This window comes from Aquiflexum sp. TKW24L, assembly GCF_023502205.1.
GTDB lineage: Bacteria > Bacteroidota > Bacteroidia > Cytophagales > Cyclobacteriaceae > Cognataquiflexum.
The window spans coordinates 1-115,343 of the sequence record NZ_JAMFLG010000009.1; the positions used below are offsets into that span (position 1 = coordinate 1).

The window sequence follows — 115,343 nt, forward strand, 5'->3', positions numbered from 1 at the left end:
ATATTCAAACTTTCCAACCCTTTGAATCTTCCAATTTTTCAATCTTCCAATTCTAAAATCCAAATAAAACAATCCTCCAAACTTATTCTCAGTTTCTTTTTTCGAAATATTCATTTGGCGTCATCTGATAGGTTTCTTTGAAGCATTTGATAAAGTAAGAAGGGGAGCTGAAACCCACAGCATAGGCTATTTCAGAGATAGACTCTCCGGATTTTTCAAGTCTTTGTACCGCCATCCGGAGTCTTTGGTCCCTGATAAATGCTGAGGTGGAAAGGCCAGTAAGGGCTGTCAGTTTTCTATGCAGCTGCATCCTGCTCATGCCTAGTTTTTTACAAAATTCATCAACAGTGAAGTTAGAATCCCCCAGGTCTTTATCTACAATGCTCTGTAATTTTGCCAGGAATTTTTCATCTGTGGAGGTGATAGCGATGTCATTTGGCGAAATACTGGTTTTCCCCGAATAACGTATTCTTAGATTTCGCCGCAATTCAATCAATTTTTCTATCCTGACCAAAAGCTGTTTGATCCCGAAGGGCTTCAACATGTAGTCATCTGCACCGACTTCAAGCCCCTTAAGGATGTTTTCTTCTTCAGATTTGGCAGTTAGGAGAATGATTGGGATATGTGATGTCTTTTCGTCGTTTTTTAGTTTTTGGCAAAGTTCAATTCCATCCATCTCCGGCATCATCACATCGGAAATGACCAAGTCCGGGATTTTCTTTAAGGCTAAGAAAAGACCTTCGCGTCCGTTTTCTGCTTCCAGTATTTTGTAATAGGGTCTGAGTTCACCGACGATAAATGACCTCACTTTGTGGTTATCTTCCACTACAAGGATCATTGGGGCATCTTCTCCTGCTACTGCTTCTTGTGGTTTATGTACATTGGTTTGATCATAATCTTCCTCTTCCACTACCTGTTCGGGACGGAAAGCATACTTATCAATAGGAATGATGATAGACACTTTGAAGGCCTCTTTATCCTCCAGATCTAGGATGATTTGACCTTTGTGGAGTTCGACCAGGTCTTTGACTAGGGGAAGGCCGATTCCAAAGCCCTCGGTTTTGGTGTCAGGTTTGTAAAATTTGTCAAAAAGCTGGGAAATTTCCTCCTTGGTATAACCTACCTGACTGTGATTGCTAACCTCAAGGCGCAATTGGCCATCGTGGATTTTTGAGCTGAGGAGCACGACTGTGCCGGGTTTACCGTATTTGATGGCATTCTGTAGAAGATTACTTACAATCTTTTCAATTTTGTCCGGATCAAACCAAACCTCAGTCATCAATGGGATATCGGGACTGATCCTGATGTCTTTTTCTGCTGCAAAATAGAAGAAATTGGAAACTATTGACTGAAGCAAAAGGCCCATGTTTCCTTTTTGGATTTTCAGTTGGAGCTTTCCTGATTTTATTTTGGAAACTTCCAACAGCTGATCGACAAGATTCAATAACCGATTGGAATTCTGTTTGATCAGGTTGAGCTGGGATCTGAAGACGGGGTTTTCGGACTGACTCATCAGCCTTTCAACAGGTCCCGCGATCAGCGTAAGTGGCGTCCTGAACTCATGTGAGATATTGGTAAAAAGATTGGTCTTGAACCTGTCTATTTCCAACAGCCTATTGGCTTCATCAACTTTCATTTTGATGAGAAATTTTATTTTCCATCGCCATTTTAGATAGAGGTATAGCCAGATTAAAGAAAGGGTGAAAAACAACAAATAGACCAATTTGGCCCAAATGGTCAAATACCATGGCGGTAGAATGGTGAATTGGAGAGAAACAGGATCTGTGGACCAAATGCCGTCATAGTTGCTGGATTTTACCAAAAAAGTATACTCACCGGGGGAAAGGTCAGTATACCTTGCCTGATTGTTATTGCCTGCCTGCACCCAGTTCTCATCATGGTTTTCCAGCTTATACTGGAATTCATTTTTTCTTGGAGAGGAAAAAACCAAACTAGCCATATTGATTGTCAAAGTGTTTTCATCATGGCCAAGTTTAAGCCCATTGGTGATCGGAATTTTTTTGTTGAAAACGAAAATATCTGTGATGGCGGTTTTTGGCTCAATTTCATTCAGTAAAATATCTTTGGCATTGAACCAGTAAAAGCCTTCCAAACTTCCAAAATATAGGGTCCCATCTGTTTTTCTGAAATATGCCCCCGTATTGAATTCTGTGGCCAATCCATCGTAGTTGCTGTAATTGGTGATTTCAAACTCAGGTAACCCAGAACTTTTTTTGGCCACTTTTGTGATTCCTTTGTTTGAACTCATCCAAAGGTTCCCATTCTGATCTGGCAATATCCCATAAATCACGTCATTTGGAAGGCCGTTTTTTGTGCTAAAAACCGACACCTCCATGGAATTAAGGTCAAGTCGGTTGAGCCCGGCGCCATTGGTTCCGATCCATAAGACATTCCCTTTGGCAAAATATAGCGACTTGATGCTGTTGCTGCTGATAGATTGCTGACTTCCTTCTTGTTTTTGGATTGGGTAGAATTTTTCGGTTTTAAGGTCAAATTTTGCAATGCCTTGGTTTTCTGTACCGATCCACAATTCACCATCATCTCCATCAGTGATGGTCCTGATATTGTTATCGGGAATGCTGTTTGGATCCGAGGGGTCGTGGGTAAACTTTTTGATAACTCCCTTTTGGGGATCAAACCAGATCAATCCTTCATTTCGGGTGCAGACCCAAAACCTGTTTTCTTTGTCTTTATGGATTTTCCATACGCTCGTATTTGGTAATTTGACTGAAGTCCTCTCATTGAAGTGGCGAAATGTATTTGTTTTCAGATCCAAAATGCTCAATCCCTCATCCTGATAGCCGATCCATAATTTGTCTTCTCCATCGCCTAGGAGGCTCATCACCCTGTCGCTTGAGACGGTTTGGAGATTGGATGGCTGATGCTGAAAAGTCTTCCATGATTTTAACTCAGGATTGAATCTTGTCAGTCCTTTTCCGGAGGTTCCAAGCCAAACTTGGTTATTGTCTTCCACAAAAATAGCCCTGACGACATCAATATTGATATCTTCAGGAACTTGTTCGTTGTGGTAAAAATTGAATTTTTCTAAATAGGCATCATAAAAACTCAAGCCGGCTCCATCTGAACCAAACCATAATGTCCCGGTATAGTCCTCAAAAACGCAAAGAATATCATTGTAGTAAATTGACCGGGGATTTTGCTTGGAATATCTGAATTTCTGAACTGTCTTTTTCTCCTCATCGACCATGGCAGCCCCTTCACCATAGGTAGCGAGCCAAATCTTGTTTTTGGAGTCGATGAAGATGTCTAAAATCATTTCGTTTTGGACGGTGGGATTAGAAAAGTAATCAGAAAGGGGAATCGCCTTTTCTCCGGGATCTTTTATAATCCATGCTCCATTTTTCAATGTTCCGATCCAGATTTTACCTTTCTGATCTGTTTTTGCCGAGGATAGTTTGATTTTTTTATTGGTTTCCCATATCTGCGTCAGCTTATAAGATTCAGGATTCCAAAGTGCCAAGTTGTGGTTGAAAGTGATGAGCATTTGCTGCCCGTCATAATCTGATATGGCAGCAAACTCCAATGCGGGGTCTGACCAGATCATTTCTGCTTTTTGGATCGAATCATTCCATCTGTACAATTGACCTGAAAGTGTTCCGAACCATATTATTCCGTTTTTGTCCTCATAAATACAGTTGGCTGCTTGGATTCCTTCGATTGCCACAAAGTCGTTGACCTTTCTGTCTAGCAGCTCAGGAACAGAGGATTCGGGAATGATCCAAATCCTGTTTTTGCTATCTGCAAAGACCTTTCCCAACAAAAGCCTATCGTTTTCGGTGACATCTAAAAATTTCCTGTTGTAGATGACAAATTCTTTGCCGTCAAACCTGTTGAGGCCTTCTTGGGTGGCAATCCACAAAAAGCCATCAATGTCCTGTGCCACCGAGACAACCGAATTTTGGGAAAGACCATCATTAACGGAAAGTTGTCTAAAAGAAAGCGCTGTCTGACCATATCCCACCGCAAAGAGGGAGTGTAAAACTGCCAAAAGACTTAAAAACTTTAGGAACTTATAAAAGTGTCGCATGCTTTTAATAATGGTTTTAAAGTGCAAAAAATAATTAAGCCTATGGCCATATGTGTCGAATTGTTTATGACAGGCAATTTTTGCCTTATTATCAGTCTGAAATCAACTTTTTTTGGTAATATAGGGATGTAATTTCTACTGTCAATAGGATGGATCGAAACAATTAAATGTTTGATTTGTCTTTATTTTTATAGGTTAGAGATGAAAAAGATACCCTTGCACCAAAATCCAAGGTCTTTCTTCTTCCTGCATGATAAGAGAAATAATAATCGATGATGAGCCCAAATCGATCCAATCAACCTTACCTCGGAGAGACTAAGGTACTTCAATGAAAGTGAGAATGTAGGATACAATTTTGAAATTTTTGACCATCATGCCCAATCAGGTGGAGAAGGGACAGAGGTGGTTCTTTATCTAGGAAAAGTGGTATTGTCCAATTAAGATTGACAAAAGAATATTTTTTCCAAGACTGACCGGTGATAGTTCTCTCTTTTTTGAATTGTTACAATTTTCTTATTCTCTGATACAATGGAGACATCCCTTCGGATTTGGCTGATTTATATTTGTAATCATTTTTATTAATCCCAGCCAAAATGATGAATGAAAAAATGAATGTGGTGAAAAGTCATGTCAAGGTACTTTTGCTGCTTTTTGCGATGGTATTTCTGGGCCTCTCTTGTCAAAAAAGCAATTCCTCCCTGCAGAAAGGCAATGAGAAGTCAGGGAAGGTCGAATTGCCGATGCAGGAATTGTCTCTTCAGATTCCCTTAAGCCGTGAAGCTTTTAAAAATTGGCTTCCGGACCATGTCGGCGAATTCCATATCCTGAAGACAGTAATAGGATATAAAGATGCTGCAGATATGAGCGCCATTACGGTTACTTATGGGCATCGTTCTGATTCTACAAAACAGATTTTGCTGGAAATTTTAGATGGTGCCGGACCGGTTGCTTCCATTATTTTGGCAGGCAGTCTCCAAAAATTGGAACAGGATTTTGAAGAAAAGGAGGATAACAATTTTTCCAAAATTCACGAAAGAAATGGAAAGCGAGTATGGGAAGTCCAAAATCCCGGTCAGGACTTTTCAAGTCTGGAATTTATACATGGTCACAGGTTTCTTGTTTCGATCAAGGGAGATCATCTTAAGCATGAAGATTTATGGTTTTTTGCTGATAACCTCGATTTCGATACCCTGGGGAAGTAGGTCCATTTGTTTCTGATTTATATCTCCTTTTTTGATAAAAATAGTTTTTTGAAAATTACCAAGAGGATGGTTTCGGTTTTAAGCAAAGATTTTTTGGCCTAGGATCATTTTTTTGTGAAGTAATCACTTCATGTTCTGGGTTGACTTTGTTTTCTGGTTTTTACAAAAGAAAGAGATTGGTTTCATCGGTTTAAAGGCCGAAATTTCTTTGATTTTTTTTAGGATGTTACATCTGTAGTATACTTTGATACATGGCTTTTATCCCCAAAGGTTGTAAAGAGCTAAATTTGTTTCCATCGATACTTATAAAAATTCATCCTAATTTATTTTGCAAAAATGAAAGCATCTTTCACATTGTTCTTTATCCTCACTTATTTCTTTGTCAACGGGCAGGAGATTACGGGTAATATCAAAAACCATGAAAAATCCGAAATGGATCTGGTATTGTTGCTATTTGGGATGGATTATCCAATTTCGATAGGGTCGGTTGATAAAAAAGGCCTGTTTACAGCAAACCTTGATAATGCCAACTTAGACAATATTCCAAACGAGAATATGTCCATGTCCATTGGTCCCCTTTATTTCAATTTTTTCTTCAATTGCTCCAACCCGACAGATTTTGGAGGAAATGCTGAAAAATCTGCAGCAAGGCAGGATTTTGTCAGGATGACTAAGGATGGAGAATGGAAAGGTACGGCATTTTTGGTTTCAGATGAAGGATTGAGACCTTGGATAGAAGACTCAGGTTATAACAATGCCATTAAAGGGTCTTTTTATGAGGTGATGTATGTGGAAGAAGATTTAAGTATAAAGACCTCCTGCACAAGTAGTGTCTATGTTGATGACAATACCGAAATAGGCACTGAATACAGTTTTGATATTGAATTGAAAAAGGGCTTCAATTGGGTAGAATACACCATCCTTGAGGTGTATAAAACCGACCCTAGCATCCGGGCTTCCTTTCCTTCCAAAGTAACCATCAGCAACATGAAAGATCCTTCCAAAATGCTTTGGGTGGGCACTTATTACTAACCATTTAAAACTTTTCCTTATGAAAAAATTATTAATGATTAATTGGGCGCTTCTTGCTGTGATGGGATTCCTTGCAATTTCAGGTTGTGGAAGCAAAGATGGTGATGATGATATGAATCCTGATGATACCAATAAATCAGGGTATTTTCTAAAAGCAAAAGTAGATGGTAAACTCGTAGAGTTTAAAACTGAAACCCTGTTGAGTGCTGAGATTGGATCTCTTGAGATTGGATTAGACATACCAACTGTCTATAATCTGTCTTTGTCGGGTTCAAGGCAAGTGAGCAACCAATCTGCTTTAGAGGAAGTTATTACAATTATATTGACGGAAACGACCCCCATTACCGAAAAAACTTATACCGGACTTGTACCATTTGAAACTGGTTTTAAAGGGGTACTTCTTGGATACGCCCTGGAGGTTGAAGAAAAGTCTTTTATTACCGATGTTACTGATCCTAATGTAAATCTTCAAATTACCGAGATCAAACCAACTTTTGTCAAAGGAAAATTCAGTGGAGTGGTTATAGAATTTCTCAGCGGTGGGACAAAAACTATTACGGAAGGAGAGTTTTTTTTGCCGAGACGGAATTGATTTTTGAGGGTGGCTATTTTATTGAAACTTAAACTGTGAGGATATGCGCCAACACTTTTTTAGAACTTAAACACAATTTTTTTCCTGCCCCAAAAGGGCAGGTTTTTTTTAGTTACCTCAGTAATACTCTTTGATACAATTTTGATATCCTTCAGACTAGGTGTTGTTTAAGTTTAGATTTCAATACTGAGATATGAATTCAGTCCTGAGGAGATGATTTGACATATTAACCAAAAGATGATGAAAACTATATATTTGCTAATATCCCTTTCGATTTTAAACTTACATCATGTGGCTGTTGCCCAAGGGACTTTATCCGGCATTATCTCTGATTATACGGAAGGAAACGGTCTAATTGTTTCGTATGATATCGTAACAGGGGATAAACACACTTGGGGCACAATTAATGACAAGGGTATGATTACGGTTCCTTTATCAGCCATTTATTTGGACGAGATCAAGAAAATGGCTGCTAAAGCACAGAAAAAAGCACCTAGGGGATTTACCTTAAAATTACCCACCGTCGAAGATTCTTTTACTTGTAGGTATCCTGATGTGAAATTTGAAAATCCCGGTTGCTTGGTTTCCGGTTTACCGGACTTAATGCTTACCGACAATAAGAAAAAAGCGGAGAACGGAAGAATTTACGCAGTCAACAACCCCCTCATTGCAAATTGGTTGCATTATGATCAAAAAGGGAATATTGGCTTAGGGTATTATTTGATATTTTATTTTGCCGAGGACAAAGCTTCGGCAATGGGGACTTGCATGGCCACAAATTATACGGGATTAGGGGAGGAGAATTATGATAAGTTCACGCTATATGAACTTGAGCTCGAGCCAGGCTGGAACATTGTCCAATACGAAATCGAAGAGGTTTTTGAATCAAAAAACGGAGGTGTTTTTCCAGAGGTCATCAAAGTAACAAAACTGGAAAATTTACCGGATAATCTTATATGGGTGAGGGTGAAGTGATTTTTGGGTTTTATTCATTTAACCTCTTAAAAAACTTTAATTTAAGGATATCTACGGCCGATTGATACAGGAGTATTATCCTTTGTTACATATCTAATATTGTTTTTTTTAAGTGTTCAGGATTTTTGATTCGGATGTACTCTTTTCTTTTTGAAGGGGATTTGTCTATGTAGGGTCTACTGATTAAATAAAAAAGAGATGATTTAAGGGTGCTTGAGTACAAGTGTAAGGAACTATGTAAAAGACCTTCAAAAGACGTGCACCACGCAACAAATATTCAAGTCCGAGCCAGTTGTCTTTTTCGGGATTTGAGACACCATTCTATAATCAGCCCGACCTCAACAAACCGCTGGGTTTTGCTAAGTGCCCATATTCCATGGAGGTTTGCCGTTCCTAAACAATGAGATAAAACTGATGGTGTCCAGTACAGATAGGGTTGGGCAGACTATCCAAGGTGAAATCGTTTTAATCAGGGAAATCATTCCAAACCAAGTGATGGTTTATCCAAACCCTTCTTCTTCCGAAACAAACATCCGAGTTGACATCTTCAAACCTTCAAAATTTGCAATAAGGTTATTTGATTCAAAAGGAAGTTTAATTTTAGAAATAGAGGATGAGCAAAGTAAAACCTTTATCAAAAATCTTAAATTGGAGGGCATTACAAATGGAATGCACCAGGTGCAGTTCAGATTGATAATCAGGTGATTAATAAAGTGCTGATTAAAAATAATTAAGTTTAAAACTATCAGGTTGGAGAACTGTCAATAGATCTCCAACCTGATTTTTGTCAATACTATTTTTAGGGTTGTTACTTTAAAACAAATAATCTGCATCCAAAGTAATTTTTGCTTTCAGGTAGGTGCCTTTTTTCTATTTTTAGCAGCAGATTAAAATTTATCTTTATTATGAAATTAAAATTCTCTTGGATGAGCATATTGTTGCTCGCCCTTTCTTTTCAACTATTCGCCCAAGAATCCCCCAAATGGCTGCGCTATCCTTCCATTTCTCCGGACGGTTCGCAGATTGTATTTACCTACAAAGGTGATTTATATAGCATTCCTTCCTCCGGAGGAAAAGCCACCCAATTGACTTTCCATGAAGCACATGATTTTAAGCCTGTTTGGAGTAATGACGGCAGTAAAATCGCTTTTGCCTCGGACCGTTATGGCAATTTTGATGTTTTTGTCATGAGTGCCATGGGCGGGGACGCAAAGCGATTGACTTACCACTCCAATGATGAGATGCCCTATACATTTTCTGCAGATGACAAAAATGTAATCTTTGGCGGTGTCCGTCAGGACCTCGCCGAACACAGACAATACCCTACAGGTTCGCAGGCAGAACTCTATCAGGTAGCTATCGGAGGCGGAAGGGTTGATCAGGTGTGGACCATTCCTGCAGAATATGTACAGGTCAGCGCTGATGGCAACAAGATGATCTACCATGACAAAAAAGGAGGTGAAAACGAATGGCGCAAGAGGCACCAATCAGCCATCACCCGAGATATTTGGGTGTATGACGCTGCAAACAATACACATAAAATGATCACGGAATTTGGGGGTGAAGACAGAAATCCTGTTTTCGCTCCGGGAGAAAAAGCGGTCTATTATCTTACAGAGGAGAAGGGAAGCTTCAATGTCCAAAAAATGAGTTTGGACAATCCTACCCAAAAAACTGTATTGACAAGCCTGAAGGATTTTCCTGTCAGGTTTTTGAGTATTTCCAAAAATGGCCTGATGAGTTTTTCTTATGACGGAGAACTTTATACCCTGAAAGAAGGGGAGCAACCAAAAAAAGTAGCGGTTTCCATAACCACACAGCGTATTTCTAATGCTGACAGCTATATCGGGATCAATGGAGGCGTGAGGGAAATGTCTATTTCTCCTGACGGAAAAGAAATCGCCTTTATCGCAAGGGGAGAGGTTTTTGTGACATCTGTGGATGGTTCACTAACCAAAAGAATCACCAATACGCCACAACAGGAGCGTTTTGTACAGTTTGCCCCGGACGGCAAATCACTCGTGTATGCAAGCGAAAGGGATGGCAAATGGCAGATTTACCAAACCAAAAGACTGAGGGAAAAAGAGGAGATTTTCTTCTATGCCAGCACTTTACTCAAGGAAGAGGTATTGGTAAGTTCGGAAGTTGACAACTACCAGCCGATTTTTTCTCCTGACGGAAAAAAACTAGCCTACATAGAAGGCAGAAGAACATTGAAAGTTCTCGATTTGGCTACCAAAACGGCAGTGACTTTGATGACTCCGGAGCAATTGTTCCACATGGGAGACGGTGACCAATATTTTACCTGGAGTCCTGACAGCAAATGGCTGCTGGCAGAATTCAATCCTACCATGGCCAATGGCGAAGTGGTCCTTTTGGATGCCTCAGGCAAAAAAGCTATGGAAAACCTGACCCAGAGTGGATATGGTGACAGCAGACCGAAGTGGGTTAATGGCGGCAAGCAGTTGATATGGTTCAGCAACAGAGACGGTCTGAAGGGTTTTGCTACAAGCGGAGCTGCCCAAAATGATGTGTTTACCCTGTTTTTGACTAGGGATGCCTATGACAGGTTCAGGTTGACCAAGGATGAATTTGACTTGCTGAAAGAAACCGAGAAAGCCGGAAAGGAAAAGAAGGATGATGATAAAAAGGATGAGAAAAAAGAAACTCCCAAGGTAGAAGACATCAAAATCGACTGGGAAGACCTAAGAGAGAGAAAAGCCAAATTGACGATCCATTCTTCTGCTTTGGGGGATGCGGTCATTGACAAGGATGGAGAGAAACTTTTTTACCTCGCAAGGTTTGAAAAAGGGATGAACCTTTGGAGCACCGATCTCCGCACCAGGGATACCAAGATGGAACTGAAACTCGATGCCGGATTTGGCAGGTTGGAATGGGACAAGGAAATGAAAAACCTGTACCTTCTCGCTGATGGAAACATTTCCAAAATCACTGACAAAGGCACCAAAAGAGAGCAGATCAAGATTGCCGGGGAAATGACCTTGGATACTGATGCAGAGCGTGCAGAGATGTTTGAGCATATCAAAATCCGCACAAAAGGTGCTTTTTACACTCCTGATTTCCATGGCGTGGATTGGGATGCTTTGACCGCCCAATATGAAAAATACCTGCCTTCTATCGGGAACAGTTACGAGTTTGCCGAGATGGTATCTGAGATGATCGGCGAGCTGAATGTCTCGCATGCCGGCGCGCGGTACAGTCGAAGCGTTCCACAAGCTGATGCCACAGCGTCTTTGGGGATTTTCACGGATTATTCTTTCAAAAACCCCGGAATCAAAATCACTGAAGTACTCAAGGGCGGTCCATTGGACAAGGCGGGAATGAATATCCAAAGCGGAATGGTCATTGAGAAAATTGATGGAGAAACCATTGCCTTGGACAAAGACATTGCCCAATACCTCAACCGTAAATCCGGTAAATTCACTTTGATCGAAGTATTGGACCCCAAAACAAATACCCGTCAGCAGGTCACTGTGAAGCCGATCAGTTTGGGTGAGGAGAATCAACTGCTTTACAAGCGATGGGTGAAGAAAAATCAGGAAGAAGTGGACAGGATGAGCAACGGGACTTTGGGATATGTCCATATTCCGGGTATGTCTGACGGACCCTACCGGACCACTTACGAAGAGATGATGGGCAAATACCATGACCGCAAAGGCGTCATCGTGGATACAAGATTCAATGGTGGGGGAGATTTGGTGGCGGATTTGGCCATGTTCTTTACCGGAGAAAAATTCATCACCTATGCGACTGAAGACAGGGAAGTAGGCTATGAACCGACATTCCGTTGGACCAAGCCGACCTTGGCGATGTTCAATGAAAGCAACTATTCCGATGGACATTGCTTTGCCTGTGGCTACACCGACCTGAAAATCGGCAAAACCGTCGGCATGCCTACTCCGGGAACCTGTTCTTTTGCAGGTTGGGAAATGTTGCCTGATGGCGGCAGATGGGGAATAGTACCAATCTCGGCTAAAGACAAGGCCGGTAATTGGATGGAAAACAACGAGACTAAGCCGCAGTTCCAAGTCAAAAATATGCCGGGTCAAATCGACAAAGGCAAAGACCAACAGCTGGAAAAAGCTGTGGAGGAATTGATGAAGGAGGTGAAGTAAACTTTGAGAAGCGAGAGGCGAGCCCTTCGACTTCGCTCAGGGACCTAGAGAAACGAGAAACGAGAAAAAAAGAACCGAGAAAAGAGTGGCAAGAGGGGAGACCTGAGCCAATCGATATAGAAAGTAATCCATTTAGCAAAAGACTTTTCCTTGTCACTTCGACGGAGGAGAAGTCTTTTTCGGTATTTATGAAATAAGAGTTATAAAATAGAAACAAGAGACTAGAAGCGAGAGACGAAACCTAAGCCAATCGATGTAGAAAATAATCAATTGAGAAAAAGACTTTTCCTTGTCACTTTGACGGAGGAGAAGTCTTTTTTTTTCTAAGCTGTACCAATCGACTTAGGAAGTGATTTAGAAATCCCCTTTCCAAACCATTTTCAAGCTGTGGTTTTGAAAGGGGATTTTTTTTATTACTTCCAAGTTTGCGGGTCTTGACTTGTAGCAAATACTGCCAGTATAATCAGATTGTCGCCCCTTTTATCCTTGATTTTACCTCCTCCCAACTTGAACCGGCTTCCGGATCGGCTTTGTGTGAAGCAATTCTTTCATCAAGGATTTTGATATGGGCTTCGCTCAACTCATACTCTTTTTCTTCCATATCCGCTTGGGCCATTGCATACAAAAGCTTGAGCATTCTTTCATCTGCTTGATCTATGTACTCATGAAGATGCTCTTTAATTTCTATTGTACTCATGTGTTTGACAGTTAATAAGTAAAAAAAGAATTTCAAATTGTAACGTATTTAGATATTCTTTGAACAAGGTTTAATTTTTCCCTCATCAAATTAATTCAATTTTTTTGACTCCCGTTTTTTAAATCCTGCTACAATTCTTCCGAAAAACCCTCAATTCTAGATTATCCAATAATTTATTTTATATTCAAAGTACCTATTTACCTCTATTAGTTACATAAATCCTGTTTATAATCAGCATGGCAATCGAAAATCTGGCATTAAAAGGTGGGGGAGTTAAGGGAATTGCCTATGTCGGTGCTTTGAGGGAATTGGATCATGCAGGTCTTCTTTCCGGAATCCAAAGGGTGGCCGGTACTTCGGTAGGTTCGCTTTTGGCAGGAATGATCTGTGCCGGCTATTCAGTCGATCAAATAGAGAATCTCCTCAAACATCATTTTGACTTAAAAAAATTCAAGATAGGTTGGAATCCTCTTCGGATATCCAGGCAGTACGGCCTTTACTCAGGGAGTTATATTCTTGATTTCATCCATAGGTATCTGATCGAATCCCCAAAAAATCTTCCGCCCAACGTGACTTTCAGACAGATGAAAGAAGCAGGATGCAAAGACCTTTATGTTTTTGCCTGCGACCTGAATCTCCATACAATTCAGGAATTTTCTGCATTCAAAACCCCTGAAGTCGTCGTCGCGGAAGCCATCCGTGCTTCTATGTCCATTCCTCTTTTTTTCAAGGCATGGCAGTTCAGCAATTCCAATCCCAACGACCATATTTTCGTGGATGGGGGAATTGCCTTCAATTATCCATTGGGATTCTTTGACAATGAGCGCTTTGCTTCGGCACCGGATTTTATTTGCGAGGAGGCAATTGGGCTGTACCTGCATGACAAAGCCAGCGATAAGGAAGTTGACCTTAGCTTTTCCCAACCGTTGAGTTTTATAAAGCAATTATTTGAAACCCTTCTCAATGTTCAAAACATTGATATAGGATTTGAAACAGCAGAAGGGAACCGTTCCATCAGGATCGATGGATTGGGGATTCCTGCCACTGATTTCAATTTAACACTTTCGGATATGGAAAGCTTGATCCAATCGGGAAGTGATTGCGCCAAAATGTTTCTATTGAAAAATAAACTTATAAGTTAATGCAAAATTTATGAGACAAAACTCCATCACAATCATTGTTCCTGTAATAAAAGACAAAATCCAAAAATTATTGGATCAATTGGCAGTGATCAAAACCGATCTTGATAATGGGAATTCGCAAGATTTTGAAAACCTAGATGTCATCCATTTTGCAAGGTGGGCGGTCATAGACCATGGAAAATCCTGGATCAATGACCCGACTCCGAGAGTTCCCAAACTGGTTTTTGTTGTTGATTTTGATGGGGATGTGGATGCTTTTTTTAAAGGGTTTTGCAGGGATTCTTCTGACATCTTGGATAAAGTCTATACATTTTGTGAGGGTTTTACGGTAGCAGATCAAAGGGATACTGAAAGCAGGGTTTCCTTTTTGAAAAAATACATTGTAAAGGATGCTGCGGTGTATATAGGGGCTCCCGGACGGACAGTTCAGCAGATTAAGGACGAAAGTGAACTGAGAAACCACATCAGGAAATACCTAGACTCCAGGTCTTGGGAGGATGTGTCCGCGAATACGATCCACAAGAAAATTAAGGAGGACGTCCTAAGTAATAAAGAGAAGTTTTCATTTCTGGGCAATAAGGCCAAAATGCCGGGAATTAATTGGTGGGGAATAGGTTTTTTTGGACTCATTTTATTAGCGATACTTGCTGCGGGGATATATTGGATTGGACTGATTTTCCTAGCATGTTTTTTTGGTGTTCTGTTACTTCCGATTGTCTTTTGGATAGTAATGCTCCATTTTTTCTATGAAAAGAAGGATGTCAACTTTACCAAAAAGCGAAGTGGATTGGATAGTAGTTATCTATCAGAACTTGAAAAATATGAGGACTTCATAAACCAAAACCAGTTTACCCAATTGGTAGACATGAAGGAAGGAAAAGTCAGGCTGATTACCATCAAAGCCATGTTTGCACTATCAAGAACTCTCATCAGGTTCATTTTTGTCAAGGGCAAACTGATGGGAATCCCGACAATTCACTTCGCCAAATGGGTCATGTTTGAAGACAACTCTAGGGTTTTGTTTTTCAGCAATTTTGACGGCAGCTGGCAGCAATACCTCGGGGACTTTATCGACAACAGCGGTTGGGGACTGACCGGGATTTTTTCCAATACCAAGGTCTTTCCCAAAACCAATTTTTTACTCACTGGTGGTGCTTACGACGAGGAGCATTTTCTGGCTTGGAGTCGAAATTCGGAGTTGGTCACCAATGTTTGGTACACCGCCTATCCGAAACTTTCCATCAAAAACGTCAACAACAATACTAAAATCAGGGTGCTGCTGATGAAATCACTTTCCGAACGTCAGGCAGCCAAATTCCTCAAACTCATTTGATATCCATATGACAAAGTTAGAACTCGAAGATATTCAGGGCTATATCATCCGCGGCTATGCACACATGATGTATTCGCGGTTTGTGTACCTTCAGATTACAGATGCCGCCGCTGCCAAAAATTGGCTCTCTAAATCTTGGGGGGAAATGACCACAGCGGTCCATATCCATGATAAGTCAAAGATTTCCGACAAGCATTTGAATATTGCTTTTACCCACAAGGGTCTGAGTGTCCTTGGACTAAATGAGGAAAACCTCAATGCGTTTTCAAGGGAATTCCGGCAGGGAATGGTCTCTCGCCACAGGTCAAGATTGCTTGGAGATGCTGATAGCAGTGCACCCGAGAAATGGAATTGGGGCAATTATTCCGGTGATTCTGATGAAACCGATGATTTCATTGAACCAAAGGATCGTAATTTTCCCATCCACCTTTGTCTGATGGTATTCGGCAATCACAAAGAGAGTGTTGATGATATTAAAAAAGATAAAATCGTCTGTTTGAAATATTATGAAGAGTTGAAAGCCAAATTTGCAGAAAACGGACTTGAAGAACTGTTTTCCATTGACGGACAGACACAGCCGGACAACAAGGAGCATTTTGGATTTAGGGATGGTATTTCCCAGCCGATCATAGAAGGTTCGGGAAGGAGAGGTCCTCAAGACGATGTGGTGAAGGCTGGGGAATTTCTTTTTGGGTATGAAAATGAGTTTGGTGTTTATCCTGATACGCCGCTGATTGTCAAAGATCAAGGGAATCAGAACCTCCTCGCTCCTGACGCAGGAGGAAGTGGGTTGAAGGATTTAGGGCGAAACGGATCTTTTCTTGTGATGAGACAGTTGGAGCAGGATGTCCATAAGTTTTGGACATTTCTGAATGAAAAAACAAATAATCCCGATGGCTCCCCCAATGAGAAAGAAAGCCTAAAATTGGGTGCGAAAATCATGGGAAGGTGGCAAAGTGGAGCCCCGATCACGCTTTTTCCAGAAAAAGATCCGGGTGTGATCAGCGACATCAATGATTTTGGCTATTCCAAATTTGATCCTGACGGATTGAAATGCCCTTTTGGATCACACTTGCGACGAAGCAACCCACGTGATAGCGTGGATGACCATGGGATCAAAGAATCCTACAAACTCAGCAAGCAGCACCGAATCATCAGAAGGGCGAGGTTATATGGGCAGATTTTTGCGGGTTCCCCGACCAACACAACCCCTGAAGGGGAAGTGGGATTGCTTTTTGCCTGCTTCAATGCCGACATCAGCAGACAGTTTGAGTTTCTACAATATACTTGGGGAAAACTTCCCAAAGTCAAAGAACTCTACAATGACCCCGATCCGATCATAGGGGTAAAAGAAAAGCCGGATGCAGGGGAGGAACAGAATTTTACCATTCAGGACCTTCCGGTAAACAGGACAATCCACGACTTGCCAAGAGTCATCAAAGTCAAAGGCGGGGCATATTTCTTCTTTCCTTCGATCAGTACCTTGAGGTTTTTGGCAACGGTTTAAAAGGGAGACATGAGACGGGAGACACAAGACGTGAGACTTGGGAAAGATTGTAGAATTCGAATTATTCAGCAATAAGAAAAGGCTTAGATAGGGTAATAGCGGTTGTTCCTCCGTCATTCTGAACCGCAGCTTGCGAAGGTGAAGAATCTCCTGTAAATGAGATACTTCACTACGTTCAGTGTGACGACCCAGAAATCAATCCTCCAGATAAGCCTTTGCATTGTTGAGGCCATTTTGGAGGTATTTTTTGAGAAAAAGGGAAAGGAAAAGCTTTAGGAACAATTTGGCGAAAACATTTTTGTAAGTAAAGGTATACACCCAGCTAATTCTTGTTTGGTCATCGACAGTATCAAACCACATCTGTCCAAAAGCTTTATCTGTTAGTTTTCTAAAGAAGTCGCTGAATTTGGTGATTTGATAGGCATAATGGGAAAAGCGATGAACTGAAATCAATTCCTCCTCCAACTTGCCGCCGTCTCCTCTTTCGATCCACCTTTTGTCACCTACTTTTTTATAATCTGCCTGCAAACTTTTCACATTGATGACACCATAAACTGGCCCGGCTTTCAAAAGCCAATTCGGTAATTCTTTGTTACTTGAGATATATAAGTATGCCTTTTCTTTGCTGCAATTAACAATCACTTCCGCAGCCGTTTGGAGGATTTTTTTGGAAGGCACCTGTTGGTCAATGCTGTTTTTATGGAATGGATGAACAATGTCCTTCAAGAAATCAGGTGAATCTTTTGGTTCGATAACTGGCAATTTGTTTTTGTCATGGCGAAATTTTGACATCACTTCATACACTCTTTTCCTGACACGGTTGAAGCTTCCCAACGGTCGGTGCGCCGGCAAAGTATGCCATGGGTTGAAAGATAAATTGTCTCCAAACTCTATTTGGGCATTGGAGTCAAAAACCTGTGCATAGACGGTCAGTGTTGCCAATTTGATATACTGCGAAGTCCAAGGCACAGTCGGATCTTCGATCGGCATGGCTTCCGCATCAGTTTGAAACTGTACATAAAAGTCAAATTTCGCCTCATTGTCGTAGAGCGTTTGGGCCAGATTATACCTCAGGTAATTGTAATCTGTGGTGTTTTCGACCACGATTTTATTATCAGGAGAAGGTCTGAGATGGTATTTGACAGCTTGGTCTACTGTACCGAATTGGTAAGGCTGAGTACTCCAATAAGGAATATTGAGTGGATTGTCGCAGGCTATTTTTTTGACCCGCATCAATGTAGGGAGATGCAAGGGGTTTAGTAAGTAAAGAAGGAACTTGATCTTGCTTGCGGATGTAAATGCTGCCAATAACGTATTCAGTTCCTTGATAGTTTTTGCAAAAAATGTCTCACTGCTCATCAACAAAAAATCCTGGGTTTCCAGGAAATGTTCGTCGTTTAATATTTTTTCACCGGGTACCCCCAACAGTTTGATGGCAATCCCTCTGATGTCTTTTTTCTTATCTTTTTGTGTTTCGGTATTCCCATTTGAAAAACGTACCCAAGCATTGTATTTTCTTGGTGCTCCGGCAAAAACACCGACTTTAAAATCATCAGGTAAGTTTGGTTCTACTGCAAAAGAAGCTTTGACACAGCCATGCATCTTGGTATGTACCTGCCGGAGCATTTTCTTGTCTTTATACATCCGGGTGACTTGGGCTTCAAATTCGTTAACCATTTGAGTGGCAATGGTATCCTCATCTGCGGTGACATATTCTCGGCCTATTTTTTTTTCGGAAACCATTACTGACATAAAACTTAGGTTTTTGAGTTTTGGAGATACTATTCAATAGTTACCAAAAACAAGTTGAAAGTAATTAAAAATAGGGTAAATTTTCTTGATAACAAAATATTATTAGGTAGTTCAGATAATAAAAAATGTATTATATTTAAGACAAAACCTATTATACCCGCTTGTCATCTTTGCCCTAATTATTGAATTATCGACGCTTATTTAATACCCTCAAAATCAATCTAAAAAAATGGAGTTGCATGTTTTATATGCAGGTAAAATTCATTCAATTCTGAAATCAGAATCGTTTTTTGAACAGAATTTTGTAATCAAAAGAGCTTCACTTTCCACACTCTCTCAGATAGATCATCTCAAGGCAGAGAATGAGGCATCCTTTGCAGAAGAATCGGTCGAAGGTTTTAGAAAAGTATTGGCAAGTGAAAATACCAGTTCGGAACTAAACCTCAAACTCCAATTTATCAAAGGACAAAGCTTAAAGGAGTATAATTCCGGTCAGTTGCCTGTTGTAGATAAGTTAAAAATCTGCATTGCCATAGCGAAAAGACTCGCTGAGGTCCACAGCCAGGAAATTGTACATTTAAACCTTAACCCTCACCATATTCTTGTTGAATCAGGTACAAATAAAATTTATTTCATTAGCCTGGGTCTTGCCACGCGGATCCAAAGAAAAATAGGTGTTCAGAGTAGGCTGATTTTTGCCGAAGCGGACTATGATTTTATTGCTCCTGAGCAGACAGGAAGGATCAGTACGGATATCGGATACTATACAGATATCTATTCTTTGGGGGTTGTTTTTTATTGGCTGTTTACTGAAAAACTCCCTTTTGAATCCAAGGAAGGACTATCCAAGATTCATGCGCACATCGCTTTGACCCCAATAAGTCCTGCTGAAATCAATGCTATCCCGACCATTATTTCTGACCTTATTTTGAAAATGCTCGAAAAAGATGTCCAATTGAGGTATCATTCGGCAAAAGGGGTTTCTTATGATTTGGAATTGATTCTAAATTCTCTTCAGAGAAAAGGGAAAGCCACAACTTTCGAACTTGGAACCAATGATTCTTCAGGAATTCTAAGATTCTCAGATGAACTCTATGGCAGGGAAAATCAGGTCAGGCAACTGAATGAGACTTTCCAAAGGGTAATGGAGGATGAAAAAATCCTAATGCTTGTATATGGGAATTCCGGAGTAGGAAAGTCTGTTTTGGTGGAGCAATTATACAGGCCTGTAATCAAGGAAGGGGGGTTTTTCCTTTCAGGAAAGTTTGATCAATTGAGGACTGATGTTCCTTATTTTGCTTTCTCTCAAGCTTTGGGCAGGTTGGTAAATCAGATTTTGCTTTTGAATGAAAAGGACCTAGCGCATTGGAAGCATGAGCTTAGTAGGCTTCTCCACCCTATTGGCAGGGTGTTGTTTGACATTATTCCCGGATTGGAAAAACTCCTTGAAAGCGAGCCGGAATTACCTGTCTTGAATGGGGTAGAGGCACAGTTGAGGTTTAATTATGCCATGAGCAATTTGTTTCAGGCTTTCTCAGATTCGGGTAAGCCTCTGGTTATTTTTATAGATGACCTCCAATGGAGCGACCTTTCGTCCCTCAATCTAATGAGAAATATCCTCAGCAATAAGGACCTTACAAATATATTAATCATAGGAGCTTACAGAGATAATGAGATTACCACAGGCCATTTGTTTCTTCAGTTCAAAATGGAAATTGAAAAATTGGGGATTTTGCCTGAAGAAATCCACCTTGACAATTTGCAATACGAGGATATTCAAAGGTTGGTCACCAATACTTTGGGCAAATCAAAATCTGCATTGGATGAATTGGTAAAAATCGTAGATAAAAAATCCGGTGGAAATGCACTTTTCGTAAACCAGTTTTTGAAGGCAATTTATAAGAATGAAATGCTCCACTATGACAGTGTGGAATCAGCCTGGAAATGGGATACCGAAAAGTTGATGGGTTATAATGTGGAGGGAGATATTGTCAATCTTTTTTTGGAGACCATCAAAAAATTGCCTTCAGAATGTATCACTGTCCTCAAACTGGCTTCCTGCATGGGGAATAAATTCGGGTTGGGAGAATTGGCCATCATTACGAAAGGTGGTAAAAATAAAGTTTATCAGGATTTGAAGCCTGCTTTGGACCTTGATCTCATCATAGAGAGTCGCGATGGGTATCTTTACTTTGTGCATGATAGGGTGCAGCAGGCATTTTATTCTTTGAATGATGAACTAGGCAAAAGAGAATATCACCTCAAAATCGGTAGACTACTTTTGGAAAGTACCGATGAAGAAGACCTGAGGGAAAGTATTTTCGATATTGTAAACCAATTCAATTTTGCCAAAGAACTTATTTCGGATCCATTAGAGTCAAAGAGGCTTTGTGAACTTAATGTCATTGCCGGGCAGCGATCTCAAAGTGCAACCGCTTATTCCCTTGCTTTACAGTATTATGAAAATGCAATTGCGCTGACCGGTAGTAAGGAATGGAATTCAGATCCGGATTTTTCTTTTAGTGTATTCTTTAAGGGAGCGGAAGCGGCTTACCAATCCAACAATCAGGAGCGGTTTGGGCAATTGACCCAAATTTTGGACAAGAATGTGGTTGATAAAGTCAACAAACTCAAGTTGGCAATTTTAAAGATCAAAAATGCCAATATTAAAAATGACCAACAGTTGGTGATTGATATTGGCTTGAAGGCACTCAAAGAAATCGACTATAACCCAAAGAAAAATCCTTCTAAAATTGATTTTCTTGCAGGGTTTTTCTTTACGAGTTACATGCTGAGAAAATTTTCCTTGGATGATATAGCAAAGCTTCCAAAGAATACTGATCAATCGATCATCCTTTCCATGGAAATACTGTCCTATCTGGCCTTTGCTTCCTATTTTCTTGCACCCATGTCGGTTCCTTTATACATTTTTAAGATGTTCAGGATGACATTGAAACATGGACTTTCTCCCAATTCTCCGTTTGTAATTGTGGTATTTGGATACATCAATATTGTATTCATGAACAAGATTGATAAGGGTCTTGATTTGGCTCAATTGGGTTATAAATTATCTGAAATATTGACCGATGAAGAAAACGGGACCAAGGTCAGAGCAAACTTCCATATTTTCATCTCATTTTGGCTGATGCCGATGTCCAAAACGCTTCCAGATTTGGAGGATTCGTTTAAAAGAGGACTACAAACAGGTGAATTTGAATTCAATTCCCTCAACGCACTGATGATCATGTTCAACCAGTTTTTTTCAGGGGAACCAGTGGAAAATATGATTAAAAGGGGTGAATTATTGACCAAGCAAATGACTCCATTAAATCAATCCTTGCAGATTGAAAGGGTAAAAATGTTCAGGCAAGTAGCAATCTCCTTGGTGGATGGAGTTTCTGATTATAGCAAGATCAAAGGGGAGATTTTGGATGAGGATAAGCTGGACTTTCCTGATGGACCTGTCTCCTCGAGTTATTATGGAAATCTCTATGAATTAAAAAAAGTGGTAGCAATCATTTTCAACAAGAATGAGCTTGCCTACCAAAATTCAGTCAAGCAAAAGCCATATCTGGTTTCCGTAATTGGTACCATGGGAGAATATCTTTATTACTTCTATGAAAACATTTGTATATCCCTGATTTATCATTCAAGAAATGGCGAAGAGCAAAAAAAACTCTTAAAAACCGTCAAGAAGAATATCGAAAAGTTCAAAAAATACCTTGTACATAATGAGGATAACTTTATCCATAGATTAGAAATGATGAAAGCCGAATATCATTGGTTGCTAAATGATATGGACCTTGTTGTCAAACATTTTTCAAATGCTATCAGGTATGCAAGAAAAAATAAATTTATACATGACGAAGCAATGGCTTGGGAACGATTTGGGGTTTTCTACCAATCCCAGAATCAATCAGAAGTTGCCCAGTTTTATTTTTCCAATGCCTACAAAGCCTATTCAAAATGGGGGGCCAAAGCCAAGCTTGAGCAAATGAAGGAAATGTATGCTGGTTTTATCTCTCCTGATGAAATCGGCATAAAGTCAAATAACCTAGACTTGGATACTATTCTAAAAACCATCAACCTGATTTCAGGTGAAATGGTCCTAGGAAACATCCTTACCGGTCTGATGCAGCTGGTTACCGAAAACGCAGGTGCGGAAAGGGCTTTTTTGGTTACAAAAGAAAAAAGCAAAAAATTAATCAAAGCATCTTTGGATATTTCAAACAATGAGATCAAGGTAATGCAGGATGTGCCTTTTGACCAATTTGAGGAAATTAGCCACTCTGTTGTCAACTATGTGATGAGAACAGGGGAAACCTTGGTCTTAGATGATGCAGGTACCAAACTTCCTTATTCCAATGATGAATACATAATAAGAAATAAAATCAAATCCGTAGTCTGTCTTCCATTGAAACATGCAGGAGAAGGCTTTGCCTATCTGTATCTTGAAAACCGGTTGTTGTCCGGTGCATTCACACAAGAAAGGATAGAAATACTTCAGGTGATGGCTTCCCAAACAGCGATTTCACTTCAAAATGCCATGCTTTTGGAACAGACCACCCAGCTCAACATGGAACTGAAACAGGAAGTGGAAGTAAGGAGAGCAGTCGAGGAGAATCTAAGAATCAACGAAAAAAGGCTTGAAGAATACAATGCCAACCTAGAGAATAAAGTAAACGAGCGCACTATTGATTTGCAATCCGAAAAGGAAAAAACCGATGAATTGCTTTTGAATATTTTGCCCATGGATATTGCCCGGGAACTCAAGGAAAAGGGTACTGCACAGGCCAAGAAATATGAAAGTGTCAGTGTGCTGTTCACAGATTTTGTTGGATTTTCTATCATTGCGGAGAATATGAGTGCGGATGAGCTTGTTTCAGAGATAGATTATTGCTTCAAAGAATTTGACAGGATTATCCAGAAATACCCAATAGAAAAGATCAAGACCATCGGAGATTCATATATGGCTGTTGGAGGCCTACCAGTCACCAACCAAACCCACGCGACCGATGTTATTCATGCGGCAATAGAAATCAGGGATTTTATAGAAGAGCACAAGAAGAAAAAGAAAGCACAGAACAAACCGATTTTTGAAGTCCGCATCGGAGTCCATACCGGTAATGTCGTAGCCGGGATCGTTGGGCTAAAAAAATTCGCCTATGATATTTGGGGTGATACCGTAAATCTCGCCTCCCGCATGGAAAGTAGCAGTGAAGCCGGAAAGATCAATATTTCAGGGATAACCTATGAGCTGGTCAAAAACCAATTTGTATGTACTTACCGTGGCAAAATAATGGCAAAAAATAAGGGAGAGGTAGATATGTATTTTGTGGAAGGGGTCAAGTAATCAGTTTTATTGGCATGTCAATTGCGATTGCTGATTCTGGCCATTTTTATTTCAAAAAGACCATTAATAAGATAAGTATTCAAGCCTTTTTTTTTGTTTCCAAAAGGGCGAAATTATAGCCAATTAATATCACAACTAAAATCATCTACTATGAAATGGCAGGGAAGACGTAAAAGTAGCAATATAGAAGACCGAAGGGGTCAATCAGGTGGTGGATTTAACTTTGGGGGGAGTGGAGGAAGAGGAGGGATCAGTCCAATGTTGCTTGCTCCTTTGCTAAAGATGCTTTTTTCCAAAACAGGTTTGATTATAGTAGGAGGATTGATTCTTGTCATGTGGCTCACAGGCACCAATCCGCTCGCCTTATTATCCCAATTTACAGGTGGTCCGTCTACCCAAATGGCAGCAGGGGATTATAAGGCCTCTCCTGAAGAAGAACAGCTGGCGGAGTTTACCGCTGTCGTCCTCGCAGACACAGAGGACGTATGGAACCAATTGATGAATGGGTATAGAGAACCCTCATTGGTGTTATTTACCGGTCAGGTTAATTCTGCCTGCGGCAACGCTTCAGCTGCTACAGGTCCTTTTTATTGTCCCGGAGATGAAAAAGTATATATTGACCTTAGCTTTTTTCAGGATATGGGGAGGAAGTTGGGAGCACATGGTGACTTTGCCCAAGCTTATGTCATCGCACATGAGGTTGGACATCATGTACAAAGACTGGATGGTACGCTCGAAAGGGTACAATCTAAGCGTGGAAAATTACCGGAAGCAGAATTCAACAGGCTGATGGTGATGTTGGAATTACAGGCTGATTTTTATGCAGGTGTCTGGGCACATCATACTCAAAGAATTAACAATTCGCTAGAACCGGGGGACATAGATGAAGCCCTTAATGCTGCCAGTTCGGTGGGGGATGACCGTCTTCAGAAGCAGGCCACAGGTAGGGTTGTACCTGATTCGTTTACCCACGGTACATCCGAGCAAAGATCCCGTTGGTTTAAGCTCGGATTTGACACCGGAGATGTGACTCAGGGAGATACTTTTAATGCAAGAAGACTTTAAATCTTAAAAGGATATCCGCTTTTTTGTCAGTTAAAATCCATTTTATTTTGTTTCTGAAGGTCAGATAAAACGCAATAGTAAAATTAAGTTTTACATGTAGGTTTGTAAGCATTTTATTTTTTTATCAATATAAATTTCCCAACTCTCTATACCTTTGCCGGTCTTTAAAGCCATATTTTAACTAAACCACAAATGGAAATCTTCCTTCAAACCGAAACCTGGATTGCCTTACTCACATTGACTTTTTTGGAAATAGTCCTTGGAGTTGACAACATCATATTTATTTCAATTGTCTCCAACAAACTTCCAGAATCCCAACAGGCCAAAGCAAGAACTTTGGGATTGGCTTTTGCATTGATTTTCAGAATTTTATTGCTTCTGGGGATTTCCTATATCATTCAGTTTACCCAGCCTTTGATTACCGTTTTCGATTTTGAGATGAGCGGAAGGGATTTGATTTTGGCAGGAGGGGGTTTGTTTTTACTCTTTAAATCTACTGTAGAAATCCACCATAAGATGGAGGGAAAGGCTGAGGAAGTCAAGCCTAACTCAGCCAATAATTTTGCAAGGGTTGTCTTTCAGATCATCTTGTTGGACTTGGTATTCTCATTTGATAGTATTTTGACAGCAATTGGCTTGGTCAAAGAAGTGTTGATCATGATTATCGCAGTGACGATTTCTATTGGGATTATGATGGCCTTTGCAGGCAAAATCAGCAGTTTTATTAATAAGCATCCGACTTTACAGATATTGGCACTTTCATTCCTGATTTTGATTGGGTTTATGTTGCTTGTCGAAGGATTCCATGTAGAAGTACCAAAGGGATACATCTATTTTGCGGTATTCTTCTCTCTGGCGGTGGAAGTGGTCAATATGAGAATGAGGAAAAAGGAAACCTCAAAGCCTGTTAAATTGAACTCGCGACTCAAGGAGGGTAAGTGAGAGTTTTCAGTCTCAGTTTTCAGTTCAAAGAGGTAAAAAGGGAATTGTAGGAATTGAGAAAAATTTCCCAAATGCTTAAGACCTTCCGACTGAGAAAATGATAACTCTATAAGGTTTTGACTCAGGCAACCATTATAACAATTATAACCATTACAACAACATTAACCTTCAAATGAAAGTCCTTATCATCGATGAAATGCACCTGAGCATAATTCCTTTGCTGGAAAAAAATAGCTTTGAAGTGGATTATATGCCTGAGATCAAGCGGGAAGAAATCATGGAGATAGTTGGGAATTATGATGGATTGATCATCAGGTCAAAAACGCCGATGGATCGACCTTTGCTTCAACAGGCATCCAAACTCAAATTTATCGGCAGGGCAGGGGCAGGTCTGGACAAAATTGATTTGGAGTATTTGGAAGAAAGAAAAATCCATCTTTTCCATGCCGCTGAAGGTAATAAAGATGCTGTAGGGGAACAGTCCATAGGAATGCTTTTGTCACTTTTTAACCACATCGGCAAAGCTGATGGGGAGGTAAAAAAAGGAATTTGGAAAAGGGAGGAAAATCGTGGAGAGGAATTGCAGGGCAAAACCGTAGGAATCATCGGCTATGGAAATATGGGTTCTGCATTGGCTAAAAAACTGACAGGATTCGATGTGAGGATTCTGGCTTATGACAAATACAAAAGCGGATATGGAAATGAATTTGTGGAAGAAGCTGATTTTCAGGCCATTCTAGAGGAGTCAGATGTGGTCAGCCTGCATGTGCCATTAACCCCCGAAACAAGGAATTTTCTGACTTTAGAAGTTTTCAAAGGATTCCGGAAACCTTTCTATCTGATCAATACCGCAAGGGGAGAAATCGTTTCCTTTGAGACGTTGAATCAAGCCTTTGATCTTGGGATACTGAAAGGCGCGATCCTTGACGTATTGGAAAACGAGAAATTCAAAACATATACCCAAGAGCAAAGAACTGAATTTGAAAATTTGGCGGCTAGGGAAAATGTCATTTTCAGTCCTCATATCGCAGGATGGACGCATCAATCCTATATCAAAATCAATGAGGTGTTGGTGGATAAGATAAGGCAATCCTTCCTTTGAAAGCCCAGTTCTAAAAAATCCAAAAAGTTTTCTTTTTATCATTGGATTGCTTTCTCTGACTGATTTAATTATCTTTGTGACATAACATAAGAAATTAGAATATAAGAAACGGTTTCAGCAATGAGACCGTTCTTTTATTTTTCATAGGCATAGTAATAATTTAGAATACCATGGGACAAATACAATATTACACTGAAGAAGGCTTGAAAAGGCTTAAAGATGAACTTCAGGAATTGAAAACCAAAGGCAGGTTAGACATTGCCAAGCAGATAGCTGAAGCTAGAGACAAGGGGGACCTGAGCGAAAATGCAGAATACGATGCCGCCAAAGATGCTCAGGGATTGCTTGAACTCAAGATCTCCAAATTAGAAACTGTCGTAGGAAATGCCCGGGTGATGGACAATTCCAAAATGGATGCTTCCAAAGTGGGAATTCTCAGCACAGTGAAAATCAAAAATATCAAAAACGGCATGACCGTTTCCTACACTTTGGTTTCCGAAGAAGAAGCAGACCTCAAGGCAGGTAAGATTTCTCTTGCTTCACCATTTGGAAAAGGTCTGAATGGAAAAGCTATCGGCGAAATTGCCGAAATCATTGCTCCTGCGGGGACGTTGCAGTTTGAAATTCTGGATATATCTTATTAAAAAACTTTCTCCCGATGGATTCTCCTTCGGGATTTTTTATTTTTACTCCCATGTCAACAATATTCACCAAAATCATCAACAAAGAAATCCCTGCAGAAATCATCGCAGAGGATGACAGGTTTATCGCTTTCCTAGACATCATGCCCTTGGTCAAAGGCCATGTCTTGGTAGTTCCAAAGCAGGAAGTGGATTATATTTTTAACCTCGATGACGACACACTTTCAGGACTCCATATTTTTGCAAAAAAAGTGGCCAAAGCCATTGACAAAACCATCAAGTGTACGAGAGTTGGCGTGGCTGTGATCGGATTGGAAGTTCCCCATGTCCATATCCACCTTGTCCCGCTTCGCACGATGGATGACATCAATTTCACCAGACCAAAGCTAAAGATAAGCAAGGAAGAATTGTCGGAAATAGCGGATACGATTAGGAAAGGATTTTGATTCGATGTTCACTGATCTCCTACCACCCTCCAAACCTCACTCTCCTCATACTTCGGCGTTCCGCCTTTTTTGGTAGCCACAAAAGCGCCCATGGCACAGGCAAAGTCTAATATTTCACTTGGTGATTTGCCTTGTAAATAGGTTTTGACGAATCCTGCAAGGAAGGCATCTCCTGAACCAACAGTATCTTCTACTTTTACCCTATAACCGAGATGTCTAAAAACTTCCCCGTTTTGGTAAATCATAGCTCCTTTGGATCCCAAAGTGACGCAAACCATCTTAATAGGAAAATGGGTTGTCAAGAGTTTACAGCAACTTTCAACATCAGAAGGCACATCAAAATAATCTGACACAATCTCCAATTCATCCTCATTGATCTTCAGGATATCTGTAAACCCCAACATGAGTTCGATCTTTTCAAAATCAAAAAACGGAGCCCGTAGGTTGATATCAAAAATTCTTAATGTCGGCTGATGCAGGAGTTGGTACAATGTTTCCCAACTTACCGAGTTCCGGACTGCCAAGCTTCCAAAGATGAAAGCATCTGCATTCTTTACGGCATTCTTATTCCCATCCGTCAAGGCGATAAAATCCCATGCCACTGGGGAAACAATAGTGTATTTGATATTTTCTGGATCTTCATTGTGGACTGTCACAGTTCCAGTTTGGTGGTCGGGATCTTCTTGCACCAAGTCAATTGGGAAATGATAGGAATTGACAAAATCAAGATATCTTGTTCCATAATCATCTTTCCCCAATCGGGAGATCATCTGTACATCAAGTCCAAGTTGATTGAGATGCAGGGCGACATTCATGGGAGCACCACCGGGAATTTCATGGTTAGGAAAACAATCCCATAACATTTCCCCGTAACATATAACTTTCTTAGACATGGCTTTTTTGTAGTTCTTTTTGAATTTCTTCCAATGATTTTCCTTTGGTTTCTGGCATTCTGAAGATCACCCAAAGTAATTGCAGGACCATCATCAAGGCAAAGAAGGCAAAGATATTCCCCGCTCCATAGGTATTGGCGAAGTAAGGAAAAATGTTTGCCACCAAGGCTGCGAGTATCCAATGGGTGAACGAACCCAATGACTGTCCAAAAGCACGAAGTTCGTTGGGAAATATCTCCGCAATGAATACCCAAATTACCGATCCCTGTCCAATAGCATGAGAGGCGATGAATCCAAAAACGAAATAGGGGAGAAGCTGGGGAGAGATGACGCCGCCAAAATAACTGTATGCCATCAGGGAGAGTGATATAATATACCCCACCGAACCGATATACATTAGCATTTTCCTTCCAATCCTGTCAATGAGATAAAGACCTAACATCGTTGCCACAAGGTTGATAACCCCGATCCCAATGGTAGAAAACAGCGCGTCTTCGGTAGAAATCCCGGCAGATTCAAATACGCGCGGTGCAAAATAGATGATGGCATTGATTCCTGACATCTGATTGAAGAATGCCATCAGGAAAGCAAAAAAGGAGATTTTCCTAAACTTCGAATTGAAAAGGGTTGAGACTGAGATTTTGCCTTTGATTTCTTTGCTTTCTGCAATAGCCAGTTCCATGGCTTCATCTACGCCCTCTGGATCTGTTTTGGTGAGTATTTCTCTCGCAGTATCGTAATCTTGTTTTTTTGCGATCAACCATCTTGGGCTTTTTGGGACCTTCAGGATCAAAACACTATAGATCAGAGCAGGGATTGCTTCCACTCCGAGCATCCACCGCCATGCCTCATTGACATTTGCAGTACCGATCAGGTAATTGGAGAAATAAGCTATCAGGATACCGAAGACTATGTTGAATTGGTACAAAGCGACCAATTGTCCCCTGCGTTTTGCCGGCGCGATTTCAGAAATGTACATTGGAGCAACTACTGATGAAGCACCGACACCCAAACCACCTAGAAAACGAAAAAACATAAAGGTATTGACATCATTTGCCAAAGCTGAACCGACTGCTGATACCAAGTAGAATAAGCCAATCCAGATTAGGGAATTTTTTCTACCAAACTTGTCAGCCGGGATTCCACCAAATAATGCTCCGAACACAGTCCCATACAATGCTATAGCCACGGCCATACCATGACTCCAATCATCTAGGTTCCAGAGTTTTTGGATATCCCGCTCCGCTCCTGAAATCACCGCCGTATCAAATCCAAATAAAAACCCACCCAATGCCGCGGTGATGGACAAGAACAAAACGTAATTTTTACTTTGCATAAAATAATCTTTTGGGTTATCTGTTTAAAACTAAACAGAAGATCGAGAATAAAAAATTTTTGATTGGGAAGATAAAAAAAGGATCTTAATTACTGTTATAACTTTATTTAGCAATGATAAGTAATTGGATCAATTCTGATTTTTTTTAGGATCAATTTTTTGGTTTTTGGAGTCTGGCATGAACCTCGGGAACCATCATCACTGCGGCTGAACCATACCATTCTTTGAGTTCCATTCTCAAGACGCCTGCTTTTATAGCAGGATCAGTGTTGGTCAAATTTTCAGCTTCTTCAAGGGAGGCAGCATCGAAGATAAAAATTCCCCTCAGGGAATCATTTCCAAAAAATGGTCCTGCCAAAATCAGTTTTCCCATGTCAGCCAATCTGCTGATGTTGGACATATGTCCTTTTTGGATTTCGGACCTTTCCTCTTTGGAATATTCCGCTACCCTGTCTCCGGCGTAAAGAAAAGCCATGACATATTTCTTCATTCCGATTTCATCCGCTTTTAGTTTTTGAGCGAGTTCGGCATCATAAATTCCTGTTTGACTATATGTAGCCGTAGCCAAACCTGTCAGTGAAATAAGTAATATCAGAATTGTTTTTTTCATTATGATTTGAGTTGGGAGACCTTTATGTTATTAGGTTAATTGGTGGGTAGAAGATAGGCTGTTATCTATCCGGACGTGAGTTTTTGAATCAATCATGATGTAATGTAAATAATAAATGAGATTTAAATTTGAATTTTTTTAAGGATATAAGTCATAAAAAGGAATGTATCATTCCCCCTGTTAAGGTGATGAAGCGGGTTTAAATATCAAGAATCCATTAACTTTTGAGTACCGAATATTTGAAAAAATGGGTTTACCAATATCATATTAACCTATTGATTTAAAGGGTCATAAAAGATATTTAGCCAAGACATAATCTGAATACCCTAAAAAAATTAGGCAAGTCTAAATATTCAATTTATCAAAAATTTCCCCTTACCGCAGATTAAGTTGTTATATTTGTTGTGACCCTAATTCTTTCTCTTTCTTTTAAAATCTGGATTGACTTTTGTTTAAAGATTGAAGGACTTGAAAGTATGGTTGCTTGTTAAGATTAATCTTTTTACAAAATGATAAAACCGATCAACAAATTGATTTTTGTGGATGATGACAAGATCCAACATATGATCAACCGAAAAAATATTTTAAGAATCAATCCTGAAATAGACCTTTTGTTTTTTGAAAATCCCAATGAAGCTTTGGGATGGTTGAAGGACAATGACACTGATCTTTTGATCTTGGATGTAAATATGCCGGAGATGCAGGGCTGGGATTTCTTAGATGAGCTTAACAAAATGAATAAAAGTATACAGGTCAAAATGCTAACCTCTTCGATGGATCCCATGGATGTGGTCAAAAGTCATGATTATCCTCAGGTTTCTGGCTTCTTGGTAAAGCCTTTGAGCAATGAAGTTTTGACCGAAATATTGGGAACATAAATCCCGGATGCGATAGGTTTTGTTTAGATTAGTGAAATGAATTTTATGTATTTATGTCAAAAATCAAGAAGGTAGATAGGCCTGTTATTTCCAAAAAGTTGGATGAGTTTTTTTTAGGAATGGCCAAGGCTTTTGCATTCGTCAAAAGGTTTTTCAAAGAGGTATGGTTTCCACCATATGAATTCAAAGAAGTGCTGAGACAGTGCTATGAAATCGGTTACCGGTCTTTGCCCCTCATTTCTTTGACAGGGTTCATTATTGGAATTGTATTCACCAATCAGTCGAGACCATCTTTGGCCGAATTTGGTGCTGCTTCATGGTTGCCATCCCTAATTTCTATAGCTGTGGTCAGGGCCCTGGGGCCTTTGGTTACTGCATTGATCTCCGCTGGAAAAGTGGGGTCAAGTATTGGGGCTGAGATAGGATCTATGAATGTCACTGAGCAAATTGACGCCATGGAAGTGTCAGCCATCAACCCATTTAAATATCTCGTGGTTACACGAACTTTGGCCGCCACATTTATGATCCCAATATTAGTCATGTACACAGATTTTGTGGCGTTGATGGGATCTTTTGCAAGTGTCAACGCCAATGAACTCGTAAGTTTGTCGACGTTTTTTGTTCAGGTATTTGAAGCAGTATCCTTTTTGGATATTTTCTCTTCCGTCATTAAATCCTTGGTTTTTGGATTTACCATCGGAATAGTGGGATGTTACAAGGGTTTTAATTCATCCCGAGGAACAGAAGGTGTCGGACAGGCTGCCAATTCTGCTGTGGTCATGTCGATGTTTTTGATTTTCATTGAAGAGCTTTTGATCATGCAAATAGTAAATGCGATCCGATATGCATAACGAGCAAGAAAAAGTCGTAGAGATCAGAGGTCTTGTCAAATCCTTTGGAGAAAATCATGTCCTGAGGGACGTTGACTTGGATCTGTACAAAGGTGAAAACCTTGTGGTCTTGGGAAAATCGGGTAGCGGAAAGTCTGTCCTGATCAAAATTATGGTGGGTTTGCTCAAGCAAGATAAAGGCACAATCAAGATATTTGGTATCGATACAGCAAGTCTCAGCCAAAAGGAAATGAATAAATTCAGGTTGAGGATTGGTTTTTCATTTCAGGCATCTGCATTGTATGACAGTATGACTGTAAGGGAAAATCTCGAATTTCCCCTAGTTAGGAATGTTAAAAACCTGACAAGAAAAGAAATTGATTTCAAAGTTGAAGAGTTGCTTGATTCAGTTGCATTGCCAGATACAATCAATCAAATGCCTTCAGAACTCTCCGGAGGACAAAAGAAAAGGATTGGTATTGCAAGAACCCTGATACTCAATCCTGAAATAATGCTCTATGATGAGCCAACAGCAGGACTTGATCCTGTAACTTGTATTGAAATTAACAACCTGATCAATGAAGTGCGCGAAAGGTACAAAACCTCTTCCATCGTGATCACGCACGACCTGACCTGCGCCAAGCAGACAGGGGACAGGATGGCTGTTTTGATCAAAGGCCATTTTACATCTGTCGGTACTTTTGAGAAGGTTTTTGAGGAAGCCACAGACAAACAAGTGAAATCATTTTACGACTATAATTTTATTAGATAATGAGAAATGACAATAAAAAATCCGTGATCGTTGGCGTATTTGTCTTGGTCGGGATTATCATCTTCATAGCCGCTGTTCTCACAATGGGAGGACAACAGAAGAAATTTGTGAGGAGTATCAAGCTGAATGCGGTATTTGACGATATCGGTGGATTGCAGACCGGTAACAATGTCTGGTTTTCCGGTGTCAAAATCGGAACAGTGAGAAAAATCAATTTTTACGGAGAATCCCAAGTCGAAATCGTCATGGCCGTCGAAGACAAAGCCAAAGATTACATCCGTAAAGACTCCAAAGCAACCATAGGCTCAGATGGACTGATCGGAAACAAAATCATTGTTATCTATGGTGGAACTACCAGCGCACCACCTGTGGAGGATGGAGATAGATTGATTGCTGTAATGCCACTTGACACAGATAAAATGATGGAAACATTGCAGGAGAATAACAAAAACCTGGTTACTATCACAGAAAACCTTAAGGTACTCACAACCAAAATTGCGGATGGCAAAGGGATAGTTGGTGCTGTGATGACTGATAGTGTGATCGCCCAAAATTTTAAAAACACGCTCTATAATCTGGAAGCAGCCTCTGCCAAAAGCAATAAAATGATGGGGGATATCAGTAGTTTTACAGGTGGACTCAATCAAAAAGGGACACTCTTGTATGACATTACCAATGACAAAGAGACATTTGGCAAATTTAAATCAACAGTGGATGGTCTTGAGGCAACTGCGGAAAATGCTAAAGTTTTGACCAATAACCTGAACTCTGTCACTAATAAGTTGAATGACAAAAATAATCCGGCAGGAATGCTTTTGAATGATGAAGAGTTTGCAAATAACCTAAAAAGTACCATGGTCAATGTGGATAGTGCTACTCTGAACCTAAATAAAGGTTTGGAAGCTTTGCCTTATACATGGCCCTTCAGAAGGGGATTTAAGAAAAAAGCCAAAGCAGAAGCGAAAGCAGCAGAAAATGATTGATAGAAATTATAAAGTCCCTTCAGGTGTAAATCTAAAGGGACTTTTTTTCTGGTTTGAAAACTGAAAATTCGTTGAATTAATTTTTTCCTCATTGACCCTTACCCTTGTTAATTTTTTCTTCTGCTTTTTGCTCTGATTTAGCATCAGTTTCAAGTTCCTCGTTTTCATTTTGAGGTTGGAGGGTAAATTTGCTACTGATCGGAAAATGGTCCGAACCAATAGATTTTTCTACGTTTATTTTATTAAGCGTAAAATGTTTGCTTACGAAAATATGGTCCAACGGCCATCTCAAAAAGAAATATTTGGCATTAAAAGTATTATACATTCCCCTTCCAATCCTCGGGTCAAGAAAACCGCTTGTTTTGAGAAACAATTTGGAAGTATAGGACCATCCAACGTCATTTAGGTCACCCATCACCAAAGCAGGCTTGCCATATTCTTTGGCTTTCTTTCCTACCAAAAGGATTTCGGCATCTCTTTCGGTGCTTTTTGGATTTTCACCGGGAACAGGTGGGGTGGGATGGATGGCATAAATTTTTACTCCACTTCCATTGGACAGCTCCACATCAATCTCCATAGAAGGAATTTCAGCGTCAATCAGAAAATGGATTTCAGAAGAGGTTATTTTTAATTTTGAATAGAAAAGCATTCCATAAGTATTATCCAAAGGCTTCTTTATCGAGTCTTTATATTCCTTTTCTAATTCTTGAATTCCCTTTTCCCATTTAGTATCTGTTTCCACTAAAAGGACAACATCAGGATTTACTTCCTTAACAAGTGAGACTACTTTATGGTACTTGGTATTGAATTGAAACACATTCATAACCAAAACCGAGATATTTGGACAATTTCCTTGACCCTCTTTTGCAGGCATAACCATCTTTCGTCCAAAAACTGTAAATGGATAGATGGCATAGAAAAGGTAGAGGCTGATCCCTATCAATGAAAAAAACAAGAATGTATCAAAGTTGAATCCAAAAGCAAACTCAAAACTTATCCAAATGATTATCAAAACGATACAGATGAGTAACTTCTGAAATCTTGGGTAATCAAAAATCCGTATAGTCCAGTTATCCTTTTTTACAAAAGGAATCAATCCCGCCAAAATCATAAAAATACTGAAGATGTATAAGGCAATTTTCATAAATTTTAATTGAGGTCGATTATAAAAGTCATTTTAAAAATAAAAGGTATTTAAAATTAATATTCTACTTTAACCCAAACCATCGATGCCGCGACCGATTTTTATTGATATCTAAGGTAGCCAAAAGACTTTGGATTTGTTCACGGCAGGTGACAGCAAAAAAGGAAAAACTATAGCGGTCCAACTTGCAGAAGATGTAGGGTTTACCGATTGCTACGATATCGGAGGTAATAACAAGTTTGGGTTGATAGAGCAGTTTACGATTTTTTGGATCCACCTCGCAATGATGCAGGGGAAGGGATATCGGATTCAAACTTTTGAAAAGGTGAATTCCATTTCCATAGTTAGGGATTCAGATTTTATAATTGGAATACAAGTCCTTCACGGCATGGAGACAATTTCCACTGAATACCTCAATTTGAGAAGCATTAGCGTTGGAATGAACGAGTTTGTTTTCCTCTTTCAAAAAGCCTTCCTCTAATTTTTTTGCTTCCTTGATGAAGCCGGTTTTTCTCTTTTGATAATCCTCACTGATCCAGCGATGGAGTTTTTCAGCTTTCCACCAAAGCGAATTGTCTGGACTTGATCCGGGTTGGAGGAAATTATCCAATGTTTTTGTCCCCATAAAAAAAGGAATATAAACCGACAAACAGGGCATGGAGGTACCTGTCATCCAAACTGTGGACGGAAGGCCTGTACGGATTTCGACCACCATACTGCCTGTGGTAGTACTTGGATTAGTCAGTCCCGTGGCATGCATACACAGAGAAGAAGTATTGCATTTTTTTGGACTGAATTGAGGATCGGGAAGGTTATGGGTTCTGAGGATTTGCATCGCTTTCTCCGTTGTAAAGTCACCTTTGCTTGCAGAAAGGAGGTTGCTGCTGCAGGCTTGCCGGATTTTTGATCTTCCCACTTTGGTATAAAGGAAATCAGAGAAATAATATCTGAAGGAAAAAGGATTGGGTTTTGGTTTCAGTGAAAATGGGAAATTTCGTTTTTCCTCCTCCAAATGTATATTTTCATAATCCGTCTCGATGCTAAGTCCATTGGAAATGCTTGCGAAGCTTTCCACTTTCCTACTTGCCCAAGATTTACCCGCTGTCTCTAGGATATAGGCCTCTTTTGGATCAGCGATGATGTAGCTGTTGTGGTAATAAAAATCTTTGTTTTTGTAACCGCCACAGGCATTTTGACCATAGATTGACAAAAGCGTTGTAATACAATTTACCGCTTCTTTGGCAGTTTTGTTCCTTTCCAATGCCAAGCGCAACATGTCCATTCCGGTCAATCCGGTGTTTTGTTTTTGGATTTTGACATTGGTGAATATGGCTTCATTACCGATAACTACCCCGAATTCATTAACGCCCATTTCGGCTCCCCACATTTGAAATGGTTTCGAAAGTAGGACTTCATAGGTTTCCTCTACTTGGGGAATGCTGATGTAGGTACAATTTAATGTGAGATTCTGTTCGGTACCTTTGGCGGTTTCTCTTTGGGAAATCCTTGGAAAATGTTGCAAAGCCTGCGCCTCATCCGGTTCTCGATCGGAATTTTTTGCCAAAATCAGGTTTTTGTTTTTGGTGAAATGGGGAAGGCCTACCAGGGTATCGCACATAGTCAGGGATTGGTTTAAGATATGATAAGGTCAAAAGTCCATATTCCAGATTCCTCCTTTTTCAGCCTTTTTGGTTTCCAATAATTTCCCATCTCTCAGGAAAAACGGTTGGCCATCGGTTCCCAAATCCCACAATTGACCTCTCAGGAAAACATTTGCGCCTGTTTTGGCACCCGAGCTTCCGATTCTTCCTGGAAGGGCATATTTAATCCAGGCTTCCTTTTCTGTCAATTTCCCGATGTCATTGGGATCGACATCACGAGGCATATCGGCTCCATTGTAACCGGCCCATGGAACATCCATTGCCCCGTCCACCGCACAGTAAGAATTGACCAAGACTAGATCCACCCCTTCAATCGCCTGATAGGATTCTGGATACCAAGAGTCCGCACAGACCAAAATCCCGATTTTTCCAAAAGGCAAATCAAATTTTGGGATCTGTTGACTTGGGCTTTGGGTCACAAAAGGCTTTTCTGAATCTATGGTAAATGCTTTGCGGATGCATTGGGGATGGATTTTTCCATTTGGGTCAAACAGAAAAGAGGTGTTATAGATTCCCTGATCAGCGTCGACAGTCAAGATACCATCTTTGATTTCCGGTCCGGGGAGCAAAATAGATCCTGCAGCGATATAGACTTGGTATTGGGCAGAAAGTCGGCTAAAAACCTCTGCATAAGTTTTGGCCATTTTTTCTGATTTCATTCTAAAAAGCGTGGCTCCAATCTTGTCTGATTCTTTGTTTGATCTTGAAAAATATCTGATAAAATCCAGGGGATGGCTCAAAATCAGTTGGGCCATGGCCAAGGTGAGGTTTCCCGAATTGGCCACGGATTTCTTTTCATCTTGGATTACGAGCCATGTACCGAGATATTCGGGGAGCAAGACGATGGTATTTTCCCTGAAGAAACCCTGATCTTTGGCAGATTTGAAATAGGATTCCAATTTGGCTTGGAACTGTTGCTGCGTCAGATAATCTGTTTCCAACATGAAAGGTTGGATTCCAACCACATTTCCCCGGATACTATCAGAAGATATGGGGGAAATATTTTCAGTCAAACTGATTTCAGGTGCTATGGTGGGAAGCTCAGGATGGAAACCTGTGTTTGCCCAAATGGCCCAAATCAGGACTAATACCGATATTACGAGCAATATCTTTTTCATGATGGATTTCCAATTGTCATTTGCGCTGCTTTTTCTCCTGCTCTTACGGCGCCTTCTATATAGCCAAACCAAACGTCAGATGCCTCTGTTCCAGCCCAAAAAAACCTATCCTCAGGTTTGGAGTAGGCATCTTGGAAAGCGGTCCAACCGCCGACGGGATATAGTCCCGCATAGCAACCTCGGCTCCAGGTCTCATCAGTCATGGTAAAATCATGGTAAGCTGTCGGGTTTTTGGCATCCTCACCAAAATAGTCTACCAACTTCTGCAACATGGCATGTTTTCTCTGCTCAAGGGTTTTTTTGAAAAACTCCTCGGCTCTGTCTGCGATCGCAAATCCAAGGATTACTCCATATTCGCCGTTTTTTGGAGAGGAATCGAACAGCGTTTGGAAGGGAGAATGCTCATCTGCCAAAGCCTGTCCACTGAAATTTTTATCCCGCCAAAACGGCTTATCATAGACCATGAAACATTTACCTACTTTACCCATGCTTATCCGGTTGATTATCTGAGATTTTTGAGAAGTCAACTCAGGTGTAAATTTGATCTCGGCAGCAAGTGGTGGCGGAATGGCTATGATTAGATTTTTTGCTTCAAATTCAAAACCATCGCCTGAAACCTTCACACTATTTTGATCCTGCTGAATGGACTGAACAGGATGATTGAAATGGATTTGGGAAAGGAATTTAGCTGCCATCTTATCGACAAGTGTCTGCATTCCTCCCACGATTCGATGCTGCTGTGCACCATCTTTGATACTGATAAGGCTATTTAAATTATGGCCTGACTTGATATAAAACAATGCATGAAGCAAAGAAATCGTATTGAGCTCACAGGCAAAAACAGTCTCCAGACCATAGGTGATTACTTTATGGCTTGCTTGGGTGAGGCAGTTCTTTTTGATAAAATCTGAAAGTAGCATGTTGTCATAAGCTTCCGCTTGGGGATGCGACCAAGGATTGGATGCGGAAATGCTTTTGGCCATCCTTTCCATTTTCTTCAATAGCCAATCGAGGTTGAGCAAAGAAAGGATGTCGATTTTTGGGATCAGCCCTTTGTACTTTCTTACTTTTTGACCAAAGTCTAGGATATTGTAGCCTTCGTTGTAAGTCTCATAATAATCCACTCCGTATTCTTTGCAGAGTGCATACATCCTGTCTTGGGTAGGGCCTATCCATTGTCCGCCAAAATCCAGGTATTGTCCATTTTCAAATCTTTTGGTGTAAACCCTTCCTCCTAGACGTTCCCTTGCCTCAAGTACGATAAAGGATTTGTTCGTTTTGTGGAGGATGCGTGCGGCGGCAATCCCGGAGAACCCTCCGCCAATGATAATGGTGTCAAGCATAGGGATATTTTGGGCAAAGTGAATGAGTCATTTTTTCAGTCGAAAAGAAATGAATTCTCAGGCTTTCAGGATAGCAATTTATCAATATTTCAATTCAAACTTTTCTCCTTTTTTGGTCGGTATTTTTTCTATCTCAAGAAGCCAATTTTTTAAGGTCTTGTCTAAATCAATTATCGGAAAATCAATCGGAAACCAAAATTGAAAAAATCAGAAATGGCAAAGACTTCATGTGCCTTGGGGTTTGGATTCAAAATCCTGAATTTAACCCTGATCCACAAGAAGTCTTTGTTATAAAAAAATGTGATGTGATTCTGGAAAGTTATCAGAAGTGGAAGGAAAAGCGGACGGCTCTGAGTGGGGCCATTGACAAGCCAACACTATTGAAGTTTTCATTGATGGTAGGAACGTCAGGCCTTTCGATTCTGTTTGTTCCTGTATTGAAATTCAAAGAAGCTGAAGTCTCAGCTGAAACGGAGAAATGTTTTGAAAAATGGTACCTCAATCCAAGAAACCCTATTGAGTTTAAATTGAAGGAAGTGCTATTGATCGTATTGGTGCTTTGGTATGTATTCCTGATTTCATTCCGTCCAAATCCAGCCCCAAAATCCACTCCATAATAGCCTATTATTCTTGGATGAAATGTTTTTTGCCATTCTTTTCCAACGTAGACATTGATCCCCTGATTGTTTCTGTTCAAGTCATTTTGGTTTCCATCATCATTTTGGTTGGAACTGAAATTGGCATTGAGATTAGCACCAAGTCTCAAGGCCACATTTTTGCCATTTTTACTGACATAATGATTTCTATAGAGTAGGTTACTCGGATATTGCCCAAGAATGATCGGAGCAAGGTCTAAGGAAAACTCATGTTTGGTTTCTGAATAATCAAAAACAGATTTTTCTGTTGATTCCTGCGCGGAGACTTGAGCGATAACCGCGATTACGAAAAGGAACAAAATTGACAATTTCTTCATAGAGGATTATTTTAAGTGAACAATACCCTGTCTACGAATAAATTGCTTATTTAGTTTTTCACCTCGTCTTTTGATTTTTTAAGTGTTTGCACACCAAAGGATTAATTTTTTCCTGTTAAGAAATCCCTGAATTCTTCCGTATCGAAGTTGCTCATCCCTTCCTGGTAAAAAATGATTTCTCCTTTTGGATTGACTACCAAAGTGGTCGGGATAGATTCGCTTTGGAGGGAATTGTTGAGCCCATAGCTTGCATGGACGACCGGGAAAGTAAAACCTTTGTCATCAATGAATGACTTGCTTTTTTCCATTTCCTTGTCAAGAGCAATCATCAGGAATTCCAGGTTTTCGGTGTCCTTGACTTTAGCATACATATCCTCAATATGTGGCATTTCAGCCCTGCACGGAGGACACCAAGTAGCCCAAAGGTTGATAAATACAGTCTTGCCTCGGTAATCTTCCAAGTTGACGGGATTCCCTTCCATATCGATAAACCTTCCGGCGTAGTCAAAGGTCTGGGTTTCCTTATTGACCAAAGTGATTTTTGGTTTTTTGATACCGGTGGCCAAAAGCAGCGACTGCAGTCCCCCCATGATTGGTGTAATCAACCCTGTAAAATATAGAAATGCGAAAACTGATAGAATCAATCCCCAACTTTTCAACTCCTTTTTCCAATCAATCATTTTTGTATTATTTTTCTCCATCACCACGCAAAATTACAAAGATCAACCAGCTTACTCTGTGATAATACATACTGGTTTCTCTTTCAGGAATTTGTATGCTTGGATTTAAAAGTAAAAAAGAAGTGCCTTAAGCATTAAAAAATTCGACAAAAAGTTAAATTTATAATGTTGTAAGCATCGATAGCTATTCATTGGGGTATATAAATTCTAAGGATTATGAAAAATGGATTTTCAATTTGCCTGATAATTTTAGCTTTGCTTTCCGGAGGATTTGTCACTGCGCAGACTTTTGAAATTACACCCACCACCGGCTACACTTTCTCCTCTCAATTTGACATCACAGGAGGCACCGGAAAATTGGAAGGAGGTGCAAACTGGGGGCTTTCGATAGGATACACTCCCAATGAATTTTTAGAATTTGAAATCTCCTATAATTATTTTGGGACAGATGCCCGAGCGAGTTCTGTTTATTTGGTGGAAGACGAGGTCACCAAAGCCAACCTTCATTTTTTGATGGGAGGGGTAAACATGCTTTTTCCTGCATCAGAAAAAGTGACATTATTTGGCGGTCTGAAAATCGGAGCAGCATCCTTGCTTTTCGAGGACAGCCCCAATGTGGACCGGACAAGATTTTCCCTTGGGTTTCAGGGAGGAATGCGCTACTATGTTTCTGAACGGATTGGGTTTAGACTTCAGGGCACCCTTTTGCTTCCTATTGTAAGCGAAGGGGGAAGTATATGGTGGAATCCAAATACAGGAACTAATATAAGCGGATGGTCTCCGATCGTTCCGATCAGTTTAAATGCCGGACTGATAATCCGCTTACAGCATTAATCAGGTTTGAATTTGAAAAATTTGTAAAGACAAAGAGACTAAATTTTGCTTAATTGGATATTGAAATCAATTCAACTGTTTTAATTCATATAATTGAATATCAAACATTTAAGACAACGCAACTCTTCAAATGATTGATGCCACAAAGATTATTATTTACCGGGCTGTTTGGGATCCTGAGGTAAGAAGATCTCTGAACTGATCTGTGTCAAAATTATTTGTTCCATTGAGGTAATAGATAACTTTTCCTTCAGGACTTACCACTACAGTAGTTGGGATTGCTTTGGTGAAAAGTGAGGAATTTAATCCTTCATCGGCATGGTAAATCGGAAAGGTATAGCCTTTATCCTGAATGAAATTTTTGCTCTTGTTAAAATCCTCGTCAGTAGCAATCATCAAAAACGCAATGTCTGTTGTGTCCTTTAATTTGCCGTAGAGGCTATGGATATAGGGCATTTCTATTCGGCACGGACCACACCATGAAGCCCAAATATTGATAAAAAGGGTTTTTCCTTTAAATTGATTAAGACTGACTCTGTTGCCTTCCATATCCATGAAAGTACCTGCATAGTCAAATTCGGTTTCTGTATCTGTTTTGGGTTCATTTTTTGGACCTATCACATTCATTCCCACTAACTCTAACCTGACGCGCCTTTTGATATGTTTTCCTTTTTCGGTAAAATAAAAGAATGCAATTCCCAAAAACAGAACTGCAAGCAAGGAAAACAAAATTTTATTTTTCAACATGATTTTACTTTGATTTGACTGATAATTAAGGAAATCCATTGTAAATATATAAAAGCAAACCTAAATATCTTTGGCCATTTGGAAAGTGACAATGGATACATATTTTTCAGTGTGCACTGCCAATCGCTTTTTCACAAAATTCATTTCGGTAATAAAGTTTTTGTTGATAAAACTTTTGTTTTCCGTGAGACTCAGGATGGAAAAGTGAAGTTTATTTTCTCCACAAATCAACACTTCCTGTATTGTATTTGCCAAGGATTGACAATAGAACTAATATTTTGATTGCTAGGGATAGCGATTAAAAAAAATTGTTAATATTTGTCAATTGTCTTTATCAAAACTTTATTCCTCTATGAAAAAACTATTACTTCTTTCATTATTTACAGTAATTTCAATATTTGAGATTCACGCACAAGGTGTAGAAATTACGCCAATTACAGGTTACACTTTTCCTGCCTCTTATCGTATCACTTCAGGTAATGCGAGATTGGGAGATGGTCAAAATTGGGGAGGTAATCTTGGATTTTCCCTCAATAAAAATATGGAAATCGAGCTTTCGTACAATTACATGTCAACACGGGCTACTGCTTCCTCGCCACTAATAACCAATAGAGTTGATGTAAGGACAAACGTCCATTATGCGATGATTGGAGCAAACAGACTGTTTCCCACCTCTGATGCGATGACCTTTTTTGCGGGTTTTAAAATGGGAACAGGAACTTTGGCATTTCCTGATAGAGAATATAGAAATATCACTAAGTTTTCTTTGGGATTTCAAGGCGGTATGAAATATTTTGCAACGGAAAGAATCGGTATCAGGTTGCAGGCAAACTTAATGATGCCTGTTCTCGCCGCAGGTGGAAGTTTGTGGTGGAGTCCGGGAGGAGGAACTGCCGTAGGTCTTTCCACTTTCTCACCGATCGTCCAGTTTGGCTTTACGGGAGGTATTATTTTCCGTTTGCAGCAATAAACGGCTAAGAATCTAGTAAAAAAACCTGCTTTGGAACAAGCAGGTTTTTTTATTGCCCAATCAAAATCATTCCCCAAAGAATCAAAAAGTTAGAAAGAACAGGGATTTTATTTCTCCAACAAGCATAGGAGTATTTTTTAAAGCTTGCTACTTTGCAAGCTTATCTATCCCAAAGCGCAATGTCATCAAATCATTTTAACAAAATTGCCGAGGAACTCGGAATCAAAGTCAAACAGGTAAACGACACGGTTGATTTGTTGGATGACGGAGCTACCGTTCCTTTTATTTCCCGCTATAGAAAAGAAGTCACCGGCAGTCTTGATGAAGTTCAGGTGGCGAATATTCGAGACAGAATCCAACAATTGCGAGACCTTGAAAAAAGGAAAGAAGTAATCCTAAAATCCATCCAAGAGCAGGGGAAGCTGACGCCAGAACTGGAGAAAAAAATCCTTGCCGCAGAGACGATGTCTCTTTTGGAAGATTTGTATCTGCCATACAAACCAAAAAGGAGAACCAAAGCTACCTTAGCTAGGGAGAAAGGATTGGAGCCTTTGGCGTCCAAGATTTTTGAACAAATTTCATTTGACCTTGAGTCAGAAGCGGCTTTATATATTGACACAGAAAAAGAAGTGAATTCTATAGAGGAAGCACTTCAGGGAGCGAGAGATATCATTGCCGAATGGGTAAATGAAAATGTGGAGCTGAGAAAGAAGATGCGTGACCTATTCATCAAAGAGGGGCAATTTGTAGCCAAAGTGATTCCCGGCAAGGAAGAAGAAGCGATCAAATACAAGGATTATTTTGAGTGGACAGAGCCTGTCAAATCTGCGCCTTCCCACAGGGTTTTGGCAATGAGAAGGGGAGAAAAAGAGCTTTTCCTGATGTTGGATACCTGTCCTGATGAAATCTCAGCCGTAGCCTTGATGGAAAAAGAGATCATCCAAAATGCGGCTAATTCCTCTGTAGAACAGGTAAAATTGGCGGTCAAAGACTGCTACAAGAGATTGTTGAAACCTTCTATGGAAACAGAAGTGAGGCTTTTTTCCAAAAAGAAAGCTGACGAGGAGGCCATCAAGGTTTTTACTGACAACCTGAGGCAATTGCTCTTGTCGGCTCCTTTGGGCGAAAAATCCGTTTTGGCCCTTGATCCGGGATTCAGGACAGGTTGTAAAACCGTCTGCTTGGGTCCTCAGGGTCAGTTATTAAGTTATGATGCGATTTATCCCAATGAGCCCCAAAAGAGAATTTCTGAGGCAGGTGCAACCATCAGACATTTGGTAGAAAAGCACCATGTGGAAGCCATCGCAATCGGCAACGGTACAGCAAGCCGTGAGACAGAAGCCTTTGTCAAATCATTGGGTTTGCCAAAAAACGTCATCGTCACCATGGTCAATGAAAGCGGCGCTTCTATTTATTCGGCATCCGACGTGGCTAGGGAGGAATTTCCCGACCATGACCTTACTGTACGTGGAGCGGTTTCCATCGGTCGCAGGCTGATGGATCCATTGGCTGAATTGGTAAAGATTGACCCAAAGTCAATCGGTGTAGGCCAATACCAACATGATGTGGATCAGGGAGCTTTGAAAAATTCGTTGGACGATACGGTGATGAGTTGCGTGAATGGTGTCGGAGTGGAGGTCAATACTGCTTCCAAGCAATTACTGACATATGTATCCGGTCTAGGGCCAGTATTGGCACAGAATATTGTAAGCTATAGGGAGGAAAATGGTCCTTTCAAAAACCGAAAAGATATCCGAAAAGTACCGAGATTGGGAGACAAGGCGTTTGAGCAGGCGGCTGGGTTTCTGAGAATCCGTAATGCCAAAAATCCATTGGACGCTTCGGCTGTCCATCCTGAGCGCTATGAGTTGGTGGAGAAAATGGCGAAAGATATCGGAGCGAAAGTTGCTGACCTGATGACTTCAGACGAACTTAGGTCCAAAATCATTTTGAAAAATTACGTTTCTGAGACAGTTGGTTTACCTACTTTACAGGATATCATGTCCGAACTTTCTAAGCCGGGCAGGGATCCAAGAGAGGGTTTTGAGATTTTTAATTTTCAGGAAGGCGTCAATGAAATGAAAGATCTGAAAGTGGGCATGAAGCTTCCGGGGATCATCACCAATATCACCAAATTCGGCGCTTTTGTAGATATCGGGGTTCATCAGGATGGATTGGTGCATTTGAGTCATTTGGCAGATAAGTTTGTGACCGATTCTGCCACAGTCGTCTCCGTCAACCAAAAAGTACAGGTCACCGTCATGGAAGTGGATATTGCGAGGAAGCGGATAGCATTGAGTATGAAGTCCGATCCCTTTGCTGCCAAGGGGACATTTACCCCAAAAGAGAAACCTGAAGAAAAGAAAAAAGTGGAAGTAGAAGGTGACTTGGCTGCGAAGTTGGCAATGTTGAAGGGGAGGTTTCGTTAGGATTTAAAGATTGGAAAATTGAAAAATTTGAAAATTGGCTTTTGGTAACGGAAGCCTTTTTTATGCCATTTCTTTTATATCTAAGAAAGACGCTACTTTTTGGAATTGAATTTTTTTGATTCTTTTAGGTTGATCAAAATTTGAATTTATTTTTTACTTAAAAAATCTTTAAATAAATCCTCTGTCGTAATGAAATCTTTGAAGTTTTTTTTATTTAGACCCTTTATAAGCATTTTATCTCCTGTCCAGATCTTGCAATTTAAGAATAAAGAAAATGCTACAAATGGTGTATCAGCAGGATCTATATTCTTGCAAATTTCAAAAGATTGATGATATTTTTCTCTGGGAACGATTGAGTGATCTAAAATTGTAATGTTTTTTAGAACAATCTCATATCCTTCCCAAAATTCAGTATCACTCATTTTTCCGATCTTCTGAATTTTTTCCCTATGGTCCTAAATTTCATTTCTTAAATATTTTGGGGCATAAAATTCATAAAGTTCGTTTCCTGTTAATAAAATTTGTGCTATTCTACTATTTATATTAAGTATTGCACTAAAAACTATATTCGAATCAACAATAAGTTTAATCATCAAAACCGATCTCTTTTTTGATCTTTTCCCAACGGTCAGATTTTGATTCTTTTATCAGATTTTGTACATCTTTTTCTGAAGCTTCAGATTTTGAAGTAAGTTCTACAAACCTTAAATAATCTAGGATCGCCTGAATTTGAGAGGCATTTGTCCCGGCAGAAATTCGAACAAGTATTTCATTATTTTTTTGTTCTACTATCATATCTCTCTTTTTTCAAATTTAATTATAAATTCTTGTTTTAAATTTGGATAAAGGAAAATTTTGAATGGACTATTATTGTTAAAAAAAAATCTAAACCAAAAAATGATGGTTTCATTTCAATTTTTCCATCCAAAACTTTCCAATCTTCCAATTATTGTGACAGTATATGTCTAATAAAGGTTAATTTTATTAACATTTATATGTTATTTAAAATAACATTTTTATATTAGCTCCTGTTAAAACGCTAAGGACATGGAAGCTATCGACAAAATAAGTGTGACTCAAAAAGAACTTCCTTCGGGAAATTGTCAGGTAAAGTTTTTTATAGAAGATGAAAGGAAGCCTCAATACGGGTACCTTTTGGTCAATGAACCCAAGCCGGTAGGGGAGATTATAGCCGAAATTCAAGAGCGATTGGAAAGAAGAAGGATAGCAACTTCAGGACTCAATCCTTTCTCGGTAATGCATCCACAGAAAGAGGATAATAATTTTTACCTGTATTCAGCTTAAGCGAAATCATATGATACTTGCTAAGAACCTCAGATTTCTCAGGACAGAAAAGGGATTGACTCAGACTGACATCGCCGAAAAACTTGGTGTGCAGCGCACAATGATTTCAGCTTATGAAGACGGCAGATCCGAACCGAAGCTTTCGGCATTGGATATCATTTCGGAATTGTTTTCGGTGAGTATTGATGAATTGCTCCATCACGACATCCAACAGTTTGGAAGGAAAGGATCCCAAAACAAAGAGATAAAAATCCTGACTATTGCAGCAGACGAGAGCGACCGTGAGAACATTACCATGGTGGGTCACAAAGCCTCAGCAGGATACCTGAATGGATTTGCAGATCCGGAGTACATGGAATCCTTGCCGCAGTTTCATATTCCTACGCTTTCGAGAAGTGCTACTTACCGGGCATTCGAACTCAGTGGGGATAGCATGCTTCCTTTGGTGGCAGGAACGGTGATCATTGGCTCCTATGTCGAGCAGCTAAAAGAGATTAAAAGCGGAAAAACCTATGTACTTGTGACTTCTTCAGAAGGAGTGGTTTACAAAAGGGTGTTCAATTACCTGGAAGAAAACGGTAAATTATTTTTGGTATCTGACAATGAACATTACAAGCCTTATGAAGTCAAAGCAGAAGATGTGGTGGAAATCTGGGAAGCAAAGGCATTTATCAGCACGGATTTTCCCAATCCTAAAGATAAAACCAAGCCTGTAAGCTTGGATGATATCTCCCAAATGATCCTTGATCTGAAGTCTGAGATTATCCGATTAAGGTAGAATCAAAAAAATGCCCATGGTTTTTAAACTATGGGCATTTTTTTGTTCATTGAAAAAACTAAGAAGTATAAATGTTTAATTTTTGATTTCTCCTTTTTCAGCTTTTTCGATAAGGGCTTCATTTGCAGTGATCAGAATTTCTACCCTTCTGTTTTTTGCCCTTCCTTCGTCTGTGGAATTGTCCGCTACAGGTGTATCATAAGAGTAACCATTTGTAACCATTCTGTCGGAATTAACATTTTGCATTTTGATATAATTATGCACAGATTCTGCTCTTTGCTTAGATAGCCCAAGGTTGTATTCATGGGTTCCGCGGTTGTCTGTATGTCCATTGATCGTGATGTTGGTATCCGGATATTCATTCAGGACACCTGCAAACTTCATGATTGTTTCCTGAGAAGCTGGAGTCAAGGAGTAAGAATCAAAACCAAATAGAATTCCTGAATCGAAAGTGACTTTGATGGCTTCACCGACTCTTTCAATTTCGGCATCTTTGATTTCCTGTTCCAATTTTTCGGCCTGATTGTCCATATAGATTCCTACACCTGCCCCAACTGCTCCTCCAATGACTGCTCCTATCACGGCACCTTCAGCGGTATTGCCTTTCTTAGATCCAAAAAGCCCACCTGCTGCACCACCTGTTCCTGCGCCGATCACTGCTCCTTTTTGAGCGTTGTTCATACTCGAACAGCTCATTAAGAAAATGACCACTAGGAAGTGGGCAAAAAGACCCGATTTTATGTTTAGTTTTTTCATGCTTATTGATGTTTAGTTTTAATTAGTTGTCGATGATCTTTCACCCACAAACTAACCTAACTCTAACATCATGCCAAGGATTGATATTTAGGAAGATCATTTGATCCTACTTGATTAATCATGAAAAGTCTTAGAGGAGTCTGCCACCAATAAGTTTATATCTGTCATTTCCTTTTTTGTCAAGTCACGCCATTTACCCATCTGTTGATCAAGGATGATGTTCATGATGCGGATGCGCTTGAGTTTGGTGACTTTGTAGCCAAGGTAATCGCACATTCTCCGGATTTGCCTGTTGAGACCTTGGGTCAAGACAATGTTGAATTTGTAAGCACTCACCTGTCGTACCTCACATTTGTAGGTAATGGTGTCCAAAATTGGTATTCCATTTCCCATTTTATGGATAAAAGTTTTGGTGATCGGTTTGTCCACCGTCACGACATATTCCTTCTCATGGTTGTTTTTGGCGCGAAGGATTTTATTCACAATATCACCATCGCTCGTCAGGAGGATAAGTCCCTCACTTTCTTTGTCCAGCCTTCCTATCGGAAAAATCCTTTTTGGATGGTTGATATAATCGATGATGTTGTTTTTCTCGGCTTTGATATCTGTCGTGCAGACGATGCCGATAGGTTTGTTGAAAGCAATATAAACATGGTCTTCTTTGGGTTCCGAAATCAACTTTCCATCAACCCTAATTTCATCACCGGCGTTAATCTTGGTTCCCATTTCAGGAACTTTTCCGTTGATGGTCACCCTACCCGCATCGATGAGTTTGTCAGCTTCCCTTCTGGAGCAAAACCCCACTTCACTCAGGTATTTATTGATGCGTGTGCCGTTGGATTCGGTCATTTTAAGCTATGATTTGAGATTGCAAAGAACAGGCATTTAAAATAAAAATGAAAGTCAGAAGCCTAAGTGATTTCTGTCATATTTTTTTTTGGAGATACACAGTAAATTATCCTCATCAATAAACCCCTAAAACAACTTATCCATGAAGTACGCCATTCCATTTAAAGATATCCGAAACAAAGATATTGCGATTGTAGGAGGTAAAAACGCTTCTTTGGGAGAGATGATCCACGAATTGGGTCCACTTGGTGTGAAGATTCCAGATGGTTTTGCGACAACTGCGGAAGCATTTAGGCTATTCCTAAAGGATAACAACCTGATTGAATCTTTGAAAAAAGAACTCGAAAAGCTTGATACCAAATCCTTGAAAAATTTACCCGAAGTAGGAGATGCTTGTAGGGCACTTATGCTTTCAGGTAGAATTCCAGAAGTAGTAAAGCAAGATGTATTATTAGCATATAAGATATTGAATCACGGTCAAAATCTTTCTTTTGCGGTCCGTAGTTCCGCGACTGCGGAGGATTTGCCGACCGCAAGTTTTGCAGGGCAGCACAGCAGCTTTTTGAATGTGGCGGGTGAAGAAAATATTTTAAAGGCAATTCACAATTGCTATGTGTCGCTTTTTAATGACCGGGCAATAAAATATAGAATTGACAATGGATTTGACCATATGCAGGTGGCGCTTTCTGCCGGTGTGCAGCGGATGGTGAGATCGGATATCAGCAGCGCAGGAGTGGCTTTTACCATTGACCCAGAATCTGGTTTTGCAAATGTGATCTACATAACCTCTGCCTGGGGATTGGGAGAAAACGTCGTTCAGGGTGCAGTCAATCCAGATGAGTTTTATGCCTTCAAACCATCGATAGAAAAAGGTATAAAAAGCCTCTTCAGTAGGAAATTGGGGGAAAAGGAAAACAGAATGGTGTATGCAGATGGAATGGAAAGCCCTATTATAAACATAAAAACGAGCCCTTTCGAACAGCATATTTTTTCTCTTTCAGATATGGAAGTTGAAGCCTTGGCAAAATGGTGTCTCCAAATTGAAAAGCATTACCATCTTCCAATGGATATTGAGTGGGCAAAAGATGGCTTGACAGGTGAGTTATTTATAGTGCAGGCAAGACCTGAAACGATCCACGGTCAAGATCAAAAAATCACTACCAAAGAATACAAGTTGCTTTCAAAGGCTGACCCGATTACAAAGGGAAAAGCTGTAGGAAGGTCGATTGCTAGTGGAAAGGTTTGCATCGTCCATTCTGTGAAGGATGTAGGCAAGGTGAAGGAGGGGGATGTCATCGTGGCTGATATTACTAATCCTGACTGGAATGCCATGCTCCGAAAAGCGATCTGCATTGTGACCAACAAAGGAGGACGAACAAGCCATGCCTCAATCGTGGCCCGTGAACTCGGAATCCATGCTGTGGTGGGCACAGGAGATGCCACACAAAAACTGAAGGATGGTCAGATGATCACCGTTTCCTGTATTGAGGGAGATGAAGGGATGGTGTATGATGGGAAATTGGATTGGTCTGAAAAAGTTATTGACCTCCAAAAAGTACCGCCAACCAAAACCAAACCAATGTTTATATTGGCTGATCCTTCTAAAGCTTTCCGCTTTTCTTTTTATCCGAATAATGGTGTGGGATTGCTCAGAATGGAATTTATCATCAGCAATGAGATCAGGATCCATCCAATGGCATTGGTCAAGTTTGGGGAGCTACCCGAAAGCAATGATAAAAAGTCGATCTCTGCTATCACGCAACAATATCCCGACAAAAAGAAATATTTTATTGAAAAACTTTCTGAATCGGTCGCAATGGTAGCAGCTGCTTTTTATCCCAAAGATGTCATTGTCAGGATGAGTGATTTCAAATCCAATGAATATGCGCAGCTGATTGGAGGAGGAACATTCGAACCGGAGGAAGAAAATCCTATGATTGGTTTTCGCGGAGCCTCAAGGTATTACAATGAGCGTTATAAAGAAGGATTTGGATTGGAATGCGAAGCGATGCGGGTCATCAGAGAGGAGATGGGCTTCACCAATGTGAAGCTGATGATTCCTTTTTGCAGGACTGTGGAAGAAGGAAAAAAAGTTTTGGAGACCATGAAAGAATTTGGATTGGAAAGAGGCAAAAACGGATTGGAAGTATATGTAATGGCTGAAATCCCCAGTAATGTCATCCTTGCCAAAGAATTTGCGGAGATTTTTGATGGATTTTCTATTGGCTCCAATGACCTTACCCAGCTGACGCTAGGGATTGACCGAGATTCAGAAATTGTGTCTGATATCTTTGATGAAAACAATGAGGCAGTAAAAAAGGTGCTGTCGTCAGTGATCCAGTCAGCCAAAAAAGCCAAAGTAAAAATCGGGTTATGTGGACAGGCACCTAGCGATTTTCCTGAATATGCCAGTTTTCTGGTGGAGGAGGGAATCGACAGCATTTCTTTCAATCCTGACGCAATTTTGAAAGGAATTGAAAATATTGCACTCGCAGAATCAAAAAGTACATAGAGATCAAAAATTAAGGCTTCTTTTAGCAGGAAGATTGGCTTGAAAACAGTAACTTAATTCCCATAAAAATTGCCTTACCAACCCAGGCCTAGAAAAAATAAATCAACAAAACCCAAAAAACATGAACAGCAATTCATTCAAACAAGTAGGGGTATGGATAGACCACTCCAAAGCACATTTTGTTGGATTCAATGATGGGAACTCCATTTTGATAGAAACCATTGAATCACCCTATGAAAGCATGAAACGGGAAGTGGGTGAAGGAAGCGACAAAACAAGGTTTTCTTCTTCCAATGAACATTCTTCCAACAATGAACACAGGAAGCACAATATTTCCCAAAAAGAACTCAATGAATACTTCAAAATGATGGAAACCAAACTCCATTCTTTCGAAGATATTCTCCTTTTTGGCCCCGGCGTCGCCAAGGAACAAATGCGCAACCGACTTCGCGAAAACAAATCATTTGATGGGAAATGGTTGTCCGTTCAGACAAGTGATAAATTGACAGAAAAACAACTCCTGGCTTTTGTAAGGGAATTTTACGTCAATGCGAATCCGGATTTCAAATAAGTTTGAGAAAACCTTTTTTTATTTTGCCCACAGCATCAAAGGAGTCGTCAATATTGAAGACTCCTTTTTGCATATCATGCCAAAATCCATCTCCGCACTCGATAAAATGACCCTTTTGAGTTGGCTTTGATTCGGTGGCGATACCATAATCATAGTCAGGTAAGAAGATAAACGAAAGCAGTTCTTTGGTTTCATCCCAATCCACCTCTTTGGATTTTCCATTTACTGAGACTTCAATTTTTCGGATCGAGAACCGGACCACAAGATCGATGTCCTGCACGTTGTCATTTTCCCTAATAAGGTAATGGATGGTGAGTGGTCCTTCTTTTTTGGTTATTTCATAGATTGCCTGAATGAAATCCTGCGAAAAAATTTGCCATTCTTCCTGATTCAATGGTACGGTGCGTATAATCTGACCTTGCGAATCTTTTGAAAGAAGTTTGATACCACCTTCTTCATCTAATTTTTTATTGGACCATTTTGATCTGGCATAAAGCTCCCTCCATGGTTTTTCCCAAACTTTTGGGATTTCACCTTGAAAGTGATAATTGTCATCCATGGTAAAACCCTCATTGACGATCTCCTCTTCAGCAATTTCGTCCCTGTCAGTGTACACCAAATCTAGTTGGCTGTCCAGAAAATTTTTCCCAAAACTAATCTTTAACTTAAAGATATGGCTGTAAGGAGGCGGTATCGCTCCTGAATCATATTCAATTTCGATTCTTGTCAAGTCTTCTGTTTTAAGATGCATTGCTAAATGGATTCATAAATGGTTCTTCTATATTCAAAAATACGTGATTCTTTGGAATTTAGAGTTCCAAAGGTTAACTCGTTTGACAATAGGATTGGTTCATTGAATGGTAATTTCAGGTAATTGACCACTTTCATGACCCACCTTAGTCCATTTTGGCAAAATCATTAGCTCAACATTTTCCCTTGATCTAAGACCGGTTTGAGCCGAATATATTTCCTGAGATCAGAATGAAGGATTGCCGTTAACTCTTGGTCATTTTCCTTGGACGTCTCAGTGAATAGAAATCCGAAAACCCCAAATTTATCTAGATCGATTTTCCTTAGGTGTAAAGGATTTTCAAAATCAATTAGTAGAGTATCATAATCAAACTCTCCGATTTCTTCGGGCTTAAAGCCTGTTGTATTGTCCAGCAAAATGAGACTGTATTTTTTCCCTCTTTTGGTTTTAAAAATGGATTCCCAATCAGGCTTTTTGGAATATAAGAAATGTTCATAGGAATTGATCCCATAAGCAAACCATGTCAGGTCAGCTGTGGTGCACCAACCTCCAAATCTCATCGGATTAACCTCAATAGGGAAAAGTTTCCCCTTTTTATCCATCCTGATTTCGATATGGAGAGGAAAATTTCTAAGTTTTATTTTTGATCCTATCAGATGAAGAAAATCGAGGATCGGACTTTGAAGCATTTCGATGATTTCAGGCGAACTAGAGTATACACGGTCGCTGACGTCGTTTTCTGAGGTGAAAACATGGTGCAGGATATTTAATAAGACCGGATTACCATTCTGGTCAAAATAACAGTCGAAAGCATATTCCTCACCAGAGATGTATTGTTCGATGATAAATTCGGTATTGTCAATGACCTCCTTGGGATAAAGAGATTGTGTTCTGAGGATGTCATTTTCAATTTTCTTCACAATCCCAGACCACTCCTCTGCCTTATCCACTTTGTACACTGCAATACTGAAGAAGCCTACGGCTGGTTTGATGATAAATGGGAAACCAAAGCCTGAAACATCCAATGATCTCAGATTTTCTACATTTACCGACTCAAAAAAGTAATCAGGATAAGCCTCTTTAATGAGATTTCTGAATTTGTACTTATTCTTAAAGGTCTCTATGATTCCGGGAAGTGCCGTCCCCTGAGTGTTTTTTTGGATCCAGCTGATGCTGTTTTCTGAGTTGGTATAAATGGGAGTGAGGGGATATTTTTGAAGTAGCTCAGCTGCATCATCCTCTGAGATCCAGTTAATGGATTTGTTTCCAGCTATTTGCTTTGCTTCCCGGGTGGAGACGACCTGGAATTTATTGTCAATAATGGTCTGAATCAGGAAATCTGATACATAGGGGAAATCGAGCAGAATCATTTTGGATGAGTTTATAAAAGCAAATGTAATTTCATCTCAGTTTGATGCTTACATTATTTTTACCGGCGGTTACTTTAAACGATGCTTTTTCAAAATCAGGTGGGCCAAATATGCCCATCGCATCATTTGAAAAGCCGTAGCCGTCCCTTGGAATTCCAAATGCATTAGTCCGTAATTTTCCGGTATTTTGACTGTCATGGAAAAGTGAAATAGCATAAGTCCCTTCAGGAATGACCCCGAAATCTACTGTTGATTGACCATTTTGAATTTTGACAGAGGCACTTTTAAACGCCTTTTCGGTGTCATCAGGAAAGCCTGTTTCCCCTTTGAAAAGTAAAACCCTGATTAGCCCGTTGTCATTTTTTACATTGGTGACATTGAGGGTAAGGGTTGTTGGATTTTGGGGCTGTAAAATTGTGCCAAGCATGATACATATAAGTAAGAACAGTTTCATTTCGCAGATTTTATAGTTTCAGTTTTATTGATTTTGCCGGAAGGAGTTTTTACAAATTCTTTCAAAAAGATGATTTCCTTTGGAATTTGATATTTATTGATAATTCCTGCCATTAAATGAAGCAATTCCTGGGCCTTTTGTTTTTCATTATCTTTTGATTCAATGACTAAAACAAGTTTTTCTCCTAATTTTTCATCTTTCTTACCCCAAAGAAAAAATAAGGAATCTCTAAAAAACTTAGAAACAGTAGGAGCTATCTGCGCTTCCAAGATTTCAGGTTGGATTTTGATTCCGCCTGAATTGATTGTAAAATCTGAACGTCCAACCCAGATAAAATGGTTTTGATCCAAAATCTCCACAAGGTCATAGGTCTGTAGTCTTTTTTCTTTTGCCATCGGAGCTTCTATCCAAAGCCTATTTTCCGAATCTGTTCCAATGTGAACTCCCGGAAGTGTTTCATAAACCAAATCAGGACCATCAATTTTTGCCAAAGCGATATGAGAAACAGTCTCCGTCATACCGTAAGTCTGGAAAGCGGAAATCTTTTCTTTGGTTAGTTTTTCAAGAAGTGAAACAGGAGATGGCGCTCCGCCAATGAGGAGGGTTTTGATTTTTTTCAGTTTCTGAAGTGAGGAATTTTGGGACAAACAAGCTACCACCTGCATCGGTACCATCGCTACAAAGTCAAAATCTCCATTCACCCAATTGTCCTCTAGCGGATTTTCTTTTGGCTTGGTCAAAATAAGATCAGCATCCCATTCCATCGCTCTGACAAGCATCATTTTGCCTGCGATCATTGCGGTATTCAGGCAGCACAACAACTTTGGATTTTTTGTTCTTCCAAAAAATTTAGCTGTGAAAGCTGCGGAGATTTCCATCTGCTTTCGGTCAACAGACATTGATTTAGGTGTTCCGGTGGAACCGGAGGTGCTAAGCAAAAATTTGTTCTGACCCTGCAGCCAATTTTGGCAAAACTGAATCGCTTCGTGGAAATACCCATCATCTTCCTTCCAAATTCCCTGTTGGATCTGTTCAAAATTGTAAATGGCTTTTTCTAAAATGATTTTGCCCATAATGATTCAATGCCCTTTCAAAAATCAACAAAATTCCTGTAAGGCTGTTATCTTGCGTAAAATAAATAAACCAAAAATAGCATGGAAATTAATTGGAAAACCGCAAAAGAATACGAAGATATAACCTATAAAAAGTGTGATGGAGTAGCAAGAATCGCCTTTAACAGACCTGAGGTCAGGAATGCTTTCCGTCCCAAAACAACCAAGGAACTGTATGATGCTTTTTACGATGCGCAGGAAGATACTTCGATTGGGGTGATTCTACTTTCAGCAGAAGGACCTTCTCCAAAGGATGGTATTTATTCTTTTTGCTCGGGGGGTGACCAAAGGGCACGTGGTCAGCAGGGATATGTCGGAGAGGATGGCTATCACAGGTTAAATATTTTGGAGGTGCAAAGGTTGATCCGCTTTATGCCTAAAGTAGTCCTTGCCGTAGTTCCCGGGTGGGCAGTAGGTGGAGGACATAGTCTTCATGTAGTCTGTGACTTGACTTTGGCTAGTAAAGAGCATGCTATTTTCAAGCAGACGGATGCCGATGTAACGAGTTTTGATGGGGGATATGGCTCAGCTTATCTAGCCAAAATGGTTGGACAAAAGAAAGCTAGAGAGATTTTTTTCTTAGGTAGAAATTATTCCGCACAGGATGCCTATGATATGGGAATGGTCAATGCCGTGATTCCACATGCTGAGTTGGAAGCCACTGCTTATGAGTGGGCGCAAGAAATACTCGCCAAATCACCCACCTCTATCAAAATGCTGAAATTTGCCATGAACCTTACGGATGATGGCATGGTTGGGCAACAGGTTTTTGCAGGAGAAGCGACAAGATTGGCTTATGGTACCGAAGAGGCAAAAGAAGGAAGAAATGCCTTTTTAGAAAAGAGAAAGCCTAATTTCAAAGACATCAAATGGATCCCCTAATGAATCATCTGGAGACAAGTTATACGACGCATGATGGAATAAAGCTTTACCTTCAAGCATGGATGCCTGAGCATTCAAAAGCAGCTGTTTTGATTGTTCATGGATTGGGAGAACATTCCTCCCGGTATGCTCATTTGGCAAAAAAACTTGTGGAGATAGATATTTCAGTGTTTACTTTTGATGGGAGAGGGCATGGAAAATCCTGTCTTCCAAAGCCTGATGCCTACTTTTCTAATTTTGAGGATTACCTAAAGGATATCGATGCCTTGTTTGGAAAGGTAAAAACGTATGTTCCCAATGTTCCGGCGTTTATTTTTGGACACAGCATGGGAGGCGGTTTGGTGGCATCCTATGCATTGAAATACCAGCCTGATGCTAAAGGAATTGTACTAAGCGCCCCAGCCTTAAGACCTGCAGAGGATACATCCAAAATATTGATAGCCGCTTCTTCCCTGATCAGTAAACTAGCTCCAAAGCTCAAAGCATTGAAATTGGATAGCAATAAGATTTCACATGATCCGGAAGAAGTAAGGAAATATGATGAGGATCCCCTTGTTTACCACGAGTCTTACCCGGCAAGGACCGCCTATGAATTGCTCAGGATGATGAGGGAAATAGAAGAGAATGCCGTTCAGTTCAAACTTCCTGTCTTATTGCTGCATGGAACAGAAGATACATTGACCAACCCAAAAGGCTCAGAAGAGTTTTTTGAAAAAATCTCCTCTTCAGATAAATCTTTCAATAAATATCCAGGTCTTTTTCATGAATTGATCAATGAGTACGAAAAGGAGGAAATCATGGGAGATATCGTGAATTGGATTGAGGATCGGATTTTGATTGCTTAGTAAGCAGTAAAAGGTAAGAGGTAAGAGGTGAATACCGATTGCTTCTTACCTTTTACCTCCCACTTACTACCTCTCACCTTTTTCACTTGATTACCAAAAGCGGAACATCCGTGTGATAGGCCATTTCAAGGCTTGCACTTTTATTGAATAGGTACTCAAAAAATGTCTTGTTTTTGTAAAACATCACCAGGATAGAACCCTTATTTTTTTTTAAATAAGATTCGATTCCGGCGTTTACATTTGTGGCAGGTTGTACGATAAAGGTGATTTTTTTATCTTTAAACCTTTCATTTAAGACTTCCTCCAGCCCTATCAACCCGAGGTCCTTTTCAAAACTTTCGTCCGTCTTGACATGAAAAAATTCATAAGGCAAGTCCAAGTGGCCGGTGAGTTGGAACAAAGTAGTGAAAAACTTTTCTTCCTCATTATCTAATTCCAGTCCTGTGGAGATTTTTGACCAGTTTTCCCATTTGGCATTTTGGGGCACTGCCAATATAGAAACTTTGCTTTCTTTGATCACATGACCGGTATTTGATCCAATTAGCGCTTTCTTTATTCCGCTTGCACCTTGGGTTCCCATTACAATCAGATCGTATTCCTCTCTGTACGCCAAAGCAGTTACTGTCGAGGCGACAGTACCTTGAACAATCCTGTAATCAACATCAATCCCTAACTCTTTTCCTTTTGCAGCGGATTTTTTAAGCGCTTTTCTGGCATCTGCTTCGATCTGATTTACTATTTCTGTAGCCTGTGAAGCAAAATCATACACTGCATAAAAGGCAAAAAGAAGTGTAATTGAGGCCTTTTCTTTAACCGCAATATTTAAGGCATACTCCAAGGCATTGTTGGCATTGTCTGAAAAGTCTGTGGGAACGAGGATTTTCATAATTTTTGGGTTTTGCTTTTTGAATCTTTCTTTTTTCTATTTAAAGTAAATTTATGCCAATTGCCTTAATAAAAACGTGATATACATCAGTTTATATGTTAATTTTTTCACCAAATAGTCTGATAACATGAGCATCTCCATGATGCCCATTTCCTTCTTCCAAATGTATAATTCCATCAAATTCTTTATCCCATCTGATAGTTGCGAACATGGATTTCAAAATTGTCAAGTCGTAAAGCATGTCTGGATTTTTGGGTCCTCCTGATTGGTACTGAAGCTGATTCTTTCCAAATCCCTCAATGATCAATTTACCACCTACTTCCAAAGCCTCCTCAAACTTGGTATATATTTGTTGGGAAATTTCTTTGGGAAGATGGAAGTATACCAATGAGATCACATCGAAAGATGCAGGTTTGGGAAAATAATCAGTCACATTACAAACTTTATAATCAACATCGAGTCCTTGTTTTTCAGCTTTTTGTAAACAGTTTACCTTTGCGGTTTCGCTTTGGTCGATGGCAGTGACCTGCCATCCCAATGAGGCTGCATACAAAGCATTTCGACCCTCTCCCTCTCCGGGCAAAAGGATTTTACCAGCCGGAAGTGAACCCAAATTAGCCTTCAAAAATTCGTTAGGTAATTCTCCATACAAACCGGGGGTTTGTGAGAATTTATCATTCCAGAAATTATGGTCCACGTTAATTTTTCTTCGAATCTCCTGAAATAATCCAGAGTATTGTGTGATAAAAGATGCTTTTCAGATAAAAATCATGAAGAAATGTAACTTTCGTCACGTTTTGGGGAGCTTATGGTTATTACTTTTGAAATGAAGAAAGGTAGAGAGGGTGATCGGATAAAGAAATACCCCGAACAAAAGGAGGTAATTCTAGATTCCCAAAGAGAAGATTGAAATCATAAGTTGGTCAAAAAAAGTAGGCTTGGGACAAAGGTGGAAATTCCTCCAAGTCGAAAAGAAAGATAATTAGTTGTGGTTTATGGGAGTATCGAAAGAGGGCAATCATGTCGATTGTCCTTTTTCTTTGATTAAAAACGCTACAATATCGAAATGGAGAAATACATAAAGATTATCGGTGATTCCTATTATGGTTATTGGAATTACCTCGTGAGTGAGATGTTTTACCCTTCTTGGTCCAATTACTTCTGGTGGTTATTAGGATTATCAATTGGAGTTTGGTTGCTAGAGATTTTCCGGCCATGGAGAGAAAATCAGGCTGTTTTCAGAAAGGATTTCTGGTTGGACGGCTTCTATATGTTTTTCAATTATTTTCTATTTTCGCTTATAGCCTATAATGCGATTTCAAATGTGGCCGTAGAGGCTTTCAATGACTTTTTAAGAATATTCGGAATTGAAAATACTGTGGCACTTCATATCGAAACCTGGCCTAGGTGGTCTCAGTTTTTACTATTGTTTTTGGTTGCGGATTTTATCCAGTGGAATGTCCATAGGGTGTTGCACAGGGTTCCGATTCTTTGGGAATTTCATAAAGTACACCACTCTGTGGAAGAAATGGGTTTTGCGGCGCATCTGAGATTCCATTGGATGGAAACTATAATCTATAAAACTGTCCAATATATCCCTTTGGCCATGATCGGTTTTGGACTGAAGGATTTTTTTATTGTGCATATATTCACCACCGCCATCGGTCATCTCAACCATGCTAACCTCCGAATCACCTATGGACCATTAAAATATATCCTCAATAACCCCATTATGCACCTTTGGCATCATGTGAAAGTTTTGCCAAAGGACAGACCTTACGGAGTCAATTATGGCATTACCCTTAGTGTTTGGGATTACCTTTTTGGCACCAATTACATCCCTCATGAGGGTCGGGATGAGCCCTTGGGTTTTGAAGGAATGGAAGATTTTCCCAAGACTTTTTTTCAACAGATTACTTACCCATTTGTAAAGAGAAAGCAACATGAAAGCAACAATCAATAACTGGCGGTTTGTCATTATTCTAAGCTTGACACTAGGATTGGCGCCCTTTGTACCCGAACCCCATATCTGGGGAAAGATCAAATGGATAGCAGGTGGGGCCAAAGGAATGGCTGTTTTGGATTGGTTGGATTTTGTCTACCATGCCATTCCATGGGTACTCCTGATTAGATTATCCATTCTCCAACTTACCGGCAAACTTCCTAAAAAGATTGAAAATCAAGTTGGAGCATAATTGTATTGTGTGATTTTGGTTACGATCTAATAGCCTTTCTGATCCTAACTTTGTAATCACATAAAACAAGAATACCATGTTTGATTTCTTTAGATCTAAACCAAAAAAATATACAGACCTGTTTTGCGAAGATTTCCAAAAAGGTATGAATGCCAAAGATGCTGTAATCCTTGACGTGAGGACGACCGGAGAATTTCACTCAGGCAAGCTAAAAGGAGCGAGGAACATCGATATGATGAGTCCAAACTTCATGTCCCAAATCCAAAACCTTCCTAAGGAAAAAAAATATTATATCTACTGCAGAAGTGGCAATAGAAGCGGGCAGGTATGTGAAGTCATGAGTGAAATGGGATTTGAAAATACTTATAACATGGCCGGAGGAATCATCAGATGGCCATATGAAATAGTTTAAAATTTTGATTGGGTTGAATGGTGTTAAAGTCCATCGGCAGGAATCTGACCGATGGATTTTTTAATTTTTGGCCTAAACATTTATTGTTCTTCCCATCCACTTTTGTCCATGGAGAAGCCAAGTTTTTCTAAGCCGGAGGAGATTTCAGGCGCTTGCATGAAGAGATTCCAGCCTAGGCCTGTCCGGTAGTTTTCGATCATTCCTACGATTGGGCCTTGGTCAATTGCCAGATACCTTTGGGGAAAAAAATTATGTTCAGGACTCATGGCATCATAAAAGCCATACCTACCGAAAACCTTATCACCATAATTGAAATAAAGGTTTTTCAACACTTTCATAGATTCTTCATAGGTGTAGGGAATGGAAGAGAGTGCGGCGGTAGGAGAAATAACTCCCGTATCATTTCCGGGATGATGTGCATTATAACCATTGATGGAGTAGGAGGCCGTCAATCCCCAAAGATCCTCACCATATCCTTTGAAATTTCCGGGGTTTTCTATGCACCATGCTCTGTTGATCAGTGTATGGTTTTGGTTTTCCAACCAATAATCAGCATAATCATCATTCAATCCCCTCGGGTCCAATCCAATGTAGGAATAATGTGCCCAGAATAAGGGACCACCCATAGATTCGGCTGTGTTATGCTTGAGCTGTAGAGGAAATCCAAATGCCTCAACGGGATTTTTGATGCCTCCTGACCTCGCCCAGCCATCTTGGTATGCTGTCGGGCTGATGGAGTAGGTAGGAGATGCTGCTGCCAAAACATAGGTGATCAGGCATTCATTATAACCTTCCAATGGAAAATTCATTTCCCATCCGAAGTTTGGAGACCAATGCCAATAAAGTGTGTTTTCGCCTCCCTTAGTATGAAAATTCCACTGCATTTCTTCCCAGAGTCTATTGATTCTTGTTGCCAACTTTTTTTCTTCAACATTTCCGTTTTTGTAATATTCCCTAACCGCGATCAATCCCTGTATCAAAAAAGCAGATTCAACAAGGTCAGCGCCATCATCTTTTTTGGAAAATGCCTTGGTCTTCCCTGTTTGTCCATCAAGCCAATGTGCCCAGATACCGTTGTACCGATCGGCTTTTTCTAAGAAAGTAACCATTTTATTAAAGCGGCCAAATCCCTGTTCCTTGCTTATCCAGCCTCTTTCGATTCCTGAGATCAATCCAAAAATCCCAAATCCCGTACCACCTGTGGTGACAATATGAGGGTCATTTGCAGGATAATATCCATCTATGTGAATCCTCTCAGGTGCCATTGCTGAATTAGGTTCTGCGCCGTAATAAAAATACCGGAAGGTATAATATTGGACCATATCCAATAATTCCTCCTCATTCATTTCCCTTGTCTGGGTGTTTATTTCGCCGATTTCTTTGTTGCCTTGGTCGGTGACGGCTTCAATCTTGTATGCGATCTCTTTTCTTACATCCTCTTTGTTCATCCAAAAATCCAACAGCAAAGTGTCAGAAGTTTCTGTTCTTTGGGTAAATTCGCCTCCCTCCAAACTTACAAAAATCAGGTAAGAGTTAGCACCTTCAATTTTTGGCCATTGGAGCTCAATATGACTGTCATATGGGAAGACCTGAATAAGAACTTCATCTTGCTTGCATGACAACAGACTTAAGAAAGCTAGGAAGCAGCAGACAAGTAGGAATCGGATTCTCATGGGGTTATTGGGTTTAAATAAAGATGTTCTATTGCATTTTTTTTGATATTTTCATATCCAAAAGGGACATTGAAAAACCCGTCTGATGCCCAAATAGGAAATAGATTCCGGTAAAAGGGACTTTGCGGATTACCAGATTGTCCTGGAGTGTTGATCCCAATGGTTTTTTCCCAGTCTCCTGTATCGACCACAATCCTAAAGGAAGCGCCAGAAGTATTGTTGTCTCCATATGCATTGGCACCCGGGGTAAAGCTGTAACCTCCTCTCGCAACTGGTCCTGCATCCAATTTTTCTTTCCAAACATCTGATAAGGCTACGCTTAAGGGATGTGAGATATATGCGTGTTTGTATGAATTCTGACCATATTGCCAGTTATTGCTGTTTTTCCCCAGTTTCGATTCTAGTTCCTGAAGTGCCCATTCAAAGCAATCTGCCAGGAACTTATTTCGTTCTAAGGCAGGTTGGTTTGTAAATAGACGGTCTGGATGTCCCATCCACTCCATCACTCGGGTCATCTGAATGGTGCCCACCAAGGTAGTCACTTCATTTGGGACAGCAATTTCTTTTATTTTCTCCCTGATTTTCCTTTCCCATATGACATAGATTCCTGCTTGCACGGAATTCTTTTCCAACTTATAATCCCAGTTTAAAAGCATGTCTCTCAAATCACCGGATTTTTTGTCTTCAAAATTTAGGTCTTTTAAGTAGGGTACCAATGTTCGGGCAGGAAGAGATAAATAGTCATTTTGCAGCATTCCCATATCTTCCACAGTAAAATTTTCACCTTTTCCTAACACTTCCCTGACCCTGTCACCTCTATACGGATCTGCCCATTCATAGCCTAGTGCATTTTTATGAGGATAATCAGAAGGAGTTACATTTTCGTTGGAAGTGGCGATAAAACCAGAGGACGGATTATAACTATGTGGCCTCTCCGCTATCGGTAAATATCCGTCCCATTCCATACTTCCATCACCCAAAGTGGCTACCAGACCTGAAAAACCATTTCTGATTGGAGAAATTCCTGTCGCCTGCCAGCCGATATTGCCCTTTCTTTCAGCCCAAATCATGTTTTCAGCCGGAATGTGGTTGTAAGTGCAGGCATCTCTGAACTCTTCCCATGTCGTGGATTGGTTCATTCTCAAGCTTGCCAAATAGGGTGCACCTCCTTTTTCCAGCCAAGCACATTGGACTGCCACTGCTTTTTTCAACTCCTGATCTACAAATGTCACCGGTCCATGCAGGGTATAGAAATGTTGGACAATTACATCAGCTTTTCCTTTTACCCTTATGGTATCAGTAATAAACTCCATTTCCAGCCATTTTCCTTTATGGAAATATAGTTGGGGGTTTTCAGGATGTATGTCATAGATGCGCAGGTCTTCGTTGTCTGTTTCGAAAATGGTCAAGCCCCAAGCTCCAAATTGGTTGTGGCCTATGGATATTCCTGGAATCACCGGTTCTCCACCTCCCACCACATCCCAGCCCGGCGCATGCAGGTGAACCCAATATCTCAAAGAGGGAACTGCGATCAACCGATGTGGGTCATTGGCCATGATGGGATAGCCACTTTCGGTTAATTTTCCGCTGACCACCCAATTGTTACTTCCGATTGAAAACCTTTCTGTCTCGAGGGTTTCCTGAATGTCGGTTTCGTAATTATTTAATTGAGTTAAGAATTTATCTGGATCGTTTCGGGCCTCCTCGATAATATATTCAGGATGGTAGGTCATGCTTTTGCGAAAAGCATTGTAGGGTGCCAAAATATCTTTGAAAAGCAATTCTTTTGGGATAGACTTGTCAAGATCCAAAATGGGTTCTTTGGGATGGAAATAAAAAATCTCTTTTGTTTTCTCGGGTCCTATAAGGCTTACAATTCGACTATAATTCAATTCATCTTTGACGTTTTCCAATAAGCCTTGATGACGGGAAATGACTACTTCCCAAGTCCAAAATTCAGGTAGAATACCCAAAAGATGGAATTCCACTGGTAATGTGGCGGGTGATTCAAGCGATTCTTTAATGTATGCATTAACTCCTTCTACAAATGAATCCACGATCAATTCACCCCGTGGATGGTAATGGGCTAATTCGGATTTTTTGTCTCCACGAAATTTAAACAACCTTACACCTTTGTCCCGATCCAATTCATTTTCCCCAAATATTTCTGCCATGGTGCCCGTGGCCTGTCGACGCCAGATTTCAAATTGGAAGAGGCGGTCTTTGGCAGCCAAATATCCTTGGGTAAAAAATAGGTCGTGTTCGTTTTGAGCAAAAATATGGTTGATTCCGCTGCTGTCTCTGAATACTTCTACTTCTTGGTGGAGGTTTTGAAGTCCAAGTTGCTGTGAAAAGGCACTTTGGTAAATGGATACAAAGAAAATGATTGTAAGAAAAGCTGCTGTGTCTATACGGATAATTCTCATTCTTTTGTGATTTCTGAAATAGGATTGATTTGAATGCCTATTATAATAATTTGATTTTAAGTTCTTAAAACTATTCTGAATCCATTAAGAAAATTGGATAAACGGTCAAAAGCATTCATCTTTATTTTTCAAATTGCCATAATAACCAAAAACCTTTAACTATGAAAAACCTAAGCATTTTGGCTCTTTCGCTGCTTTTATTTGCAGCTTGCCAAGCCCCCCAAAAAGAAGAAAAAATTATAGAAAAAGTAGTCGAAAAGAAAACTGTTACTATGGACAAAGCATTAAGGCATGTCGTTTTATTTAAGTTTAAGGATGGTACTACAGAAGCAGATGTCCAGAAAGTGGTAGATGCTTTCACTGCACTTCCTTCTAAAATCGATATTATCCAATCCATCGAATGGGGAACCAATAACAGCCCCGAAGGATTGGATCAGGGATTTACCCATTGCTTCTTTCTGACTTTTGCGTCAGAAGAAGACAGGGCTATTTATTTACCACATCCTGACCATAAGGCATTTGGGTCGATTTTGGGACCGCATTTGGACAAAGTTTTGGTAGTGGATTATTGGACCAAATAATCTAAAAGCCGAAAAAATTAAAACTCCAACAGCTTCAAATTCTGTTGGAGTTTTTTATTTGTTGTTTTGAAACCGACTTCAGCAAATCAGTTTTTATTCATTGGTAGCTCAGTGTCTACTTCACCTTTTCCTCCAATTTCTATGATTTCATAGACCACAACTTCGCTTGCTCCTCTCCAGGGAAGTGAATTAAGGTATTCTTTGTACCTCAATTCCACAAACTTGCCACTTGCACGCTCGAGTTGCTCTACAAGTGCCTCATTTTGAACACTAAATCTGAACTCGTTGCTTTGAAGTGCACCCGCGGTGGGACTTTGGAAACCTTCCTGTACGATACGGCCTTCCCAGGTTTTGAAGACATAACCTTTTTTCTCAAAATAATTAAGAGTGCCACCTTTGACACCTTCACTGAATACAAAGTAATACCTCCAATAGAATACTCCTGCAAGGATAATGACTAGGGCAAAAATGCCGATTTTAACGAATTTGTTCATGTTGGTTGGTTTTAAGATTCTTCAAACAATTACTGAAATTGTGAAATTTAAAATATAAATCTACAAACCAATTTCCCATAAATGCTCGAATAAACCAATAATTTATTTTGATATCAGCGTGAAATTCCTTCAAAACCAAAATTCTATTCTACTTGTTATTTGCCTATGCTGTTATTTGAAAATTCCTTTGAAGAAAACCTCCTTCCTTTCAAGGGTGAAGTACATTATTATCCTTCTTTCTTTGATAAATCAAAAAGCGATAAATTTCTAAATCAACTGAAAGAGGAAGTTCTTTGGAGACATGAACCTATTTGGATGTTTGGTAAAAAAGTGATGCAGCCTAGGTTGACGGCGCTATATGGCAATCCACAAATTGCTTATGGCTATTCGGGAATAGAAATGAAGCCTTTAGATTGGTCACCTTTTCTCTCTGAGATAAAAAACCGCATTGAAGATGTAGCAGACACCGAATTCACCCATGTTTTGCTCAACTACTATAGAGATGGACAAGACAGCATGGGATGGCATCGGGACAATGAAAAGGTACTTGGCAACAACCCTGTGATCGGCTCTGTAAGTTTTGGGATTTCGAGGGATTTCCAGCTGAGGCTTTATGCAGATAAATCAAACAAAAGAACCATACTACTAGAGCATGGTTCTTTGTTATTGATGAAAGGAGAGACACAACATCATTGGGAGCATCAAATTCCAAAAAGCAAAACAGTCCGAGGCCCAAGGGTCAACCTGACTTTTAGGAAAATATTCTAATCCACCACCCAAAGCCAATTTTTATATCCTTCTTTTTCCATGTCTTTTTTAGCAATAAATTTCATTGCCGCAGAATTCATACAATAGCGTAGATTGGTAGGTTCAGGGCCATCATTGAATACGTGACCGAGGTGGGAGTCACCTATTTTGCTTCTCACTTCTACGCGCATCATGCCGTAAGCCGTATCGGTTGGTTTGTCAATGAGTCGCGCATCGATTGGTTTGGTAAAACTCGGCCATCCTGAATAGGACTCATATTTATCTGATGAACTGAACAATGGAGCCCCTGAAACAATGCATACATAAATCCCCGCTTCTTTGTTGCCATTATATTCATTGGAAAATGCTCTTTCAGTCTCCTCATGCATGGTGACTTGGTATTGGAGGTTTGTAAGTCTTTTCTTCAATTCGGAGTCAGCAGGTTTTTTGTATTGGTCTTCCAATTTTATAGGCCAATGTTTGGCGATAAATGCATCCCTTCCCGAACCGGTTCTGTAGGCATAATATTCCGTTGGGTTCTTTTTATAATAATCCTGATGGTAATCTTCAGCAGGATAAAAATTCGTGAATTTGATCAAGGGAGTCACAATCGGTTTCTCAAATTTCCCTGACTTAGCCAATTTCTGTAAAGAGGCCTCAGCGGCTTCCTTTTGGATTTTATCATGGTAAAATACCGCAGAGGTGTATTGGAAGCCACGGTCGTAAAAAGAACCCCCTTCATCTGTGGGGTCAAATTGCTGCCAGAAAATTGCCAATATTTCTGAGTAGGAGATGATATCAGGGTTAAAAGTGACTTGGACAGATTCTCTATGCGTTGTTTTTCCACCCGCCACGTCCGAATAGGTTGGGTTTTTTTCTTTTCCTCCGGCATATCCGGAGATAACAGAGTACACGCCATCGATTCCTTCCAATGGGGCTTCTATGCACCAAAAGCATCCACCTGCGAATGTTACCAAAGCTTTTGGACCATTTTGAATTTCCGTGGTTTCATCAGGATTTTGATTATTTTCTTTGCCGTTTTCTGCTTGGGAGCAGGAAAACACGAAAAAGCTCAGAAAGGGTATTAAAACCAAAAGGAGGATATTTTTTTTAATAGCCATGAGTTTATTACTTGTTTTAATATGGTGTATGGAATGAGGCATAGTTTTGGATAATGTCAGTTTGAGTTTTATTGGTTTCAAGGTAATAGAACTTTAAATAAAGTATGATGGAATAAAAATTGCCATTATACAAGAATGCAAACTATATACGTTTAATAACAGCAAATTAGATGATTGTGTTTGCAAATATTGACAATTGTTCCTGATCATATTATCGTTTATATGTCATTCATATAATCTTTTAACAAAAAATTAAATTACACTTTACATAAACCAACTATTATGAAGACTACATTAAAAGCCAGCTTACTCGTTTTTGCCTTGATGGTATTTTACCAATCAGCCAATGCCCAAACTAGGGGAGGATTTGGAATCAAAGGAGGTATGAATTACAATTCCAACGGGCAGTATTTCAAAGATGCGGAAGCGATCTGGGGAGATCCTAAAAATAACCTTGGGTATCATCTTGGGATTTTTGGAAAAATCAATGCAGGTCCAGTATACCTTAGACCTGAAATCAATTACACAAATCTTAAATCAGAAATCAACCTTGTCCAATTGGAAACCCAAAGACTAGATGCACCGATATTGGTAGGCCTCAATCTATTTGGGCCATTGGTATCTGTGTTTGCAGGCCCATCATTTCATTACTACCTCGAAGATGAATTGCGGGATTTTGATTATGAAAAATTCAATGCAGGCTATCAGTTCGGTGTTGGGTTAAGTTTGGGAAATATCGGCCTCGACCTTAGGTACGAAAGAGTACTTAATGGGCAGACAGTAAACATTGATAATGTGGTTACCGGTGATGGAGATTTCAAATTCCAACAGGTAATGTTGGGAATTTCATTTAAATTTTAAATTACCCTTATATCCATTTAAAAAATCCCCTTTCCTCCAAGGGGATTTTTTATTTGTCTGAATCTAATTTTTTATACATTAGGCCTGATCCCAAATTCCTTAGACCTATGAAATTATTTTTAACCTATTTTCTCATACCTCATATAATTATTGCTTTTACTTCCTGCCAACAGGCTGAGGAGGAAAAATTTGTAACTGAAAAGCCGGAGGATAGCCGCTTCACAAAAGTCGCATTGGTAGAAAAATTAGATGAACCAATGGAATTGGAGGTGTTGGGTGATGGTAGGGTCATATTTATTGAGAGAAAGGGTAAGGTTAAAATGTTTGAACCCTCTACTGGCGGAACCAAAGAAATAGGCTTTATCGACGTTTTTTTCGAAAGTGAAGACGGGTTGTTGGGATTGGCAAAAGATCCCGGATTTGATAAAAATAAGTGGATTTACCTTTATTATTCCCCTGTAGGACCTGTCAGCATTAACCGTTTGTCAAGGTTTACGCTTGTAGGTGACCTGATAGACATGGATTCAGAAAAAATCATGTTGGAAATCCCACATTTCAGAGGCTGTTGCCATAGCGGCGGATCCATTGAGTTTGATAGCAAAGGGAATCTTTACCTTTCACTTGGAGATGACACGACACCTTTTGAATCTGACAATTACAATCCCATAGACGAGAGAAAGGGAAGGCCAGAAAATGTCGATGCTCAAAGGAGCTCCGGTAATAGTAATGATCTTCGGGGTGGGATTTTGAGAATTACTCCTCAACCTGACGGCACTTATACTATTCCCGAGGGGAATCTTTTTGCCGTGGGTACTCCAAATACAAGGCCTGAGATTTATGTAAAGGGAAACCGAAATCCATTTAGAATAGCTGTGGATCAGAAAAATGGATACCTGTATTGGGGAGAAGTTGGGCCTGATGCGCAAAATGACAGCCTTGGTAGGGGACCACGAGGCTATGATGAAATCAATCAGGCTAAAAATGCAGGCTACTTTGGATGGCCATATCTGATTGCCAACAATAAGCCATATTGGTATTATGATTTTGATAAGCAGGAAAGTATTTTTGAATATGACCCTCAGGGGCCGATTAACAATTCACCAAACAATACCGGGATCAAGCAACTGCCATCCGCACAACCGGCATTTATCTGGTATCCCTATGCCGAATCTGAAGATTTTCCACAGTTGGGTTCCGGAGGGCGAAATGCTATGGCTGGTCCTGTATATTACCATGATTTGTTCCCAAAGACTGAAGTGAAGTTCCCCAAATACTACCATGGTAAATTGTTTATCTATGATTGGATGCGGAATTGGATTTTTACTGTTACGATGGACAAGGAGTCTAACTTGGATTCAATGGAGCGCTTTCTTCCTTCTGTAGTTTTTGATAAGCCTGTTGACATGCAGTTTGGAGCTGATGGTTCATTGTATATTTTAGAATATGGCACTTATTGGTCCGCTCAAAATGACGATTCCGGATTGTATAAAATTGAATTCAGTGCGGGAAACAGAAAACCTATAGCCAAAGCATCTGTTAATAAAAATCAGGGATCTTCCCCTCTAAAGGTTCAGTTTTCGGGTGAAGGGAGTATGGATTTTGATGAGGCAGACAGTTTACTCCTTTACGAATGGGATTTTGATGGGTCGGGGAAAATCCAATCTAAGGAAAAAAATCCCACATACACTTATGAAAAGAATGGTATATATAAGCCTATTCTGACAGTCCGAGACAAGGAGGGTGAAAAAGCTACCTATCAATTGGAGGTAACTGTAGGCAACGAACCTCCGGTAATTTCCATCCTATTGGATAATAACAGGTCTTTTTATTGGGGAAATCCTATCCTGAATTATCAGGTGACTGTCTCCGATCTTGAGGATGGGGTTATTTCTGAAGATAAAATCATGATCACTTGGGATTATTTAGATAGTGGTTTCGATAGGGTCGAAGCTGCAGAAGGCCATCAGCAAGAGCATCCTTCTATCAATTTATTGGGACAAAACCTAACCGTGAAAAGCGGCTGTAATGCCTGTCACGGCATAGACAATCCTTCTATTGGTCCAAGTTATGCAAGCGTGGCTACTAAATATGAAAGTGATCCATCAGGCAAAAATTATCTGGTGCAGAAAATCACCAATGGTGGAGGAGGAGTTTGGGGAGAGCGACAGATGCCTAGCCATTCCCATCTCTCCCAGGGGGATATTGAACAAATGGTGGAGTACATCCTTTCCTTGTCCCCAAATAAGCAATCCAGTCCCAAAAACCGAATCCCTACCCAAGGAAAATTAAAATTAAACCAACATGTCAAAGAAAATTTAAATGGAACGTATCTCTTGACGGTTAGCTACCAGGACCAAGGGGCTAACGGTATTGCGCCCATCTTGAGAAGGGAACAAATCGTGTTTAGAAATCCTATGCTGTTGGCTGCAGAGGCTGATTATTTTGAAGGAACTGCAAAGGCCAATTGGCAGGACTCAAAAATGATCAAGTTTACAGAGAACCAATCCTATATCGGATTCAATGACATTGATCTTAGTAAAGTAAAGAACCTGATATTTTCGCTCGATCCCAATAAGAAAAGCGGTTGGTTTGAGGTGAGAGTAGGTGGTGTGGATGGAAAGATAATCGGAAAGACTCCTGTTATAAGTGAAGATAATAGACCAAAGAACAACCAGAAAAAATGGTTTGACTACAGTATGGAAATAGAGGAGATGAACGGCAGTGAAAATCTATTCATTATTTTTCACACTGAAACCGGTGTAGATATTTGGGGTTCATTTCTCATGAACTCGGTTAGCTTTAAATCGGACTGATAAATGTAAATGGTATTACCTTTTTTTGAGGAGCCTAAAATTCATCTACAGACAGGACGTAAGCAAGAAGTCGGTTGTTCCTTCATTGGGTCTCCTGTCATGATTTATCCTGAGGGTTGATTTATCTGTATAAATAAAAGTATACCATCTAAAAAAGTATTGAAACAAAAAAACCGGCCTCAAGCCGGTTTTTTTGTTTCAAAGTTCTTCTTGTCCTTCTTCAAATTCCCCAGACTTAGGTCTGTCTTGGGCCTTGTAAGGGACGAAGCCTTCTCTTTTAAACTTATAAGGTTCAGCGCGTTGGTTAGGAGCGTGGTTTGCAAGGTCTAGCATACCAAATCCTTTGTGCGTGAACGCGCCCAAGCCACACTTGAACACGAAGTCTTGTACCTCTGGAGCTGCATATAAGGTAAAAGGTAAGGTGTATCCTCTAACTTCATACTTCACATCCATGTCGTAAACGGAGTAGATTCTAGCAAATTTCTTTTGCTGCTCTCTCAACTTATTCACATAATTCATGTCCGGCACAACTTGGAATTTGTAAAAAGATTCCATTTGTTCTTGGTTGTACCATCCTGATCTTTCCATTCTAGTCAGGGTAGATTCATACAACAGATCAGAAAATTCATCTGTATCCGGGTTAATAAATCTTTTTCCTGATTCATCGTTGAAAGCAGGAGTTAACAATACCAAAGGAGAGATACAAACAAATTTGTTTGATACCTCCAGCGTTGGTTCTGTTTCTTGCTCTGTGTACTCAGGGGAAAGGATGAGGTTTCCTAACTCAATTTTAGGAGTTTCGAATACCTGCTCAAGCAAATAGTCCATAAATTCTTCATTGGGTGATGAAAGCACTAGAGTGACTAAGCTCGAGTAGTAATGAAGTCCACTTCGACTAACTTTGGTCTGACCTTTAAGACCAGAGAAATTGAAGTAATTGTAGTTAAAAAATTCCTCCCTGCCACCTTTCACTATCAATCCTTTTAGGAATTGAGCCAAGATGTACTGGTGATGGAAAGGTAAATAAGCTCCTTTGTTTTTTAACGAAAATATTAATCTTATTCTCACGGGTTTAATAAAAATAGAAATGAAACAATTATTTAAACTTGGTAATTATTCGATAAGCGCAATTCTCACGGTTCTTGCAAAAGTACAAATTAATTTCATAAAAATTGTTATACATTGAATCTAAAATGCATGATATCTCCGTCTTGAACGACGTATTCTTTGCCCTCAATCGATATTTTTCCATTTTCCCTGCAAGCAGCCTCAGATTTGAACATTTCATAGTCCGAAAGTTTAATAACTTCCGCTTTGATAAATCCTCTTTCAAAATCTGTATGTATTACTCCCGCTGCTTGGGGCGCTTTCCAACCCTTTTTGATTGTCCATGCACGGACTTCTTGAACCCCTGCAGTGAAATAGGTAATCAAATCAAGTAATTTGTAAGCCCCGGAAATCAATTTGTTTAACCCGCTTTCGTCCAGTCCGTATTCCCCCAAAAACATTTCCTTTTCTTCCGCATCATCGAGTTCGGCGATTTGGGATTCAATGGCAGCGCAAAGGATAATGACATCCGCATGCTCTTCCTTTACTATTTCTCTCAACTGATCCACATATTTATTGCCGGTCAACAGACTTTTTTCATCTACATTGGCGACATAGAGTACCGGTTTGATGGTTAAAAGTTGGAGGTCTTTTATTGCTTCAAATTCCTCTTTGTCAATCGAAACTGCCCTCGCATTTTTCCCAGATTCAAGTTCAGATTTGAACGTCTGAAGGACATCAAGGTCTTTTCTTGCTCTTGCATCACCTGATTTTGCGATTTTTTCAATTCTGGCGATTTTCTTGTCAATTGATTCCAAATCCTTGAGCTGCAGTTCTGTGTCAATGACTTCTTTGTCAAATTCAGGATCTACACCACCTGCCACGTGCACGATGTTTTCATCATCAAAGCAACGGATTACATGGATGACAGCATCTACCTCTCTGATATTTGCTAGAAATTTATTGCCCAAACCTTCACCTTTGCTTGCTCCCTTGACCAGTCCTGCAATGTCTACAAACTCAATCACAGTAGGAACTACACGATTTGGTTTTACAAGCTTTTCTAATATTGTCAACCTGTGATCAGGAACAGTAACTACCCCTACATTCGGTTCTATTGTACAAAAAGGAAAATTTGCAGCTTCTGCTTTTGCTGCGGAAAGTGCATTGAATAATGTTGATTTTCCAACGTTGGGTAAGCCAACGATGCCACATTGTAAAGCCATTTAAGATTTTTTTACATTTTAAAGATTCTGTACTCTCGGTATCCCCTGTAAAATTCCAACACTGATACCCTGAAAATGGTATATACTGGTATGGCAAATATCATCCCGAGGATTCCGGCGATTTTCGCCCCGGCAAAGATAATAACAAAAATTTCAAGCGGGTGTGCTTTTACAGATTTGGAAAAAATCAATGGCTGTAAAATGATATTGTCAGTCAATTGGACGACACCAAATACCGAAAGGATTTTTATTACCATGAAGGTAATTTCATTTGAATTTTCAAAATTCCCTGTAGAGAGACCCACTACTACCCCAAATGTGGCACCCAAAATAGGACCGGCATAGGGAATCAGGTTAGCCACTGCCGCAAACATCGCAATGGTAAGCGCATAATCGATCTCCATCAAAGTCAGGCCAATTGCCGCTAAGGAAAATACACAAGTAATCTGGATAAGTAGTGCCACCAAATAATTGGATAGGAGCCTTTCTACTTTATTGAATGTCGAAACGGATAATTCGAAATAGGAATTGGGAATAAGATCCATGATATTTCTTCTCAAAAGGCCATTTTCCAACAACAAAAAGAAAGTGATAAAGCCCACTGCCATGATTCCTACAAAAAGTGTACTTGTAGTATTCACTATGGTGTTGACGATTCCTTGATAATTGATGGATCCAAAACTTGAGATCAGTGTTTCCCTGACCTGAAGTATCAAAAAGCCCGGCTCGCTTTTGACAATTTCGTATTTGATCAATAAGTCTTCGATTTTACCAACAGGGTTTTGGATCTGCTCGTACATGTAATCGAGATCATAGGAGGAAATCACCTCAATCTGAGCGGAAATCAATGGTATAAATAATAGGCTGATCAGGAAAATCAATGTCAGCACCAATCCAAAAGATAATAAGATTGCAAGCCATCTTGGGGTATGTTGGCCTATGACATGGAACGAATTGATCCTGTTGGTCAATGGCCGGAGAATCGCTGCCAGGACTAAAGCGAATATAAAGTAGAATGAGATATTTGAAAAATACCAGCCAATTACTAGAAGAAGAATAACGAAAAGCAAAAGGACGATGACCGGCTTCTTCATATTTGATAGAAATATAGGAAAAAGAAACAATCGGTATAAAGCTTATGTGGATTATTAAATAAACCAAGGCACAAACTACATGGCGTTTCTTTTTCCTTTATGATTTAAAAAGTAGGGGTTATTCCCACTTCAGCTCGTCATCTAATTCGGGTTCTGATTCCTCCACATCATATTGGGAGAAATCAACTTCGGGCATCAGCTCATTTTTTACATGGTCTACCGCATGTTGTAGTGCTTCGATAAACTTCCCGAAATCTTCTTTGTACAGAAAGATTTTGTGCTTCTCAAAAACAAAAGTCTCGCCTTGAAGTCTTCTTTTGCTTTCGGTAATGGTGAGGTAGTAGTCATTTGATTTTGTTGATTTTACATCAAAAAAATACGTTCTCTTACCTGCTTTCACTCTTTTTGAGAAGATTTCTTCTCTGTCATTTCCTCTGTGATCTTCCACTTGCCAAAGTTTTTGTTTGATAAAGCTTTTATTTTGAGGACAAGTTAAATCAATTCAAAAATTATATTCAAGGGATTATCTAGTTTTTTTTAGCAAAGGGAGCATTACACAGGTAATTAAGTCAAATTCGCCTCAAATTCTGCTTTAAACAAAAAAAGAGGGGGATTCCCTCCTTTTATTCACCATGCATAAAAAACTTCTTCGACATGAGGTCATCTTCAGCCTCCCGATGATCCGGGTCGTCGACACAACAATCTACAGGACATACCGCAGCACACTGTGGCTCCTCATGGAATCCTGTGCATTCTGTACACTTTTCAGTGACTATATAGTAAAATTCATCAGATCTAGGTATTTGTTTTTCATTGGCATCGATGACGGACCCATCTGGCAGGGTCACTTCTTTTAGCTTAGTACCGCCGGCCCAAGTCCATTCAATTCCGCCTTCGTATATGGCAGTATTAGGACATTCTGGTTCGCAGGCACCACAGTTGATGCACTCATCGGTTATCATTATCGCCATAATCCTCTATTTTTTGTTGCCCAAAATTAACATGCAATTAACCATTCCTGCAATAAAAAGTTGTCATGCTAAGTAATTTTTTTTCGATCCCGCAAAAATCTTAATTGTTTTGAATTGGATATCTTTGCCAAAATAATAGAAAACAATGACCCTCGAAGAGAGAATAGAAGCATTTGCAGAACTCGGTGAACTTATTAAAGACATCTCTGAAGAGAATTTCTTAGCCTTATCAAGGCGTGTTGAAAACACCAATAATTGGTTTACACCCGAGCAGACAAAAAATGCCTTAGATGGGCTACTTGTTTTTTTGGACAGGGAAAGTCTGACCAAGTGGCTGTCCAAATACCATTTTCCCGAAGTCCTAGAGCCAAAATCAATTGGGATTCTCATGGCCGGAAATATTCCCGCGGTTGGGTTTCATGACTTGATGTGTGTATTGATGAGCGGTCACAGGGCATGCATCAAACTCAGTTCCTCAGATCAGTTTCTGATCAAATGGCTAATTGAAAAGTTGATTTCAGTAGCGCCAAGATTTGAATTGATGATCTCTGTAGAGGAAATGCTGAAAAATAAGGATGCCTACATTGCAACAGGAAGTGATAATTCTGCGAGGTATTTTGACTATTATTTTGGCAAATACCCACATATTATCAGGAAAAATAGGACTTCGGTTGGGATTTTTGAAGGAGGGGAGACCGTTGCGGATTTTAGAGAATTGGCAAAAGATATCTTCCAATACTATGGACTTGGCTGTAGAAATGTCTCCAAGATTTTTGTTCCAAATCGGGAAATGCTCATTTCATTTCTAGATGCTATTGAAGTTTATAGCAATGTTGCCAGCAATCATAAATACTTCCATAACTACGAATACAATAAATCCATATTCCTTGTCAACAAGGAAGAGCATCTGGATAACGGCTTTTTAATCCTTCAGGAAAACAAGGGGTTAGTTTCACCCATATCAGTACTATATTATGAAATTTATCAAAACCAAACTGATATGGAAGAATTGATCAATGGGCTGAGCTCCAAAATCCAATGTGTAGTTTCCAGAAAGGGATGGTTTCCAGAAAGCATTCCTTTTGGACAGGCTCAGTGTCCAACTTTGGGAGAATATGCGGATGGCATTGATACCATGGCATTTTTAAATAACCTCTAAGAAATTATCATTGGATTTTGGAAGGTTAAAACTGAACTCGCTGCCTATTCCAAGTTGACTGTTAATAATTAATTCTCCACCGTTTTTGATGATATAATCCTGGACCAGTAACATCCCTAGCCCAGTGCCTGTTGATTTGTCTTTTCCAAGAGTGGTGAATGATTCTCTGTTTTTCAATTTCTCTAAATTTTCTTCCGAAATTCCTAACCCTGTGTCTTTGATTTTGATGGTAACAGATCCTTCATTTTCCTTAAGTATGACGGTCACATAATCCCCTTTTCCGGAAAATTTGATCGCATTACTGAGTAGATTCCTTATGGCGAGGTCAATCATGTTTTTATCTGCAAAAACATGAAGCTGACCATATTTTTGAAGGGTGAGCGTAATGCCTTTTTCCCTTGTAACTTTCTCAAAAAGGGAAACTTGTAGTTCAACAAGTTTGTCGAGTTCAAAAGTGTTTTTCACCAAGAATTCCCCTTTCAATTGACTGCTTGTCCATGCTAATAGATTTTCAAGTAAAATCGAAACCGAATCCATGTTTTTATTGATTTCCGGCAGGATTTGAAAAAATTCTTCTTTGGAAATCACGCCTTCAAAAGACAATTTAATCAATTCCCTTATCCCAAAAATCGGTCCTTTTAAATCATGGGAAATGATGGTGAAAAGTTTGTCTTTGAGGCTGTTCAGGTTTTTTAATTCATCAGCTTGATTTCTGATTTGGTTCTGAATGGATTTTTCCTGGGTGACGTCTTCAAAAATAACCATCCTGCCAAGGAAGTTCCCTTTTTTGTCTTTGATGGGAACATATTCAACAGTTAGGTCTTTTCTTCCTAATTTAAATTCTAAAGTGGAATCACTATCCCTTTTTTCTTCTTTTTTAAGAAAACTTTCAAATTCTGAATCCTTCCCAAAAATCTCTTCAAGTCTTTTTCCAATCAAATTTGAAATCGGCAGCTCCAATATTTTTCCTATAAAAGGATTGAAATCTATGATCCTGAAATTGGGATCAAAAACCAGAATGCCTTTGGTGATTACTTCAAAAACCTTGTCTCTGGCGATCGGTTTAATGCTAAACAGGTCAAATCTTAACAGGCCTATTCCCACAAAAATATACATGATCAAAAACGCATAGGGAGTAAGGTCGATGTGGCCAAAGGGTCTGAATCCAAGTAAATATATAATGTTAAATGCCCACGGAAATAACCCGGCGAGCACCAAAAGATTGTTTTGTTTTTTGAAAATGGGATCTGCGTTTTTGAATTTATAAAGCAGGATTATAATCCCAATGGATAGAGAAATGTAAAAAAAAGAAAGGTGCACATAATACCAAGGACCAATAGTGATGGCCAATAATGGGAATGGTCCGGAATCATCTACCATGACATGCCGATAGTGCAGGTGGTGGTATTCATTTGTCAAAACCATGAAAAAAGTTATAGCTGGAATCACAAAAATCATCAATGCGACGGTTGGATTAGAATATTTTTCCAAGCCTGAATACTTAAGACAAAACCAAAGCCATGTGCCAGGTGCCATCGCAATTCCAATGTACTCGATCTTGATCCAAAAAAGCATGTCCTCAAGACTCTTGACCGAAAGCTCAAATCCATAAGCCAAAGCCCAGATAGAAACGAACAACATGGTTAATGCAAACCACCTCACCGAATCCCCAAGCCTGTAAATGATTACAGTAGAAATCGCTGCTACAATTATTCCCGACACCAAAAGGGTGATCGAAAAAATATTTAGGTTCACGGTATTTTGGATTTGATTAAGAGAGGAAATGTAAACATTTTTATAACCAAAGGATAGGATTATTTTGTGGTATGGTTTTGCAGTTTGGCCGTTTTGGATGAAATTTCAAGCATTTTTTATCTGATTGGAGACAAAAAACACTTTATTGAGTTTGAAAAGATTTTTTTAAAAAAGGAAAATCTATTTGCTAAAATTAGGAATCAGAGACGTGATTGAAAAATTTTTGGACTCAACATGGATGAAAGCAATAAGCCAAATGGTTATTGAAAGATTTACTGATTCCAAAAAATTAAATCATGTGAAGAATTGTATACCTATTTTTAAATGAAGGCAATCAAAAACTGAATTTCTTTGAAATTTCAAAACATTTAGGCGAAATAAATAGAATACCTTACATGAAAACACTTCCAATTTTGGCCTGATTTTTTATCTTTGCGGACGATAAAAATAACCTTCTTCACATTTTAAATACAATTCCCAATGGCATTTGATATAGAAATGATCAAGGCGGTCTACTCCAAATTTCCCTCCCGGGTAGAGGCTGCCAGAAAAGCAGTCGGCAAACCACTGACCTTGACAGAAAAAATATTATATGCGCACTTGACCCAAGGCGAAGCAGATTCGTCATTTGAACGAGGTGTGTCATACGTAGAATTCAATCCTGATCGGGTAGCCATGCAGGATGCAACGGCCCAAATGGCACTTTTGCAGTTTATGCAGGCGGGTAGAGATAAGGTTGCAGTACCTTCTACTGTACATTGCGATCACCTGATTCAAGCAGAAATCGGAGCTTTGGCGGATCTCAAAAAGGCGAATGATAAAAATAAAGAGGTTTATGACTTTCTTTCTTCTGTTTCCAATAAATATGGAATTGGATTTTGGAAACCAGGAGCGGGAATTATCCACCAGGTTGTTTTGGAAAATTATGCATTTCCGGGAGGAATGATGATCGGAACGGATTCTCATACTCCAAATGCCGGTGGTCTTGGAATGATCGCTATCGGTGTAGGTGGTGCTGATGCCTGTGATGTCATGGCAGGATTGCCTTGGGAGCTGAAGTTCCCAAAACTGATAGGCGTAAAATTGACTGGTAGACTTTCAGGGTGGACTTCTGCCAAGGATGTAATTCTCAAAGTTGCAGGAATTCTAACTGTAAAAGGTGGAACGGGTGCGGTAGTGGAATATTTTGGAGATGGAGCAAGATCACTTTCTGCAACAGGTAAAGGAACCATCTGTAATATGGGCGCTGAAATCGGTGCTACAACTTCCATTTTTGGATATGATGAAAAATCTGAAGCCTATCTGAGAGGAACTGAGAGAGGAGATATCGCTGATATTGCCAACTCTATCAAAGAACATCTTACCGGTGACGAGGAAGTGTATGCCAATCCTGAAAAATATTTTGATCAAGTGATAGAAATTGACCTGTCAAATCTTGAGCCCCATATCAACGGGCCATTTACTCCAGATTTGGCCTGGCCTATTTCAGAATTTGCGGCCGCTGTAAGAGAAAATAATTGGCCTGCAAAACTTGAAGTAGGATTAATCGGATCATGCACCAACTCTTCTTATGAAGATATTTCACGAGCGGCGTCCCTTGCACAGCAAGCTGTGGATAAGAAACTGAATGCTAAATCTGAATATACCATTACTCCTGGTTCCGAGCAGGTAAGATTCACTGTCGAAAGAGATGGCTTCTTGGCTATTTTTGAGAATATGGGCGGTGTGGTTTTGGCCAATGCCTGTGGACCGTGTATTGGTCAATGGGCAAGACACGGTGCTGAAAAGCAAGAAAAGAATTCCATCATCACTTCCTTCAATAGGAATTTTGCAAAAAGGGCAGATGGGAATCCTAATACTCACTCGTTTGTGGCTTCTCCGGAAATTGTGACTGCTATGGCTATCGCAGGAGATTTGACTTTTAATCCCCTGACTGATTCTCTGATCAATGAAGATGGAGAATCTGTGAGATTGGAAGAGCCAAGTGGCTTGGAAATGCCCACAAAAGGATTTGCTGTTGAGGATGCCGGCTATCAAGCACCTGCATTGGATGGATCAAAAGTGAGTGTACTTGTGGATCCAAAATCTGAAAGGTTGCAATTGCTAGAACCGTTTAAAGCATGGGAAGGAACTGATCTAAAAGGATTGAAACTACTCATCAAAGCAAAAGGAAAATGTACGACCGACCATATATCCATGGCTGGGCCTTGGTTGAGATTCCGAGGTCATTTGGATAATATTTCCAATAATATGCTGATCGGAGCACAGAATGCATATAACCTTGAAACCAATAAAGTTAAAAACCAACTTACCGGTGAATACGGGGAAGTGCCCGCTGTGCAGAGATATTACAAACAGTTTGGGATAGGGTCTATTGTTGTGGGAGACGAGAATTATGGTGAAGGATCTTCAAGAGAACATGCAGCAATGGAACCAAGGTTTTTGGGTGTCAGGGCGATTTTGGTTAAATCATTTGCCAGAATTCATGAGACAAACCTCAAAAAACAAGGAATGTTGGCGCTCACATTTGCCAATCCATCGGATTATGATTTGATTCAGGAAGATGACGCTATTGATATTGTGGGATTGACTGATTTCAAACCCGGACATCATTTGGTCGTGGTATTGAATCATGCTGATGGCACCAAAAACGAAATCAAAGTCAATCATACTTACAATGAGGGCCAGATAGGTTGGTTTGTAGCAGGCTCTGCTTTGAATTTGATTAAGGAGGAGGTTTGACCTTCAAATATTCTAAAAAAGGGGCTGTAGGATTAATTCTACAGCCTTTTTGTTTATTCAATTTTTCAAATCGATTGTAAATGGTCAAAATATTCCATTTGATATTGTCTTCAGAAAAACCCAAGGTGAGACAAATCTTGCTTTTTCTGATGTTTTTATTAATAATCGCTCAAAACGCTTTTGGGCAAACAGTTGAATCCGATGAACGTGCCCAGTTGGATGTAGGGGAAGGTGTCAGCTTTTCGAAAGATTCACTTTTTTTGATGAATTTAAGATTTAGAATGCAAAACAGGGCAGGGTTTAACACTCTTGATGGGGATGATATCACGATCAATGAATTTGAGATGAGGGTAAGACGACTCCGCTTAAGGTTTGATGGATTTATCCTTAATCCAAAGTTTCAATATTATATACAACTTGGGTTTTCAAAAGCCGACCTTGATCTAGAAGCAAGTGGTATAGCACAGCCGGTGAGAGATGCCATTGTCTATTATTTTGCCACCGATAATCTTTACTTTGGTTTTGGACAGTCCAAACTGCCTGGAAATAGACAGCGGGTAACTAGCTCCGGAAACCTTCAGTTTGCTGATCGTTCTATAGCAAATGCTGCATTTACTATTGACCGGGACTTTGGCTTTTTTGGATATTATACTAAAAAACTAAAAGAGAATTCTTTTTTTCAGTTAAAAGGGGCAATAACAACCGGAGAGGGAAGAAATGCCTCAAAAACCAATAATGGGCTTGCCTATACCGGAAGGATTGAATATCTTCCATTAGGATTATTCACCAACAAAGGAGATTACTCAGAGGGAGATATTGAGTTTGAAGAAACTCCAAAATTAGCTACGGGATTGACGTATTCTAAAAACTTCAAATCAACAAGGACCGGTGGGCAACTTGGTTTGCCATTATTTGAAGCTAGAAACTTAAACACTTTGATTGTAGATGCAGTGTTTAAGTACCGAGGAAATTCAGTAATGACAGAATATTTTCAAAGAAAAAGTCCGGATCCCATTACTTCTAATGAAAATGGCGACATCCGCTATATACAGGTTGGACAAGGATTTAATATACAGGTCGGCAAAATGGTTTCACGTAAATCTGAGCTTGCAGTAAGGTATGCTTTCGTCCTTCCAGATCAAACAATATCAGAATTCCAAGAAAAGATAGACGAGGCTATTCTAGGCTACACCTATTATCTCAATGGGCATAGGATAAAATTACAAGGAAACGTGGGTTATAAGTGGCTAGAAGGACTAACAAAGTTTGATAATGCTGGAAATTCTTGGACAGGTATGTTTCAGGTTGAGTTTGGAATCTGATAAAATCAATATTTTATTAAATATTTAATTACAATTTATTTGTGTCAAAAAACAATTTAATGTATGTTTACAGCATAAGTTTTTCATTAAGCTTTGCACCCATTTCAAAGAGATTTTAATTATTTTCCAGAGCGTTGTTTCCCATGAAGGAAAGAGGTATCAACAATACATTCAAGAAGATTATTTACGAATCATCGGAGATGGTTTTCTTGGCGGACGATACCTATCCTTACAATATTTTTTATTCAAATGAAGCTTTTGATAAAATAATCGGTGAAAAATTGGGTGACAAAACCTTGGTCGGACTAGGCCTAGATATCAATTCTTACATTTTCAATGAGGAACTGATAATCAGGTTTTTAGAGCAGGAATTTGTTTTTAATATTGAACTCCCCCAAGATAACGGTTCTAATTATTTCCTTTTTTATAAGGGCAAAGAAATGAGGTCCAAGGGAATGCCTAGCAGAATTGAAACTGGGCAATTTTTCGAAAATGTAAATGACATTATCGGAATCGGGCAAGAAAATTTTCTTACATGGATAAGTCACTCGGTTATGAATGTCCTTGGTTTTTCTCCGGAAGAACTGACTAATGTGGAACTATGTCAATTTTTTCATTCAGAAGATTTAGCCCAAGTTCAAGATCTTTGGTTTACTGCAAAAAGCGGAACTACTAACAGTCATTTTGAGGCGAGAATAATTTCAAAAAGCGGAGATTACAAATGGATTAATTGGAATGTAAATTTCCAAGAAGGCGTATTTTATGCTGTTGGAAGGGATGTGACACAGGAGCGGATTGCCAAAGATGGGATGTCCAGCAGGAATGAACTCATTAAACTAGGAGAAATCGTATCAAAATCCGGTGTATGGGAAATCAGCATACCTGAAAATAAAGTCATTTGGAGTGAAGGCCTTTATTCCATTTTTGAAGTTGAATCTGGAAGCGCTATTAGCCTGGAACAAACAATAAATTATTTTTTGCCGGAGTTCAGGCCAATAATCCAAAAGGGCCTGACAGAATTGATGGCTATTGGAAAAGATTTTGACCTAAAGCTGAAAATCAAAACAAAATTTGAAAAGGAAAAGTGGATCAGGGTAATTGGAAAAAGCCAATTTAAAGGAAATGAAGTTTCAAAAGTATTTGGGACGATCAGGGATATTTCTGAAGAAAATGACCTCCTGAGTGAGCTTGGCTTATACAAAGAGATGTTTGAACACTCTCCTGAATCAATCTTGATTTCAGATATTTCGGGCAAGATCATTTTTACAAACCATGAAGCAAATCAAAAACTGGGTATAGCGCTTAATACCGTTAGATCCTATAAAATTGGGGATTTCGATACCCGATTTGCCGAGGAAGCTGCTTGGGGTAGTCATATCCAAAAATTGACCAATGAAAAGAACTTAATATATAAAACACAATATATCAAGTCAGATAAAAAAGAAATTCACATGGAAGTGAATTGTAGTTTGGTGGAAATTCTCCAAGTGAAATATATTGTATCCTTTGCGAGGGATATTTCAGAGCGGATAAGTCTGGAGCAGACACTTCAGGAATCATCTGATTTTTTGCTTCACTTGACAGAACAGGTTCCGGGAGCACTTTATCAGTTTGTTTTGGACAAAGAAGGTCAAATGAAGTTTTCTTATCTGAGTCCTGGGATTAAGGATTTATTAGGAATCAAGGAAGGTGAATTAAAGGATTTTATCAATATCAGCTTTGCCATCAACAAAGTCCATACTGAAGACATCGCGCTTGTTCTTACTTCTACAGTAACTTCCGCGCGAACATTAAGGCCATGGAATTGTCAGTTTAGATTGAAAGAGCCAATGAATGGGCAGTTTAAATGGGTCTCTGGTGCTGCGAAACCTGAACAATTGGATAATGGAGATGTGGTTTGGTATGGTTACCTGACCGATATCTCTGACCAAAAGAAATTTGAGGAAAACCTCAAAAATGCTAGGGAGCAAGCCGAAAGGGCTAGTCAAATTAAATCCGAGTTTTTGTCAATGATCAGCCATGAATTGAGAACTCCGCTTAATGCGATTTCAGGTTCTGTGTATACTTTGCTTCAAGACGACCATTCTTCCCAACAGGCATCTGCTTTGAACACCATTAATTTTGCAGTAGATAACCTGATCATCATGATCAATGATTTATTGGATTATCAGAAAATTGAAGCTGGGAAACTTACTTTGGATTACAATCCTATGAATCTTAAGGAAGTCGTTAATCAGGTTGTAAAAGGCTTGGAATTTCATGCCAAAGACAGTAGGAACAAATTAATACTTCATTTTCCTGAGGAATTGAATCAAGAAGTGAAAGGTGATAAGGTTCGACTTGCTCAAATTTTGAATAACCTGATCACCAATGCTTTGAAATTTACAAACAATGGGGAAGTGGTAATTGATGTCATGCTAACTGAGGTTTTAGAAGAAAAAATCAAGGTATATTTTTCGGTTAAGGATAGTGGAATCGGAATTGCAAAGGAGCATCAATCCCGAATTTTCAATCAATTTGACCAAATTCAACATTCCTTCAGTAAAAAATATGGAGGCACGGGACTTGGACTATCTATTACTAAAAGACTTTTGGAACAGATGGACAGTCATATTCAACTTGAATCTGAACTCGGAATCGGCTCCACTTTTTCTTTTGAGATTATATTGGAAAAAACCAAAAAGCAGTTTATTCCTGCACCACAGAAGGATAGTGGCTCTTTATTGCAATTCAACAAAATTAAGTTACTGATGGCCGAGGACAATGATGTCAATGCCCTGGTCCTTGGAAAAATAATCAAAAAATGGGGTATTGAATATGATAGGGTCAATAATGGTCAAGAGGCGGTAGATGCTGTCAAAAATCAAAATTATGATTGTGTATTGATGGATATTCAAATGCCTGTAATGGACGGATTTGAGGCTACTAGGCTTATCAAAACTATTTCCAATGTACCGGTATTGGCATTATCTGCCGCTGCAAAACAAGATTTAATAGAAAGGATCGACCAAAGTGGATTTACAGGGTACGTGTCAAAACCCATCGATGCCTCAGAATTATTGAAAAAAATCAAGGAGGTACTGAATCACTCCTGATTGTATTTTGCCATGTATTCTTTGACCAGTTCCATCTCAGGATCTTTCTTAAGCACCTCTTCAAAATAGTTTAAGGCAATGTCTTTTTGATTTTTATAATAATAGTAAATCGCTTTATTCCTGATTGCGTACAGGTTTTTTGGGTTTTGTTTCAAGCTGTAGTTAATGTCTTCAAGACCTTTGTCAAGTTCTCCGAGGTAAATTAAATATAGGCCACGGTTATTGTAAAAAAAAGCCTCTTTTGAATTGATCTTGATAGATTCTTCTATCCAATCCAATGCTTTTTCATAGTCTTTGGATTCAAATGAAATCATTGATCTCAGGTTATAAATATTGGGTTCATCAGGGTTCAGTTTTTGGGCGAGATCCAATGCGGCCTCGGATTTTTCAAATTCTTTTAGATAAAAATGAAGTGTGGCTTTATTGATCAAAACCTCGGCATTATCTGGCTGATATATCAAAGAATTATTAAAAGAATTCAAAGCTTTGGGATAATCCCGCATCTTTTCCAATACCAAACCTGTTAAAAAATGACTCTTCCAATTTTCGGGTTGTAGGGTTAAAAGATTTTTACTGTCTTCCAAGGCTTTGTAATATTCCCCATTGTCCATATAGCATACCCCCCTTTGAAAAAGGGCCAAAGTGTCTGAAGGGTTTTCCTGGAGGATTACTGAAAAATCCTTTATCGCATCCTCTAACCTGTTGAGCTGTTGGTATACCAAACCCCTGTTGTATAATCCGTCTTTGTATTTTTGGTCAATCTGCAGGGCTTCAGTATAGAATTCTATTGCCGCTTGTGGATCATTTTGTTTCAGTTTCTCGTTTCCTTTAAGCAGAAATCGGCCTTTTCTTGTTTCAGAATTATCGCATGCAAATAAAACCAAAACTCCAAAAAGGATTATTATGGAAAATTTAAGTTTATTCATTAAGGAAATCAATGTCATTTTTTTCTTCGCCTAATAATAAAGCATAAGGTTTTGTGGCATCAGTAAGTTCAAATATTTTTCTCAAAACAGCCAAAGCTGGAATAATCAAAATCATTCCTACCACGCCCCAGATGGATGCCCCAACCAATAGTCCCACAATGGTTGCAAAGGCATTCAGATTTACATTACCACCTACTATTTTTGGAGTGAGAAAATTTGATTCAATCATTTGGATTATTTGGAATGCAACGATAATTGCGATAGGATAAAATAGTCCATCTTTGGTCAAAATCGCAAAAACCAAAGGGAGGACCACAGCAACCAAAGGTCCTAAATACGGAACGATATTCAGCACTGCTGCAAATACCCCGAAAAATATGGCGTGTTTGATACCAAGACCTAGCAACACAGCTGAATTCAAAACAGCTAAAATTACCATAACTTTTAGTACGCCAATAATATAGCTTTGTACTACTTTTCTAAGAATTAAAATCTCACTTTTCACCATCTCTTTGTCATGTCTTGGAAAAAGCATGGAAAGGAATAAAGTGAGGTGATTACGGTACAAAAGAAAAAAGAATATAAAAACGGGAAGCAATAAGACCATGGATAATGAACCGATAGTTCCGAAAACAAATGTTGCTAAACTTGAACCATGCTCTTGAACCCAATCTATCAAATAATTTTTGTCTATGCCATTTCCTATACCTGTTTCTATCTGGAAATTAGAAAGAATAAAACCATCTATTTGAACTAAGTAAGTATTAAGTTTTTCCCTCACATTACCGAGATCCTTCCCAAATGATGCAACCTGAAATACTATAAATGCCAATAATCCTAAAATGGATAAAAGCCCTGATAAAAGGGATATCACTGTGCTCAAAATCCGTGAAATGCCTTTTCTCTCCAAAAATTCTGACATTGGAGTCAGAAGAATAGAAATCAATCCTGCCAAAAACAATGGGACAAGAAGGCTTCTTCCGATTATCAGGATAAACACAATTACAATCATCAACAATAGGACAGCAAGTGCTTTGAGATAAGGAGGTAAATTAATATTGCTTTGGCTCATAGGAAGTACTAAAACAAATTAAAACAGATGAGAGGAATAAATACAGCCGATTTTGACCATCAAAAGAAATCAAATCAAAGGTGGATATCAAAACTCTTTAAATTTAATTCTATTTTTAACAGTTCAAAAATAATGAAGTGGAAAGAGAAAAGACAATCTGGATCAGGGTTTCATTTATTGTCAGTTTTGTCCTGTTAATAATCAAATTCTATTCTTATTACATCACCAATTCTACCGCTATCCTAACAGATGCTTTGGAAAGTATCGTCAATGTTGTTGCAGCGGGATTCGCAACTTATAGTATATACCTTAGTTCGAAGCCTCGCGATGAAAATCATCCGTACGGGCATGGTAAAATCGAGTTTTTTAGTGCTGGGGTGGAAGGTACTTTGATTATTTTAGCAGGATTTTTCATTATTTATCAGTCAATTTACAGCATTTTCTTTCCCAGCGAATTGGAAAATTTATTCCAAGGTGTTTTGCTGATTACTATCTCCGGTACTGTAAATGGGGTTTTAGGTTTGATTCTTCAAAAAAGGGGAAAAAGCCTTAACAGTATCACATTGGAGGCGAGTGGGAAGCATTTGATGACTGATACTTTGACCAGTTTTTTGTTAGTATTGGGAGTGGCAGTAATCCTGATTACCGGATATCAATTTCTTGATTCAGTGATTGCAGTGATTTTCTCCTTCTATATCCTTTATTCAGGTTATGGACTGGTTAGGAAATCCGTGGCAGGATTGATGGACGAATTGGATCCGACAGCAATTGACTCGACAGTCAAGACCATTAATGAAAACCGAAAAGCGAGTTGGATTGACATCCATAACATGAGAGTTCAGCAATATGGCGGAGATAGGCATATAGATTTACACCTGACGCTCCCCTATTTCTTTGATCTTAGAGAGGTCCATGATGAAGTGGAAGGGTTGGAAAATGCCCTGGAAGATGCTTGGCCTGGGGTAATGGAAGTTTTTGTGCATGCTGATCCTTGTATTCCCGAAAAATGTTGCCATTATTGTCAAATGAAAAATTGCAAAGTAAGAGAATACCCAAAAGACATCAAAATCGAATGGACTTCCCTGAATATGTCAAAGAATCAAAAGCATTATCATGATTTTATCAGACAATAATTTTGTCAAACGTAAAAAAAATTAAAATATTTTATCCCTTTTTTAAAGAATACAATTAACTTAGTATATTAAACAAAAAAAAAGCTATGAACGAGGACAAACAATTTCGGGTACTGTTAGCGGTAACTTCCGTAGTATGGTTAATTCTTGTTGGAGTTCTGATCATAATCTAACAAGACATTAAGGTTTTAAGCTGTACCTACTCATACAGCAATTGCTTTTCAAATGGATTAAGGAGTATAAAAAGGGATATGTAAAAACGTATCCTTTTTTTATTTTCTTTTTTGTCACTTTTCTATTTTGTTTTAATCTCGCGATACTTAATTTTAAGAACACTTACTTTCAAAAAATTTCATTAAAAAATTATCGCGATGAAGAGAATATTACTTGGATTATTAGGGGTGTTGATTTGGTTGCCGGCTATGGCCCAAGAGCCATCACATGAGGCATTTATTGTCAAGCAATTGGATGCAAATACCGAAAGGTTTTCTATAGCCGCAAGGAAAATATGGGAAAATCCTGAATTGGGATTTCTTGAAGTCACCAGCTCCAAAGTTTTAATCGATGAGTTGAAGGCGTCCGGATTTAATGTGCAAGTGGGCGTAGCAGGAATGCCTACTGCCTTTGTAGCCACTTACGATAAAGGGGGGCCTGTCATCGGTTTCCTTGCGGAATATGATGCCCTACCTGGTTTGTCTCAAGACGCTGTGCCCTACAGGTCGGTGATTGTTGAAGGTGGAAATGGACATGGATGCGGACACAATCTTTTTGGCACAGCTGTAGTCGCTTCAGGCATAGCCTTGAAGGAGTGGATTGATGCCAACAATATCAAGGCGACCATCAAAATCTTTGGAACACCTGCTGAAGAAAGCGGTGGAGGGAAAGTTTACATGGCTAGGGATGGAATATTCAATGGAGTAGATGCAGTGATCAATTGGCACCCATCGGACCGGAATGCTGCTAATGCTTCTACCTGTAATGCGGTGATAGGTGGCAGATTCAGGTTTTATGGAGAGACTGCCCATGCCGCCGCTTCCCCCGAAAGAGGAAGGTCTGCCCTAGATGCTGTAGAAGCAATGAACATGATGGTGAACATGATGCGTGAGCATGTGGACCAGGAAAGTAGAATACATTATATTATTTCGAGCGGAGGATTAGCGCCAAATGTAGTTCCGGATTTTGCGGAGGTAAGGTACATGATCCGCCATCCTGATATTACAGAATTGAAAGACATGTGGGCTCGAATAGGAAAAGCCGCCGAAGGTGCCGCAATGGGCACAGGCACACGGGTAGAGATAGAACTTGCTTCCGGATTGTATGGCTTGCTGCCAAATGAGACTTTGGCAAAACAGATGCATAAAAATCTCAGCTCCTTGGGAGGTGTAGAATATGATGCGGAAGAAATCAAATGGGCAACCGAACTCCAAAAAACCTTTAACTCGCCTAAAATACCTTCTTTGGATGTAGCAAAAAAAGTCCAACCATATGCATTGAATTTCTTTCCTGCTTCTACTGATGTTGGGGATGTGAGTTATGTGGTACCGACCGTTGGCTTGGGTACGGCCACCTGGGTTCCAGGCACAGCCGCCCATACCTGGCAAGCTGTAGCAGCAGACGGGATGAGCATTGGATATAAAGGGATGATGCTTGCTGCCAAAACAATGGCATTGACAGGGAAAGACCTAATCTTAAATCCATTGATCATTCAGGAAGCAAAAAAAGAGTTTAATGAAAGATTGGGAGGTATGAAGTATGAAGCCCTTGTGGGTGATAAGGTAGTTCCTTTGGATTTTAATGTTACCAAGTAAATTTGAAAATCCTTATGTTATTTGAAAGGAAGATTTTTTAAAACTGAATAACCAGAAGTTCTATATAAAAACTAAAAACCGGCCTTCAACATGGATTGAAGGCCGGTTTTGTTTTATACCAATCCAGCTCTTTTGAGTAAAGCATCCGGTTTTGGATCCCTCCCTCTAAATCTTTTGTATAATATTGCCGGATGTTCCCTTCCTCCCGCTGATAAGATAAATTCCTTAAATGCAGTGGCCGTCTCCCTGTCGAAAATACCCTTTTCGAGAAATAATTCGAATGCATCGGCATCCAACACTTCTGCCCATTTATAGCTGTAATATCCTGCTGCATATCCTCCTTGGAAGATATGGGAAAAGGAAGTACTCATTAATGTTCCTTCGACATCGGGAAGAAGTGAAGTGGGCTGTAAAATCTCTTTTTCAAATGAAAAGACATCTGTGATTGTAGCTGGATAGGTCCCATGATAGGCCATATCCAGAAGTCCAAAACTGATTTGTCTGACGGTCTGATAACCTTGTTGGAAATTTGATGCATTTTTTATTTTTTGAATCAATTCCGAAGAAATAAACTCACTCGTTTCATAATGCTTTGCAAAAAGATCCAAACATTCTTTTTCATAACTCCAATTTTCAAAAATCTGAGAAGGCAGTTCTACAAAATCCCAAAAAACACTTGTGCCTGTCAGCGATTCATAGGTTCCTTTTGCCAACATGCCGTGAAGTGCATGGCCAAATTCATGGAAAAGCGTGGTGACCTCATTGAAAGTCAGGAGGGAAGGTTTGGTTTTGGTTGGTTTGGTGAAGTTGCAGACGATCGAAACATGAGGCCTAAATTCTTTTCCTTTCACTGTTTTTTGACCTCTGAAACTTGTCATCCAGGCACCGTTCCTTTTGCCTGCTCTTGGAAAAAAATCCGCGTAAAATACGGCGACATGATTACCATCGGAATCCACTACCTCGTAAGTCGTCACCTCGGGATGATATTTTGGGATATCATTGTTTTCAATAAAATGGATTCCAAATAATTTTTCCGAAGTAAGGAAAACTCCCTCAATGACATTTTCAAGTTTGAAATAGGGTCGAAGCAATTCGTCACTTACCTCATATTTTTGTTTTTTGAGTTTTTCAGAATAAAACGAAAAATCCCATTTTTCAATTTTGTCCAAACCATCAATTTCGCTTGCAAAATTTTCAAGTTCTTTAATTTCAGCCTGAGCTTTAGGTTTGGCTTTTTCAAGCAAATTGTGGAGAAAATCCATCACTTTAGGAGCGCTCTTGGCCATTCTTTCTTCAAGGACAAAATCTGAAAACCTTGGATAGCCTAGCAGATTTGCTCTTTCGTTTTTGAGCCTGAGCATGTCTTTGATATGCTGTTGGTTGTCTAATTCGTCTCCTTTGCAGGATTTCGTGCTTGATGCGATGAACAATTCTTTTCTCAATTCCCTGTTTTCCGAATACATCATAAATGGGATGTAGCTTGGGTAGGCAAGGCTAAAGACCCATTTGCCGGGTTTTCCCTTTTCCTCAGCAGTCTGAGCTGCTGCTTCAATGATAGCATCAGGTAACCCCGAAAGGTCAGATTCATTCGAAATGACCAGTTCATATTTGTTGGTTTCGGCCAAGACGTTTTCCCCAAACTTCAATCCCAATTGCGATAGTTCTTTGTCAATCTCTCGCAACCTCTGCTTTTGGGGTTCATCAAGTTTAGCTCCATTTCTTACAAAACCTTTGTAAGTTTTATCCAGCAAAGTTTTCTGTTCTTCGGTTAGCGTGAGCTTTTCTTTTTGCTCGTAGACAAGCTGAATATTGGCAAAAAGTGCTTCATTTAAAAGTACATCATTACTATGTGCAGTTAAAAGAGGGGAGATTTCTCTGGCTAAAGCCTGAATTTGGTCATTGGTTTCGGCACTGTTGAGGTTGAAAAAAATGGATGAAATGATATTCAGTCTTTCACCTGATTGGTCCAAAGCGATTATTGTATTTTCAAAAGTTGGGATCGGAGCTCTTTTGATTTCCTCGATTTCTAACTTTGCCTTCTCTATCGCTTCCTGAATGGCAGGCATGTAATGTTCAGGTATGATCAAGTCAAATGGCGCAGTTTCAAAAGGTGTATGGAAGTTGTCCAATAATGGATTCATGGTTTTTTCAGTTTTGGAGAATAAAGAATTTTAATCTGACAAAGGTAATGAAGTTTGAAAGCCTGAGGGGCTATAGAATTCTGAGAAGTGGCAAATTTATCTTCAGATAATGATTGTTGGACATTTATTCGTACACCAGACTATAAAACAACAGCCATAGTAAAAACATCAAAACATAGCTGAATAAAATGACCAAGGTGGATTCTGCTAGGCTCCGTCTGCAGACTGTATGGAATCCAAAGATTAGAGAGACAATGTAAATAACTTCAAAAAGATTGATCGCCCTCAAGGGATAGTGGTATCTAGGTGAAATATTCTCAGCATCTACCAATGAGAATAGCGACATAGGGTAATAGTCTCTGATTTCTTCAAAGGTCACTGAATCGGAAGGTTTGATGTAAACGAGCATTTTGATCACCTCTGGGACAATAAAAATCAATTCTGCTACAAGTACAAATTGCCAAAGACGAACAAACGGAGCTTTATAACCAAAGGCAAAAGCTCCCAACCAAATAACAAATGCCGTTGCAGTAAATTTCCATAATAAGGCAAATGGAGTCCATATATAGTTCAGCGCATTGAAAATGTGAAAAATCATGAAAGACCCTTCAGACTCCAACTTGTCATATCCGGGGATGGACTGTAGGATCAGGTCATTGGTAACATACCTTATCAAAAGAAATAAAATAACTAAAATCAAAAAAAACAACCTTTTATCGAAATCTATATTGGCTTCAATGCGTTGTGAGATAGGACTAGGTGTAAAAGACATAATCTAAAATAATTATGTCAAATCTAAACGATTGTTTGGAATTGCATATAATTTTGTGGAAAATTTAGAATAAGAATGCGAAAAAGAAGGTTTTTAGTGGTTTTGATTCTGGTGATGTTTGCAAGAATTTCTGTTGCGCAAGATCAGCCTTTGGACCAAGTAGGCAAGAGTGCATCTCCCTATTTATTGTTGGACAAAGGCTTGCAGTTTAGGATCACAGAAAATGTTAATGCATTGTACAACTTTGACTTTGAGAATGCGGAGCGGGGATTTAGAGTCATGCAATATCAATATCCTGAGCATCCCCTCCCTTATTTTTTATTGGGATTGAGTACTTGGTGGAAAATCGCGCCTGACATTGAAAATAATAAGTTGGACGACCTGTTTATCAAACAAATGGATGTCGTTATCGATAAAGCTGAGAAGGTGTTGGACGATAATCCAAAAAATAAAGAGGCGGCTTTCTTTTTGGCAGGTGCCTACGGTTTTCAGGGGAGGCTATATAGTGAGAGGAAAAGTTGGACAAGAGCAACTTTTGCTGGAAAAAACGCCCTTAAATATTTGAATATGAGTAGGGGAGAGGAAGAGTTAGGCCCCGAATTGCTATTGGGAGATGCTTTGTTCAACTATTTTTCAGTTTGGATTCCCGAAAATTACCCATTATTAAAGCCAGTCGTAGCTATGTTTCCCAAAGGAAACAAAGCCTTAGGGCTTAAACAATTGGAGGATGTTGCTCAGAACGCATTTTATGCCCGGATCGAGGCCCAGTATTTCCTTTTCAGGCTTTATGCTTCTGAAGAAAAACAGCCGTACAAGGCGCTTGCGATTACTGACTATCTACATGGTAAGTTTCCTAATAATCCATATTTCCACCGGTCATATGCCAGGCATTTGTACACTGTAGGCCGGGTTACCGAAGCCAAAGAAATGTCGGAGCAGATACTCCAAAGAATTGATGACAAATGGGTAGGATATGAATCCAATAGTGGGCGATATGCGGCTTTTTACATTGCCCAATATTATGATCGGATAGGAGATCAAAGTGAAGCAAAGAAATACTATCTCAAAACCCTTTCTTACGGTGAAGAGTCTGAAAGCCAGGAAAGTGGCTATTACCTTTATTCACTGATTGCTTTAGGGAAAATGGCAAATCAAGAGAAAAATAAACCTTTGGCAAAGAGCTATTTCAATCAGGTCAAGAAATATGCCAAGCGAAAACACCCCGCTCATAAGGAAGCTAGAGATTACATCAAAAAGAATAAACTTTAAGATAATATTTCCGTATGTGATGTATCAAATTCAGGAGATAATTTGAATATCTTCTCTAAGAAGAAAACAATTCAATGTAAAAATTCTGAAAAGTTGCTAAACGGTAAACAATATTTTGCAAACGGGGTTTTAATTTGTGATTATTTGTTTTAAAACATTATCAAATTATATTAACTTTGTACAACATAAAATTTTGAAAATTCAAGAATCATGGATAATAACATAAAAGTGAAATTCGACAAAATAGACCGCAAAATACTGGAGATACTCCAGGCTAACGCAAAAATAACCAATGCTCAGCTTTCAAAAGATATTGGACTTTCACCCGCTCCGACTTTAGAAAGAGTTAAGAAATTGGAACAATCGGGAATCATAAAAAGCTACCATGCCAAATTGGACCCTGAAAAAATTGGGCTTGGAGTTAGTACATTTGTATTGGTCAGTCTGATAGGACATAATAAAGGAAACATTGACGCTTTTATGAAAGAAATCAATGAAATCCAGGAAGTAATCGAGTGCCACCACATCACGGGAACAGGTGACTTTATTTTGAAAATTATTGCCAAAGACATTACAGCATATCAAAAATTGATGCTGGAAAAGGTAAGTGAAATTAAAGAAGTCGATTCCATGCAATCCATGGTGATTCTTTCTACTTTTAAGGACAGCAAAGTATTGCCGATCCCTGTCTAAAGTTTATAAAGCATAAATCACAAGGGTGGCCAAAAGTCACCCTTTTTTTATTGGAAACCATCATGGAAAATCCTTGGAAAACCAAATCCAAAGAAAATATATACGAAAATCCCTGGATCAAACTGGAGGAACACCAAGTGGTGAATCCATCCGGCAAAGACGGGATATACGGCAAGGTCACATTTAAGAATAAAGCATTGGCCATAGTCCCATTAGACAATGACTTCAATACCTGGCTTGTTGGACAGTATCGATACACTCTAGACGAGTATTCTTGGGAAATCCCCATGGGAGGAGGACCTGTTGAACAAGATGATTTGGATTCTGCAAAACGAGAGCTGAAAGAAGAAACAGGCCTTTCAGCTAAAAAATGGACCAAAATTATGAGAATACATACTTCAAATTCTGTGACAGATGAAGAAGGCTTTGTTTTCATGGCAGAGGAACTCACCCTAGGAGAAACGGAATTTGAAGAGACTGAACAGCTACAGGTACTCAAACTCCCCCTCAGTGAGGCCATCAAAAAAGTCATGGATGGAGAAATTACTGATGCAATCTCTGTGGCAGCACTATTGAAGGTAGCAAGGATTCTTAATATTTGATGTAGACTATTTCAAAGATGAAGATTTCCAATTTCAAAGAAAATTTTTCTACCACTTTTTATCTTGCCTATCCTGTCATGCTCAGCCAGTTGGGTCAGGTATTGGTTGGAGTAGCGGATAGCATGATGGTAGGAAGGTTAGGAGCCATTCCCCTTGCGGCTGCTTCCTTAGCCAACAGTATTTTCTTTGTGGTTTTGATGTTTGGAATCGGCGTATCCATGGCAATGACTCCCTTGGTCGCTATGGCAGATGGGAATGGGAAGTCAAAGCGAATTTCCAGGTTATTTAACCATGGTTTTACTATTAATATGGTAGGAGGGATAATGATGTTTTTTTTGATTTTGATGGCATCACCATTTCTCAAGCACCTCAACCAACCCGAGGAAGTCGTCATTTTGGCAATTCCATATTTGGCGATAATTACTTTTTCTTTACTTCCTTTTATGTTTTTTCAGACATTCAAGCAATTTGCTGAGGGGCTGTCTCAAACCAAACAAGCGATGTATATCACCATTTTTTGTAATGGCATTAATGTGTTTTTGAATTGGGTGATGATCTATGGGAATCTTGGTTTTCCGGCTCTTGGATTAAATGGAGCAGGTTGGGCTACATTGATTTCTAGGGTAATGATGGGATTAATGATGGCTTATTATGTTTGGAATTCAAAGCGCTATAAGCCTTACAGCCTGAGTTTGGGATTTAAAAAACTGTCTTTCCCCATGTTTTCCAAATTGATCAAAATCGGAGTACCGACCGGATTTCAATTTATATTTGAGGTTGGTGCATTCAGTGCTGCCGCTATCATGATGGGTTGGATCGGAGTGACTGCCCTTGCTGCACATCAGATCGCTATTAACCTTGCATCTATCAGCTATATGATGGCTTCCGGCCTTTCGACAGCAGCGATGATCAGGGTTGGGAATCAGTTGGGACGTAACGACATCAGGACACTTCGGGAGGCAGGATTTACGGTATTTGTAATGGTGGCTATTTTCATGAGTGTGGCAGCTGTCATCTTTATTGTATTTAGGGAATTTTTGCCTTCCCTGTATATTGACGATGTGTCGGTCATACAGATGAGTGCCACCTTGCTGATCATTGCAGGTTTTTTTCAATTGTCAGATGGGATACAGGTCGTTGGGCTCGGTGCTCTAAGAGGTATGTCCGATGTGAGGGTGCCAACTATAGTGACCTTGGTGGCATATTGGGTGATAGGTTTGCCTTTGGGCTATGTATTGGCTTTTTCCTATGGTATGGAGGAAATTGGAATCTGGGTAGGACTACTGATCGGACTGACAGTTACCGGGATCATGTTGCTTTACCGTTTTCATAAACTGAGCCAAAGGTTGCTTCTTAAACAAGGAAGCAATATTTCAGTGGCATAGTTTACCTTTTTAATATTGAGTTTTCTTTCTATTTTCCGAGATTAAATTTGGAAACTGATATGAGAAAATTATTACTTGCATTTATTTTATTTGCTGGATTCATTGGAGTCCTTTCAGCGCAAACACCACATATTTTATCCCAAAGAGAACAGGCAGCTGTAATAGACTCTTGGTTGGAGGAACGAATCCAAACGCTTTTGCCCGCGCTGATGGACAGGTCAGATATCGATATGTGGGTAATCATATCGAGGGAGTACAATGAAGACCCTGTGATTAAGACTTTTTTGCCTGCCACATGGCATGCAGCAAGAAGAAGAACGATGTTGGTGTTGTACAAAGCGCCAGGTTCGGCCACTGTCGAAACCTATGCGGTAGCGAGATATGATGTCGGTAAATCTTTCAAAAAAGCTTGGGATCCCGATACACAACCTGACCAATGGAAGCGACTTTCAGAATTGATCGTGGAGAAAAACCCTAAAAAAATCGGATTGAATATTGCCAAGGATTTTGGGCATGCAGATGGGCTTAATGTGACCGAATACAATACCCTTAAGTCATATCTCCCTGAAAATTTCCAAAGCAAAATCACCTCTGCACAAAATCTTGCTGTTGGATGGTTGGAAACTCGTACTCCTTCCGAAATGGCAACCTATCGCCACCTCCAGACTATCGCCAATGACATCATTGCAGATGGGCTATCAGAAGAAGTGATTACGCCGGGTGTCACCACTACTGATGATGTGGTGTGGTGGTACAGAGAAAGAATCAAAGCACTTAAATTGGATACGTGGTTTCACCCTTCGGTCGATATCCAAAGGGCAGATCCTGCATCACAGGGTCAGTTGAGGTCTTTCGCTGTCAAAGCAGATTCCGAGGTAATTATGCCAGGTGACATGCTTCACATAGATTTTGGTATTTCTTACCTAAGGTTGAATACCGATACCCAGCAGCTTGCCTATGTATTGAAACTAGGAGAAAATGAGGTCCCTCAATACCTCAAAGATGCCATGAAAGTCGGCAATGGACTTCAGGATATTCTTACTTCAAATTTTGTAACTGGGCGTACAGGAAATCAAATTCTTAAAGAAACCAGAAAAGGCATGGATGCCCAAGGGATCAAAGGCAGTATTTATTCTCATCCACTTGGCATTCATGGCCATGCGTCAGGTCCAACCATCGGAATGTGGGACAACCAAGGAGATACTCCGGGCGCAGGTGATTATCCTTTGTATCCAAATACTGTTTATGCAATTGAGCTCAATGCTGTTGTTTTTCTAAAGGAATGGAATAAAGAGCTGAGAGTGCAATTGGAAGAAGGTGCCTATTTTGACGGAGAAAAAGTAACTTACTTAAATGGAAGGCAGGTCGAAATCATGCCGATTCCAAGGAAAAACGGATTTTTGGACAATCCATAAGTTTGCTTAAATTATGATTTGACCGGAATCTCTTCGTTGGTTATTTCATCGATTTGGGTCAGAATCCCAAAACTGCAAAGGTAATGACCGCCGGAATAAAAAATAATAGCGATTGCGTATCTGATTTTATTGGTTGCGAACAGGTCAAAACCAGTAAGTGAAGCGCTTAGGATAAACAAAAAAGCTCCTATTGCTACTAGTACAAAACTTTTCCTGCTGACAAAAAACCTCCTGTTGATGGCCATAACAAAAGTACTGATCCCAAAAAAGGAATATAATAATCCTGGCAGAAAAAACTCATTGGTATATTCCAACACAATAGCTGCATAAATCCCCAAAACAAGAAATGCGAGTAATTCAGGCCATCTTTTTGAAAGAGATGGCCTTATACTTTGTTCTGAAAATTGCGTGGATAAATAAAACAAAAGTCCATAGCTGGTCTGGGCCACAATGAAAGTGCAGATTCCTATAGTTTTGAACAGACTTTCTTCAATATCAAGAAGCATCAAAAAATCTCCTGTAAAGGAAAAGATTGTAGCTACTATCATCAAAGTCATTAAAGCATGAGGATTTTTTTTGAACTTCATCAAAAGTCCAAAAATCAAAATTGGAAGTGTCGATAGATTAAATAGAAAGAACCCAACCTTTAAATCCAAGAGAAGAAAGGCAATAGCCAATACTACGGTTGAGATATAAATGACAGTAAACTTGGTGTTCCAGACTAACATTTAGAGAATCAATTGATAATCGAATCTAAAAATAATCTTTAAAAACAAAATAAAATATTTTAATTGCAAAAAAAGTTGTTAAAAAATTTTAATAATTCATATTAAACCAATTAATTTAACTTTTTGATAAAAATTTTATGAAATTGGTAATTTTTACTTTTTTGATTATAATATTACTGGGTTATGCACTGAACGTGGTTTTTTTTTGGGTATTTCTCAAGAAAAGCAGTATAACAAATGCGATTAATGAAAATATACCAGCTATCGAAAAAACCAATGGGAAATTGCCTGATTTGTTGGCATACACATAGCCTGATACCAAAGCTCCAACGCCAATTCCTGATTCCAAGGCGATATACATGGTTGCCAATGCCCTACCCCTAAACTGATCCAAAGAAAGGTCTATTGTCCATGCTGAGATAGTCGGGGAATTCATACCAACCGATGCACCGAAAATTACTCCACCAAAAAGAAACATGGCTTTTGATTCTGCAAATCCGATCAGAAACATTGATACTCCCATAGAAAGGCAGGCCACCAGCATCACAGGGATTCTGCCATATTTGTCAGAAGCCCTGCCCGCTATGATTCTGATTCCTAATGAAGAAAGCGTGAATACAGCAAAGAAAAGCCCTTTGTTCAAAATTCCTAAATGCTCTGAAAAATCCGGAACGATCGTAAGTACGGCCCCGAATGAAAAAACTGTCAGAAATAAAACAAGAGAAGGAGCCAAAACTCTTTTTTCTATCAATTCATCCCGCTTCAATTTCAATAACCTTGGATGGAATTTTTCAGGCTGTGAGACAGTCTCCTTCAATCTGATCAAAATCAGAATCGAAAGAATGGCTGTAAAAGCAGACGTATAAAAAAGAGGCTGAATCCCCCAAATAGAACCGATATATCCACCCGTAGCCGGACCCGCAGCCATTCCTAACGAACCAAACAAGGATTGGATTCCCATTGCTTCACCTCTTCTGGTAAATGGAACAATATCCGCAACATAGGCTGAAATACCTGTTGGAGTGAAGCCTGTTGAGAATCCATGCATAAACCGCAAAAAAAGAAATCCTGCTACCGAAGTAATAATAGGATAGGCTAAGCTGGCGATGATACATACAACAGCACCAAAAACCATCACCGGAATCCGTCCGATTTTGTCTGCCAACTTACCGCTAAAAGGTCTAGAAAGTCCTGCTGAAAGTGTAAATAAAGCAATGATCAACCCTTTATAATCCTCCCCACCCAACGAACTCAAATAGGAGGGAAGCTCCGGAATGATCATGTTGAAGCTGGAAAAAAACAAAAATGAACTCAAGCAGAGGAGAAAATAATCCAATGTAAAGAATGGAGGTAAAAATCTCATGAAGGAGTTATGTTAGAAATAAAACAATCCTGATCCAGAACCTGTCTGAATCAGGATTGTCAAGTTAAAAAGGTCAATCTTGGCTGGCTTCTTCTTCGCTTTGTGCAAGTAAAAATGCCTTAATAAACTCATTGATATTCCCATCAAGTACACTTTGGGTATCTGATGTTTCGTAGCCGGTTCTGGCGTCTTTTACCAATTTGTAAGGATGGAGGACGTAATTTCTAATCTGAGAACCAAAGTCAATCCTCAGTTTACCTGATTCTACTTTAGCCCGCTCTGCATTCCTCTTCTCCATCTCCATCTGATAAAGCCTAGACTTCAACATCTGCATGGCTTTTTCTCTATTAGCAAGCTGAGAACGCTCAATCTGACAGACTACCACGATTCCTGTTGGTTTGTGGGTCAGCTGGACCTTGGTTTCGACCTTGTTTACATTCTGTCCACCTGCACCACCTGAGCGTGATGTATGTAGCTCAACATCTGCAGGATTGATGTCAATCTCAATGGTATCATCTACCTCGGGATAGGCATATACTGAAGCAAATGAAGTATGTCTTCTTCCATTACTATCAAAAGGCGAAATCCTAACCAAACGGTGAACACCGATCTCAGATTTTAGGAAGCCATATGCCAAAGGACCTTCAAATTCCAAGGTACAGGATTTGATTCCGGCTACTTCACCTTCCTGCAAATCCACTTCACGAACTTTATACCCATTTTTTTCGCCCCACATGATATACATTCTCATCAAGATCGAAGCCCAATCGTTACTTTCAGTTCCGCCGGCTCCGGGGTTGATTTCAAGCACTGCATTGAGTTGGTCCTCCTCGCTGCTGAGCATTTTTTTGAGTTCGAGGTCTTCCACCTCTCCCAAAACTTCTTTGTATTCGGATTTCATTTCCTCTTCGGAAACTTCATCTGAAGAATAAAAGTCGAACAATACTTCGAGATCCTGAAGGCTGGTTTCCAATTTCTCAAAAGGGGAGGTCCAAGTTTTTTTGGCTTGGATTTGCTTCATTATTTTCTCCGCTTCTTCGGAATCATTCCAGAAACCGGCCTGTGATGAAACAGCCTCTAAATCTTCTATTTCTGCTTTCTTCTTATCGTAGTCAAAGATACCTCCTCAAAGCCGAAACGCGGGCTCTCAAGTCTTTCAACTGGTCTGATGTCATAATTTATTTAGTTTTTGAGGTGCAAAAGTCGTAAAAAATCCCCGGTTTACCTATTCGGATTCAATCTCCATACAGAATAATAAGCTGTATTTTATTGTCACCTTTGTGTTTGAACTCTTTATACTTGAGTTTGGATATCACATATCCTCCTGCCAAAAGCCCGACTGGCAAAGCCCAAGAATCTTCCAATTGTTTTAAGTCTCCTTGATGATAAAGGCTGTTGACAGTATTGACAAGAAGAAAAATAACTCCTGCACCCATGCTCAGGTAGGAAAGATTTCTAATCGTATGGTTTCTTGGGTCCTTGTTGCGGATATCGACCACGGTGATTTCCTTAGGTTGGAGCACATTTTCAGAAAGGACGATGATGTCTGTTTTGATATCGACGATCACATCAGTGACATAATAATCAAACTTGGTGGACTTGTACGTTATTTCCTCACCGATCTGAAATCGGAGGGCAGTTTTGGTATTAGAACCCTTTTGAAGAAGGATAAATTTTTGGGAATAGGAATGATTGGCCAATGAAAACCAAAGTATCAGGGCAATGAGGGATACTTTGGATTTGAAAAAGGTTCTTTTCATGCAATCGGCCTTATTGGTGCTATTAGTTAAAACGGAATTCTCGGAAAGATTTCTATTCTCAAATAGAAGATTTTAGGCTAATATAAGGAAATGAGTGTAATTATGAATTTAACTTATTTCCATTCATCACGGAGCTTTTGCTGAATTTTTACAGGATCTTCAGCCAGATTGATTATTCCTGAAAATTTTGATGCTTCAAATCCTTTTTTCTTTTTACTGGTAATAGTCAGGGTTTTTTGCATTTCCTCCTTCGTAGAACCCTTTTTGATAATTATTACCAGATGATTTAAATTTTATATAGAGATAATTTAAACGATGAAATTCCTGATGTCCTTCTATCAAGGATTGTTTTTGATTTCAAAAAAAACCAACCATAGGTGGTTTTCAAAATTATGATTCAATTTCAAATCTCTTTTACAATTTGATAATCCAACCACGTTTGTCTTCTTTTTTGCCATACTTGATTTCATCGAGGGTTTTTTGGACCTGATGGGAGAAGGCATAGGATGGCTTTTCTGGAAGGATATAATCCTGTCCATGGATATTAATTTTGAAAATATGTGCAATCGTTGCTGCAGTTCCTGTTCCAAAAGCGTCCTGAAGTTTTCCTTCTACAAGGGCTTTCTCCAATTCGGTCACACTCAAAAAACGCTCCTCTACAGGATATCCCATTTCTTTTGCAATGGACAAGACAGAATCTCTGGTGATTCCTTTCAGGATAGTCCCGGTGTGGGTCGGTGCTGTGATGATGGTGTCATTGATCATAAACATGACATTCATGGTACCACTTTCTTCGATGAATTGATGGGATTTGCCATCTGTCCAAAGCAATTGGTCGTAGCCTTCTTTTTGGGCCAAAAGAGCTGGATACAGCGAGCCTGCATAGTTGCCCGCAGCTTTTGCCTGTCCTGTACCCCCTTCAATGGCCCTGGTATATTTCTGCTCGACCTTTACTGCCACAGGCTTGGAATAATAGTTTCCAACAGGGCAGGTGAAGATCATAAACTTATATTTTTCTGATGGTCTGACACCGATATAGTCATCTGTAGCAAAAACAAATGGCCTGATATACAATGAATAACCGGGTTTATTTGGAATCCAAGCCCTGTCCAGATCCAACAGTGTCATCAATCCTTCCATAAAAATTTCTTCAGGAACTTCAGGAATACACATTCTTCTGGCGGATTCATTCAACCTTTTTTGGTTGGCATCTGCTCTGAAAAGTAAGATTTCACCTTCCTCATTTTTATAGGCTTTCATTCCTTCGAAAATAGATTGTCCATAATGAAGGGTGGCATTGGAAGGGCTGATGGCAAGTGGCGCGTATGGCTCAATGCGGAGGTCTGTCCATTCGCCATCAATAAAATCAGCCACAAACATGTGGTCACTGATCGTTTTGCCGAAAACCAAGTTGTCAAAATCCGTCTCTTTAAGCCTGGATTTAGCAGTTTTGGTGATATCTATCTGTAATGCTGTTTTCATGGTATTAGATTCTAGGCTTCCAAGTAACCTCCTCAACTCCTAACTCTTGGGCTATTAACCTTCCCAAAACAAAAAGATAATCAGAAAGCCGGTTTAAATATTTTACGATTATTTCATCTACATGCTCTATTTCCATCAGGTCAATGACGCAGCGCTCAGTTCTCCTACACACTGTCCTTGCAACGTGGCAAAAAGATACAGTTTGGTGTCCTCCCGGCAAAATAAAATGCCTCAATTCGGGAAGTTGCAATTCCATTTCATCTATTTCCTTTTCCAGCAGTTCCAAGTCTTCGTCATGAAGATCAGGCTTTTTGATGTTTTCTTTTCCCGGCTCTGAAGCTAGGGTCGCACCGATTGTAAAAAGCCTGTCTTGGATTTCTTTGAGAAGAGACTCTCTTTTTTGGTTGATTTCCTGATCCCGGAGCAAACCGATGAAACTGTTCAGTTCATCTACGGTGCCATAGGCATCAATTCTCAATTCTGCTTTTGAAACCCTCCGGCCTCCCAACAATGAGGTTTTTCCCGTATCTCCGGTTTTGGTATATATTTTCATGGGGCAAAATCGTATTTAGTAGGCCTTTGACAATCAAGCCACAAAAATAACAGAAAGAATTTAGAAAGCTTTACGAAATTACTCAGAAACCAACATCGAAATTCCCCTAGCAGGATTTGGATTAACAGTGTCTGATTCTACAAGCCCATCTCTCAATCGAATAATCCTATGGGCATAATGGGCGATGTCGTCTTCGTGAGTTACCATGATAATGGTATTACCTTTTTGGTGGAGCTCGTGGAAAAGCTCCATAATTCCATATGAAGTTTTGGAATCCAGGTTACCGGTAGGTTCATCGGCCAAGATGATGCTTGGGTTATTGACCAAGGCACGGGCTATGGCTACCCTTTGTCTTTGACCACCAGAAAGCTCGTTGGGTTTGTGACTTACACGGTCAGCAAGTTCCACATTTTTGAGTGCCTGGAATGCCATGTCTCGCCTATCTGATTTGTTATAACCGGCATAGATCAATGGTAGGGCAACATTATCAAGACAAGTGGCCCTAGGAAGGAGGTTAAAAGTCTGGAATACAAATCCGATTTCTTTGTTTCTGATTTCGGCAAGATCATTTTCAGTCATGTCGCTGACGTCTTTTCCATTGAGGACATATGAACCGGTAGTGGGGGAATCCAAACAACCGATGATATTCATCAAGGTGGATTTTCCGGAACCTGAGGGACCCATAAAAGCTACATATTCGCCTTTGTTTATTGTGATCGTTATGGATTTCAGTGCTTCCACTATTTCCGCACCCATTTTATAGGTCTTACTGATTCCGGTTGTTTCAATTATCTTAGCCATGGGTAGTTGGTTTAAAAGTCTTAAATTAAAGTAAAAGATTTAGAGCTAAAAACTTTACTTTAAGAAAACGACAAAAGGTGCTATAAGTTTGCTAATTGTAGTTTTTCAATTTGGGAAATTGTCAGCCAACCTTGCATCTCCACGAGTGCATTGCTCGCATAGCTGTCGAGTCCCAGTTTCCTGCTTTGCTTTACATATTGGATCCACAGCATCGGATCTTTGGAAAACTGGATGGCATCCTGAAGGATTTCATATTTTTTCAGGTCATCTGTTTCGGCATTTACTTTTTTCAATACCAAAGGAACCCAATAAGCATTTCGGCCTAAATCCAGATCTTGTTTGATCAGTGCTTGGGTTTTTTCTGTCAATTCAGTTTTTTCTTCTTTGGTCACAAATGAATACCAAGAGTCCAGATCTTCTGAGGACCATACATCTCCCAAGTTTTGAAGCAGAATATTCTTGACTTTCGAGAATTCTGAATCATCCAACCAATGCATTTTATGCAAGAGTATTTTGAAAGCATATTCTGCTTGGAAGTTTAGGTCCTGTATTTCCTCGAGATTTTTCATAAAATCAGAAGGCATCGCACGATGCAACTTTGCTGATTTATCAAAATAAGCTGTCTTGGAGTTTTCTACCAATTCCCCGTTTTCATCCCAAACCATCCAATCAGGAAACGGAACATTGAATTTTTGATGGATAAATTGAGCTTCTTCAGGCTTTCCACCAAAATGAAGAATTGCAAGATGGATAGGTTGAAAGTTCTGAAAACCCCTTTCCTCAGCCACCAAAATATCCACAGACGATTTCTCAAAATCCAATTCTCCATATAGAATTTTTGCAGAAATGGAATGGTAATAACCTGCGGCATTGGGAAGAGCCATTGCAGTTCCGTTGAGGTATTTCAGCGATTCGTTGATATACGATTCTTGGAGTGTCCTCAATATCCTCGTATCGCGAAGATTCATTTCTTCAATACTTACCTGCGCTTTGGCTACAAGGGAATCAATGATGGGTAGGTCCGAGGCCAACGGCGCCGTAACCTTATTGGTCCACTGGTTACGGAGAAGGGCTGTTTTCAATGAATAATTTTCAGGGAGGTTATCGGTGCTCAATATAAATGGAGCAAAATTCCCTTTCTTGTTTTCGAAAACAAGGTAGTTGATTTTGAAAATCTGATCTTCCGGAATCGACGTCACCTCTTCCTGTTCAACCTGATGTTTGACTTTTAATGCAAGAAGATTGGACTGAAGGACAGGATTTTGGTCAGTAATTTTCTCCATCATCGAAATGGCTTCGGTAGGCTTATTCAGTTTGGAATAAAGCAATGAAAGATTATTGGCCAAATATGGGTTGTCAGGAAAGTAACTCAGTCCTCTTTCAAGGTAAAAAACAGCATCGAAGATTTTTTCCTGTTCATGAAGCTTGGAACTGAGTAAAAGTGTATTGATAACAGAGGGCGAATTGTCAAAAACCTGATATAGATTTTCCATGCCCAAGTTGGTTTGGTTTAGGGAAAATCTCAGGTGAGAGGCTGTATTCTTTGCCTTGTCATTTTTTCTGTATTGGATCCAAGAGCTTTCAAACAAGATGGCAGCCTCTAGTGGACGGTCTGTTTGGTAATAATATTCTGCATTGATATTAGAACTGCCCGAGGCCAACTGTACTCCGATGATTCCATCTGCATAGATTACCAAAACCACCACTGCCATGATTGCTCCGATTCTCATGTGGAAATAAGCAAAAAACTGTGGCTTGAAAATTATTTTCTCTAAGTCCTTTCCTGAGTTAAGAATCTCTGAAAAGTTTGCCATCAGATACAAATAGAACAACAAACTGAAAGCAACCTGACCGTAGATGAAAATATGGTTGAAAAACTCAATCATCGGTTGGTTGTCCTTGAAGATTACCCAACCCCATGTGAATGTTGTCAGCGCGTATCCGATCCAAAAGAATGATTTTCCAATATCCGAATGCTTATAAACCTGATCAGTTTGTTGGATTTTGTATTGCAAAACAAAATATCCGATAAGCCCGCCGATCAGCATCAAGATGACGGGCGGAAGAATAGGGAAAGGCAAATCAACTTCTCCTGTAATGTCCAAAAACGAAAAGAAAACTAAAAAGAAGTAGATCAGAAAAATGAAAAGGATATGCCATGTGATTTTGATCCCCGTTCCTTTGTTTAATTTGATCAATAGAATAGAGCTTCCGGAAATGAACGCATGACCGATGTGCAATAAGAAGATAACAGATATGACTGCTGCAGGAAAAGCGCTGTTTTCACCCAACCATAGCCAAGGAGAAGGAATGTCCGATACCACAGTCAAAAGGTAAAGTGTGGCAGATCCTGAAAAAAGGATGACAAAAAACCTACCCAATATCCCCCATGATGTTGCAAAAAAGGACAATCCGATCAATGGAATCAGGATTCCGGCCATCAATCCTATCAAGGGATAATTGGTTGATATACCACCAATGTTTAGCCCATTGATACCACTGAATGCGAGTAAAAATATCACCAAAGCCGTCGCCGCAGTGAAGTAAAGCTTTTTGAGGGTACTGATAAGGGCAAGTCCCAAGCTGAAAAGAAGCCATACCAAGCCGCCAAAAAGTAGAGAAAGATTGGGAAACGTCAACGCAGGGAGGGATTCGAAATTTTGGAACAAAAGAAAATTATCCATTTCAATCTTGACCAATTCTCCCCCCACTTGGACCAGTTTGACCGGAACGGAAACGGCTTCCGAAAATATTCCGGGAAGGACCGGCATGATACCCCTTTCCCAGAAGAAACTACTGAACAATAGGAAAAGGCCTCCGATCACTGATAGTGATATGGGAAGGCCTTTCATTACAATATTTGATATATTTTGATTGTTTTTTGCCGGCATTATTCGAGCACCTTTGGAACCCTGAAGTAATCCGAATCCCGTTGCGGGGCATTGAGCAATCCTGCCTCATGAGAAAGGTGCTCTCCGACGACGTCTTCTCTCATGACATTGACTTCAGATGACATCGTGGTAATTGGTTCGATTCCTGTCGTATCTACCTCGTTGAGTTGCTCCACCCAATCAAGGATCTGGGTCATGTCTTTTTGGATTTTTTCTGCTCCTATTTCATCAAACTCAAGCCTGGCTAGGTGAGAGATTTTCTTTACGGTATTTAAATCAATTTTCATAAAGTCTTAATTATTGTTTTCTCAGTATCCAAGAGGTGATTGTCTTCCCAAAGTTGGTCCTGAATTGTACTATAACATTTATTTCTGATACTCGCGATGTCCTTAGAATTCATCCCAAGGGTTTCGATCGGGGAGTGGATTACGATTTTACCTTTCTTAAAATTTAATAAGAGCCTCCCGTCATCGGGCAAAATTAAATGATTAAATGATAAAGTGACAGGAATCAAAGGTATTTGTTTGTCTATAGCAAGACTAAATGCCCCATCCTTAAACTTATTCAAATGAGGAGGCAAGCCTGTGGTAATTCCTCCTTCCGGAAAAATCACAATGCTGCTTCCTTTGGAAATGGCATTTTTTGCTCTGATCAAAACTTCGCTTCTACTCTTTAGGCTTGATCTATTGACTGCGATATGCAGTTTTTTGAAGTAATACCCGAAAAGCGGAACTTTCCTGATGGAGCTTTTGCCGATATACACTACATCTCCGGGAATAAATCCCATCATGGCAATGTCTAGGTAAGAAAAATGGTTGGCTGCAAAAATATAGGGTCGGCCTTTTTTTATATTCCCTTTCCCTACTACTTTGATCTGCATAAAAATTAGTAAGAAGAAAAGGTTTGCCCAAAATTGATTGACTCTTCGCCCGTATTTCTCCCAATTTGGAATCCAGATACAAATCAAAAAAAGAGGAAATAGCAATAGAAATGTCAGAATGAAGATCAAAAAAGCATAAATGGAATATATCCTCTTAAGTACAATCATGGCTTATTGATTGATCATATGGTTGGCTGCTTTGACAAAATATGATTGAATAGCTTCTTTGACTTCTGTTTCCATGGTTATTTGATCGATTGCTGTTAGCATGCAATTCAGCCAAGAGTTTCTCATAGCACCATCTATTGGCCATTGGAAATGTCTTTTTCTAAGCATGGGGTGACCCCGCAGCTCAAGGTAAGTGTGCGGTCCGCCAAATACATGGATCAGGAACAAAAATAATCTTTCTTCTGCTGGTGCCAAATCTTCGGGATAGAGTTTTCTCAAGTCCTGCGTTTTTTCCACATTCTTGTAAAAGTGGTTTACCAGCAATTTAATTTTTTCTTGACCAAGGGATTCGTAGATGGATTGTGGGGAATTCATATGGAAACATAATAAAAATGGTTTGAGAACCGAAAAAATCAATTCCCAAACCAAAAATAATAATTGAATACTATTCCTGAGCTTGTATTGCGGTGATTACAACAGTATTGAAAACGTCATCTACAGTGCAGCCACGGCTGAGGTCGTTGACGGGTTTGTTGAGACCTTGGAGCATCGGTCCGATGGCGACCGCACCTGTTTCTCTTTGGACTGCTTTATAGGTATTGTTTCCTGTGTTTAGATCAGGGAAAATCAGCACAGAAGCATTTCCTGCCACTTCCGAATTCGGCATTTTTTGGCGGCCTGTCACCGGATCCACAGCTGCATCATATTGGATTGGGCCTTCGACTTTGATGTCAGGTCTTTTTGATTTGACGATTTCGGTGGCTTTACGGACTTTTTCTACATCTTCTCCTGTGCCGGATTCGCCGGATGAATAAGACAGCATGGCAACACGTGGTTCTATACCAAATCTCTTACTTGTATCTGCGGAGGAAATAGCGATTTCAGCCAATTCTTCAGAACTCGGGTTGATATTGATGGCACAATCTCCAAAAACAGTTACCCGATCCGGAAGGCACATAAAGAATACGGAGGATACCAATGAAATTCCCGGCTTAGTTTTGATAAACTGAAGGGCAGGACGGATGGTATGGGCGGTGGTATGTATAGCTCCGGAAACCATCCCGTCGGCATGGCCTTTATAAACCATCATCGTTCCGTAATAAGCACCATCCGTCATCAGGTCTTTGGCCACTTCCAAAGGCATTTTTTTTCCTTTTCTCAATTCAAAAAAAGTATTGGCGTAATCTTCAAAATAGAAGGATTCCTGAGGATTGATGATCTGACAATTATCTTTGGTGAGGCTTAACCCCAGTCTACTGATACTTGCAATGATTTCTTGGACGTCTCCAAGCAGCGTAATTTTTACTACTTTTTGTTTTATGAGTCTGTCAGCGGCTTTCAAAATCCTTTCGTCTTTTCCCTCCGGCAATACGATGTGTTTCTTTTTGTTTTTGGCCCATTTAACGAGCTGAAACTGAAACATTCTTGGAGTCATTCCTACGCCGACAAAATTGATCATCTCTTTCTCAAGAGCATCAGTATCAATGTATTTTCTAAAGGTATTGATGGCTCCCAAAATTTTATCAGGAGTGTCAGGACTGATTTTGGAGTGGATGGCTGCCACTTTGGTTGCTGCATAGAAGGATGGATCGTCCACTCTCAAAATTGGCACATTCACATCCGAACCCTCTATCAACTTGATGACTGATTCACCGATTTCAAAACCACCTGTGACTACGATTCCGGCAATTCTTGGAAAATTTTGGGAATGGTTGGCTTGTAAAGATGCCAAAATGATATCAGCCCTATCGCCAGGAGTGACTATCAGGACATTTTTTCTAATATGCTTAAGAAAATTCGACACCTGCATAGCTCCGAAGATGAAATGGTCGGCTGGATTGGAAAGAAAATTTTCTCCAAAAAGGACCTCAGCCCCGAGGTGGTCTTTGACTTCCCTCATCGATGGACTTTTCAATTCCTGAATTTTGGGAATCACTGCAAGGATTAATTCCTTTCCCAAATGGTCCTGAAGGGCCCTTTTTATTTCTTTTCTTTCTCCCTCCTCCACTTTATTGATGACTACAGCGAGCACCTTTACTTTTCTTTGGAGAAAATTATTCAGAGTGACAACTGCAGAAGAGACCACTTGGGCAACGGACTTGCCATCTCCTGACAACACTATAATCACAGGTGAGCCAAGGTTTTTTGCAATTGCTACATTGGCATCAAATTCAAATGCAGTGCCCTCTCCCAAAAAATCACTTCCTTCAATAATTGTGAAATCATACTCCTCTTCCAATACTTTGTATTTGGTGATAATGGTATCTATAATTTCGCCTTGCAATCCTGCTTCAATCATCTGATTGGCCTGCTCCCTGGTATAGCCATAGGACTTTTCGTATTGGATCGGGAGATTAAAATGTTTTATAAGGGTTTCAAAATGTTGGTCTTTTTTGACTTCAGGATTGTTGTTGATGATAGGTTTGAAGTAACCTATTTTATGTGCTTTGGAAAGCAGCATATCTACTAAACCAAGGGCCACTATTGATTTGCCGCTAAATGGTTGTGTGGTGGCTATAAAAATACTTTTATTGGTGTCCATAGAAAACGTTTTTTAAAACTTAACAAAATTAGAAGGCGAAAAGGACTCCAAACTTGATGAATATGTTATTTTTTCATGATTAATATCATGATTTTTCTTCTTTTAATATCCTTGTGACTAGGTGTCTCCCGGCGGCTTTGTCCAAACTGACGTTGATTTCAAAACTAACCAGTATAATAAGTGAAGTGATAAACAACCACAACATTACGGCAATCATTGCCCCAATTGACCCATAGAGTTTGTTGTATGTGGCAAAATTATTCAGGTAGAAGGAGAATAAATAAAAACCGCATGTGATCAAAATGCCCCCCGTAAGTGATCCTGTCGAAAAAAACTTCCATTTGTCATGCACCGCGGGTGCAAACCTGAATATGAATGCTGTGGCGATCAAGAAAACAGATAACAATACCAAGAACCTAAAGAAAGTCAGCATGTATATGTATAGGTTGCTCGATACCAAGTCCCATTCGGAGATCCGATAAAGGATACTTCCTCCCAAAATCATGATCAAAACCGCCCCGCATATCGACAATACCAAAAGCAACACAATACCGACTGAGATCAATCTTGTCATCCAAAATGACCTGTTCTCCTTTGTTCGGTATACAGCATTGAATGCATTCATCATTGAGACCACGCCATTGGTAGAAAGGAATAAGGCAAGAAAAAAGCCGAGTGACAATAAGCTTTGTCTTGGTTTGCTGACGATATCCATGATGGTAGCTTCGGCTTCTTGATAGACACTCGATGGGATAAATTCTGCAATGAAAAGAAGGATGTTTTGGGTAGTCACATTTGGGAAAAATAATCCCACATATGGGATCATATTCAACAAAAAAAGCAATAGCGGAAACATGGCTACTGTAAAACTGAATGCCATTGCGCCGGCCCTCTCGGTAATTTCATCTTTCCTCATTTGGAAAATAAAAATTCTGCCTACATCGTAAAGATTCTGATCAGGATTTCCAAAGTGAAATTTTCTGAGAATCTTAGCTTGTCTCGTAAATCTAATCGACAGTAAACGGATCCTCTTCTTCACTTAAAAATGGATTACTGGTAGTATGGACGTAATAAATCTAGTAAATAATGGGATGGTCTGCAGGGTTTGTGGCTTTCTTTTTTCAGAAATGTCAAAGTAGTCCAACCTTTTGTAATTAATTCTTCAGATTCATTGAATACCTCATATTCAAACTTTATTCTAACCCCAGGCATTTCGGGGATAGTGGTTTTGATAGTCAGAAGCTCATCATATTTTCCGGGTTTGATAAACTGGGAATGAAGGTCCAAGACCGGCATGATGATCCCATCATCTTCCATCTGCTTGTAGGAAAATCCCGCATCTCGGAGTGCTTCCACTCTTGCCACTTCAAAGTACATGGCATAGTTTCCATAATAAACATATCCCATTTGATCTGTTTCTGCATACCTTACCCTTACTTTGGTTTCTGCTTGGAACATGTCAGTATATTTTTGATTTATTTAACGCTGCCTGATACCTGCGGGCATTGATCATGTGTGTGTTATAGTCCTTTGCAAAGGCATGATAACCTGAAAAATCCTCTTTGGCACAGAAATAAATGTAGTCGTGATCTTCGTAATTTAGGACCGCTTCGAGCGCTGATATTTCTGGTAGGTTAATAGGACCGGGAGGAAGTCCTGTATACTTGTAAGTATTATAAGGACTGTCAATTTCTTTATGGACATTCAAAACCCTTTTCAGACTAAAATCTCCAACAGCAAAAACCAGTGTTGGGTCGGCCTGAAGCGCCATATTGATTCTTAACCTGTTCAAGTAGACACCGGCCACTTTGGGTCTTTCATCCGCTTTTTGTGTTTCGGCCTGTACAATCGATGCCAAAGTTGAGACCTCATACTGGGTCAATCCCAATTTTTGGGCTTTAGCCAATCTCGCCTCGGTCCAGAAATTCCCATATTCTTTATACATCCTGTCAAAAAGCTTTTCGGCA

At 39.6% G+C, this 115,343-nt stretch carries 99 protein-coding genes (1 of these 99 running past the window's edge); 46 read left to right on the forward strand and 53 right to left on the reverse strand.

From position 1 onward, the window contains the following. Positions 1 to 88: 88 nt before the first annotated feature. A complete protein-coding gene (locus tag M3O96_RS07935; RefSeq protein WP_249719801.1) occupies positions 89 to 4,069 on the reverse strand; it encodes a hybrid sensor histidine kinase/response regulator transcription factor in 3,981 nt (1,326 codons plus the stop codon). A gap of 593 nt (positions 4,070 to 4,662) precedes the next feature. Between M3O96_RS07935 and M3O96_RS07940 the strand changes: the two genes are divergently transcribed. The 6 genes from M3O96_RS07940 (at position 4,663) to M3O96_RS07965 (ending at position 12,006) form a co-directional block, all read left to right on the forward strand. Continuing rightward, positions 4,663 to 5,271, forward strand: a complete 609-nt coding sequence (locus M3O96_RS07940) for a hypothetical protein (protein ID WP_249719802.1) — start codon at positions 4,663 to 4,665, stop codon at positions 5,269 to 5,271. A gap of 336 nt (positions 5,272 to 5,607) precedes the next feature. Next, a complete protein-coding gene (locus M3O96_RS07945) occupies positions 5,608 to 6,303 on the forward strand; it encodes a hypothetical protein (RefSeq protein ID WP_249719803.1) in 696 nt (231 codons plus the stop codon). Between the two features lie 19 nt (positions 6,304 to 6,322). Next, positions 6,323 to 6,895, forward strand: a complete 573-nt coding sequence (locus tag M3O96_RS07950) for a hypothetical protein (RefSeq protein WP_249719804.1) — start codon at positions 6,323 to 6,325, stop codon at positions 6,893 to 6,895. A gap of 237 nt (positions 6,896 to 7,132) precedes the next feature. Continuing rightward, positions 7,133 to 7,870: a hypothetical protein gene (locus M3O96_RS07955; protein WP_249719805.1), complete on the forward strand. Its 738-nt coding sequence runs from the start codon at positions 7,133 to 7,135 to the stop codon at positions 7,868 to 7,870. A 414-nt stretch (positions 7,871 to 8,284) separates the two neighbouring features. Beyond that, entirely contained in the window at positions 8,285 to 8,575 is a 291-nt protein-coding gene (locus M3O96_RS07960) for a T9SS type A sorting domain-containing protein (RefSeq protein WP_249719806.1), read from the forward strand. Between the two features lie 221 nt (positions 8,576 to 8,796). Then, on the forward strand, positions 8,797 to 12,006 hold the full coding sequence (locus M3O96_RS07965) for a S41 family peptidase (RefSeq protein ID WP_502798906.1): 3,210 nt from the start codon (positions 8,797 to 8,799) through the stop codon (positions 12,004 to 12,006). 463 nt (positions 12,007 to 12,469) lie between these two features. On the opposite strand, the gene M3O96_RS07970 is transcribed toward M3O96_RS07965, so the two are convergent. After that, on the reverse strand, positions 12,470 to 12,703 hold the full coding sequence (locus M3O96_RS07970; RefSeq protein WP_249719808.1) for an addiction module protein: 234 nt from the start codon (positions 12,701 to 12,703) through the stop codon (positions 12,470 to 12,472). A gap of 236 nt (positions 12,704 to 12,939) precedes the next feature. Between M3O96_RS07970 and M3O96_RS07975 the strand changes: the two genes are divergently transcribed. From M3O96_RS07975 to M3O96_RS07985, 3 genes are read left to right on the forward strand one after another with little or no spacing between them, the layout of a single operon-like run. Then, positions 12,940 to 13,845 (forward strand): patatin-like phospholipase family protein, encoded by a 906-nt coding sequence (locus M3O96_RS07975; protein ID WP_249719809.1) that lies wholly within the window; start codon positions 12,940 to 12,942, stop codon positions 13,843 to 13,845. 10 nt (positions 13,846 to 13,855) lie between these two features. Next, positions 13,856 to 15,178 carry a hypothetical protein gene (locus tag M3O96_RS07980; protein WP_249719810.1) on the forward strand — a complete coding sequence of 441 codons (1,323 nt, stop codon included), beginning with the start codon at positions 13,856 to 13,858 and terminating at the stop codon, positions 15,176 to 15,178. Positions 15,179 to 15,185: 7 nt separating this feature from the next. After that, entirely contained in the window at positions 15,186 to 16,685 is a 1,500-nt protein-coding gene (locus M3O96_RS07985; protein ID WP_249719811.1) for a Dyp-type peroxidase, read from the forward strand. 195 nt (positions 16,686 to 16,880) lie between these two features. On the opposite strand, the gene M3O96_RS07990 is transcribed toward M3O96_RS07985, so the two are convergent. Beyond that, positions 16,881 to 18,437 (reverse strand): catalase family protein, encoded by a 1,557-nt coding sequence (locus M3O96_RS07990; protein ID WP_249719812.1) that lies wholly within the window; start codon positions 18,435 to 18,437, stop codon positions 16,881 to 16,883. A gap of 229 nt (positions 18,438 to 18,666) precedes the next feature. On the opposite strand from M3O96_RS07990, the gene M3O96_RS07995 reads away from it, so the two are divergent. The 6 genes from M3O96_RS07995 (at position 18,667) to M3O96_RS08020 (ending at position 27,986) form a co-directional block, all read left to right on the forward strand. Beyond that, on the forward strand, positions 18,667 to 23,790 hold the full coding sequence (locus M3O96_RS07995; RefSeq protein WP_249719813.1) for an adenylate/guanylate cyclase domain-containing protein: 5,124 nt from the start codon (positions 18,667 to 18,669) through the stop codon (positions 23,788 to 23,790). 150 nt (positions 23,791 to 23,940) lie between these two features. Next, positions 23,941 to 24,855, forward strand: coding sequence for a KPN_02809 family neutral zinc metallopeptidase (gene ypfJ, locus M3O96_RS08000; RefSeq protein ID WP_249719814.1), 915 nt, complete (start codon positions 23,941 to 23,943; stop codon positions 24,853 to 24,855). Between the two features lie 192 nt (positions 24,856 to 25,047). Next, positions 25,048 to 25,797, forward strand: coding sequence for a TerC family protein (locus M3O96_RS08005; protein WP_249719815.1), 750 nt, complete (start codon positions 25,048 to 25,050; stop codon positions 25,795 to 25,797). 172 nt (positions 25,798 to 25,969) lie between these two features. Beyond that, positions 25,970 to 26,899, forward strand: coding sequence for an NAD(P)-dependent oxidoreductase (locus M3O96_RS08010; RefSeq protein ID WP_249719816.1), 930 nt, complete (start codon positions 25,970 to 25,972; stop codon positions 26,897 to 26,899). 170 nt (positions 26,900 to 27,069) lie between these two features. Continuing rightward, complete coding sequence (gene greA / locus M3O96_RS08015; protein WP_249719817.1) at positions 27,070 to 27,543, forward strand: transcription elongation factor GreA; 474 nt, start codon at positions 27,070 to 27,072, stop codon at positions 27,541 to 27,543. Positions 27,544 to 27,593: 50 nt separating this feature from the next. Further along, positions 27,594 to 27,986: an HIT family protein gene (locus M3O96_RS08020; RefSeq protein WP_249719818.1), complete on the forward strand. Its 393-nt coding sequence runs from the start codon at positions 27,594 to 27,596 to the stop codon at positions 27,984 to 27,986. A gap of 8 nt (positions 27,987 to 27,994) precedes the next feature. Here M3O96_RS08020 and M3O96_RS08025 read toward each other — a convergent pair whose 3' ends face one another. The 3 genes from M3O96_RS08025 to M3O96_RS08035 all read right to left on the reverse strand — a co-directional run bounded on the left by M3O96_RS08025 (position 27,995) and on the right by M3O96_RS08035 (position 30,825). After that, positions 27,995 to 28,879 (reverse strand): carbohydrate kinase family protein, encoded by an 885-nt coding sequence (locus tag M3O96_RS08025; protein ID WP_249719819.1) that lies wholly within the window; start codon positions 28,877 to 28,879, stop codon positions 27,995 to 27,997. Then, positions 28,872 to 30,215, reverse strand: a complete 1,344-nt coding sequence (locus M3O96_RS08030) for a sugar porter family MFS transporter (RefSeq protein WP_249719820.1) — start codon at positions 30,213 to 30,215, stop codon at positions 28,872 to 28,874. Before M3O96_RS08030 ends, M3O96_RS08025 begins: the two co-directional genes overlap by 8 nt. Before the next feature lie 151 nt (positions 30,216 to 30,366). Beyond that, positions 30,367 to 30,825 (reverse strand): YciI family protein, encoded by a 459-nt coding sequence (locus M3O96_RS08035; RefSeq protein ID WP_249719821.1) that lies wholly within the window; start codon positions 30,823 to 30,825, stop codon positions 30,367 to 30,369. Between the two features lie 509 nt (positions 30,826 to 31,334). Between M3O96_RS08035 and M3O96_RS08040 the strand changes: the two genes are divergently transcribed. From M3O96_RS08040 to M3O96_RS08055, 4 genes are read left to right on the forward strand one after another with little or no spacing between them, the layout of a single operon-like run. Next, positions 31,335 to 31,703, forward strand: coding sequence for a response regulator (locus M3O96_RS08040; protein WP_249719822.1), 369 nt, complete (start codon positions 31,335 to 31,337; stop codon positions 31,701 to 31,703). Between the two features lie 53 nt (positions 31,704 to 31,756). Further along, on the forward strand, positions 31,757 to 32,554 hold the full coding sequence (locus tag M3O96_RS08045; protein ID WP_249719823.1) for an MlaE family ABC transporter permease: 798 nt from the start codon (positions 31,757 to 31,759) through the stop codon (positions 32,552 to 32,554). After that, on the forward strand, positions 32,547 to 33,305 hold the full coding sequence (locus M3O96_RS08050; RefSeq protein ID WP_249719824.1) for an ABC transporter ATP-binding protein: 759 nt from the start codon (positions 32,547 to 32,549) through the stop codon (positions 33,303 to 33,305). Before M3O96_RS08045 ends, M3O96_RS08050 begins: the two co-directional genes overlap by 8 nt. Then, positions 33,305 to 34,288, forward strand: a complete 984-nt coding sequence (locus M3O96_RS08055) for an MlaD family protein (RefSeq protein ID WP_249719825.1) — start codon at positions 33,305 to 33,307, stop codon at positions 34,286 to 34,288. Before M3O96_RS08050 ends, M3O96_RS08055 begins: the two co-directional genes overlap by 1 nt. A gap of 88 nt (positions 34,289 to 34,376) precedes the next feature. Here the strand turns inward: M3O96_RS08055 and M3O96_RS08060 are convergent, their stop codons facing one another. The 6 genes from M3O96_RS08060 to M3O96_RS08085 all read right to left on the reverse strand — a co-directional run bounded on the left by M3O96_RS08060 (position 34,377) and on the right by M3O96_RS08085 (position 41,207). Then, complete coding sequence (locus M3O96_RS08060) at positions 34,377 to 35,432, reverse strand: endonuclease/exonuclease/phosphatase family protein (protein WP_249719826.1); 1,056 nt, start codon at positions 35,430 to 35,432, stop codon at positions 34,377 to 34,379. Between the two features lie 352 nt (positions 35,433 to 35,784). Then, positions 35,785 to 37,050 (reverse strand): C69 family dipeptidase, encoded by a 1,266-nt coding sequence (locus M3O96_RS08065; RefSeq protein ID WP_249719827.1) that lies wholly within the window; start codon positions 37,048 to 37,050, stop codon positions 35,785 to 35,787. 30 nt (positions 37,051 to 37,080) lie between these two features. Continuing rightward, the gene (locus tag M3O96_RS08070; protein ID WP_249719828.1) at positions 37,081 to 38,211 is read right to left on the reverse strand and encodes a nitrilase-related carbon-nitrogen hydrolase; all 1,131 of its coding nucleotides are present in this window, start codon (positions 38,209 to 38,211) and stop codon (positions 37,081 to 37,083) included. Beyond that, the gene (locus M3O96_RS08075; RefSeq protein WP_249719829.1) at positions 38,208 to 39,554 is read right to left on the reverse strand and encodes a flavin monoamine oxidase family protein; all 1,347 of its coding nucleotides are present in this window, start codon (positions 39,552 to 39,554) and stop codon (positions 38,208 to 38,210) included. The genes M3O96_RS08070 and M3O96_RS08075 overlap by 4 nt, the downstream gene beginning before the upstream one ends. A gap of 322 nt (positions 39,555 to 39,876) precedes the next feature. Next, entirely contained in the window at positions 39,877 to 40,527 is a 651-nt protein-coding gene (locus M3O96_RS08080) for a putative outer membrane beta-barrel protein (protein ID WP_249719830.1), read from the reverse strand. 101 nt (positions 40,528 to 40,628) lie between these two features. Continuing rightward, a complete protein-coding gene (locus tag M3O96_RS08085) occupies positions 40,629 to 41,207 on the reverse strand; it encodes a TlpA family protein disulfide reductase (RefSeq protein WP_249719831.1) in 579 nt (192 codons plus the stop codon). Positions 41,208 to 41,423: 216 nt separating this feature from the next. Here M3O96_RS08085 and M3O96_RS08090 point away from each other — a divergent pair, with 216 nt between their 5' ends. Next, positions 41,424 to 42,041 (forward strand): outer membrane beta-barrel protein, encoded by a 618-nt coding sequence (locus tag M3O96_RS08090; protein WP_249719832.1) that lies wholly within the window; start codon positions 41,424 to 41,426, stop codon positions 42,039 to 42,041. 156 nt (positions 42,042 to 42,197) lie between these two features. On the opposite strand, the gene M3O96_RS08095 is transcribed toward M3O96_RS08090, so the two are convergent. Further along, positions 42,198 to 42,788: a TlpA family protein disulfide reductase gene (locus M3O96_RS08095; RefSeq protein WP_249719833.1), complete on the reverse strand. Its 591-nt coding sequence runs from the start codon at positions 42,786 to 42,788 to the stop codon at positions 42,198 to 42,200. A 60-nt stretch (positions 42,789 to 42,848) separates the two neighbouring features. Next, positions 42,849 to 43,043, reverse strand: a complete 195-nt coding sequence (locus M3O96_RS08100) for a hypothetical protein (RefSeq protein WP_249719834.1) — start codon at positions 43,041 to 43,043, stop codon at positions 42,849 to 42,851. Positions 43,044 to 43,140: 97 nt separating this feature from the next. Between M3O96_RS08100 and M3O96_RS08105 the strand changes: the two genes are divergently transcribed. After that, positions 43,141 to 43,758, forward strand: a complete 618-nt coding sequence (locus M3O96_RS08105; RefSeq protein ID WP_249719835.1) for an outer membrane beta-barrel protein — start codon at positions 43,141 to 43,143, stop codon at positions 43,756 to 43,758. Between the two features lie 179 nt (positions 43,759 to 43,937). Further along, on the forward strand, positions 43,938 to 46,187 hold the full coding sequence (locus M3O96_RS08110) for a Tex family protein (protein ID WP_249719836.1): 2,250 nt from the start codon (positions 43,938 to 43,940) through the stop codon (positions 46,185 to 46,187). A 146-nt stretch (positions 46,188 to 46,333) separates the two neighbouring features. Here the strand turns inward: M3O96_RS08110 and M3O96_RS08115 are convergent, their stop codons facing one another. Continuing rightward, complete coding sequence (locus M3O96_RS08115) at positions 46,334 to 46,627, reverse strand: PIN domain-containing protein (RefSeq protein ID WP_349630840.1); 294 nt, start codon at positions 46,625 to 46,627, stop codon at positions 46,334 to 46,336. Positions 46,628 to 46,772: 145 nt separating this feature from the next. Then, positions 46,773 to 46,982 carry a hypothetical protein gene (locus M3O96_RS08120; RefSeq protein WP_249719838.1) on the reverse strand — a complete coding sequence of 70 codons (210 nt, stop codon included), beginning with the start codon at positions 46,980 to 46,982 and terminating at the stop codon, positions 46,773 to 46,775. A 252-nt stretch (positions 46,983 to 47,234) separates the two neighbouring features. Here M3O96_RS08120 and M3O96_RS08125 point away from each other — a divergent pair, with 252 nt between their 5' ends. Both M3O96_RS08125 and M3O96_RS08130 read left to right on the forward strand, forming a co-directional pair. Then, positions 47,235 to 47,492 (forward strand): hypothetical protein, encoded by a 258-nt coding sequence (locus tag M3O96_RS08125; RefSeq protein WP_249719839.1) that lies wholly within the window; start codon positions 47,235 to 47,237, stop codon positions 47,490 to 47,492. A 10-nt stretch (positions 47,493 to 47,502) separates the two neighbouring features. Next, the gene (locus tag M3O96_RS08130) at positions 47,503 to 48,270 is read left to right on the forward strand and encodes an XRE family transcriptional regulator (RefSeq protein WP_249719840.1); all 768 of its coding nucleotides are present in this window, start codon (positions 47,503 to 47,505) and stop codon (positions 48,268 to 48,270) included. Positions 48,271 to 48,345: 75 nt separating this feature from the next. On the opposite strand, the gene M3O96_RS08135 is transcribed toward M3O96_RS08130, so the two are convergent. Beyond that, positions 48,346 to 49,026 carry a YiaD family glycine zipper/OmpA-like lipoprotein gene (locus M3O96_RS08135; protein ID WP_249719841.1) on the reverse strand — a complete coding sequence of 227 codons (681 nt, stop codon included), beginning with the start codon at positions 49,024 to 49,026 and terminating at the stop codon, positions 48,346 to 48,348. A gap of 114 nt (positions 49,027 to 49,140) precedes the next feature. Continuing rightward, positions 49,141 to 49,875 (reverse strand): 23S rRNA pseudouridine(2604) synthase RluF, encoded by a 735-nt coding sequence (rluF, locus tag M3O96_RS08140; RefSeq protein ID WP_249719842.1) that lies wholly within the window; start codon positions 49,873 to 49,875, stop codon positions 49,141 to 49,143. 142 nt (positions 49,876 to 50,017) lie between these two features. On the opposite strand from rluF, the gene ppsA reads away from it, so the two are divergent. Both ppsA and M3O96_RS08150 read left to right on the forward strand, forming a co-directional pair. Continuing rightward, entirely contained in the window at positions 50,018 to 52,387 is a 2,370-nt protein-coding gene (gene ppsA, locus M3O96_RS08145) for a phosphoenolpyruvate synthase (protein WP_249719843.1), read from the forward strand. Between the two features lie 121 nt (positions 52,388 to 52,508). Further along, a complete protein-coding gene (locus M3O96_RS08150) occupies positions 52,509 to 52,958 on the forward strand; it encodes a hypothetical protein (RefSeq protein ID WP_249719844.1) in 450 nt (149 codons plus the stop codon). On the opposite strand, the gene M3O96_RS08155 is transcribed toward M3O96_RS08150, so the two are convergent. The 4 genes from M3O96_RS08155 to M3O96_RS08170 all read right to left on the reverse strand — a co-directional run bounded on the left by M3O96_RS08155 (position 52,951) and on the right by M3O96_RS08170 (position 56,606). Further along, positions 52,951 to 53,709 (reverse strand): hypothetical protein, encoded by a 759-nt coding sequence (locus tag M3O96_RS08155; RefSeq protein WP_249719845.1) that lies wholly within the window; start codon positions 53,707 to 53,709, stop codon positions 52,951 to 52,953. The genes M3O96_RS08150 and M3O96_RS08155 overlap by 8 nt on opposite strands. 167 nt (positions 53,710 to 53,876) lie before the next feature. Beyond that, entirely contained in the window at positions 53,877 to 55,079 is a 1,203-nt protein-coding gene (locus M3O96_RS08160) for an ATP-grasp domain-containing protein (RefSeq protein WP_249719846.1), read from the reverse strand. Positions 55,080 to 55,110: 31 nt separating this feature from the next. Further along, the gene (locus M3O96_RS08165; protein ID WP_249719847.1) at positions 55,111 to 55,533 is read right to left on the reverse strand and encodes a DUF2141 domain-containing protein; all 423 of its coding nucleotides are present in this window, start codon (positions 55,531 to 55,533) and stop codon (positions 55,111 to 55,113) included. Next, positions 55,530 to 56,606: an AMP-binding protein gene (locus tag M3O96_RS08170; protein ID WP_249719848.1), complete on the reverse strand. Its 1,077-nt coding sequence runs from the start codon at positions 56,604 to 56,606 to the stop codon at positions 55,530 to 55,532. Before M3O96_RS08170 ends, M3O96_RS08165 begins: the two co-directional genes overlap by 4 nt. A gap of 81 nt (positions 56,607 to 56,687) precedes the next feature. Between M3O96_RS08170 and M3O96_RS08175 the strand changes: the two genes are divergently transcribed. Together M3O96_RS08175 and M3O96_RS08180 are read left to right on the forward strand one after the other, a co-directional pair. Then, the gene (locus M3O96_RS08175; RefSeq protein ID WP_249719849.1) at positions 56,688 to 57,527 is read left to right on the forward strand and encodes a 1,4-dihydroxy-2-naphthoyl-CoA synthase; all 840 of its coding nucleotides are present in this window, start codon (positions 56,688 to 56,690) and stop codon (positions 57,525 to 57,527) included. Further along, positions 57,527 to 58,372 (forward strand): alpha/beta hydrolase, encoded by an 846-nt coding sequence (locus tag M3O96_RS08180; protein WP_249719850.1) that lies wholly within the window; start codon positions 57,527 to 57,529, stop codon positions 58,370 to 58,372. Before M3O96_RS08175 ends, M3O96_RS08180 begins: the two co-directional genes overlap by 1 nt. Before the next feature lie 82 nt (positions 58,373 to 58,454). Here M3O96_RS08180 and M3O96_RS08185 read toward each other — a convergent pair whose 3' ends face one another. Together M3O96_RS08185 and M3O96_RS08190 are read right to left on the reverse strand one after the other, a co-directional pair. After that, on the reverse strand, positions 58,455 to 59,258 hold the full coding sequence (locus tag M3O96_RS08185; protein WP_249719851.1) for a universal stress protein: 804 nt from the start codon (positions 59,256 to 59,258) through the stop codon (positions 58,455 to 58,457). Positions 59,259 to 59,349: 91 nt separating this feature from the next. Further along, complete coding sequence (locus tag M3O96_RS08190; protein WP_249719852.1) at positions 59,350 to 59,955, reverse strand: class I SAM-dependent methyltransferase; 606 nt, start codon at positions 59,953 to 59,955, stop codon at positions 59,350 to 59,352. A 369-nt stretch (positions 59,956 to 60,324) separates the two neighbouring features. On the opposite strand from M3O96_RS08190, the gene M3O96_RS08195 reads away from it, so the two are divergent. From M3O96_RS08195 to M3O96_RS08205, 3 genes are all read left to right on the forward strand, one after another. Further along, complete coding sequence (locus M3O96_RS08195) at positions 60,325 to 61,221, forward strand: sterol desaturase family protein (RefSeq protein WP_249719853.1); 897 nt, start codon at positions 60,325 to 60,327, stop codon at positions 61,219 to 61,221. Beyond that, positions 61,202 to 61,453 carry a hypothetical protein gene (locus tag M3O96_RS08200; protein ID WP_249719854.1) on the forward strand — a complete coding sequence of 84 codons (252 nt, stop codon included), beginning with the start codon at positions 61,202 to 61,204 and terminating at the stop codon, positions 61,451 to 61,453. The genes M3O96_RS08195 and M3O96_RS08200 overlap by 20 nt, the downstream gene beginning before the upstream one ends. A 76-nt stretch (positions 61,454 to 61,529) precedes the next feature. Next, complete coding sequence (locus tag M3O96_RS08205; protein ID WP_249719855.1) at positions 61,530 to 61,865, forward strand: rhodanese-like domain-containing protein; 336 nt, start codon at positions 61,530 to 61,532, stop codon at positions 61,863 to 61,865. Positions 61,866 to 61,945: 80 nt separating this feature from the next. On the opposite strand, the gene M3O96_RS08210 is transcribed toward M3O96_RS08205, so the two are convergent. Both M3O96_RS08210 and M3O96_RS08215 read right to left on the reverse strand, forming a co-directional pair. Continuing rightward, positions 61,946 to 63,538 carry a glucoamylase family protein gene (locus M3O96_RS08210; RefSeq protein WP_249719856.1) on the reverse strand — a complete coding sequence of 531 codons (1,593 nt, stop codon included), beginning with the start codon at positions 63,536 to 63,538 and terminating at the stop codon, positions 61,946 to 61,948. Beyond that, on the reverse strand, positions 63,535 to 65,964 hold the full coding sequence (locus M3O96_RS08215; protein WP_249719857.1) for a penicillin acylase family protein: 2,430 nt from the start codon (positions 65,962 to 65,964) through the stop codon (positions 63,535 to 63,537). Before M3O96_RS08215 ends, M3O96_RS08210 begins: the two co-directional genes overlap by 4 nt. A 161-nt stretch (positions 65,965 to 66,125) precedes the next feature. Between M3O96_RS08215 and M3O96_RS08220 the strand changes: the two genes are divergently transcribed. Beyond that, a complete protein-coding gene (locus M3O96_RS08220) occupies positions 66,126 to 66,545 on the forward strand; it encodes a Dabb family protein (RefSeq protein ID WP_249719858.1) in 420 nt (139 codons plus the stop codon). A gap of 86 nt (positions 66,546 to 66,631) precedes the next feature. On the opposite strand, the gene M3O96_RS08225 is transcribed toward M3O96_RS08220, so the two are convergent. Then, positions 66,632 to 67,039 carry a hypothetical protein gene (locus M3O96_RS08225; RefSeq protein WP_249719859.1) on the reverse strand — a complete coding sequence of 136 codons (408 nt, stop codon included), beginning with the start codon at positions 67,037 to 67,039 and terminating at the stop codon, positions 66,632 to 66,634. A 165-nt stretch (positions 67,040 to 67,204) separates the two neighbouring features. Between M3O96_RS08225 and M3O96_RS08230 the strand changes: the two genes are divergently transcribed. Continuing rightward, entirely contained in the window at positions 67,205 to 67,807 is a 603-nt protein-coding gene (locus tag M3O96_RS08230) for an alpha-ketoglutarate-dependent dioxygenase AlkB family protein (RefSeq protein ID WP_249719860.1), read from the forward strand. Here the strand turns inward: M3O96_RS08230 and msrB are convergent. Continuing rightward, a complete protein-coding gene (gene msrB / locus M3O96_RS08235) occupies positions 67,804 to 68,907 on the reverse strand; it encodes a peptide-methionine (R)-S-oxide reductase MsrB (protein WP_249719861.1) in 1,104 nt (367 codons plus the stop codon). The genes M3O96_RS08230 and msrB overlap by 4 nt on opposite strands. 282 nt (positions 68,908 to 69,189) lie before the next feature. Between msrB and M3O96_RS08240 the strand changes: the two genes are divergently transcribed. Next, positions 69,190 to 69,768, forward strand: coding sequence for an outer membrane beta-barrel protein (locus M3O96_RS08240; RefSeq protein ID WP_249719862.1), 579 nt, complete (start codon positions 69,190 to 69,192; stop codon positions 69,766 to 69,768). Between the two features lie 107 nt (positions 69,769 to 69,875). Next, entirely contained in the window at positions 69,876 to 72,581 is a 2,706-nt protein-coding gene (locus M3O96_RS08245; RefSeq protein ID WP_249719863.1) for a PQQ-dependent sugar dehydrogenase, read from the forward strand. 198 nt (positions 72,582 to 72,779) lie between these two features. Here M3O96_RS08245 and cas6 read toward each other — a convergent pair whose 3' ends face one another. The 5 genes from cas6 to M3O96_RS08270 form a co-directional block, all read right to left on the reverse strand. Beyond that, positions 72,780 to 73,649: a CRISPR-associated endoribonuclease Cas6 gene (gene cas6 / locus M3O96_RS08250; protein ID WP_249719864.1), complete on the reverse strand. Its 870-nt coding sequence runs from the start codon at positions 73,647 to 73,649 to the stop codon at positions 72,780 to 72,782. Positions 73,650 to 73,756: 107 nt separating this feature from the next. Next, positions 73,757 to 74,854 carry a redox-regulated ATPase YchF gene (gene ychF / locus M3O96_RS08255; protein WP_249719865.1) on the reverse strand — a complete coding sequence of 366 codons (1,098 nt, stop codon included), beginning with the start codon at positions 74,852 to 74,854 and terminating at the stop codon, positions 73,757 to 73,759. Between the two features lie 11 nt (positions 74,855 to 74,865). Further along, complete coding sequence (locus M3O96_RS08260; RefSeq protein WP_249719866.1) at positions 74,866 to 75,948, reverse strand: AI-2E family transporter; 1,083 nt, start codon at positions 75,946 to 75,948, stop codon at positions 74,866 to 74,868. A 118-nt stretch (positions 75,949 to 76,066) separates the two neighbouring features. After that, entirely contained in the window at positions 76,067 to 76,396 is a 330-nt protein-coding gene (locus M3O96_RS08265; RefSeq protein WP_249719867.1) for a DUF3276 family protein, read from the reverse strand. A gap of 175 nt (positions 76,397 to 76,571) precedes the next feature. Then, complete coding sequence (locus M3O96_RS08270; RefSeq protein WP_249719868.1) at positions 76,572 to 76,919, reverse strand: 4Fe-4S binding protein; 348 nt, start codon at positions 76,917 to 76,919, stop codon at positions 76,572 to 76,574. A 145-nt stretch (positions 76,920 to 77,064) separates the two neighbouring features. On the opposite strand from M3O96_RS08270, the gene M3O96_RS08275 reads away from it, so the two are divergent. After that, positions 77,065 to 78,078, forward strand: a complete 1,014-nt coding sequence (locus tag M3O96_RS08275) for an acyl-CoA reductase (protein ID WP_249719869.1) — start codon at positions 77,065 to 77,067, stop codon at positions 78,076 to 78,078. Here the strand turns inward: M3O96_RS08275 and M3O96_RS08280 are convergent. Continuing rightward, positions 78,064 to 79,833, reverse strand: coding sequence for a sensor histidine kinase (locus M3O96_RS08280; protein WP_249719870.1), 1,770 nt, complete (start codon positions 79,831 to 79,833; stop codon positions 78,064 to 78,066). The two genes, M3O96_RS08275 and M3O96_RS08280, sit on opposite strands and share 15 nt — an antisense overlap. A 480-nt stretch (positions 79,834 to 80,313) precedes the next feature. Between M3O96_RS08280 and M3O96_RS08285 the strand changes: the two genes are divergently transcribed. The 3 genes from M3O96_RS08285 (at position 80,314) to M3O96_RS08295 (ending at position 86,992) form a co-directional block, all read left to right on the forward strand. Then, positions 80,314 to 82,575, forward strand: coding sequence for an aconitate hydratase (locus tag M3O96_RS08285; protein ID WP_249719871.1), 2,262 nt, complete (start codon positions 80,314 to 80,316; stop codon positions 82,573 to 82,575). An 80-nt stretch (positions 82,576 to 82,655) separates the two neighbouring features. Further along, positions 82,656 to 83,897: a porin gene (locus tag M3O96_RS08290; protein WP_249719872.1), complete on the forward strand. Its 1,242-nt coding sequence runs from the start codon at positions 82,656 to 82,658 to the stop codon at positions 83,895 to 83,897. A 143-nt stretch (positions 83,898 to 84,040) separates the two neighbouring features. Then, a complete protein-coding gene (locus M3O96_RS08295; RefSeq protein ID WP_249719873.1) occupies positions 84,041 to 86,992 on the forward strand; it encodes a PAS domain S-box protein in 2,952 nt (983 codons plus the stop codon). Here M3O96_RS08295 and M3O96_RS08300 read toward each other — a convergent pair. Further along, positions 86,983 to 87,918 (reverse strand): tetratricopeptide repeat protein, encoded by a 936-nt coding sequence (locus M3O96_RS08300; RefSeq protein ID WP_249719874.1) that lies wholly within the window; start codon positions 87,916 to 87,918, stop codon positions 86,983 to 86,985. The genes M3O96_RS08295 and M3O96_RS08300 overlap by 10 nt on opposite strands. Beyond that, on the reverse strand, positions 87,911 to 88,990 hold the full coding sequence (locus tag M3O96_RS08305; RefSeq protein WP_249719875.1) for an AI-2E family transporter: 1,080 nt from the start codon (positions 88,988 to 88,990) through the stop codon (positions 87,911 to 87,913). Before M3O96_RS08305 ends, M3O96_RS08300 begins: the two co-directional genes overlap by 8 nt. Before the next feature lie 137 nt (positions 88,991 to 89,127). Here M3O96_RS08305 and M3O96_RS08310 point away from each other — a divergent pair, with 137 nt between their 5' ends. Further along, the gene (locus M3O96_RS08310) at positions 89,128 to 90,123 is read left to right on the forward strand and encodes a cation diffusion facilitator family transporter (RefSeq protein WP_249719876.1); all 996 of its coding nucleotides are present in this window, start codon (positions 89,128 to 89,130) and stop codon (positions 90,121 to 90,123) included. 371 nt (positions 90,124 to 90,494) lie between these two features. Then, entirely contained in the window at positions 90,495 to 91,931 is a 1,437-nt protein-coding gene (locus M3O96_RS08315) for an amidohydrolase (RefSeq protein WP_249719877.1), read from the forward strand. A gap of 113 nt (positions 91,932 to 92,044) precedes the next feature. On the opposite strand, the gene M3O96_RS08320 is transcribed toward M3O96_RS08315, so the two are convergent. Then, positions 92,045 to 94,072 (reverse strand): M3 family metallopeptidase, encoded by a 2,028-nt coding sequence (locus M3O96_RS08320; protein ID WP_249719878.1) that lies wholly within the window; start codon positions 94,070 to 94,072, stop codon positions 92,045 to 92,047. A 124-nt stretch (positions 94,073 to 94,196) separates the two neighbouring features. After that, a complete protein-coding gene (locus M3O96_RS08325) occupies positions 94,197 to 94,844 on the reverse strand; it encodes a sulfate ABC transporter permease (protein WP_249719879.1) in 648 nt (215 codons plus the stop codon). A gap of 75 nt (positions 94,845 to 94,919) precedes the next feature. Between M3O96_RS08325 and M3O96_RS08330 the strand changes: the two genes are divergently transcribed. The 5 genes from M3O96_RS08330 (at position 94,920) to M3O96_RS08350 (ending at position 100,208) form a co-directional block, all read left to right on the forward strand. Next, positions 94,920 to 96,113 (forward strand): tetratricopeptide repeat protein, encoded by a 1,194-nt coding sequence (locus M3O96_RS08330; RefSeq protein ID WP_249719880.1) that lies wholly within the window; start codon positions 94,920 to 94,922, stop codon positions 96,111 to 96,113. A gap of 210 nt (positions 96,114 to 96,323) precedes the next feature. Then, positions 96,324 to 96,806, forward strand: coding sequence for an Lrp/AsnC family transcriptional regulator (locus M3O96_RS08335; RefSeq protein WP_249719881.1), 483 nt, complete (start codon positions 96,324 to 96,326; stop codon positions 96,804 to 96,806). A gap of 62 nt (positions 96,807 to 96,868) precedes the next feature. Beyond that, complete coding sequence (locus tag M3O96_RS08340; RefSeq protein ID WP_249719882.1) at positions 96,869 to 97,408, forward strand: NUDIX domain-containing protein; 540 nt, start codon at positions 96,869 to 96,871, stop codon at positions 97,406 to 97,408. Between the two features lie 17 nt (positions 97,409 to 97,425). Next, the gene (locus M3O96_RS08345) at positions 97,426 to 98,793 is read left to right on the forward strand and encodes an MATE family efflux transporter (protein WP_249719883.1); all 1,368 of its coding nucleotides are present in this window, start codon (positions 97,426 to 97,428) and stop codon (positions 98,791 to 98,793) included. Between the two features lie 59 nt (positions 98,794 to 98,852). After that, positions 98,853 to 100,208 (forward strand): M24 family metallopeptidase, encoded by a 1,356-nt coding sequence (locus M3O96_RS08350; RefSeq protein WP_249719884.1) that lies wholly within the window; start codon positions 98,853 to 98,855, stop codon positions 100,206 to 100,208. A gap of 11 nt (positions 100,209 to 100,219) precedes the next feature. Here the strand turns inward: M3O96_RS08350 and M3O96_RS08355 are convergent, their stop codons facing one another. The 15 genes from M3O96_RS08355 to mltG form a co-directional block, all read right to left on the reverse strand. Next, positions 100,220 to 100,936, reverse strand: coding sequence for a lysoplasmalogenase family protein (locus M3O96_RS08355; RefSeq protein WP_249719885.1), 717 nt, complete (start codon positions 100,934 to 100,936; stop codon positions 100,220 to 100,222). Between the two features lie 181 nt (positions 100,937 to 101,117). Further along, complete coding sequence (locus M3O96_RS08360) at positions 101,118 to 102,299, reverse strand: MFS transporter (protein WP_249719886.1); 1,182 nt, start codon at positions 102,297 to 102,299, stop codon at positions 101,118 to 101,120. 73 nt (positions 102,300 to 102,372) lie between these two features. Then, positions 102,373 to 103,474 (reverse strand): peptide chain release factor 2 gene (gene prfB / locus M3O96_RS08365; RefSeq protein WP_249719887.1). Its coding sequence is split into 2 segments (ribosomal slippage): positions 102,373 to 103,413 and positions 103,415 to 103,474, totalling 1,101 coding nucleotides; the frame shifts between segments, so codons are not numbered across the junction. A gap of 60 nt (positions 103,475 to 103,534) precedes the next feature. Beyond that, positions 103,535 to 104,059 carry a hypothetical protein gene (locus M3O96_RS08370; protein WP_249719888.1) on the reverse strand — a complete coding sequence of 175 codons (525 nt, stop codon included), beginning with the start codon at positions 104,057 to 104,059 and terminating at the stop codon, positions 103,535 to 103,537. 414 nt (positions 104,060 to 104,473) lie between these two features. Beyond that, positions 104,474 to 105,541, reverse strand: a complete 1,068-nt coding sequence (locus M3O96_RS08375; protein ID WP_249719889.1) for a branched-chain amino acid aminotransferase — start codon at positions 105,539 to 105,541, stop codon at positions 104,474 to 104,476. Between the two features lie 4 nt (positions 105,542 to 105,545). Beyond that, on the reverse strand, positions 105,546 to 106,094 hold the full coding sequence (locus tag M3O96_RS08380; RefSeq protein ID WP_249719890.1) for a cob(I)yrinic acid a,c-diamide adenosyltransferase: 549 nt from the start codon (positions 106,092 to 106,094) through the stop codon (positions 105,546 to 105,548). Positions 106,095 to 106,172: 78 nt separating this feature from the next. Beyond that, on the reverse strand, positions 106,173 to 106,895 hold the full coding sequence (locus M3O96_RS08385; protein WP_283773969.1) for an ABC transporter ATP-binding protein: 723 nt from the start codon (positions 106,893 to 106,895) through the stop codon (positions 106,173 to 106,175). Between the two features lie 80 nt (positions 106,896 to 106,975). Continuing rightward, positions 106,976 to 109,747, reverse strand: coding sequence for a tetratricopeptide repeat protein (locus M3O96_RS08390; protein WP_249719891.1), 2,772 nt, complete (start codon positions 109,745 to 109,747; stop codon positions 106,976 to 106,978). 38 nt (positions 109,748 to 109,785) lie between these two features. Then, entirely contained in the window at positions 109,786 to 110,073 is a 288-nt protein-coding gene (gene gatC / locus M3O96_RS08395) for an Asp-tRNA(Asn)/Glu-tRNA(Gln) amidotransferase subunit GatC (RefSeq protein WP_249719892.1), read from the reverse strand. Further along, positions 110,070 to 110,666, reverse strand: coding sequence for a lysophospholipid acyltransferase family protein (locus tag M3O96_RS08400; RefSeq protein WP_349630839.1), 597 nt, complete (start codon positions 110,664 to 110,666; stop codon positions 110,070 to 110,072). Before M3O96_RS08400 ends, gatC begins: the two co-directional genes overlap by 4 nt. Before the next feature lie 171 nt (positions 110,667 to 110,837). Next, positions 110,838 to 111,209: a globin domain-containing protein gene (locus M3O96_RS08405; RefSeq protein ID WP_249719894.1), complete on the reverse strand. Its 372-nt coding sequence runs from the start codon at positions 111,207 to 111,209 to the stop codon at positions 110,838 to 110,840. A 70-nt stretch (positions 111,210 to 111,279) separates the two neighbouring features. Beyond that, positions 111,280 to 113,376 (reverse strand): phosphate acetyltransferase, encoded by a 2,097-nt coding sequence (gene pta / locus M3O96_RS08410; protein ID WP_249719895.1) that lies wholly within the window; start codon positions 113,374 to 113,376, stop codon positions 111,280 to 111,282. Positions 113,377 to 113,461: 85 nt separating this feature from the next. After that, the gene (locus tag M3O96_RS08415) at positions 113,462 to 114,415 is read right to left on the reverse strand and encodes a YihY/virulence factor BrkB family protein (RefSeq protein ID WP_249719896.1); all 954 of its coding nucleotides are present in this window, start codon (positions 114,413 to 114,415) and stop codon (positions 113,462 to 113,464) included. Between the two features lie 11 nt (positions 114,416 to 114,426). Next, a complete protein-coding gene (locus M3O96_RS08420) occupies positions 114,427 to 114,834 on the reverse strand; it encodes an acyl-CoA thioesterase (RefSeq protein WP_249719897.1) in 408 nt (135 codons plus the stop codon). Position 114,835: 1 nt separating this feature from the next. Then, positions 114,836 to 115,343, reverse strand: partial view of an endolytic transglycosylase MltG gene (gene mltG, locus M3O96_RS08425; protein WP_249719898.1) — the 3' portion only. Its footprint extends 536 nt past the window's final position; only the last 508 of its 1,044 coding nucleotides appear in the window; its start codon lies beyond the right edge, outside the window; its stop codon occupies positions 114,836 to 114,838.

What these genes read in the sequence shown, in the direction of transcription:
- M3O96_RS08355 (WP_249719885.1), bottom strand. Translation starts at nt 100,936, where the DNA reads ATGTTAGTCTGGAACACCAAGTTTACTGTCATTTATATCTCAACCGTA.
- M3O96_RS08200 (WP_249719854.1), top strand. Translation starts at nt 61,202, where the DNA reads ATGAAAGCAACAATCAATAACTGGCGGTTTGTCATTATTCTAAGCTTG.
- M3O96_RS08020 (WP_249719818.1), top strand. Translation starts at nt 27,594, where the DNA reads ATGTCAACAATATTCACCAAAATCATCAACAAAGAAATCCCTGCAGAA.
- M3O96_RS08335 (WP_249719881.1), top strand. Translation starts at nt 96,324, where the DNA reads ATGGATAATAACATAAAAGTGAAATTCGACAAAATAGACCGCAAAATA.
- M3O96_RS07950 (WP_249719804.1), top strand. Translation starts at nt 6,323, where the DNA reads ATGAAAAAATTATTAATGATTAATTGGGCGCTTCTTGCTGTGATGGGA.
- M3O96_RS08215 (WP_249719857.1), bottom strand. Translation starts at nt 65,964, where the DNA reads ATGAGAATTATCCGTATAGACACAGCAGCTTTTCTTACAATCATTTTC.
- M3O96_RS08230 (WP_249719860.1), top strand. Translation starts at nt 67,205, where the DNA reads ATGCTGTTATTTGAAAATTCCTTTGAAGAAAACCTCCTTCCTTTCAAG.
- M3O96_RS08315 (WP_249719877.1), top strand. Translation starts at nt 90,495, where the DNA reads ATGAAGAGAATATTACTTGGATTATTAGGGGTGTTGATTTGGTTGCCG.
- M3O96_RS08075 (WP_249719829.1), bottom strand. Translation starts at nt 39,554, where the DNA reads ATGCTTGACACCATTATCATTGGCGGAGGGTTCTCCGGGATTGCCGCC.
- M3O96_RS08180 (WP_249719850.1), top strand. Translation starts at nt 57,527, where the DNA reads ATGAATCATCTGGAGACAAGTTATACGACGCATGATGGAATAAAGCTT.
- rluF (WP_249719842.1), bottom strand. Translation starts at nt 49,875, where the DNA reads ATGACCGAATCCAACGGCACACGCATCAATAAATACCTGAGTGAAGTG.
- M3O96_RS07985 (WP_249719811.1), top strand. Translation starts at nt 15,186, where the DNA reads ATGACAAAGTTAGAACTCGAAGATATTCAGGGCTATATCATCCGCGGC.
- ypfJ (WP_249719814.1), top strand. Translation starts at nt 23,941, where the DNA reads ATGAAATGGCAGGGAAGACGTAAAAGTAGCAATATAGAAGACCGAAGG.
- M3O96_RS08360 (WP_249719886.1), bottom strand. Translation starts at nt 102,299, where the DNA reads ATGAGATTTTTACCTCCATTCTTTACATTGGATTATTTTCTCCTCTGC.
- M3O96_RS07995 (WP_249719813.1), top strand. Translation starts at nt 18,667, where the DNA reads ATGGAGTTGCATGTTTTATATGCAGGTAAAATTCATTCAATTCTGAAA.
- M3O96_RS08150 (WP_249719844.1), top strand. Translation starts at nt 52,509, where the DNA reads ATGAACAGCAATTCATTCAAACAAGTAGGGGTATGGATAGACCACTCC.
- M3O96_RS08195 (WP_249719853.1), top strand. Translation starts at nt 60,325, where the DNA reads ATGGAGAAATACATAAAGATTATCGGTGATTCCTATTATGGTTATTGG.
- M3O96_RS08130 (WP_249719840.1), top strand. Translation starts at nt 47,503, where the DNA reads ATGATACTTGCTAAGAACCTCAGATTTCTCAGGACAGAAAAGGGATTG.
- M3O96_RS08350 (WP_249719884.1), top strand. Translation starts at nt 98,853, where the DNA reads ATGAGAAAATTATTACTTGCATTTATTTTATTTGCTGGATTCATTGGA.
- M3O96_RS08050 (WP_249719824.1), top strand. Translation starts at nt 32,547, where the DNA reads ATGCATAACGAGCAAGAAAAAGTCGTAGAGATCAGAGGTCTTGTCAAA.
- M3O96_RS08090 (WP_249719832.1), top strand. Translation starts at nt 41,424, where the DNA reads ATGAAAAATGGATTTTCAATTTGCCTGATAATTTTAGCTTTGCTTTCC.
- M3O96_RS07975 (WP_249719809.1), top strand. Translation starts at nt 12,940, where the DNA reads ATGGCAATCGAAAATCTGGCATTAAAAGGTGGGGGAGTTAAGGGAATT.
- M3O96_RS08420 (WP_249719897.1), bottom strand. Translation starts at nt 114,834, where the DNA reads ATGTTCCAAGCAGAAACCAAAGTAAGGGTAAGGTATGCAGAAACAGAT.
- M3O96_RS08275 (WP_249719869.1), top strand. Translation starts at nt 77,065, where the DNA reads ATGACCCTCGAAGAGAGAATAGAAGCATTTGCAGAACTCGGTGAACTT.
- M3O96_RS08210 (WP_249719856.1), bottom strand. Translation starts at nt 63,538, where the DNA reads ATGAGAATCCGATTCCTACTTGTCTGCTGCTTCCTAGCTTTCTTAAGT.
- M3O96_RS08065 (WP_249719827.1), bottom strand. Translation starts at nt 37,050, where the DNA reads ATGTGCGATACCCTGGTAGGCCTTCCCCATTTCACCAAAAACAAAAAC.
- M3O96_RS08305 (WP_249719875.1), bottom strand. Translation starts at nt 88,990, where the DNA reads ATGAGCCAAAGCAATATTAATTTACCTCCTTATCTCAAAGCACTTGCT.
- M3O96_RS07955 (WP_249719805.1), top strand. Translation starts at nt 7,133, where the DNA reads ATGATGAAAACTATATATTTGCTAATATCCCTTTCGATTTTAAACTTA.
- M3O96_RS08290 (WP_249719872.1), top strand. Translation starts at nt 82,656, where the DNA reads ATGGTCAAAATATTCCATTTGATATTGTCTTCAGAAAAACCCAAGGTG.
- M3O96_RS08045 (WP_249719823.1), top strand. Translation starts at nt 31,757, where the DNA reads ATGTCAAAAATCAAGAAGGTAGATAGGCCTGTTATTTCCAAAAAGTTG.
- M3O96_RS08260 (WP_249719866.1), bottom strand. Translation starts at nt 75,948, where the DNA reads ATGAAGAAGCCGGTCATCGTCCTTTTGCTTTTCGTTATTCTTCTTCTA.
- M3O96_RS08025 (WP_249719819.1), bottom strand. Translation starts at nt 28,879, where the DNA reads ATGTCTAAGAAAGTTATATGTTACGGGGAAATGTTATGGGATTGTTTT.
- M3O96_RS08220 (WP_249719858.1), top strand. Translation starts at nt 66,126, where the DNA reads ATGAAAAACCTAAGCATTTTGGCTCTTTCGCTGCTTTTATTTGCAGCT.
- M3O96_RS08095 (WP_249719833.1), bottom strand. Translation starts at nt 42,788, where the DNA reads ATGTTGAAAAATAAAATTTTGTTTTCCTTGCTTGCAGTTCTGTTTTTG.
- M3O96_RS08055 (WP_249719825.1), top strand. Translation starts at nt 33,305, where the DNA reads ATGAGAAATGACAATAAAAAATCCGTGATCGTTGGCGTATTTGTCTTG.
- M3O96_RS08380 (WP_249719890.1), bottom strand. Translation starts at nt 106,094, where the DNA reads ATGAAAATATATACCAAAACCGGAGATACGGGAAAAACCTCATTGTTG.
- greA (WP_249719817.1), top strand. Translation starts at nt 27,070, where the DNA reads ATGGGACAAATACAATATTACACTGAAGAAGGCTTGAAAAGGCTTAAA.
- ychF (WP_249719865.1), bottom strand. Translation starts at nt 74,854, where the DNA reads ATGGCTTTACAATGTGGCATCGTTGGCTTACCCAACGTTGGAAAATCA.
- M3O96_RS08390 (WP_249719891.1), bottom strand. Translation starts at nt 109,747, where the DNA reads ATGAAAGGCCTTCCCATATCACTATCAGTGATCGGAGGCCTTTTCCTA.
- M3O96_RS08375 (WP_249719889.1), bottom strand. Translation starts at nt 105,541, where the DNA reads ATGAAAACAGCATTACAGATAGATATCACCAAAACTGCTAAATCCAGG.
- M3O96_RS08325 (WP_249719879.1), bottom strand. Translation starts at nt 94,844, where the DNA reads ATGTCTTTTACACCTAGTCCTATCTCACAACGCATTGAAGCCAATATA.
- M3O96_RS07970 (WP_249719808.1), bottom strand. Translation starts at nt 12,703, where the DNA reads ATGAGTACAATAGAAATTAAAGAGCATCTTCATGAGTACATAGATCAA.
- M3O96_RS08170 (WP_249719848.1), bottom strand. Translation starts at nt 56,606, where the DNA reads ATGGGCAAAATCATTTTAGAAAAAGCCATTTACAATTTTGAACAGATC.
- M3O96_RS08175 (WP_249719849.1), top strand. Translation starts at nt 56,688, where the DNA reads ATGGAAATTAATTGGAAAACCGCAAAAGAATACGAAGATATAACCTAT.
- M3O96_RS07980 (WP_249719810.1), top strand. Translation starts at nt 13,856, where the DNA reads ATGAGACAAAACTCCATCACAATCATTGTTCCTGTAATAAAAGACAAA.
- M3O96_RS08035 (WP_249719821.1), bottom strand. Translation starts at nt 30,825, where the DNA reads ATGAAAAAAACAATTCTGATATTACTTATTTCACTGACAGGTTTGGCT.
- M3O96_RS08225 (WP_249719859.1), bottom strand. Translation starts at nt 67,039, where the DNA reads ATGAACAAATTCGTTAAAATCGGCATTTTTGCCCTAGTCATTATCCTT.
- pta (WP_249719895.1), bottom strand. Translation starts at nt 113,376, where the DNA reads ATGGACACCAATAAAAGTATTTTTATAGCCACCACACAACCATTTAGC.
- M3O96_RS08245 (WP_249719863.1), top strand. Translation starts at nt 69,876, where the DNA reads ATGAAATTATTTTTAACCTATTTTCTCATACCTCATATAATTATTGCT.
- M3O96_RS08385 (WP_283773969.1), bottom strand. Translation starts at nt 106,895, where the DNA reads ATGGCTAAGATAATTGAAACAACCGGAATCAGTAAGACCTATAAAATG.
- M3O96_RS08155 (WP_249719845.1), bottom strand. Translation starts at nt 53,709, where the DNA reads ATGCATCTTAAAACAGAAGACTTGACAAGAATCGAAATTGAATATGAT.
- M3O96_RS08105 (WP_249719835.1), top strand. Translation starts at nt 43,141, where the DNA reads ATGAAAAAACTATTACTTCTTTCATTATTTACAGTAATTTCAATATTT.
- M3O96_RS07960 (WP_249719806.1), top strand. Translation starts at nt 8,285, where the DNA reads ATGGTGTCCAGTACAGATAGGGTTGGGCAGACTATCCAAGGTGAAATC.
- M3O96_RS07940 (WP_249719802.1), top strand. Translation starts at nt 4,663, where the DNA reads ATGATGAATGAAAAAATGAATGTGGTGAAAAGTCATGTCAAGGTACTT.
- M3O96_RS08060 (WP_249719826.1), bottom strand. Translation starts at nt 35,432, where the DNA reads ATGAAAATTGCCTTATACATCTTCAGTATTTTTATGATTTTGGCGGGA.
- M3O96_RS08330 (WP_249719880.1), top strand. Translation starts at nt 94,920, where the DNA reads ATGCGAAAAAGAAGGTTTTTAGTGGTTTTGATTCTGGTGATGTTTGCA.
- M3O96_RS08120 (WP_249719838.1), bottom strand. Translation starts at nt 46,982, where the DNA reads ATGATAGTAGAACAAAAAAATAATGAAATACTTGTTCGAATTTCTGCC.
- M3O96_RS08285 (WP_249719871.1), top strand. Translation starts at nt 80,314, where the DNA reads ATGGCATTTGATATAGAAATGATCAAGGCGGTCTACTCCAAATTTCCC.
- M3O96_RS08240 (WP_249719862.1), top strand. Translation starts at nt 69,190, where the DNA reads ATGAAGACTACATTAAAAGCCAGCTTACTCGTTTTTGCCTTGATGGTA.
- M3O96_RS08080 (WP_249719830.1), bottom strand. Translation starts at nt 40,527, where the DNA reads ATGAAGAAATTGTCAATTTTGTTCCTTTTCGTAATCGCGGTTATCGCT.
- ppsA (WP_249719843.1), top strand. Translation starts at nt 50,018, where the DNA reads ATGAAGTACGCCATTCCATTTAAAGATATCCGAAACAAAGATATTGCG.
- M3O96_RS08345 (WP_249719883.1), top strand. Translation starts at nt 97,426, where the DNA reads ATGAAGATTTCCAATTTCAAAGAAAATTTTTCTACCACTTTTTATCTT.
- M3O96_RS08400 (WP_349630839.1), bottom strand. Translation starts at nt 110,666, where the DNA reads ATGCAGATCAAAGTAGTAGGGAAAGGGAATATAAAAAAAGGCCGACCC.
- M3O96_RS08405 (WP_249719894.1), bottom strand. Translation starts at nt 111,209, where the DNA reads ATGAATTCCCCACAATCCATCTACGAATCCCTTGGTCAAGAAAAAATT.
- M3O96_RS08185 (WP_249719851.1), bottom strand. Translation starts at nt 59,258, where the DNA reads ATGAAAATCCTCGTTCCCACAGACTTTTCAGACAATGCCAACAATGCC.
- gatC (WP_249719892.1), bottom strand. Translation starts at nt 110,073, where the DNA reads ATGAAAATTGATTTAAATACCGTAAAGAAAATCTCTCACCTAGCCAGG.
- M3O96_RS08165 (WP_249719847.1), bottom strand. Translation starts at nt 55,533, where the DNA reads ATGAAACTGTTCTTACTTATATGTATCATGCTTGGCACAATTTTACAG.
- M3O96_RS08205 (WP_249719855.1), top strand. Translation starts at nt 61,530, where the DNA reads ATGTTTGATTTCTTTAGATCTAAACCAAAAAAATATACAGACCTGTTT.
- M3O96_RS07945 (WP_249719803.1), top strand. Translation starts at nt 5,608, where the DNA reads ATGAAAGCATCTTTCACATTGTTCTTTATCCTCACTTATTTCTTTGTC.
- M3O96_RS08135 (WP_249719841.1), bottom strand. Translation starts at nt 49,026, where the DNA reads ATGAAAAAACTAAACATAAAATCGGGTCTTTTTGCCCACTTCCTAGTG.
- M3O96_RS08010 (WP_249719816.1), top strand. Translation starts at nt 25,970, where the DNA reads ATGAAAGTCCTTATCATCGATGAAATGCACCTGAGCATAATTCCTTTG.
- M3O96_RS08030 (WP_249719820.1), bottom strand. Translation starts at nt 30,215, where the DNA reads ATGCAAAGTAAAAATTACGTTTTGTTCTTGTCCATCACCGCGGCATTG.
- M3O96_RS08270 (WP_249719868.1), bottom strand. Translation starts at nt 76,919, where the DNA reads ATGGCGATAATGATAACCGATGAGTGCATCAACTGTGGTGCCTGCGAA.
- M3O96_RS08320 (WP_249719878.1), bottom strand. Translation starts at nt 94,072, where the DNA reads ATGAATCCATTATTGGACAACTTCCATACACCTTTTGAAACTGCGCCA.
- M3O96_RS08160 (WP_249719846.1), bottom strand. Translation starts at nt 55,079, where the DNA reads ATGATTCTGCTCGATTTCCCCTATGTATCAGATTTCCTGATTCAGACC.
- M3O96_RS07935 (WP_249719801.1), bottom strand. Translation starts at nt 4,069, where the DNA reads ATGCGACACTTTTATAAGTTCCTAAAGTTTTTAAGTCTTTTGGCAGTT.
- M3O96_RS07990 (WP_249719812.1), bottom strand. Translation starts at nt 18,437, where the DNA reads ATGTCAGTAATGGTTTCCGAAAAAAAAATAGGCCGAGAATATGTCACC.
- M3O96_RS08300 (WP_249719874.1), bottom strand. Translation starts at nt 87,918, where the DNA reads ATGAATAAACTTAAATTTTCCATAATAATCCTTTTTGGAGTTTTGGTT.
- M3O96_RS07965 (WP_502798906.1), top strand. Translation starts at nt 8,797, where the DNA reads ATGAGCATATTGTTGCTCGCCCTTTCTTTTCAACTATTCGCCCAAGAA.
- M3O96_RS08340 (WP_249719882.1), top strand. Translation starts at nt 96,869, where the DNA reads ATGGAAAATCCTTGGAAAACCAAATCCAAAGAAAATATATACGAAAAT.
- msrB (WP_249719861.1), bottom strand. Translation starts at nt 68,907, where the DNA reads ATGGCTATTAAAAAAAATATCCTCCTTTTGGTTTTAATACCCTTTCTG.
- M3O96_RS08125 (WP_249719839.1), top strand. Translation starts at nt 47,235, where the DNA reads ATGGAAGCTATCGACAAAATAAGTGTGACTCAAAAAGAACTTCCTTCG.
- M3O96_RS08040 (WP_249719822.1), top strand. Translation starts at nt 31,335, where the DNA reads ATGATAAAACCGATCAACAAATTGATTTTTGTGGATGATGACAAGATC.
- M3O96_RS08070 (WP_249719828.1), bottom strand. Translation starts at nt 38,211, where the DNA reads ATGAAAAAGATATTGCTCGTAATATCGGTATTAGTCCTGATTTGGGCC.
- M3O96_RS08085 (WP_249719831.1), bottom strand. Translation starts at nt 41,207, where the DNA reads ATGATTGATTGGAAAAAGGAGTTGAAAAGTTGGGGATTGATTCTATCA.
- M3O96_RS08110 (WP_249719836.1), top strand. Translation starts at nt 43,938, where the DNA reads ATGTCATCAAATCATTTTAACAAAATTGCCGAGGAACTCGGAATCAAA.
- M3O96_RS08005 (WP_249719815.1), top strand. Translation starts at nt 25,048, where the DNA reads ATGGAAATCTTCCTTCAAACCGAAACCTGGATTGCCTTACTCACATTG.
- M3O96_RS08295 (WP_249719873.1), top strand. Translation starts at nt 84,041, where the DNA reads ATGAAGGAAAGAGGTATCAACAATACATTCAAGAAGATTATTTACGAA.
- M3O96_RS08370 (WP_249719888.1), bottom strand. Translation starts at nt 104,059, where the DNA reads ATGAAAAGAACCTTTTTCAAATCCAAAGTATCCCTCATTGCCCTGATA.